Origin of the sequence: Aeromonas sp. s12 (genome assembly GCF_040907925.1) — a bacterium.
Lineage (GTDB): Bacteria > Pseudomonadota > Gammaproteobacteria > Enterobacterales > Aeromonadaceae > Aeromonas > Aeromonas veronii.
In genome coordinates this window covers 114,112-229,454 of record NZ_JBFOCT010000028.1, presented here as the reverse complement: position 1 = coordinate 229,454, position 115,343 = coordinate 114,112, and the positions used below count along the sequence as shown (strand labels likewise).

Sequence of the window (115,343 nt, the reverse complement as noted above, 5' to 3'; positions counted from 1 at the left end):
GCGATGATGCCGACCCGAAAGCCCTGCGCCTCCAGCATGCGGCCGATGACCGCCATGCCGAAGCTCGGGTGATCCACGTAGGCATCCCCCGTCACCAGAATGACGTCGCAGCTGTCCCAACCGAGCTTGTCCATCTCTTTACGGGACATGGGCAGGAAGGGCGCCGTGCCGTAGCACTCGGCCCAATAGCGGGGATAGGAGAAAAGGTTGGGTACCGGCTGCATTTTGACCACCTGGAACAATTCGGGTCGCGCATTATACCGGTTGCGGCCAAGGGGAGCGATGGCTTTTTGTCCCTATAGATCCCGCGGAATAGGCCGCCGCCCGCAATAGCAAGGGCGCCCGCAGGCGCCCTTGTGATGATGGAGGCTGATTTACTGGCCTCCGTCAGGATTGAGGTCAGAGCGCCGGAGGGTGTGACTCCCCTGCCCCCTTGGCGGCCAGCGCCTCATCTACCTGCTGATCCCGTGCCCCTGTCATGCCGGCGTGACGGGCGATCAGATGGTAGATGGCGGGCACCACCAGCAGGGTAACCAGGGTTGCCAACGACAGTCCGAAGAAGACCACGGTCCCCACCGCCATCCGGCTCTCGTAGCCTGCCCCCATGGAGAGCATCAGCGGCACAGCGCCGATAATGGCGGTGAGCGAGGTCATCAGGATGGGGCGCAAGCGGCGCACCGAGCCTGCGATGATCGCCTCCTCGAACCCTTCACCCCGCTGGCGCAGCTGGTTGATGAACTCGACGATCAGGATGCCGTTCTTGGTCACCATGCCGATCAGCATGATCATGCCGATCTGGCTGTAGATGCTCATCTCCTGCCCCGTCAGCCAGAGGCCAAGCAGGCCGCCGAAGATGCCGAGCGGCACCGTCACCATCACCACCGCCGGGGTCAGGGTGCTCTCGAACTGGGCCACCAGCACCAGATAGACCACCAGCAGGGCAAGGCCAAAGACCAGCACCATCTCCCCCTGATTGTCGCGGTAATCCTTGGAATCACCGGCGTAATCCACCGTCATGCCGGTGGGCAGGTTGGCGTTGGCCCAGCCATCGAGGAAATCGAGGGCCTCACCCAGGGTGTGGTCGGGGTGGACGTCGGCGGTCAGGGTGATCGCTTTTTGCCGCTGGTAGTGGTTGAGGCGGTTGGCGGTCGCCACCTGCTTGACGGTGGCCAGGGTCGAGAGACTGACCATCTCGCCATTGGCGGCCTTCAGGTAGATGCGACCAAGATCCGAGATGCCGTTGAACTCGGTCTGGTTGCCGCGCAGGTAGACGTCATACTCCTCGCCCCTGTCCACATAGGTGGTCTTGCTCGCCCCGCCCAGCAAGGTCTGCAAGCTGTTGGCCACGGTGGAGACCGGAATGCCAAGCTGGCTGGCGCTGTCGCGATTGATGGTCACCTGCAGCTCGGGGGTCTTCTCGGCATAGTCGAGATCCGGGCTCAGCATCAGGCCGCTGCCCTGCGCCGCCTGTTGCAGCGCCAACCCTTGCTGGTAGAGCTCGGCATAGTCATTACCCTGCAGCACGAACTGCACCGGTGCGGTGGAGCCACCCCGGAAGCCTGGCTGGAAGGTGCGGATCATCACATCGGGAATGCCGGAGAGCTTGGCACCCAGCGAGCGGGAGAACTCGGTGGCGGTGACGTCGCGCTCGGCCCAGTCGGTGAGCTGGATGATCACCATACCGGTCTGATCGCCGCCACGGCCAAAGGCGGGGGTACTGAAGCTCAGCGCCTGCACCACCCCTTTGCCCAGCATCGGCATGATGGCGGACTCCACCTGCTGCATGTTGCGCTTCATCCGCTCGATGCTGGTTCCCTCTGCCCCCTTGACGAAGACATAGATGACGCCGCGATCCTCGGTCGGGGTAAGGCTGGTCGGCAGCTGGGTAAAGAGGGCGCCGATACCGCCCAGACAGAGCAGCAGCACCAGCGGCGTCCAGCGGGAGCGACGCAGCACCCACGCCAGCAGGTGGCGATAGTGCCCCTCCAGCCAGCCCAGCCCGCGATCGAGCCCGGCTGTCAGCCGGTTCGGTTTATCCAGCGGGCGCATCAGCCAGGAGCCCATGGCCGGGGTCAGGGTCAGCGCCACCAGCGAGGAGCAGAGCACCGCCAAGGAGAGCAATATCGCAAATTCGGTAAAGAGCCGCCCCACCATGCCATCCATAAAGGCGATGGGGACAAACACCATCACCAGCACGGCGGTGGTGGCGATGACCGCAAAGCCCACCTCGCGGGTGCCATGCCAGGCGGCCAGCAGCGGCGGTTCGCCCCGCTGCAGATGGTGGTGAATGTTCTCCACCACCACGATGGCGTCATCCACCACCAGGCCGATGGCGAGGATCAGCGCCAGCAAGGTAATGAGGTTGATGGAAAAGCCGAAATACCAGGCGCCGATAAAGGCGGAGATGAGTGACACCGGCACCGTAATGGCCGGAATAAGCGTGGTGCGCCCCTGCCCGAGGAACAGATAGAGCACTGCCACCACCAGCACGGCGCAGATGGCCAGGGTCTCGTACACCTCGTCGATGGCCTGCTTGATAAAGATGGTGGAGTCGTAATCGACCTCGAGCTTGGCCCCCTCAGGCAGGAAGCGCTGCATCTCGCCGAGTTTCTTCTCGATCCCCTGCGCGACAGCCAGCGGGTTGGCGGTGGACTGGGCGACGATGCCGATACCCAGACTCTCCTTACCGTTGCGCTGATAGGCGCTGTCTTCGTTCTTGGCTCCCACTTCCACGTCGGCGATATCGGCCAGATAGACGCTCTGGCCGTTGGCGGCTGTGGTGACTTGCAGTTGCTGGAAATCTTCCGCTGTGTGGTAGAGACGGGCGATCTGCACCGCCATGGTCATGGAGTTGTTGCGGATCTCCCCGCCCGGCAGCTCGATGTTCTCCCGCTTGAGGGCCTCTTCCACATCGCTCACCGTGATGCCGCGGGCCGCCATATCGGCCGGGCGCAGCCGCACATACATCACCTGGGTGAGATCGCCGGAGAGCGCCACTTCGCTCACCCCGTCCACCAAGCTCAGGGGGTCGACCAGCACCCGGTTGGCATAGTCGGTCATGGCGGTGCGATCCATCTGGCTGCTGCTGAAGTTGAGCCAGATAGCCACATCGCCGTTGCCGCTGTCCTTGGTCACCAGCGGCTCGTCCACATCATCGGGCAGCCGTGGCCGGGCGCGGGAGAGGGCATCACGCACATCGGAGATCCCCTCCACCATGTTCCAGCCGAGCTTGAACTCGACGGTGATCATCGAGCGCCCCTTGCGGGTCATGGAGTTGATGTTCTTGATGCCGCTGATGCCGGAGAGCTGATCCTCGATGGGCTTGGTGACCTGACTCTCCATCACCGAGGGGGCCGCCCCCTCATAGGTGGTGGTGATGGAGACCGATGGGATCTGCACATCCGGCATCTCCCGCACCGTCAACTTGCTGAACGTGACCAGACCAAACACGGTGAGCAGGGCGCTGAGCACCACCGCCACCAGCGGGCGGCGAACTGAGATATCGGAGAGCCACATCAGCCGTTCACCTCGGCCAGATCACGCACCTGCACCCCATCACGCAGATTGACCAGCCCCTCGACCACGATGCGATCGCCGACCTTGAGCCCCTCGGTGACCCAGACGGTCTCCCCTTCGGTCTCGCCGAGCACCACAGGCACCCGCTTGACCCGGCCATCGGCCTCGAGACGGTAAACAAAGCGCTGCTCACCGGCGTACTCCACCGACTGGGCGGGGATCAGGGTGAGCTGCTGGGCGGGCAGCGCCAGCTCCACATTGAGCAGCATGCCCGGGCGCAACTGGCCGTTGCCATTGGGGATCATCACCCGCGCCTTGATGTTCTGGGTATCGTTGGAAATGCGGCTGTCGAGGGTGGTGAGGGTGCCGTTGAATTGCTGATCCGGCCAGGCAGTACTGGTGGCGGTAACCGCCATGCCCGGGCGCAGCAGGGAGAGGTAACGCTCCGGCACCGCCAGATCGAGACGCAGTTTGTCGAGTTCATCGAGATGCAGCAGGGTATCGCCGCTGTTGACCAGCGCCCCTTCGCTCAGATCAATCAGGCTCACGGTACCGGCAAAGGGCGCCTGCAGGGTACGCAGGGAGAGCTCGTAGCGGGCGGCATCGAGGCGTGCCTGCACCTGGGCCACGGTGGCCTCCTGCCCCTCCAGCTCGGATTGGGTCACGGCGCCACGGGCCACCAGCTTGCGCATATCACTCAGCTTGCGGTTCTCGTCGCGCAGACTGGCGCTCTGCTCGGCCAGCTCCGCCTGCTGCTTGCCCGCATCCAGCGCGATCAGGGTCTCCCCCTTCGCCACGCTCTGACCAGATTGCACCGCAATCTTGACGATGCGACCGGTCACTTCGGGGCTGATGATGACGGAGCGATTGGCTGCCAGCTTGCCCACCAGCTTGAGGGTCGGCTCGGCCAGACTCTGCTTGACGGTTTGAGTGCGGATATTGACCTGTCTGGTCGGTGCTTTGGCGGCGGGTTCGCTGTGACGCAGCGCCCAGACGCCGGCAACCACGATTAGAAGAAGGCCCAAGCCGAGCCAGATACGCATTTTCATCGAACAGTCCATGAAGAGTGAGAGGATAAATCCAGATTGGGGCCATTTTAGCCCCAGACTATGCCGTGACTATGTATAAATGTGACAAAACGTAACAAGAGCGGGATAAGCTCACTCTGTTTCAGGTCGCGCCGTTTGTTTTCACGCCACATCGCATACACTAACGACAATTTCCTTCGCAACCCGACTGACTGCCTATGCCCAAAATGTCTGACCACCGCTTTCTCACACGCCTGACCTGGCTCCTGTTCGCCGTGGTCATCCTGCTGATTGGTCTGACCTTGCGGCAAAGCCTGAAACAGATAGAACGCCTATACCAGAGCGATACCCTCAACAGCGCCATCTACCTGCGGGATCGGTTCAAACAGACCGAAGTGTTTCTGGAGGCGATGCGCGGTCAGGCCGAAGAGCGACTGCGCAGCGACCCCCAGTCGGTGCTCACCCGCCAGCTCTATCGCCATATCGAGGCGCTGCCAGAGGGGCTGGCCCTCGACAAGCTCCCCGGGGATTTACCGGCCGGACTGGCGGGCAACCTCACCGGTGACGGCCCGCTGCCGCCCCCCGGCAGTGCGCGGGAGGCGCAACTTCATTTGGCCCTGAGCCTCTCCCCCTTGCTGGCCACCGCCAGCCAGCGCCTGGGCAGCGAGATCGCCTGGGCCTACTTCACTGGCGTGGACAACTTTATCTACCTCTATCCCTGGATCCCCTCCAGCCAGTTTCGTTTTGCCCGCAGCATCTATGACAAGCACTACTGGCAGGATGCGCTGATGTCCCCCAACCCAAGCCGGGACACCATTCTCTCCCGCCCCTACGAAGATTTTGCCGGACTGGGCACCATGGTCACCATGGTCACCATGTCCCAGCCTCTCTACAAGGACGGCTCGCTGGTAGGGATGATCAGCATGGACATCCTGCTCTCACGCTTGCAATCGCAGCTCAATCAGCTGGCACCGGCGCTGGGTGAGTATCTGCTGCTCAATCAGTACCATCAGGTGCTGGCCAGCAGCGCGCGCCACCCCGTGGTGCCGCAAGACCCCGAGCCGACCGACGAATACCAGTGGCGGCAAGGGGCATTGCAGCTGACCATGGCCATCCCAGATACCCCGCTGCGACTGGTGCACAACGTCACCCTGCTGCCGCTGGTGTGGGCCATGCTCTGCCAGTCCACGCCGACCCTGCTCGCCATTCTCTTTATGCTGCTGGCCGCCCTCTCCAACCTGAGATCCCATCGCCTCAACCAGCGGCTCAATTATCTCTCCTGCCACGATGCCCTCACCGGCGCCTTCAACCGCCACTATCTGGTGCTGCTGGAACAAGCGGGAGAGCTGTCCCGGTTGCAAGCGGGGATCCTGATGTTCGATGCGGATCACTTCAAACGGGTCAATGACAACTTCGGCCATGCCGTCGGCGATATCGTGCTGATCCGGCTGGTGCAGATCTGCCAGCAGCAGCTTAGACCCACAGATCACCTGATCCGCTGGGGTGGCGAGGAGTTTCTGCTGCTGATTGGCCGCGCTGATGCAACTCAGCTCGGCGAGCTGGCGGAGCGGCTAAGAAAGGCGGTGGCGGATCACGATTGGGCCGCCATCGAGCCCGGGCTGGAGGTCACCATCAGCCTCGGCTATCTGCCCCACCAGGAGAACCTTCCCCTGCACGAAGCGGTGCGCCGCGCCGATATGGCGCTCTATCAGGCCAAGGCCAACGGTCGCAACCGCAGCGAAAGATGGCAGGGTGACGCCTCCTGACTCTCGGAGTAAGCTGAGCCCTCAACCCCTTTTTGGAGGACTGTCGTGCCACGTAAACCCCGCGTAGGGCTCGCTCTCGGGAGCGGCGCCGCCAGAGGATGGGCCCATATCGGCGTCATCCGCGCCCTTGAACGTCTCGGCATCAAACCGGATTTGATCGCAGGCTGCTCCATCGGCAGCTTTGTCGGTGCCGCCTATGCCGCCGGTGAACTGGATCGGCTGGAAACCTGGGTGCGCGGCTTTACCCGCCTGCAGGTGGTCAGCCTGCTCGACCCGGCCCTCTCCGGCGGTCTGTTTCGCGGCGAAAAGGTATTTGGCCTTGCCGCCAGCCATCTGGGGGATCCCGATCTCGAGAATCTGCCCATCCCCTTCGCCTGCATCGCCACCGAACTCGATACCGGCCGCGAGATCTGGCTGCAACAGGGCCCGCTGCGCCAGTCGGTGCGCGCCTCCTGCGGCATGCCGGGGATCCTCACCCCGACCCGGATCAACGACCGCTGGCTGGTCGATGGCGCCGTGGTCAATCCGGTGCCCATCTCGCTGGCCCGCGCCATGGGGGCCGAGGTGGTGATTGCGGTCAACCTCAACACCGATATGCACCAACCCTGGACCGACGAGCCGGATCAACCCGGCAGCGGCGGCCTGCTCAGCCAGTGGCTCAATCGCGGTGAATCGGCGCCAGCCACACCGGGTCTGTGGAGCGTGATGAGTGGCTCCATCAACATCATGCAGGAGCGGATCACCCGTGCCCGGATGGCCGGTGACCCGCCGGAGATCCAGCTCTGCCCGCGCCTTGGCAGCTTCTCCATCATGGATTTTCATCGCGCCAGCGATGCCATCAACGAGGGGGAAGCCTGTGTCGAGCGCAACCTCGATCAGCTCAAGGATGAACTGGGCCGCCTCGGGTTGCTGGGCAATTAGTTGTCGACATGCTGTGGTTTACACATGAAAAAAGCGCCATTCGGCGCTTTTTTCAACTTCCTAACCCGGTTACTCCTTACGGTAGAAGAGCAACCCGAGCAGAATCACCCCCACAGAGACCAGCAGATAAAGTCCCAGACTGGGATTGGTGATACCGCCATACAGAATGATGAGCGCGCCCAGGGTGGCGCAGGTCGGGATCACAAACCGCTTTATCCAGCCCAACTCGCTAAAGGTGCGCATGTACCAGACATAGAGGAACAGATAGAGGCCATAAATCAGTACGATCGGCATCTCGTCCAGGGCGATGTAACGACCGAATGTCTCGTTGATGCTGCAGTACCACAGCACTGAGTAGATCACCGACAACAAGGCTGCCGCGAGGGCCGAGTTGATGGGCATGTGGTGATGCGGTTCGATACGGCTCATCCACTTGGGGGCAGGACCCTGATTGCGGATCGCCAGCGAGTAGGGAATGCGCATGGTCGCCAACACCAGACCATTGAGGGTTCCGAGGCAGGAGATAATCACGAACACGGTCAAAATGGTCGAGGCAGTCCCGCCAAACAGGCTGGTTGTCGCCAGATTTACCGCGTTATCCCCTTGCGCCACTATCTCGTCCGTCGGCAAGACGCTGGCGATCCCCAGAAAATAGGTGACGTAGACCACAAAGACTATCAGGGTGCCAATCACCAGCGCTCTGGGCAGATTCTTCTTGGAATCGCGAATTTCGCTGTTGATGGTCACGGCGGCAATCCACCCCTCATAAGCGAAGGCGGTGGCAACCACGGCCGTGGCCAGCGTGCCTCCGGTGCTTCCTATCCCATCCATTGCCTGCACAAAGTTGGTCACGGTGACACCATTGAGCAAGCCTGAAATGGTGCCCACAATGGCAACCAGGATCAGCGGGATCAACTTGATCAGGGTAGAGCCCACTTGCAGCTTGCCCGCCAGAACCGGGGTATAGAAGTTGATCAGATAGGTGACCGTCATATAGACAGCCGCCAGTATCCAGGTCGCACCAGAGTTCGTCGGATTATCACTGCCGAGCAAGATCATGGTGTACAGAGCGGCGACCCAGGCAAGGATGGCGGAAAGAGGGGCGTAATAGAGTACGCCTTTGAACCACCCCACCAGATAACCAAACATTTTGCCGTATGCCGCTTCGGCATAATCGACGATACCGTTGGACTTTTCGATCCGCTGGGCAAACTCGGCAAACACCAGCGCGCCGAAGATCATCGAAAATGCCCCCAGCGCCCATGCCAGCAGCGCAATGGCCAGATTACCGCCAGTCAGACGCAGTACATCATCGGCCTTGAAGAAGACACCGGAGCCGATCACCACGCCGACCACCATCGCAATGGCAGTCATCAGGCCATAGCGTTTATCCAACTCATTACTGCTCATACCCATACTCCATACGATTGCTCATATCATCCTGAATGTAATAGTGTTCGGGTGGCCAGATACCACCAGGGGCCCACTTTTCGGGGCCGCTTATTCTCGTTGGCCTGCATGGATAATTCAAAGCGTGTTAGATCAAAATATCGATCGGCAACCCAAAAAAAATACCGCCCGAAGGCGGCATTTCTATTCACATCGATGATCACGCCTTGGCGAGGTCATCCGGGCCAATCTGGCCGATTTCGGCGACTTTCTTGTCTGCCAGCAGCCAGAGGGTGAACTTGTGCAGATCCGGGTGGTGCGCCAGGGCAACCAGGAAGGCGCCCCCAACTTCACGGTAACCCAGTTCGTAGTTTTTCAGCGTGGTGGGAGGAACACCCAGCAAATCTGCAAACTTCGGACGGCTCAAACCGACCGCTTCACGGATCTGACGGATCTTCTTGCCAACAGTGACGATATTTGAATTCATAATGTTCCATACTCCGTTTGGCGGATTTACTCCGCCTTTTATTTTTCGCGACGACTCGTAGTCAAGTGTATCAGTTTTGTTCGGACTCGTTATGGTCGAGCCTCTATCTTATGAGCGCCTTTCGGCGACAACCCTTGCCTTCAAGGGGGGATGGTAATCGCTCAGCCGCCTCAGGTAAACAGTCTCGAAAAGAAACCTTTATTGTGGCCCCCCCAATAACTCGTATAATCCGCCGGATACCCATTAAGAGGAATAAGTATGGCGTTTCCCGGCATTATCTCTCGCCTGCACCCCGTATCCAGCACAGAAGAACTGGCACAACAGCGCCTGCAAGGTGAACAATATCGCGCCGAGGCATTCTGGCTTCCGGCCTTGATGTCCAGCCACGCTAGCGAACTGCTGGCCGCCCTGCCGGAGAGCTGCAGCCTGTTTCTTGAACAGGCATGCCCGGACCTGACCTTGCGCAGCCACGACGGCACCCTGCATAGCAATGGGCAGCTCATCACGGTAAATGGTCAGGCGATTGCTCTGGCAACCACTCAAGGTGATGGTGGTCTGGTGCCCGAATCGGGCATGTGCGAAATGGCCGACTGGCTGGAGGCGGGACATCGCCACTTCATCTGTTCAGCTGCGGTTCAGCCTGTGGCTCGCGCCATCCTCAACATCTGGCCCCTTGACCCCTATCTGGCCCGACATTTTTTGATGACATTTACCCCCCTGCTGCAGAGCGCAACCCAGGCAGATTACCTTGCGGTCTTTGCCGCCAGAGCGAATCCTGCCAGCCCGCATAGCGACTGGGTTCAAGCTTATATGAAGCTGGAGAAGAAACTGCACAGGGCCTATCTGGATCACTAATTAATCAAAATAAACAGCCAGTTAAGGGCACGACACAATTTGCCACAAGGCTCATTTGTGAGCTTGATCATGTTTTAAAATCGGCATAGAGTGCGCCTCGTCATCGGAATGACATCAGTTGCCTGGCAGTGGTTTCTCACGCATTGCGTGCCATGCCAGCGCACTCGACACACCAGGAGAGTGTGCAACCCGGTTATACCGGGTCATCTGCCAGACTCGACGCCAGCCGTACGGCGGAGCCTGCAGCTTACATAAATTACAAAGTGTGAAGCACGTGAATAACGTGCGATCTCAACGAGGATTTTTTTATGATGAAAATGGCTCCTTCCATGATCGCCATCGCCATGGCTGCTCTGGGTGCTACCGCTGCTCACGCCGCTGACGACATCTACTTCGGTGCCGGTGTCGGTGCTACTCACTTCAACGGCCTGAACAAGCTGGAAAGCACCAATGTAGGCCAGGAAGACGCGGCTGCCGCCAACGCCTTCATGGGTTACAACTTCACCGAGAACTTCGGTACCGAACTGGGCTACCAGTACACCGGTCGTGGCAACACCGACGGCAACCGTTACGAGAGCCAGGGTGCCACCCTGTCCGGTATCGCCCGTCTGCCGGTTGGCAACGACTTCTCCCTGTTCGCTGAAGGCGGCGCCTACTGGGGTCACACCGATGGTCTGGGCACCAGCGACACTAAAGTTTCTCCGCTGGCCGGTGCTGGTGTGACTTACAAGGTAAATGACGCGCTGGATCTGCAAGCTCGCTACCGCTACATGTGGGACGTGGCTGACCTGCACGCCAACGGTGAGCGTTACAAAGCCAACCAGAGCATCGCTACTCTGGAAGCGGTATACCACCCGTTCCGTACTTCCTACGTAGCTCCGGTAGCTGCTCCGGTAGTTGAAGAAGCTCCGGCTCCTGCTCCGCAAGTTGTAGAGAAGAACTTCGCCCTGAACTCAGACGTGCTGTTTGCCTTCGGCAAAGACACCCTGAAGCCGGAAGGCGTTGCAGCCCTGAACGGTCTGTATCAGCAAATCGTTGAGTTCCAGCCGAAAGATGGCAACGCTGTTGTTGTTGGTTACACCGACCGTATCGGTTCCGACGCTTACAACCAGAAGCTGTCTGAAGCCCGTGCCCGTACCGTTGCCAACTTCCTGGTGAGCAAAGGTATGGCTGCCAGCAAAGTTGCCATCGAAGGTCGTGGCGAAGCCAACCCGGTTACCGGCACCAAGTGCAACGGCGTAACTGCTAAAGCTCAACTGATCTCCTGCCTGGCTCCGGATCGTCGCGTAGAAGTTCGCGTATCTGGCGTACAAGAAGTTCAGCAATAATCTGACCTCGTTCAGATAGTGCGAAAAAAAAGGGATGCTGCGGCATCCCTTTTTGTTTGCCTAGTTCTCGCTTGCATCCCTCACTCCCGCCTCCCTGCCCTTGCCTGCCCCGTCTCGAAAGCATAAAGTAGTTACGCCTGTAAGGTATTGGATAAGCACTAAAAAGCGCTTCTTGTCCGGTCTGTTGTCCATGACGCCAATGCATCATGAGAGTCCAAAGCCTTCGCTATCCACTTTGCTGGCGATTTTTCGCAGCAATAAAAACAAGTGCATTGCCCGACATGGGCTAACACAACGAGGATAAACCGATGAAACTCAAAATGGCTCCTACCCTGATTGCACTGGCGCTCGCCGCCGCAGGCACCACAGCTCAGGCTGCCGATGACTGGTACACCGGTGTTGGTGCAGGTTGGGCATATGCCCACGGTCTGGATGATTTTGGCAAAGACACTGACAAAGATGCCACTGCGCTGAGCCTGTTCGGCGGTTACAACTTCAACGACTACTACGCAGCGGAACTGGGCTACCTCTACGCCGGTAAAGCGGGCGTTGACGGTGCCGATTTCAAAACCCAGGGTGCAACCCTCTCCGGTATCGCCCGCCTGCCGCTGGGCGATATCTTCTCGGTGTTTGCTGAAGGTGGTGCCTACTTCAATCACGTCAACGGCAATGGCAACAGCGACAACGGCACTGCACCGCTGGCGGGTCTGGGTCTGACTGCCAAGCTCTCCGACCTTATCGATGTGCAGGCACGCTACCGCTATCTGTGGAATCTGGGTGACGAGCAGAAAACCTGGGAGAGCGACATGAGCGTCGCGACCCTGGAGCTGGTGATGCACCCGAACCGTACCTCTTATGTTGCCCCGGTTGCCGCCCCTGCGCCTGAGCCGGTTCCCGAGCCGGTACTGGTCGACAAGAACTTCGCCCTGAGCTCTGACGTGCTGTTTGCCTTTGGCAAATCCACCCTCAAGCCAGAAGGTGTCGCAGCGCTGAATACGCTGTATCAGCAGATCGTTGATGTTCAGCCGAAAGATGGCAGCGCCGTGGTCGTTGGTTACACCGACCGTATCGGCTCTGACGCCTACAACCTGAAACTCTCCGAAGCGCGTGCCCGTACCGTAGCCGACTTCCTGGTTGGCAAAGGTCTGCCAGCTGGCAAAGTTGCCATCGAAGGTCGCGGTGAAGCCAATCCGGTCACCGGTACCCAGTGCAACAGCATCAAGGGCAAGGCTCAGCTGATCTCCTGCCTGGCACCGGATCGCCGCGTAGAAGTACGCGTCACCGGCGTGCAGCAAGTACAACAGTAATCCTGCAGTCCGACATAACAAGGAGGCCACCTGGCCTCCTTTTTCTTGCCGCTTATTCGCCCACCTTGTAACCCTCTATTGTCCCCTTCCTCTTCCCGTCTCGCGCCCTAGTTCACGGCGTGTCGCCCCCCCATACCTCTTTGGTGGTTAAAAACAGCCCGTCACCTATACATAAGTGTGGGGTTTGACCAGCAGACAACCCCACTACACCAAACATCGACGAGGATACGCGATGAACATAAGAGTAAAACCTGTGTGGATTGCACTGGCATTGGCGAGCACAGGCGCACAAGCGGAACCGGTTCACGACTGGTATGCCGGGATTGGCGGTGGCTGGGCCATTGCCCACAATCTGACTGATTTCAGTCAGGATGTCGGCAAGGATGCGACTGCGCTCTCCCTGTTTGGCGGCTACAACTTCACGGAAAATCTGGGGGCCGAGATTGGCTATCTCTCCACCGGTGACTGGGATATCAGCGGCCATGACTTCAACAGCAAGGGAGCCACGCTGTCAGTCATTGGCCGCCTGCCGCTCAGCGAGATGTTCTCGCTCTTTGCCGAGGGCGGTGGCTATATCTATCACGTCGAGTCGGTCAATGGCGGGGACGACAACCTGGCGCCGCTGGCAGGCCTGGGAGTGACGGCCCGGCTCCATGACTGGGTCGATCTGCAGGCACGCTACCGTTACATAGTGCGCGTTGGCGATGATCCGGATAACGGCAAAGCCAACAGCGGTACCCAGCGCTGGGTCAGCGACATCAGCACCGCCACGCTGGAGCTGGTGATCCACCCGAACCGCAGCCAACCCAAAGAAGCAGCCCCCACGCCAGCCCCGGTCGTGGTTCCCTCGCCACCGGCCGAACCGGAGGTGGTGGTTCAGACCTTCAACCTCAGTTCCGATGTGTTGTTCGCCTTTGGCAAAGCGGACCTCAAACAGGAGGGGATGAGTGCGCTGGACGATCTCTACCAGCAGATCGTCGACGTGCAGCCCAAGGATGGCAGTGCGGTCGTGATGGGGTATACCGACCGCATCGGCTCGGATGCCAACAATCAGCGGTTGTCAGAAGCTCGGGCCCAAACCGTTGCCGACTTTCTGATCAGCAAGGGATTGCCTGCCGACAAGGTGAGCATCCAGGGCAATGGCGCGAGTAATCCGGTCACCGGCAACCAATGTGATGCCATCAAGGCGAAGGCGGCGCTCATCGACTGCCTTGGGCCGGATCGCCGGGTAGAGGTGCGTGTCACCGGCGTACAGGGCGGCAGCGAGTAATTGATCTTGAGGCGATAACCATGTCAGACGTGCAGTAAAAAGGGATGCCGAGGCATCCCTTTTGCTTTGCCGCTTCCCGCAGAAATCAGAACGAGGTGCGGCGGTAGCGGCGATATTCCGGATGCCAGAAGTTGGCGTCGATGGCCTGATCGATCACCTCGTCCGGGGTCTGCACCGCCTTGCCCTGCAGCATGGCGGTCTTGGCCACCATCTTGGCGATGTAGCGGGAGACCTGATGGATATCCGCCAGATCCGGCAGCAGGGAGCCCTCCTCCCCTTTCACCAGCGGCGAGCACTCCGCCAGCGCGCGACTGGCCGACATCAGCATGGCGTCGGTCACCCGGGTGGCACCAGAGGCGATGACGCCAAGGCCGATCCCCGGGAAGATGAAGGAGTTGTTGCACTGGGCGATGACGTAGCGCTTGCCCTTGTGCTCCACCGGCGCGAACGGGCTGCCGGTGGCCACCAGCGCCTGACCGTCGGTCCAGCGGATCAAATCCGCAGGTGTCGCCTCGACCCGGGAGGTGGGGTTGGAGAGCGGGAAGATGATGGGACGGGCACAGTGCTTGTGCATGGTCTTGACCACCTCTTCGGTGAACAGCCCCGGCTGACCGGAGACCCCGATCAGGATATCCGGGCGACCATGCTCCATCACCTCCAGCAGGGAGATGTTGTCACCCACCGGCCAGTCGGCGATGCGCTCCACCGGTTGGGAGAGACGGCGCTGGAAGTCGAGCTGGTTGGGGATCTTGTCGGTGATAAGACCAAAGCGGTCCACCATAAAGACACGGCTGCGGGCCTGGGCATCGGTCAGCCCCTCGGCCTTCATCTGTGCCACGATCTGCTCGGCGATACCGCAACCGGCGCTGCCCGCACCGAGGAAGGCAACCCGCTTCTCGGAGAGCTTGGCGCCGGAGGCCTTGCAGGCGGCGATCAGGCTGCCCAGCGTCACCGCCGCAGTGCCCTGAATATCGTCGTTGAAGCAGCAGAGCTCGTTCTTGTAGCGGTTGAGCAGCGGCATGGCGTTGTTCTGGGCGAAGTCCTCGAACTGCAGCAGGATGTCGGGCCAACGGCGCTTGACCGCCTGAATGAAGGCATCGACGAACTCGGCATACTCATCCCCCGAGATACGCGGATTGCGCCACCCCATATAGAAGGGGTCATTGAGCAGTTGCTGGTTGTTGGTGCCCACATCCAGCACCACCGGCAGGCAGTAGGCGGGCGAGATACCGCCACAGGCGGTGTAGAGGGAGAGCTTGCCGATGGGAATGCCCATGCCGCCGATCCCCTGATCACCCAGACCCAGGATCCGCTCGCCATCGGTCACCACGATCACCTTGACGTTCTGCTTGGTGGCGTTTTGCAGCATGTCATCGATCCTGTCCTTGTCCGGATAGGAGATAAACAGGCCACGGGCGCGGCGATAGATGTTGGAAAACTCCTCGCACGCCTTGCCCACCGTCGGGGTGTAGATGATGGGCAGCATCTCGGTCAGGTGGTTGTGCAGCAGACGGTAGAAGAGCGTCTCGTTGGTATCCTGGATGTTGCGCAGATAGATGTGCTTATCCATGTCGTTGCCAAACGCCATAAACTGGCGATAGGCGCGCTCGGCCTGCTCTTCGATGGTCTCGATATTCTGGGGCAACAGACCTTCGAGGTTGAAGTTGCTGCGCTCTTCGCTGGTGAAGGCGCTGCCCTTGTTGAGCAAGGGGGTCTCCAGCAGGGCGGGACCGGCGTAGGGAATGTAGAGAGGACGTTTCTGGTTATTATCTTCAAACATGGATCTTGGTACCTAAACGGTTAGCTAGACGCAGGGACCCGCCGATCCTAGGGGCTTGTCTCATTAATTTCAAAGAGTTTGCACATCCGTTGCAAAAGGTTTGCGACCCAGTCGACGAAAGGCGCCGGGGGTCTGACCAGTCAGACGACGAAAGCGGTTGGCAAAGTTGGCCCCATCGCTATAACCGACCCGGGCCGCCAGCTCGCCAAGTGGCCAGTTGGTATAGAGCAGCAGCTGGCGCGCCTTGTTCATTCTGAGCTCGGTCACCCTCGCCATCGGCCCCATACCGAACGCTTGCTGACAAAGCCGGTGCAGATGGGGTACAGAGCAAGCCATCTGTCGGGCCAGCAGGGCGACACTCCAGGGTTCGTCCAGGCGCGCCTCCACCCGGCGAAACAGTGCCTGCAATCTGAGTTCAGGGGTGCCGCGTACCTCCCCTTGCAGGGTGCGCTCAAGCAGCGCCAGCAACAGGCTGAGCAGTTGGGGTTGCAGCGGGGAGCGAACCCCTTCCCCCTGCATCAGGCTGAGCAGATGGTAGAGCTGATCGCCGCCATCCCCTTGCCAGATACGATGACCAAGGCGATGCAGGTGCTGCCAGCGCGGCACGTCATCGAGCAAAATCCAGCTGATCTGCCAGCTTTCGCCAATCAGCTTGAGACCGCCAGGCACGGCGGCGGGCAGGAAAATCAGCGACCCGGCCGGAATGGCTTGCTCCCCCTCGTCGGTGAGCAGCGCGCCCCCCTCATCGTGACTCACCATCAGGATGTGAAACTCGGGGCGATTGCGGCGGATCAGGTAGTGATCCCGAACCCGGGAGAGGCCGGTCAGGAAGATCCCTGCCTCGCCGAGCAGCGGCAGCCCTTCACGTCCCAGCATCTGCTCTTCGCAGGCTGGCGCTATCTCCAGACACTCGCTGGCAAATGGCATAACACCTCAATAGGATAGTTTTACACAAGAAAATCGAGAGCTACTCACAGTGAGAAGGACCTCACCAGCCCCTATTATACCCATGACAAACCTTGCTTTTCTCATACCCGGTTAACAACTATGAATTATTGGCAAGCGATTTTAAAACAAACCACCGATCGCGAGTTCATGACCCGATTGTGGCGGCTGGCCCTGCCTGTCTCGCTGCAATCCATGATGTTCTCCCTGCTCGGCCTCATCGATATCATGATGGTGAGCCAGCTTGGCACCACGGCTGTGGCGGCGGTCGGCTTGGGTAACCGGGTCTTCTTTTTCAATCTGCTGGTGATAGCGGGCCTCGCGGGCGGGGTCTCGGTATTGGCAGCACAATACTTCGGGCGCGGGGAGATGGCCGGGGTGCGCCGCTCCCTGGCGCTGGCCATAGTGGGCGCCTTGCTGGTCACCCTGCCCTTTGCCTTCATCTATGTGTTATCACCGGGCAGCGTACTCGGCTTTGCCAGTCAGGATCCGGCACTGCGCGAGCTGGCGGATCAATTCTTGATGATCACCGGCGCTACCATCCTCTGTACCGCCATCGTGGTGCCGCTGGAGTCAGCCCTGCGCTCGGTCGGCAATGCCGCTGCGCCAACCCGCATCGGCATTATTGCCATCATCGCCAACGTCATCCTCAACTACGCCCTCATCTTCGGTCACTTCGGCTTCGAGGCAATGGGGGTGGCCGGTTCGGCCTGGGGCACCACCATTTCCCGGCTGCTGCAGACAGCCCTGCTACTGCTCTACGTAAAGCGTTATGAAGCGCGCCTGATCCCGCGTGCACCAGACTGGCTGGCCGCCTTCAAGCGCAAGGAGGTGGTGCGCTTTACCCTGATCGCCCTGCCGCTGCTGTTCCATGACGGCCTCTGGGCCTTCGGCATGCTGATTTACGGCTTTCTCTATGCCCATCTTGGCACCGATTCGCTGGCCATCATGACCACCCTCGGCACCCTGGAGAGCATCCTTATCTCCCTCTTCTTCGGACTGGCGGTGGCCTGCTCCACCCTGCTCGGCCACCGGCTCGGGGCCGAGGAGTACGAGGTCGCCTGGCAGCACTCCCAGCTGTTCCTGCTGCTGGCACCGATTGGCGCGCTGCTGGTGGGGATCATCGTCTGGCTGCTGCAAGCCAACCTGCTGCAGTGGGTCGGCAACCTGCCCCCCGAGCTGATGACAGAGGCTGGACAGGTGCTCGGCATCATGTGCCTCGGGATGCTGCTCAAGGTGTTCAACATGGTGGGGATCATCGGGGTGCTGCGCTCTGGCGGTGATGTGAACTACAGCATCTTTATCGACATCGTCGGCATGTGGTGCATCGGCATCCCGCTCGCCTGGGTGGCGGTCACGCTGCTCGGCTGGCCCCTCTCCTGGGTGGTGGCGGTGGTCTTGCTGGAGGAGCTCAGCAAGGTGCTGCTGGTGCAGCGCCGTATTCGCCAGCGCTGCTGGTTGAAGAATCTGGTGATCGGATAAACAGCCACAAATCGGGGTCATATCAATGACAGAAAAACCCTGTTTGCAGTATGCTGGGCACCTCTTCAATCAGAGACAGGGATCCACGGTTTCCCTGTCCAGTAGTCGTTTAAGGAGACGAGCATGCAACTACAGAAAGAGCTGATCACCGAGACGGCCCTGCTTGAGATGGCCAACAAGATCATCAAAGAGCATGAAGACTTCATCCACGGTATGCGCGCCGATTCGGTGGAGCAGAAGGGGGATATTCTGGTGTTCAAGGGGGAGTATTTCCTGGCCGAAGACGGCACCCCGACCGGCAAGACCATGGCAGTCTTCAACATGTTCAAGCTGCTGGCCCAGCAGCTCTCCGGCAAGTACAAGCTGGCCTGATCTCGCCAGCTCATTGCCAACAAGATGCCGCCCTCAGGCGGCATCTGTTTTTGCGCGGTTCTGCCCCTCGACCACCACGCAGTTGCGTCCCGCCATCTTGGCCTGATAGAGGCACTCGTCGGCACGGTTGATCAGAATATCGATGGTGTCATCGGAACGAGCCATGGCAATCCCGATACTCACCGTCACCTCCAGCAATTCGTCCGAGGTGGGGCTCTTCACCAGCCGCGCCTCGACGGCAATGCGCAGCCGCTCGGCCATTTTGCTCGCCAGCGCCGGATCTGCGCAGTTGTGCATCAGGATGGCAAACTCTTCGCCGCCATAACGCCCCAGCACCATGTCAGGCTCCAGCTGCTCCCCCAGGGTGGTAGCCACCTCCTTGAGCACCGCATCCCCCGCCAGATGGCCGTAGATATCGTTGATCCGCTTGAAGCGATCGAGATCCAGCAGCATCACCGCAAAGGGCTTCTTCTTGAGTTGCAGCCGGATTCTGGCCTGCTCCAGCTGCTTCATCAGCAGGCGGCGGTTCATCATGCCGGTCAGCTCATCGGTGGTCGATTCCCGATATAGCCGCAGCAGCATGTTGAGCTGGCCGCACTGCACCCAGCAGCTGGCCATGGTAAACATGCCGAGCACCCACACCTGATTCAGGGTGGCCTGACTCCAGATGCTCTGGCCCACCAGCAGCCAGTGGCCCAGCAGCATGGTCACCAGCACCACACCTGCCAGTTGCAAGCCGAGGGAGAGGGGGATGGGGAAGATGGCAAACAGGGTGATCAGCAGATAGGGAAAGGCCGCATAGCCCGCCTGCAACTCCTGCCCCGCGCCAAAGCTGTTCAGGCAGAAGAGGGAGAAGAGCATCATCACGGCCATCAGGTAGCCAAGGGCCAGCTTCATCCGCTCCCGCTTGAAGTGGATGAGGTACGAGAGCGGAATAAGTGGCGAGAGCGCCAGAGTGCAGAAGATCCTAGCCTGGAACAGCTGCTCGAAATGAACGGCGGGCAAGGTCAACCAATCCACCACGGCCCAGGCGGGCAATCCGAGCATCAGCAAGCAGGTCAGCAGGCGCAAACGCACCGTCATAAAGCCCATGCGAGTACGAGTAAAGTCTTCGGAGTGAACCCTCGCACTCCAGAACTCTGACAACTTGAGCATCCAGAGTCTCCACGATGAATACTGAGGGCTCATTCTACACCTACAAAGTGGTAAAAATGTCATTAGCGGGGAGAATAAAAAGGAGAGGTCGGTCACACAAACCGACAGATGATAATCGCAGCGCGCAAACGTTTCAACCCATCAAAAAATAAACCTTTTTTTGCATAATTAGCGCTGGTCAGCCTCATTTCAATCACTACAATAGCGCCCAATTTTCTCCCCCTCCCCACACAATTCGAGGTACTTATGGAACAGGCTGCTGTCACACGCGCCAATCGAGAGGCACATCCACCCAGGCGAGCCCATAGCGAACTGGTCTATGGCATAGAGGATGTCCCGCCTCTGCCCCAGACGCTGTTCGCCGCCCTGCAGCATATGCTCGCCATGTTTGTCGCCATCATTACCCCGCCCCTGATTATCGCCAATGCCCTCGGCCTCCCTGCCGCCGACACCCGTTATATCGTCTCCATGTCGCTGGTCATGTCCGGCATCGCCTCCTTCATTCAAACCCGCCGCTTCGGCCCCATCGGTTCCGGCCTGCTCTCGGTGCAAGGTACCAGCTTCAACTTCCTCGGCCCCATCATCGCCTCCGGTCTCGCCCTCAAACAGGCGGCCATGCCCACCGAGGATCTGTTGGGCACATTGTTCGGCACCATGATGGTTGCCGCACTCACTATCGTGGTGATGAGCCGCTTCCTCCATCTGGTGAAACGGATCATCACCCCGCTGGTCACCGGCATAGTGGTGCTGCTGATCGGCCTGACCCTGATCAAAGTGGGCCTGATCAGCATGGGCGGCGGCTATGCAGCCCTCTCTGATGGCAGCTTCGCCAGTCACACCAACCTCTTCCTCTCCCTGCTGGTGCTCGGCCTTATCGTGTTGCTGCAACGCAGTCGCAACCCCTGGTTGCGCCTCTCCGCCATCATGATCGCCATGCTGGCGGGCTATGCCGTGGCCCTGCTGTTGGGCAAAGTGAGCGCCCCCACCTTCGATGGCCCGCTGGTGATGGTGCCCATTCCGCTCCACTACGGTCTCGGCTTTGACTGGCAGCTGTTCGTGCCGCTCGCCATCATCTTCGTGGTGACGGCGCTCGAAGCGATCGGCGACATGACCGCCACCTCGGATATCTCCGGCGAGCCACTGGAAGGGCCTGTCTATATGGAGCGGATCAAAGGCGGCGTGCTGGCTGATGGTGCCAACTCCATGCTGGCTGCGGTGTTCTCCACCTTCCCCATGTCCACCTTCGCCCAGAATAACGGCGTCATTCAGCTGACCGGCGTCGCCAGCCGTCATGTCGGGCTCTTTATCGCCGCCATGCTGGCCCTGCTCGGCCTGTTCCCAGCGGTCGCCAGTCTGGTGCAGCAGATCCCGGAACCCGTGCTGGGCGGAGCGACCATCGTCATGTTCGGCACCATCGCCGCCGCTGGCGTGCGCATCATTGCCCGCGAGGAGCTGGATCGCCGCGCCCTGATGATCCTGGCGGTGTCGCTGGCCATGGGGCTGGGAGTCGCGCAGGTGCCGGAAGTGCTGCAACACCTGCCGGAGCTGGCCAAGAGCGTGCTCTCCTACGGCGTCGCCACCGGTGGCATTACCGCCATCGTGCTCAACCTGCTGCTGCCCAAGCGCGAAGCGCGCCACTCCTGAGACATCGTCCACCGATAGCCAACAGCCCCGCACTGCGGGGCTTTACCTTGCCAGTCGCCACGGGTAGTGTGCTGGGCAGCCTTTTTTGAGGATGCCGCCATGCCCTATCGCCTGCTCTCCCCCCTCCACGATACCGCTTCACCCGCACAGATACTGGCGCAAGAGCAGTGCTGGTTGCGCGACTGTGCCCATGACGGCCAGCCCCGCGCTCACCTGTGGCAGGCGCCCCAATGTCTGATTGTCACCCGCAAGGATACCCGCCTCCCCCATTACGAAGCCGCCTGCCAGCAACTTGCAGCTGAAGGTTGGCCAGTGCATGTGCGCGACAGCGGCGGTACCGCCGTGCCCCACGGGGCGGGGATCCTCAACCTATCTCTGCTGCTGCCCCGTACCACCACAGATCTCGCCCACTACTACCGGCTGCTGGGGGCGCCGCTGCTGACCCTGCTGGCGGAATACGGCCTGGAGGGGAGCTATGACTTCGTGCCCGGATCCTTTTGCGATGGTCAGTACAATCTGGTGATCGGGGGGCGCAAGATCACCGGTACCGCCCAGCGCTGGCTGGCGCCAGGGCAGGATCACCAGGGCGCCGTGCTGGCGCAAGCCATGCTGCTGGTGGCGGGTGATGTGGATGAGGGAACCAGGATGGCGAGCCGCTTCTACGAGCTGGCGGGCGGCGAACTGCGTTTTATGACGGGAACCTCCACCACGCTGGCAAGCTGCATCGATTGGCGCGGTAGCGATCAGGCACTGGTGGATAAGGTGCGAGCACGTCTGGATAGCCTGCTGAGCGAGGGGCTATCCTCCTCATCCTGACCTTATCCCGAAGGGAGAGGAAAAGTCCCCATCCAGAGACACGGCGCACAAAAAAGCCACGACCGGAGTCGTGGCTTGTTCTTTTCAATGGGAACGTGAAACGGGCCGAGGCGTTCAGGCCGTCTGCGGCTCCGGTTCAGCTTCGCTATCCAGATCCCGGCTAAAGTAGGCGCGGGTCTCGGCGATCACCACATGGCGCAGACCAATCAGGCCGATGAGGTTGGGCACCGCCATCAGGCCGTTAACTATATCGGCAAGCAGCCAAATCATGTCCAGATGGAGGAAAGCACCGCTCGCCACCAGCGCCAGATAGACCAGACGATAGGGCTTGATTGCCTTCACCCCAAACAGGTACTCGGTGCAGCGCTCGCCGTAGTAGTTCCAGCCAAGGATGGTGGTAAAGGCGAAGAACAGGAGGCCAATGCTCACCAGATACTGGCCGACATGGGCATCGAGCCCCTGGGCAAAGGCCAGACTGGTCATGGCCGCACCGCTTGCGTCGCCGCTCCACACGCCGGTCACCACCAGGGTCAGGCCGGTCATGGTGCAGATGATGATGGTGTCGATGAAGGTACCTGTCATAGAGACCAACCCCTGCTCCACGCACGAATCGGTCTTGGCTGCCGCCGCCGCGATGGGGGCAGAGCCCAGTCCCGATTCGTTGGAGAAGACCCCGCGCGCCACCCCGGACTGAATGGCCAGCATGATGCTGGCACCGACGAAGCCGCCGGTCGCCGCATGGCCGGTGAAGGCACTCTCGATCACCAGCATGACGGCATCGGGCAGGGCGCTGGCGTTGTTCACCAGCACGCCCAGACAGGCGACTATGTAGAAGATGGCCATGAAGGGCACCACCTTGCTCGACACGCTGGAGATGGACTTGATCCCCCCCAGGGTCACCAGCGCCACGATCAGGGTCAGCACCACGGCGGTCGCTTCACGGGGCACCGAGAAGGAGAGACTCATGGCGTCGGAGATGGCATTGACCTGCGGGAAGGTACCGATGCCGAAGAAGGCCACGCCGATACCGAACAGGGCAAACAGCTTGGCGAGTGGCTTGGAACCGAGCCCCTTCTCCAGATAGTACATGGGACCGCCAGCCATCTGGCCGTTGGCATCCTGCTCGCGGTATTTGACCGCCAGCAGGCACTCGGCATACTTGGTGGCCATGCCGAACAGTGCCGCCATCCACATCCAGAACAGGGCACCGGGGCCGCCGAGCTTGATGGCGGTAGCCACCCCGACGATGTTGCCGGTGCCAATGGTGGCAGAGAGAGCGGTGCACAAGGCGCCGAAGCTGGAGACATCCCCCTGCTTGCCCTGCCCCTGATCGCGGCCAAAGACCAGCCGCAGAGCGAGCGGCAAGCGCACGACCTGAAGCAGACCCAGACGCAGGGTGAGATAGATACCGGTCCCGACCAGCAGGATCAGCAGGGGCGGGCCCCAGATAAAGCTATCGATGGCGGTTAACGCCGATTGAATTGATGACATGCATCCTCCTTAAGAAACAGAAATTAAGGAGGAGAAGGATGATCTTCCCATAGGTGTCGCGATCGGCCAGAGGCGATCGGATGCGGGCCAAGCCCAGGTACAACCATCCCATCCCCTCTGTCCTTTTGCCTGAGAGTTTCCGGCGCCAGCCTGCCCTTGCGGGTAGTCATGGTGCCTTGCTCCTTCGGCGCCCGATTTAACGGGTCTCTCCAGAGTATCGTCCAGTAGCAGTCCACACCGGTTGCCCGGTACCTGAAAGATTCACTTCTTCGGTGGATGGTTGCCCATCGCTCTCCTGCTACCTTCATCCGAACTAGTTTGGATTAGGAAGTCGGCATGTTAATCCAAAAAATGTGAGCTGTCTCGCACTTGGCCGCCCCCATTTATATTTTTTTAGTGACCACCAGAATCGCAGCAAGAATGTTAAATGTTAGTTAACTATCAACAAGTTAGGCTTTCACGGATCAAATGTGGCCCAAACGGGAAAAATGGCGGATAGAGAACAGTGATCCCTCTCGTTTCGCCAAGAAAATCTTGCCGACATATCCAATCAAAATGCTTGCACACAGAATCAATAAGCCGATAATCCGCTGCATAACCAAGCACTTTGCTATCAATTTATGCACTGTGTTCGGTTGGTCCCACCGGACCGCTCGCCTGACCCGGCCGTCGCCGGTTCAATCGCATATGGCTTGGGCATATCACGCCCCCTAAGGATGACCAAAAGAGAATGAACGAGACCCTGGTTGCAAAAGATGTGGTCGCACAAGATTACCGTCAGCTGGTTGAACAATTCGGCTCCCCCCTGCTGCTGCTCGACAAGGCAGCCGTCCGCAAACAGTATCGGGCGCTGGCCGCCGCCCTGCCCGATGTACGATTGCACTATGCACTCAAACCCCTGCCCCATGAGGCGGTGGTCTCTGTCTTGAAGGAAGAGGGGGCCTGTTTCGATCTGGCCACCAATGGCGAAGTGGATCTGGTGCGCAGTCAGGGGGTTCGCCCGGGACGTTGCATTCATACCCATCCCATCAAGCGCGACAGCGATATCCGTTATGCGCTGGAGTTCGGCTGCACCGTGTTTGTCTACGACAACCCGCTGGAGCTGGAGAAGTTCATTCCCTACAAGGACGAAGTGAAACTGCTGCTGCGGGTCAGCTTCCCGAACCCCGAGACCAAGGTCGATCTCTCCAAGAAGTTCGGCTGCACTCCGGAGCAGGCGCTGCCGCTGCTGCAACTGGCCCACGCCAAGGGGATCAAGGTGATGGGGCTGTCGTTTCACGTCGGCTCGCAAGTGCCCCATGCCCGTCGCCATGTGCAGGCCATCGACGCCTGCCGCGAGATCATGGAGCAGGCCTGGGCGCTCGGGCTCAAGCCCTGGGTGCTGGATATCGGCGGCGGTTTCCCGGTGGATTATGAAGGGGGCGAGTTCGATATCGACGGCTTCTGCGCGCCGATCCGCGAAGCGCTGGCCAAGTTGCCCGCTACCGTGCAGAAGATTGCCGAACCGGGCCGCTTTATCAGCGCACCGGCCATGACTTCGGTATCCAGCGTGATGGGCAAGGCCCACCGTGGCGACAAGATCTGGTACTACCTGGATGACGGTCTCTACGGCAGCTACAACGGCCAGCTCTATGACCACGTCACCTATCCGGTGAGCACGCCTTATGCCAGTGGCGAGCAGCACAATTCGGTGCTCTCCGGCCCCACCTGCGACAGCGTGGATGTGATCCGTGATGGCATCATGCTGCCGGACCTGGCTATCGGCGAGTTGGTGGTTGGCAAGGTGATGGGCGCCTACACCTGGGCCTCGGCCTCCACCTTCAACTTTTTCCCCAAAGCCAGCATCCTCATTCTGGACAGCAGCCAGAAGGGGCAGAAGCTGGTGGCAGTAGCCTGAGCACACCGCTCGCTCGCCAACAGGTTCACTGGGCAAAACAAGAGGGGGAAGCTTGCGCTTCCCCCTCTCTCATTTCACCAACCCCTATCAGATAAACTGACTGGTCAGCAGCCAGCCGGTGTAGGCGACGAAGCAGGTCAGCAGCACGCCCCCCTCCAACCGGTTGATACGGCCCTGCCCCTTGCGGCCCAGACACATCACCAGCAGCAGCAGGGTCAGCCCCATCATGATGCTCCAGTCACGGGTGAGCACCTCCGGCGCCACATCGAGCGGGTGGATGCCCGCCGCAATCCCCACCACCGCCAGGGTGTTGAACAGGTTGGAGCCGAGCACGTTGCCAAGGGCCAGATCATGCTCGTTCTTGCGAATGGCGATGAGGGACGAGGCCAGCTCCGGCAGGGAGGTACCCACCGCGACTATGGTGAGACCAATCACCAGATCGCTGATACCGAGTGCCTGAGCGATGGTCACCGCCCCCCAGACCAACAGGCGGGAAGCGCCGATCAGCAGCACCAGCCCGACCACCAGCCAGAAGATGGCGCTCTTGAGGGACATCCCCTCGCTCTCGATATCCTCGGCGGTCTCGGTATCCAGCGCATCTCCCTTGCCATTCATGCCAGCCCAGATGGACCAGCCCATCAGGGCAACGAAGACGGCCCCCAGAATGACCGCATCCATCCGGCCCAGATGACCATCGATCAGCAGGGCGCCAGAGAGCAGGGTAATACCGAGCAGAATGGGGATCTCCTTGCGCACTACCTGAGAGGCCACCGCGATAGGGCTGATCAGTGCCGTCAGACCCAGGATCAGCGCGATATTGGTGATGTTGGAGCCATAGGCGTTGCCGAGCGCCAACCCGGGATTGCCCTGGGACGCCGCCAGTGCCGAGACCACCATCTCCGGGGCCGAGGTACCAAAACCGATGATCACCATGCCGATCAGCAGCGGCGGCATCCCCGCATAACGGGCGGTGGCGGCAGCGCCATCGACAAACTTGTCTGCACTCCAGACCAGCAGCGCCAGTCCGGCAATCAGGGCAACAAAAGCCAGGGTCATAGGATCTTCATCTCTTGTTATCTGCAACGAAGCGCCAGCCCAAACGGGCAGGCACCATGGGAAAGTGGCGCCAGTGTAGCTGTGCCACCTCCCATTTCAAGGGGAAATCAAACCGTGATTAACATTTCACAGTGCAGCCAGCAGGCTCGCGGCATCGGAGACCTCGAACTTGCCCGGTGCCTCCACAAACAGCTGCTCGACTACACCATCGTTGGCGATCAACGCAAAGCGCTGGGCACGGATGCCGCCAAAGGCACCGGTATCCTTGGCCAGATCCAGCGCCCGGGTCCAGCTGCCGTCGCCATCCGCCAGCATGGTGATCGCCTCGGCATTCTGGGCCGTCTGCCAGGCCCGCATCACGAAAGCGTCGTTGACCGACAGACAACAGATGGCATCCACCCCTTTGGCCATAAACTGATCGGCCAGCACCACATAGCCGGGCAGATGGGCATTGGAGCAGGTAGGAGTAAAAGCGCCGGGTACCGCAAACAGCACTACTTTTTTACCGGCGAATAGCGTCTGGCTATCCCGCAGCTGCTTACCCTCGGCGGTGATAAAGGTAAAATCGCCCGCAGGCAGGGGTTGTCCTACAGCAATCATGATTTCTCGTCCTGAGTCGTGATGGGAAGTCGCCAGTTTATCCCAGAGTGACGATGCCGCCTAACAGCGGCTCTGAGCCTGACCCTGGATAGCGGCAGGCATTTTCCCCTTGGGCAGACTACTCTTGAGCTGGTTTCACGGCGCCAGGAGGCCCCATGCAACACTATTACGATGGTCTGGAAATTCGTCCCCCCGCCATGCGCGAACAGCAGCAACTGGACCAGCTCAATCATCAGCTTACCCATGTCAGTCAATATTGCGCCGGTTACTCCAGCGCCTATCGCCAGTGCCGCCTCGAGGATCTGGCAGAGCTGGCCACCCTGCCGCTACTCGACAGCAAAGAACTCTTTGCCGCTCAGCAAGCTCATCCCCCCTTTGCCGGTCTCACCGGCCGCCCCGCCAGTCAGGCGCTGCGGGTCTTCTCCTGTCCGGGACAGCTGGCCATCCCCGAGTATGCGGGGGCTGACTGGTGGGGCGCAGCCCGAGCACTGTTTGCCGCCGGCTTCAAGGCGGGGGAAGTGATGCTCAACGGCCACGACTATCATGCTGGCCCCACCGCCTTTATCTTCGATAACGGCGCCCGCCAGCTGGGGGCTCCCGTGGTACCCTGCGGCCCCCACGATACCCAGCGCCAACTGGAGGCACTGCTGCGCTATCAACCCACCGGCTACGTCGGCCCGCTGGTGACCCTGCTCGACCTGCTGGAAGCGGCCGAAGCGGCGGAGATCCCGAGCGACTCGCTGCGCCGCGCCCTATTGTGCGAAGCAACCCATCCTGAAACCGCGCCACTGCGTGCCATTCACGGCATTGCGGCCCTCAACTGTCTGGTGTGGCAGGATGTGGGGGTGGTGGCCTACGAGAGTCAGCCCGGTCAGGGCTTTATCGTCAATGAGAGCTGCATCGTCGAGATCATCGATCCCGCCAGCGGCAATCCCGTGAGTGGCGATGAAACAGGCCAGCTGGTGGTGACCCGACTCGATCTGGAGTATCCCCTACTGCGTCTGGCCACCGACTGGCAGGGGCACTGGCTCGCCAAGCCGAGCGCTTGCGGGCGCACCAACCGGCGCCTCAAGCTGGTGTAGCAGACCAAGTAAATGCACACATGCAGATGGGCAGCCATCAGGCTGCCCGCCTTGTCTCTGGAGAAGATAATATATGAAGTTGGTCAGCGCCTTGCCTGCCAGGTGGCGATGGCGAGCAGGGAGTCGGGGGTAAATTCACTGGCGCGCTCGGCAATCTCGGCCAAGCTCATCCAGTGCACCGCGCTCACCTCTTCGGCCTGCAACTGCAGCGGCCCCTGATAACGGCAACTGAAGAGGCCACCCCAGACCCGATAGCCCTCCCCTTCCGCATAAAAGCAGCCAAAGCCCTGCAGAGGAACATCCATAATCCCCAGCTCTTCGGCCAACTCGCGGCGAGCGGAGCGCTCCATCTCCTCACCGGTGGTGACCACGCCACCGGCGCAGGCATCCAGCATACCGGGGCAGAAATCCTTGCTGAGGGTGCGTCGCTGCACCAGGATCCGATCCGCGTCGTCGAGCACCAGAATATAGCTGGCGCGATGGCAGAGATTCTCCCGCCGCACCTTGGCTCGCTCGGCCACGCCAATCACCCGGTTATCCTCGTCCACCACATCAACCCATTCCACGCACAGGCCCTTTCGTTTGTTCCATTCAAGCCCGCAGTATATCGGTGCAGTGGTTTGCCATGGCACAACTTTTTCGATGATGACGTCAATTTGCCGAGCTCACTGGCAAAATAAGGATTCATGCAAATCTTTATAAACCGTCATATCAGTGTCATCGACCGACACCATAGTGTGCCCTGTCCAGGCAATCAGGGAACCGTGTGATGAAGGTATTCAAGCAGTTATCCCCACGGCAGATCGCTCGCTACATCAAGAGCTTTCATCGAGGCTATTTTGCCATCGAGTCGCTGGGGACATTTGAATTCAACGCGGGCAGGATCAGCCTCCATGGCCTGACCTGCCGCCAGCGGCTAAGACTGGCTCGCCAGATCAATCTGGCTGTCAGACAACTTGGTCACCGCGACCCCTTGCCGGACATGTGAGTCAAAGGGTCTTGCCCTACTGTCTGTTGTGCATCCATGCTTTGCCCGCCGGCTACTGGCCGCGCGGGCCGTTTTCGATGTCAGTCACCTTTCCATTGCGCACCGTCACAAAGCGCATGAACTCGTTCTTGCCGAAGTTGTAGGTCCAGCGTTCGCCATATTTGACCTCAACCACAGTGCCGTGCAGATTCTCCTCGTTACGGGTAATATCTTCCCGCAACATCGGTTCGCCGCACTTGAGCAGCATCTCGGCGGTACTGTCACCCTCGCTGATCAGGGCATTCTTGCAGCGCATGGCATCGGCACTGGCCGGAATACTCAGCAGCAACAGAGCAAGCCCCGCTACATTCTTCATCTTATTGCTCATCGGGTTCTCCTTATCCTCTCTAATGAGTCGCAGTATGCCTGTTCCCGTTTCTGAAAAAACCAGTCAATGGCGCAAAAAAGCCGCCCTTTTCTGCTCTCCAACCTGCTGACCGCGACAAATACTGTCTATCACATAGCCCAAAAACAAACGGCGACCCGAGGGTCGCCGTTTGCATCAAGCCAGCAGGATCACAGGATGTCCAGCAGCTCGACTTCAAATACCAGTGCAGAGTAAGGCGGGATGGAGCCCGCGCCACGGGCACCGTAGGCCAGATCGTGGGGGATGTAGAGCTTCCACTTGGAACCAACCGGCATCAGCTGCAGCGCTTCAACCCAGCCAGCGATCACGCCGGTCACCGGGAATTCAGCCGGCTGGCCGCGAGCGACGGAGCTGTCGAATACACCACCGTGGGTGAAGGTACCGTGGTAGTGCACACGCACGGACTGACCGGCTACCGGAACGGCACCGTTGCCTTCTACCAGCACTTCGTACTGCAGACCGGAGTCGGTCACCTTCACTTCAGCGCGCTTGGCGTTATCAGCCAGGAAGGCTTCGCCGTCAGCAGCGGCGGCCTTGGCGGCGGCTTCCTGCTCTTCTTGCATACGCGCAGTGATCACCTGGAAGGCATCATTGATATCGTCACGGCTGACCGCGAACTCCAGACCATTCAGGGCATCTGCCAGACCTTGTTGCAGGGCCGGGATATCCAGACCGGCGAAAGCTTGCTGCGCCAGCTGATCACCCATGTTGCGGCCGATGCCATAGCTGGCCTTCTGTTCGATAGAGTCGTATTGGGACATTGAGATGTTGCTCCAGATCCATGTAGTAAAGAGGCGGGATAATATCAGACTTTTGGCCGGGGTGCTGCCGGGGGCGCCCCTGATTTCCCCGTCAGTGGGAGGAACTTCACACAAGATGCGGATGAACGCCGCCCAACGGCGGCGATCTGCTTAACGGCGATCCAGCAAGGCTCTGACCGCAGCGACCTTGGCGCCATCGGTGATATTGACCCGACCATCATCCGAAGTGCCCATATTCACTCCGTGCGGCACCATGCCACCGCGCCAGCCCATGCCGGACATATGCACTTCGCTCACCCCGGTGAACTCGATGATGGTACGCACGTTGTCGGCATTGACCCCGGCCCCCGGCATCAGGCTGGCACGCCCCGCCAGCGCCTGCTGCATCTCCTGCAGGGTTTCCAACCCAGCCAACGCAGTCGGCGCATGGCCCGAGCTCAGAATGCGCTCGCAACCGGCCGCGACTATGGTCTCCAGATCGAGGCGCCAGTCGGAGGAGAGGTCGATGGCGCGATGGAAGGTGACTCCCAACGGGCCTGCTGCATCCACCAGCTGTTTGAGTTTGGCGGCAGGCACCCGCCCCTCCTCATCCAGCAAACCGACCACCACCCCTTGCAGACCGGCAGAGCGGGCCGCCGCGATATCTTGCAGCATCATCTCGAACTCGCCGTCGTTAAAGCAAAAATCCCCGGCGCGCGGGCGGATCATGGCATAAACAGGCACGGTGGCGTGGCGGGCTGCCTGCTGCATAAAACCGTAGGAGGGGGTCAGGCCGCCCAGACCCAGCGCAGAGCAGAGCTCGATGCGATCCGCCCCGGATTGCTGGGCGGTGAAGAGGGATTCCAGGTTGTCGATACAGATTTCAAGACGGGTCATGAGGACTCCTTTTTCGGGGAGATCAGACCCCACATCTGATCTCATAGATTGAGCAAGGCTGCGCCGCGCACACCACCGGCACCACCGAAGCGGGCCTGGCGGATCTCGGGCAGGGCGACCCCGGGCAGCAAGTGACCGGGCAGACGCAGCGGCAGCTGTTCATAGAGGGCGGGCAGGCCGCTCAGGCCGCCCCCCAACACCACCACTTCGGGATCAATCACCGAAATGGCGGTGGCAAGCCCGGCGGCCATGATCTCCAGCCAGCATTCGACCGTCTCGACCGCATGGGGTTCATGGGCCTCGAAGCGTCCCACAATCTGGTGACCCGTGGCACGCTGGCCATGGAAATGGTGATAGAGACGCTCCAGACCGGTGCCGGAGGCATAGGTTTCAAAACAGACCAGACGGCCACAGCCGCAACGGGGACGGGGCAACTCGGGATACTTCATCAGCATGGTCGCGGGCAAGGGGTAGTGACCAATCTCGCCAGCCAGCCAGTTGCGCCCCTGAATAAGCTTGCCCGCCAGATAGACGGCGCCGCCGATACCGGTGCCAATGGTGACGCCGAGCGCACTGCCGGCGCCGTCGGCTGCCCCTTGATGCACTTCGGACCAGAGGAAGCAGTTGGCGTCGTTATCCACCTTGACCGGCCGCTCCAGCAGCTCGGCCAGATCGGCGCCCAGATGGCGACCATTGATGGAGGGCAGATTGGCCGCCACTATGCTGTGATCCTGGCTGTTGATGACACCGGGAAAACCGATACCGACCGAGCCCCGAGCGCCGAAGCGGGCATCCGCCTGCTCGACCCGGGAGCGGATCAGCTGCTGCAGCCCCTCATAATCGTTGCCTGGGGTGCTCATGCGCTCCTCGTGGCAGAGGTTCAATGCACCGTCATAGACCGCAAAGGCGATCTTGGTGCCACCGATATCAAAGCCGTAATACATGCCAGCACTCCCTTGTCAGCCCGTGTTTATCCAACTCTGTTTCAAGGGGGACATTGTATTAATTCGCAAAAAAAATAAAGTGACCGAAAGCGAAAAACGGGAGAGTGATCAGAGCAAACGGCTCATTTGTCGCTGTAGGCAGGGCTGCCCGAGGCTTATCAGGGTGCGCTCCTCGCCATCAAAAACGAAGCCACGGCGCAGGTAGAACCCCTCGCCGATGTGGTTGCCATCGAGCAGCCACAATTTGACGCTATGGCAACCGGCGCGGCGCATCTGCATCGCCACCGCCTGCCACAGCCGTTTACCATAACCTTGTCGCCAGTGGTCGGGATGGAGGTAAAAAGCGCGGATCAGGGCATGACTCTGTCCCGCTTCCTGCTGTGGTTGCCAGTAGAGCAGGCCAATCACCACCTCATCGAGACAAAGCAGCATGGGCCTTGGGCCCGGCTCGGCCAGACGGCTCTGCCAAATCTGCAGATGGGCGGTGACGTCCAGCTGCTCCAGCAGGTCGGCACCGAGCACCTGGCCATAGGCAGCGAGCCAGCTGGCTCGCTGCATCACCGTCATGGCGGCGGCATCGTCGCTGCGCGCCATGCGCAGGCTTATGCCTTGCATTGGGGCACCAGACCGTTGGCGCGGGCCTGCTCATAGAGCGGCAGCACTTGCGCCTGTTGCGCCTGCAACTCGGCGATCCGGTTCTCGTTGCTCGGGTGGGTGGAGAGCAGTTGCGGCGGGGTGTTGCCACCGGCGGCGGCACTCATGTTTTGCCACAGGGGGATCGCCTCGGCCGGATTGAACCCGGCGCGCGCCATCAGCTCAAGCCCCAGCCGATCCGCTTCGCTCTCCTGAGTTCGGCCATAGGGCAACATCACCCCCACCTCGACCCCGAGGCCAAGGGCGGCCATGGTGGCGCCGCGGTACTCGCTGGTGCCCATGGCAATGTCGGCGGCCGCCAGACCGATCCCCGCCAGCTGGCTGCGCGAGAGTCGTTCGTTGGAGTGCTGGGCCAGTACGTGAGTCAGCTCGTGACCGATGACGGTCGCCAACTGATCCTGATTCTTGGCCACCTTGAGCAGGCCGCTGTAGACCCCGATCTTGCCGCCGGGCAGGGCGAAGGCGTTGACCTGTTTGGAGTCAAACACCACCACTTCCCAGTTGGTGATGCCATAGCTGGCCGGCACCTGGGCGGTCACCGCCTTGGCGACACAGGAGACATAGGCGTTGAGTTTGGCATCCTTGCTCACTTTTTCCTGCTTCTTCATCTGCTCGAAGGAGTCGGCTCCCAGCTGGTTCATCTGCTGGGGAGAGTAGAGCAGCATCTGGCTGCGGCCGGTCGGCGACTGGGCGCAGGCGACCAGCAGGGAACTACAGAGGGCTACCATGCCAAACTTGGTGAGGGACGCAATCATGAAGAGATCCTTTGCCATAACGTTGCCCTATTCTCGGAAATGCCGCCCGGCTGCGCAAGGGAGCCAGCCCCCGGCTGGCGGAAAAATATCCATCCAGCGCTATTAACAAAACTGACAACCGCCAAAAACAAAACGAGCCCGCTTGGGGCTCGTTTTATCAGGGCATGCTGACTGCAGGCAGTTACATGATACCCAGCTTTTTCAGGTCAGCCTGTACCACCTTGGCCGGCACCGGCACGTAGCCATCTTTGGCAACGATGTTCTGGCCTGCTTTGGAGAGCATCATCTTGACGAACTCTTGCTCCATCGGGGAGAGCGGCTTGTTCGGATGCTTGTTCACGTAAACGTACAGGAAGCGTGACAGCGGATACTTGCCGGTGATGGCGTTATCGGAGGTCGCTTCGATGAAGGTCTTGCCATCTTTGGAGAGCGGTACTGCACGCACGCCGGAGGTGACATAACCGATACCGGAGTAGCCGATGCCGTTCAGGGAGGCAGAGACAGACTGCACCACGGAGGCAGAACCCGGCTGCTCGTTCACGCCGCTCTTGAAGTCGCCGTTACACAGGGCGTGCTCCTTGAAGTAACCGTAGGTACCGGATACGGAGTTGCGACCGAACAGTTGCAGATCCTTGCTGGACCAGTTGCCGTCCAGCCCCAGATCAGACCACTTGGTGGCAGCCTTGGCTTCGCCGCACTTGAGGGTGCTGGAGAAGATGGCGTCAATCTGCGGCATGGTCAGCCCCTTGATGGGGTTGTCCTTGTTGACGAACACCGCCAGGGCATCGACTGCAACGCGGATGGCAGTCGGCTTGTAGCCGTAACGCTTCTCGAAAGCTTCCTCTTCACCGGCCTTCATGGCACGGCTCATCGGACCGAACTGGGCAACACCTTCGGTCAGGGCAGTCGGTGCGGTAGAAGAACCGGCAGCCTGGATCTGCACGTTGACGTTGGGGTACAAGCGCTTAAATTCTTCGGCCCACAGGGTCATCATGTTGGCCAAGGTGTCCGAGCCGACAGAGGACAGGTTGCCCGAAATGCCGCTGGTCGGTGTGTAATCCGGCAGGTCTTTATCCACACCGGCAGCCAGGGCGCTGACAGAAAACAGGGTTGCTGCGGTGAATCCGATTACACCAGCCAGTTTGTTGAGTTTCATCCAATCTCTCCAAAGTTACAGAAGGTCCGTTCTTAAGACGGCGCCAGTATCTGACCTGGCAGTGACAAATTTATGGATTTAATGTGACACTTTAATGACATGGCGACAGATTTGAACAAATGAAAAGAGGGCCCGTTCAAAGGCCCTCTTTTTGCAGCTAACCCATTGCCAGAAAAGACTATTTAATCACCACCATGCGACTCGGAATGAGAAAGCTGAAGCGGCTGCCAAGGCCGACCCGGCTCTCGATATCGAGCTGGCAGTCATGATGACTGAGGGCATGCTTGACGATGGCAAGGCCCAAGCCTGAGCCGCCGGTGTGGCGCGAGCGTGCCTTGTCGACCCGATAGAACCGCTCGGTCAGCCGCGCCAGATGCTCGGGGGCAATCCCCTCCCCTTCATCGCTCACGGCAAACAGCGCCATCGCCCCCTGCTTGCGCCACTCCACCGTAATTTTTCGCCCCGCCGGGGTGTAGTGGATGGCGTTATAGACCAGGTTGGAGACGGCACTGCGCAGCTGCTCCTGATCCCCGCGCACCAGCAGATTGGGCTGCACCACAAATTCGAGCTGGTGGGCCCGATCGCCCGAGAGCGCCCGAGCCTCCTGTTCCAGCAGCCCCAGCATGGCAGGCATGTCCACCAGATGGGAGAGATCCACGGTCGGGGCCGCCTCGATACGGGAGAGGGTGAGTAGCTGATTGACCAGATTATCCATCCGGATGGTCTGCTCCATCATCACCCGATGCGCCTTGGCCCACATGGCGGGCGGGGGCGGCTCCTCGGTCATCTCCAGATAGCCCTTGAGCACGGTCAGCGGGGTGCGCAGCTCGTGAGAGACGTTGGAGACGAAGTGCTTGCGGGTCTTCTCGAGACTGCGCAAGCGGGTGACATCCCGTACCACCAGCATCGCCTGATCCGAGGCGTAGGGCATGATGCGAAACTCGAGAAACTTCTCCTCGTTGACCGGGGAGTGCATCTCGAGGGGCTCGTCATATGCCCCCTTGCCCAGATAGGCGTTAAAGGCAGGATTGCGAATGAGGTTGCCGATATGCTGGCCGGCATCCTCCGGCCAGCGAAAACCGAGCAGTTGCTCCGCCAGCCGGTTGCACCAGAGGATGCTGCCATCGGTACGAAACACCACGGCGGCATCGGGCAGCGCCTCGGCCCCCTCCCGGAAGCGGCGGATCAGCCCCGCCAGCTCGCGGCGCCGGGCTCGGTGACGCTGCTGCAGCTTGTAGATACCGTTGAAGATGTACTCCCAGCTGCCACTGCCGCTGGGGGGCACCAGGCTGCGGTCGTGCCACAGCCAGTCAGAGAGCCGCTTCTGGAAGCGATAGTGCCAGCCCAGATGCAACACGGCCGCCACCAGCAGGCAGAGGGCAAGATGATCAATCAACCAGCCAACCAATGCGAAGGGGGCGTAGAAAAACGCCATTCGCCACAACTGTCGCCGCCAGGCGTAAGGTTGCAACATAACTGCCTCTAGAGACGGGTTGAGAAGCGGTATCCGGCTCCACGCACCGTCTGGATCAATCTGTCGTGCCCTGTCTCTTCAATCGCCTTGCGCAGGCGACGAATATGCACATCCACGGTTCTGTCCTCGACGTACACATTGGTACCCCAGACATTATTAAGCAGCTGTTCACGGCTGTAGACCCGTTCGGGGTGAGTCATGAAGAAGTGAAGCAGCTTGAATTCGGTCGGCCCCATGTCGAGCGCCTTCTCTTCGGCACTGACCCGGTGGGAGACAGGATCGAGTTTCAGCCCCTGCACCTCGATCACCTCATCCACCGAGGTGGGCGACACGCGGCGCATCACCGCATGGAGGCGAGCGGTCAGCTCCTTGGGCGAGAACGGCTTGGTGATGTAGTCGTCGGCACCGGCCTCCAGACCACGCACCTTGTCCTCCTCTTCACCGCGAGCGGTGAGCATCACCACCGGGATCTGGCGCGTCACCTCATCCTGCTTGAGCTGCTTGATAAACTGGATGCCACTGCCGCCCGGCATCATCCAGTCGAGCACGATGAGTTCGGGGTAGGGTTCGCGCACCTTCGCCAGTCCATCGGCGTAATCTTCCGCTTCAATCGTCTCATATCCCTTCTGCTCCAACACGAAGCAGAGCATTTCGCGGATCGGTGCTTCGTCCTCGACCACCAGAATTCGCTTAGCCATTCCCTTCTCTCTCCTCTGTGAAGATGGGTGCGCCAATTATTAGAATTTTCTGTGACACTTTTATGACTTTATGACAGGCGGGATGATAAACGTTTTCAGATTCAGTTGGCAGCAGTACGTTGCAACAAGTCCCATCGGTTGCCGCTGATATCCTCAAACACCACCACGGTGCCATAAGGCTCGTCACGGGGCTGTTCACAAAAATGAACACCGTACGCCTGCATGCGCTGGTAATCCCCCCAGAAATCAGTGGTCTCGAGGAACAGAAATACCCGGCCACCGCCCTGCTCGCCGATGGCGGCCTGCTGCTGCGCATTGGCCGCTTGTGCCAGCAGCAGTGCAGAACCGGAGGCGCCTTTGGGGGCAACCCGCACCCAGCGCTTGCCCGGTTTGCCCGGTTCATCGAGAGGAGTGTCCTCCAGGAGCACAAAGCCAAGTCCCTCGGTAAAAAAGCGAATGGCCTGATCGTAATCAGCCACCAGCAGGGTCAGCGCCCCTATGTGTTGTGACATGGCAGAAAATCCTCAACGGATGAGTCAACGGGCGCAATGCCCCGGCCAGGGCGCATCATAGCGGCTGGATGGGCAGGGCTCCAGCCGTCATGTGCGTCTTGAAAACAACCGGTGAGGGGGAGTGAGCACTCAGGGGGCTTCGCGCAGCGTCCGGTAGAGGGTGGTGCGGCTGATCCCCAGCTGGCGCGCGGCCTCGCTCACATTGCCGCCGCATGCCGCCAGCGTTTGCTGCACCTGCCGCCGGGTTTGTTCACGCAAGCTGGTCGCCTCCCCCATCGGCAAGGCGCCGGGCTCTGTGGCCACACTGGGCAGATGCAGGTGGGCGGGTTCTATCCAGCCCAACCCCTCTGCCAGCACACAGGCCACTTCCAGTGCCTGCTTGAGCTGGCGCACGTTGCCGGGCAGCGGATGGGCCAGCAGCTGTTGCTCCGCATCGCGGGTCAGACGCAGGGTCGGGTCCATCTCCGCCAACAGTCGCTGGATCAGCTCCAGACGCTCAGCGGCAGGCCAACGGCGCAGCGGCATCAGCTGCTGACGCCAGCCGCAGATCCGGTAATAGAGGTCTTCGCGAAATGCGCCACTCTGCACCATGGCCGCCAGATCCCGGTGGCTGGCACTGACCAGCCAGAAATCCACCGCCTCCGGCTTGTGACTGCCAACCGGCGTCACGCTGCGCTCCTGCAATACCCGCAGCAGTCGGGTTTGAGCCTGCAGCGGCAGTTCGCCAATTTCATCGAGCATCAGCATGCCGCCATGGGCTGCACGCAGATAACCCTGACTGCCCTGGCTGCGGGCACCGCTGAAGGCCCCGCCCACATACCCAAACAGCTCGGCTTCCACCAGATCTGCTGGTAACGCGCCACAGTTGACACACACCAGTGGCTGCTCCCGCCGACTGGACGCTCGGTGCAGGGCCCGCACCAGATGCTCTTTACCGCTGCCGGTCTCCCCCTCGATAAGCAGCGAAATGCCGCGCTCCAGCATCTTGAGCGGCACCTGCTGCGGATGTGGCACCGGGCTTGAGTGACCCGGCAGCGCGGTGCAGGAAGAGGTCACGTCCGCTGCTGGCACCAGCCGCAAGCCACGCCCCTCGCGCAGCAGTTGCCTGCCATCGAAAGGGTGCTGGCCGAGCCAGAGTCGGCCTGCCCGGTTGGCGCCGAGCAGTTCCCCCTCCTCTCCCAGCAACAGGCGAGCGGACCAGAGGCTCTGGGGATCGAGATCCACCAGCCAGCCCGGCTGGCGTGCCAACAGCGCGTTTTCGAGGGTCATGGCCAGCAGCCGCACCGTGCCCAGCATGTCACCATCGTGGTGGGCCGCATCGGTGGAGATATCGAGCACCCCCAGCAATTGCCCATCCGGCCCGAGCAGCGGACAAGCGCTGCAACTGAGGAAGCTGTGCTGGGCGAAGAAGTGCTGATTGCCGAGCACCTGCACTTCGCTCTGCTCGGCCAGCGCGGTACCGATGGCGTTGGTACCTTTGCTCGCCTCCCCCCAGCGGGCACCACTGCGCAAAAAGATACGCTCGGCATGGCGGGCGAACCCCTCATCACCACTGGCGGCCAGAATGGCCCCCTCACCGTCACACAACAACAGGCGACAGGGGCGACCCGCCAGCAACTGGGCAAACAGCGGCAGCACAAAGCGCTGGAAGCAGGCGATCAGCGCCCTGTGCTGCTCCTGACGGGCCGACAGCTCCCCTTGGGGCAGCAAGTCCAGATCGGCACTCTGCTGGCGGCTCAGCCCCTGATGCAGGCAACGCTGCCAGGAACGCTGGATCGGACCGGGACCGGGTTGAAGTGACTCACTCATCACGCCTCCTGTTCACAAACAGCACGACTGTCTCGGCCACTGTCCAGAAACGGTACAGTTTTATCGTAATAGCCGTGGTCATTGGTTAACCAAGATACGCTGCCACACCCCATTTGATAACGTTTTTGTAACCTTTTGTCTGCTGGTCAGACCCTTTGGCACGCCCCTTGCGATATCAGCTGGCAACCGGTCTGTCAGCCAGTCCGGTCAGGATCACACACATAAAGGATGATGAGATGATTTATACCGCTCCCGGTCAGGCAGGTGCCCTGGTCAGCTTCAAGTCCCGTTACGACAACTTCATTGGCGGTGAGTGGGTGGCTCCTCGCGCCGGCCGCTACTTTGAAAACATCTCGCCAGTGGACGGCAAAGTATTCTGCGAGGTCGCCCGCTCCGACGCCGCCGATATCGAGCTGGCGCTGGATGCCGCCCACAAGGCATTCACCAGCTGGAGCAAAACCAGCGTCACCGAGCGCAGCAACCTGCTGCTGCGCATCGCCGATCGCATCGAGCAGAACATCGAGCGACTCGCCATCGCCGAAACCTGGGAGAACGGCAAAGCGGTGCGCGAAACCCTGGCGGCAGACCTGCCGCTGGTGGTGGATCACTTCCGCTACTTCGCTGGCTGCATTCGCGCTCAGGAGGGCTCGGCCGCCGAGCTGGATCAGAACACCGTCAGCTACCACTTCAAGGAGCCCATCGGCGTGGTCGGTCAGATCATCCCGTGGAACTTCCCGCTGCTGATGGCGGCCTGGAAGCTTGCCCCTGTGCTGGCGGCGGGTTGCTGCAGCGTGCTCAAGCCCGCCGAGCAGACCCCGGTCACCATCATGCTGATGATGGATCTCATCAAGGACATCCTGCCCCCCGGCGTAGTCAACGTGGTCAACGGCTTCGGCGCAGAGGCAGGTCAGGCTCTGGCCACCAGCAACCGGATCCAGAAACTCGCCTTCACCGGTTCGACCGAAGTGGGCGCCCATATCCTGCGCTGCGCCGCCGACAAGCTGATCCCCTCCACCGTGGAGCTGGGCGGCAAGTCCCCCAATATCTACTTCGCCGACGTGATGCAGCACGAGAGCAGCTACATCGATAAGGCGGTAGAAGGGATGCTGATGACCTTCTTCAACCAGGGGGAAGTGTGTACCTGCCCCTCCCGCGCGCTAGTGCAGGCCAGCATCTATGACGACTTCATGGACCGAGTGCTGGCCCGTGCCCGCACCATAGTGCAGGGCAACCCCCTCGATACCGCCACTCAGGTGGGAGCGCAGGCGTCTCGCGAGCAGTTCGACAAGATCCTGGGCTACATGGAGATCGGCCGCGGCGAAGGGGCCAAGATGCTGATCGGCGGCGGCCCAGCCCAGGTGAGCGGACTGGAGGGGGGGTTCTACATCCAGCCCACCATCTTCTCCGGTCAGAACAAGATGCGGGTGTTCCAGGAGGAGATCTTCGGGCCGGCACTCGGGGTCACTACCTTCAAGGACGAGGCGGATGCTTTGGCCATTGCCAACGACACCCAGTACGGGTTGGGTGCGGGCCTGTGGACCCGCGACAGCAATCTAGCCTGGCGCATGGGGCGTGGCATTCAGGCTGGCCGGGTCTGGGTCAACTGCTACCACGCCTACCCGGCACACGCCGCCTTTGGCGGTTACAAAAAGTCGGGGATCGGCCGCGAGACCCACAAGATGATGCTGGACCACTACCAGAACACCAAGAACCTGCTGGTGAGTCACGACATCAACCCGCTCGGCTTCTTCTAGCGCAAGCAGACGTCATCAGAAAGGGCGCCTGCGGGCGCCCTTCTTGTTTTGCTTCACCAGATGACATGTCCGGCGATTTGTTATCGGCCTGACTGCTGGCGATAACGCTGAGGGGAGCAGCCCAGCTCCCGGTTGAACATGGCGATAAAGGCCGAGGTGGAGCCGTAACCGAGCCGCCAGCTGATCTCCTGAATGGGCATGTCCCCCTTGAGCCAGGCCAGCGCCTTGAGCAGCCGCAGCCGCGCCCGCCACTGACCGAAACTCATCCCCAACTCCCGCAGGCAGCGCCGCGCCAGGGTGCGCTCTGTGGTGTGCAGTTGTCCTGCCCACTGGGCCAGAGTACGGGGATCGGCAGGATCGCTGTGCAACGCCGCCAGCATGGGAGCCAGCAGCTTGTCCTGACTCATCGGCAGGTAGCTCTCCTGACAGCGGGTGCGCGCCAGTCGCTCCACCAGCAACTCGGCCTGACGCTGATCCCACTCATCCGCCATATGGCTCACCCGCCGTTCGCAAAAATCGCTCAGCAGGGCGCGGATCAGCGGGGTGAGCAGCAGCAATCTGGGCTCTGGCGGCAGCTTGGCCGCCAGCTCGTGGCTGACGTAGATGGAGGTGTAGTCGAGGGTCTGCTCGTTGTAGGAGGTGTGCTCGAGATCCGCCGGCACCCAGATAAGATAGTCGGCAGGGGCCACCAGTCGCTGATCCCCCAGCTCTATCTCCATGATCCCCAGACTGATCATGTTGAGCTGGCCCCAGGGGTGGGAGTGCAGCACGGTCGCGCTGTCGGCCTGCATCTGCTGGTAACTGAAATAGAGCGGATTGGGAGCGGGCAGAACGACATCTACCGGCTGAAAGTGGTGAGTGGCCATCAGCGCCCCTTGTCAGCGAGAGAGAGGAGCTGGCGTGATGCAACGCCCTGTTGGCTCGGTCTCCGGCACAGGCCAAAAGCAGCCATCAGTTGCGGGCAGACGCAGCCCGTATGGGCCGGAATAAGGTGCATCCGAAAGAGTTGTCTTTTCCGCTGGGTCATCTGTCTGTTTTACGCTACTTGATAATATAAAGACAAGGGTAGACTTGGCCCCCTGTTAATAAGGAGCCTCTGATGCGAATCTTTTCCCCTCTTCTCTTTCCGCTGATGGCGGTGCTGATCTGGGCTACCAATACCGTGGTGTCCAAGGCAGCCGCCAGTGTGCTCGACCCCGCGGCTATCTCCTTCTATCGCTGGGTGATCGCCGCCCTGGCGCTGACCCCCTTCTGTCTGCCCACCCTCTGGCGGCGACGCAGTGAGGTTCGCCCTTGGCTCGGCAAGCTGCTGGTGCTGGCGGCCCTCGGTATGGTGCTCTACCAGTGTCTGGCCTATTACGCCGCCCACAGCACCTCGGCTACCAATATGGGGGTGATCGGCTCCCTCATTCCACTGCTCACCCTGCTGCAAGGGGCGCTCTTCTTCGGCCAGCGTCCCGGCAAACAGGCACTGCTCGGCATGAGTATCTCCCTGCTCGGAGTGCTCTGGCTGCTTGGCAAGGGCGAACCGCTTGCCCTGCTCCATAACGGCATCAACCCGGGGGATGGCATGATGCTGCTGGGTTCCGCCAGCTACGCCCTTTACGGCCTATTGATCCGCCGCTGGCACCTGCCGTTTGGCCCCTGGCTCAACCTCTACATGCAGATCCTGCTGGCGGTACTGCTGCTGGTGCCGCTCGCTCTCAGCGCAGACTCGATGGCGGTGCCAGCCGAAGGATGGGGACTGGTGCTCTTCGCCGGGCTTGCCTCCTCCCTGCTGGCGGCTTACTGCTGGATGCGCGGCCTCGCCTGCATGGGCGCCGAGCGCACCTCGGTCTTTATGAACCTGATGCCGCTCTGTACGGCGCTGATCGCCGTCGTCGGCCTGGGCGAGCCAATCCACGGCTATCACCTGCTGGGTGGCGGGCTGATCCTGGGCGGGGTGATGGCCTCCCAGCTGAAGGGGCGTGCGCCGGTAGCCGAACGGGAAGCCGCCTGAGAACCACCATCGTCCGGAAACAACAAGGGAGCCCATGGCTCCCTTGTTGTTTCTGCAATACACGCCAGTGAGCATCTCAACCAGCCCGGCGCCAGCGGTAGCGCCGCTCCGGCCGCCCGCGCTGACCATAGTTGAGATCCACATCGACCCGATCTTCCGACTCCAGATACTCCAGATAGCGGCGCGCCGTGGTGCGGCTGAGGGAGAGTCGCAGCGCCACCGTGTCGGTGGAGAAGACGTTCTCCGGCTCACCCGCCAGCAGATCCAGTACCTGACGCAGGGTGATGCTGTCGATCCCCTTGGGGGTGACGCGCATCTCCTTGATCTGGGAGCGCCCTCCCTTGCCCAGCAGCTTGTCGAGATCTTCCTGCTCCAGCCGACCCCGCTCGCACAGACGGCTGTGCAGTTGCAGGATCTCGTCCAGACTCTGCTGGATGCGAAACAGCCGCAATGGTTTGATGACGTAGTCATGAACCCCCAGGTTGAGGGCCTGCTGGATGGTCTCCACATCCCGCGAGGCAGTCACCATGATGACGTAGGCTTCGCGGTTGTGGCTGCGCAGGCGGCTCACCCACTCAAGGCCGGAGCCATCGGGCAGGGAGACATCCACCAGCAGCAGTTGGGGCACCACACCGGCCATCATGGCATCGGCCTGGGCCAGGGTGCCGGCCCGCCCCAGCAGGGAGAAACCGGGTGTCGCCGCTACCAGTTCTGACAAGATGGCACCGATCCGATCGTCATCTTCAATAACAAGCGTGATTATTGGGTCCATGGCTCACATTAATTGGTTTTTATTCAAGTAGATACCAAACAGGGTGGTCTGCTCGGCGGTTCGCCGCCATTCTATCACACCCTCGTGCCGACCCACGGTCTCCTTGACCAGGAACAGTCCCACCCCGTGATCGCCGCTCTGGCGACTCACTCCGTAATCGAACAGATGATCGGCCAGCTCCTCGTCGACCCCCTCGCCGCTATCCTCCACCTCGATCACCAGTCGCCGCCCCACATCGCACAGGGACAGCAGCACCCGCGGCGGTCGCTGCTGGCGGTTGCGCCAGGCCGCCTGCAGGCCGTTGTCCAGCAGGTTGCCAATGAGGGTGATGAGATCGGCCGAAACCGAGGCCGGATACTCCGCCAGCGCCGAATCGGGATCGAGCTCCAAGGTCACCCCCAGCTCGCGAGCCCGGCTGAACTTGCCGAGAATAAGCCCCGCCACCGGCTTGTTGTCGATCAGCCGCAGCAGCTCCTGCAGCATGGTCTGGCACGCCTCATTCTCCTGCTGGATAAGCTCCACCGCCTGATCCACATGGCCCAGCTGCAACAGACCGGAGAGGCTGCTCAGCTTGTTGGCGAACTCGTGGCTCTGCATCCGCAGCATCTCGGCGTACTGGCGCAGGTGGGTCACCTGCACCCCCAGACTGGCGGCCACCTCCGGACGGCTGAAGATCAACAACCGCCCCGGCGCCTTGCCCTGCACCGCCTGCCAGCGACCGACAAAGGACTCCCCCTGAATGGTGAAGCTCACTTCCCCACCCTCCTGCTCCAGACAGGGGGCAAGGGGCGGCACCAGCTCCGCCAGCGACTGCCCCTGCAGGGCATGGCGCCCGGTAACCGGCAGCCGCAGCTGATAGCTGGCGGTGCTGTTGATCATGTTGATGTTGCCGCGGCCATCGAGGGCAATCACCCCTTCGGTGATGTGCTCCAGCACCAGATCCTGCAGGGTGAAGCGGCGCACGATCGCCTCCGGCTCGAGATCGAGCAGGGTCTTGCGCAGCAGATACTGCACCCAGAGCGCCAGCAGCAGGCCGCACCCCAGCACAGCAACGATGGCGCAGATGAGCAGGGCCACCCGCTCCATATAGATGCCCTCCACCTGCTGCATCAGGTAGCCCACCACCACGGCCCCCATGACGCGCCCATCCCCGCCCACCACCGGGGAGAAGCAGCGGATCGCCGGCCCCATGGTGCCCCGATCCTTGGAGCAGTAGCTGCGCCGCTCCTGCAGCGCGGGCCAGATATCCTCGCCGCGGAACTTCTGCCCCACCAGCTCGGGGTTGGGGTGGCTGAGGCGGCGACCATGCTCGTCGGTCACCACCATATAGGTGGCATCGGTGCGGTTGCAGACCGCCTCCACATAGTCGCGCAGGGTAGGATCACTGCCCTGACGCAGAGCCTCGACTACCCGGGTGTCCGCCGCCATCACCCGTGCCAGATCGCTCCCCTTATCCTGCAGGTTGCTCTCCAGCAGATGGCGGATAAAGAGGGCCAGCAGGCTGCCCAGAATGAGGATCAGCAGCAAGGAGAGCCCAAGAGAGAGGGTGACCAACTGGTGGCGAAGTTTCATGCACATACCTTAAAACGTCAGGACGCAGCCCAATAGTGCGGATGCCACCAGGTCTGGTCAATCAAAGGTGCCGGATCGCCGACAAAATCGGCCAATCCTTCCTCGCGGGCACAGAGTGCCACCGCTCTGGCGACGGCGCGGGCCACCTCTCCCACCTGCTCGATGGGGGGCAACAGGCGGCCCGCTACCAGCGGATAGGCGCCGACAGCCCGCACCGCGGCCAGCAACATGCCATCGCTGATGCGGCGCGCCTTGACGGCGCAGGCCCCGAGACCAATCCCCGGGAAGACATAGACGTTGTTGCACTGGGAGACTACCCGCCGCTCCCCCGCCACCGTCACCGGCGCAAAGGGGCTGCCGGTGGCCAGCAGGGCGCGGCCATCTGTGGCAGCCCATACCTGCTCGGGGGTGGCCTCGGCGCTGCGGGTCGGGTTGGAGAGTGGCAGGATCACCGGCTGATCGCACACCTCCCCCATCGCCTGCAACACCTCGCTAGTAAAGAGGCCACCCTGACCGCTCACCCCGATCAGCACAGCCGGGCGCACCTGACGGATGGTCTCCAACAGCGAACTGTTCCCCTCCTCCACGGCGCGGGCAAACGGCTGTTGGGCGCGGGTCAAATTGGGACGATCGGCGCAGACCACCCCATCCTGATCAAACAGCCAGACGCCGTCGTGACTCCCCGCCAGCTGGGCCAGCATGGCGGCGATACCACAACCGGCAGAGCCCGCCCCGACGATCAGCACCGGGGCATCACTGAGGGCGGTCCCCGCCTGTTGCAACCCGGCCAGCACGCAGGCAGAAGCCACTGCCGCCGTGCCCTGAATATCGTCGTTGAACATGCAGAGCTCGTCCCGATAACGGGCCAGCAGATTGGCGGCGTGCTTGCCGGCAAAGTCTTCAAACTGCAGCACCACCTGCGGCCAGCGCTTGCGAATGGCGGCCACCACCTTGTCCATGAAGTGGTAGTAGCTCTCGCCGTCGATACGCGGGGATTGCCAGCCGAGGTAGGAGTCATCCTCCAGCAGCTCGGGGTTGTTGGTGCCCACATCGACACAGAGCGGCAGGGTGCGCGCCGGATTGATGCCGCCAGCAGCGGAGTAGAGCGCCAGCTTGCCGATACAGATCCCCATGCCGCCGATACCGAGATCGCCAAGCCCCAGCACCCGCTCACCGTCGGAGATGACGATCACGTCCACCTCCTGCTCTACCGACTCGAGGATGTCGTCAAGATCATCCCGGTCGTGCCAGGAGAGATAGAGACCGTGGCTGCGCAGATAGAGATCGCTGTGGCGCTGGCACGCCTCTCCCACCACCGGGGTGTAGATGATCGGCAGCAGCTCCGGCAGGTGGTGGCGTACCAGATCGTAGAAGAGCACCGGGTTGTCCTCCTGCAACTGGCGCAGCAGCAGATGCTGGTCAAACGGACTCTGCATGGCGCTGACCAATCGGTAGATCCGCCGCCGCTGCTGGGAGAGGGACTCCTCCTTGTGGGGCATTCGCCCCCGCACGCCCTGACGCTTGCGCTCGGCATAGGGCAGGCTGGTGCCCATCATGATGTCGTTCATTTTGTGTGTTCCTCAATCCGGTATCAGGCGAGCAGGGAGATAAGCGCGGTGGCCAAAATCAGCATCACGGCGCCACCAAGGCGAGAGGAGATCTGGGCAAAGGGCATCAGCTTCATCCGCTGGGCCGCCGAGAGCACGGCTACGTCGCCGGTGCCGCCCATGTTGGCCATGCAAAGCCCGCCGGTGATGGCCGCCTCGATGGGATAGAAACCGATCATCCGGCCCACCAGCGCCGCGCCGAGGGCGCCACCGATTACGGTGACCATGACCAGCACGAAGTAGCTGATGGAGAAGGCGCTGATCAGTTCAGGAATACTGGTGTAGGCGACACCGATCCCCACCAGCAGGGAGGGGGTGAGGTTGCTCACCACAAACTGATACCAGTCGGCCGCCGCCTGTTCATAACGGCGCGGCAGCAGGCCGCTCACCTTGATAAAGGCTACCGCCAAAATCATCAGGGCGAAGGGGTGCATGGGGATAAAGTTGCCAAGCAGGGAACCCAGCACAAACATGCTGGAGCTGATAAAGAGCCCCATACCCAGACTCTGCAAGGTCGGCGCTTCGGCCTGCTCATCGGCAATGCTCTGGCTACTCTCTTTAACCATCAGCTTGCCGTTGCCAGTCAGGGAGGGGTAACGGCGACCGAGCCGCGCCAGCAGGGAGCCCACCAGAATGGCCAGGGTATTGGCGATCACCACCGCTGGCACCATCCGTGACAACAGATCGGCACTGGACATCTGCATCGGGCCGGAGAGGATCTCTACCAACGGCACCGCGCCAGCCCCCATGCCGCCGCCCATGATGGGCAGGCCGATCAGCAGCACCGCATTCTTGAAGCCATACCCCATCAGGGAGCCGACCAGCCCCACGCTCAGCAGTGCTAGTGCGACGCCGCCAAGAATGACCGGCAGGTAGCGCATGGCGGCATTTTTCAGCAAAGCGCCGCTCATACCGAACACCGAACCGGTCACCAGACTGGCGATAAAGAAGTTGAGAAAGCCCCCCTCCTTCATGAAGTTGGTGATGACCTGCCCCGCCTGCACCGGCAGCAGCTGATATTCGAACAGGGCGGCGCCGCCGAAGATGGCGAGGATGGTGCCGCCCCCCAGGTATTCACGGATCGGCATGATCCGCTCACCCAGCTCGGTCAGCAGGGTGCCCAGCACAAACATCAGTGCCAGTGCACCGACCATGCCCAGCGGCAACGAGCCATTCCAGCCGGAAAAGAGAACGCAGGTCGCCAGCCCCAGAAATATAAAGAGCGGCATACCGGCAATTTGTTGGCCGCCCATAAAGGCGGCCTTTTCTTGTGTGGTTTGTAGGGGTGAGAGGTTTTTCATTGTTATGTACTCTGCGTGTGATTGTGGCCGCTACTTTATTGATCCCCCTCTCCCCTGTCGGTTAGCCAGATTGCAAAGCCATATAAAAACATTAAAAACTTAAACATCATGGTGCCGCCAACGTGCGCAGCACAATAGAACACCAGACATCCGATACCCGACCAAGTCAGGAAATAGGGTGATAAAACGAGCGACCATAATGGCGGATATTTTGGTGATCAGCAGTAATAACGATGCGATGATCTCCCCCCTTCGGGGAAATAACAGAGCCAGATGACAAGCTCTGCGACCATTTATCGCCACAGATCCTGTGAGTGATAATCAGCGGGCAATATCATCGCCACGACGCGAGTGCCACGGCATGCCACATCAGGGTTTGTGTCAGCGTACAGGAAGCTCTCACGATGAAAAATGGTGAGAAGAAAGATGCAAAAAGGGGAGATTGAAATAGTGATGAGTCAAGCCAGCGAATACCAGAGCACTGGCTTGAACTCACAAGGATCACACACGGTCAGGTCTATTCTGCCAACAGCAATGGAATATTGGCGGGGTCAAAATCATGACTGATATCGGTACTTCTGATAGCGCCTTCCCGATTCACGCCATGGTGTGACTCTGCACCATATTCCCCATCACTCAACAGCACTTCAATTGCCAGATACACACATCCACTGTCATATCCATCCACAACCCGTTTCCCCCTTTTTTTATAACCCCATCAATATTAGCGGATAAAAAAAGAGCTGCTCGCTGAAGCTGAAAATTTCATGAAAATAACCACCGGATATCCTCCATTCACGGCGAAATATCCGAAGCGGCAAGAGAGCCTCGAGTGGATCAGCCCCGAGAATAATATCAGGGTCTCGAATGCTGCCAACTCGCACCAGCGAAAGATCCGACCAGAAACATGATCCGCATCACACTATTTACTTAGCCTGCTAAACAAGTATGATACTTAGCAGGCTAAGTATATTGAGGATGAGAAGATGACGGATCTGGAAAGGTTGCGCGAGCTGTCGCTCGCCGAGCAGATAGCGCGGATGCACCGGCTATGGCGTACTGCCGCCGACCTGGAGCTGGCTCCCCTTGGCCTCACCCATCCCCGCTGGACCGCGCTGTGGAAGCTCTCCCGCATGGGAAACCATGTCAGCCAGAAGACCCTGGCCGAAGCCCTCGAAATAGAACTGCCATCCCTGATGCGCACCCTGGGCCAGCTGGAAGAGCAGGGTCTGATTGAGCGCCACTGCTGCAGTCAGGACAAGCGGGCCCGCATCGTCTGCGTGACCCCGGCTGGCCAGACCCTGCTCGATCAGATCGCCGACCGCATCATGAATATCCGCCGCGAGCTGCTGGGGGGCATTGACGAGCAGACCCTGCAACTGTTTGAAACCACGGTGCAACGGATCTCGGCCAACGCCCTCAGCAAAATTGAACAACACCACGACCGACAAGCCGGAGGCGATACAAGTCCTCCCGAGACCGACACAGAGAGAGAATAAGATGACCCCGGATCAACAATTTACCCGCTGGATCAAATGGTCCATGGCTGGCTTTGCCACATTGTTTGCCTATTTTCTGATAGCCGACCTGCTGATGCCCCTCACCCCTCAGGCGATGGCGACCCGGGTGGTCACCAAGCTGGCCCCCCAGGTGAGCGGCAAGGTGATCGAGGTCGCCGTTCACAACAACCAGCAGGTCAAGAAGGGGGATCTGCTGTTCAGGCTGGATCCGGCCCCTTTTGAACTGGCGGTGGAGCAGGCCCGCCTTGCGCTGGCGCAGGCAGAGCAGCAGAACAGTGAACTGGATGCCGCCCTGACTGCCGCCGTTGCCGAGATCAACGCCAAAGAGACCCTGGCCAGCCAGAAGTGGCGCGAGGCTGAGCGCATCGATGCGCTCTACCAACGTCACATGGTTTCGCTGCAACAAAAAGATGAAGCTGACAGCGCCCTGCGTAGCGCCCAGGCCAACCTGCGCGCCAGTCAGGCCAAACTGGCCCAGATCAAGGCCAGTCGTGGCGTAACCGGTGAGGATAATCTGTTGCTGCGCCAGGCCCGCAACAAGCTGGCGCAAGCGCAGCTGGCCCTCTCTTACAGCCAGGTTCACGCGGATCAGGATGGCACCATCACCAACCTGCAGCTCAAGCCGGGCAGCATCGCCAGCGCGGGCAGCCCGCTGCTGGCGCTGGTGTCGGAACAGGTGGACGTCATTGCCGATTTTCGGGAGAAGAGCCTGCGCCATGTCGGCGAGACAACCCGCGCACTGGTCGCCTTCGATGGCGAGCCGGGTCAGCTCTATCCTGCTCGGGTGAGCAGTCTGGATGCCGGGGTGAGTGCCGGTCAGTTTGATGCCAACGGTCGACTGGCCGCACCGGTGGAGTCGGATCGCTGGGTACGGGATGCCCAGCGGATGCGGCTGCACCTCGAGCTGGACCAGCTCCCCGATCATCTGCCAGCCGGGGCGCGGGCCACGGTGCAACTGCTGCCGGACAATGCCCTGACCGCCATGCTGGCACGGGGCCAGATCCACCTGCTCAGCCTGCTCCATTATGTCTACTAACCACGCCACTCATCCGTCGGCCAATACCGCCCCAGCACACCCCGCCGGTGGTGCTGCCACCCACCTCTGGTATCGGCCCCTCACCGGCAACGAGCTGCGCCAGTGCCTGCGCATCGCCTTTGGCTGCACCACGGGCTTTCTGCTCTGCAAGCTGTTTGGCTGGGGTTACGGGGTCTTCTATACGGTCACGCCAGTGCTGCTGCTGGGGATGGTGCCGGTGATGAATGGCCATGCCGCGCGCCAGCTGATCGCGGCAGCGGCGGTCTGTGGGGTGGAGGTCGGGCTGCTGGGGGGACTGTTTGGCAGCCACCCGGCGCTGATGACCCCTATCGCCTTCATGCTGTTTCTCTACCGCTTCGCCGCCATGTCGCGGGGCAGCCTGTTTCTGTTCGGGGCCAACGGGGTGCTGAGCCTCAGCATCATGCTGCACTTTGCCAGCTATCCGCAGACCGACCTCAACGACCTGATCCTCAACAATATCTGGGCGAGCGTGCTGTCGGTGCTGATCGCCTACCTGATGACCATGCTGATCCCGGATGTGGAGGCCAGACCCAAGCCCGCCTCGGCCCCCAAGGCGCCGCACCGGATGCGCCATGAAGCTCTGCTGGGGGCCACGGTGGCCACCCTGTCGTTTCTGGTATTTCAGGTGTTTGACCTGCGCGACTCCATGTCTGCCCAGGCCACAACCCTGCTGGTGCTGTTCCCCATGCACTGGAACGGCGCCCTCAGTTATGCCCGCAAACGGGCGATGGGCACCTTGCTGGGGGTCACCTTCGGCTTGCTCGGCCAACTGCTGCTCTATGACTGGTCAGGGCAACTGCTGCTGGTCGCTCCACTGCTGTGGCTCGGCGCCATGCTGTTCAGCCATGCCCACGTCAAGGAGGCAGGCGGCTCCGGGGTCGGCTTTGGCGCCCTCACTACCCTCGGCATCCTGTTTGGCCAGTACCTCACCCCGGGCAACGATCTGGTGTTCAGCGCCCTCTACCGGGTGAGCAGCATCCTGTTTGCCATCGTGGTCACCCTGCTGGCCTGCTACCTCGTCCACCGGTTGCTCAACCGCTTCGAGGCGACCCGCTTCGGTTATTGATTTCCTGTTGTAAGCACTGTTGTCAGCCCATGGATGAGCTCTCTTTCGCCCCGTCGCCTGCCGGGGCGTTTTTTCTCTCCCTCGTGTGCCTCCCTTGTCATCCCCCCACCACCACAGCTCAGCGCAGAAGTACGGCTATGCTTGTAAGGCTGCTGTCGATGAGGTGTACCTATGGTCGCGTTGTTAAAAAAATGGCTGGTTTGTCTGATGCTGTTGGCTACCAGCCCGCTCGGGGCCACCCCGCTTGTCATTGGTGCCGAAGATGACTGGGCCCCCTACTGCGAGCGCGACAAGGACAATGAGGATGACCAGCCCCACGGACTGGCGCCTGAGCTGGTAAAGGCGGTGTTCGCCGCCGAAGGGATCGAGATTGTCTTTCGCACCCTCCCCTTCGCCCGCTGCATGCACGATGCGAAAAGCGGCAAACTCGCGGGGTGCTTCAACGCCACCATCACCGAAGAGAACCGCTACCAATACCACTGGCACGATACCCCGATGTTCGAGGAGGATCTTGCCATCTTCGCCCTTGCCAGCGACCCGCAACGGGATCTCAAGCTCACCTCGCTGGAAGGCAAGCGGGTGGGCATCACCCTCGGCTACACCTACCCTACCGATTTTATGGAGAACCCCAGGATCACCCGCTTTCAGGCCAAATCCGATGCCCAGATCCTCGAGATGCTGGTACGTGGCCGGGTCGACTACATCCTGATGAACGGCATGCCGGGCTACCTCAAGATCCAGCAGAAGCATCTGACCGGCAAGGTGGTCAAGGTTGGCAAGCTCTCCACCGATGGCTTCTGGCTCGCCTTCTCCCGCCACCACCCGCAAGGGGAAGCGCTGGCCAAACAGTTCGAGCAGGGGCTGCAGAAGATCAAAAACAACGGCATCTATGAGACGCTGATCCGCCAGTTTGAAACCAGACTTGGCCTCTACTGATGGCGATGCCTTCCTGATAGCGCCCCTCATACTCGCGCGGTAGGCCGGACAGCCAGCGACGCACCGAATGGCCCCGCTGATTGCACAATAACGGCAACCTGTTAGGCTCACGCCCGTATGACACCAATGGAGCTGTAATCATGAATAAGGTACATATGATGGCCGCTGGTGCGCTGGCCCTCGGCCTGCTCGCTGGCTGCAATCAGGGCAATACCCTCTCAGTCACCGGTGGCGAACCGGTCAGTTACCAGTGCGAGCAGGGCAAGAAGGTGCAGGTGCGCTACTTCTCCCTCTCCGACGAGAGCCTCAACTTTATCAAGCTGTCACTGCCGGATGGCAAGGATTACACCCTGCCCCAAGCCGTCTCGGCCTCCGGCGCCCGCTATACGGACGAACACGAGGCCGTCTGGTGGAACAAGGGGGATGAGGGCTTTGTCGAGCTTCGGGATCAGGATGGCGAGTGGCAGACCGCCTACAACGACTGCAAACAACAATAAACGTGACCCCGGCCTGGCCGGGGTCTCTCTTTCTCTGGCATCAGAGTGATGGGGGATCAGTTGATCTCGATCTCGAAGCGGTTGGTCACCTCGACCGGAATGGCATCCGGGTTGCCCTCTGCCGGGCTGTAGCGGATCCGCGAGAGGGTCGCCAGCGCGCTCTGTTCCAGTTCGCCGGGGGGCTCGGCCGCCACCACTTCCGGCTTGACCGGCGTGCCGCTGGCGTCGATTTGATAGCGAACTTCCACATACCCCTTGACCGGTTTGGCCGGCAGGGCGGGCTCGTCATTGCCAAGCCATGACCACTGCTTCTCCTGAACCCAGTAGCTGGACAACTGCTCGAGAGGGATAGCGATCGGAGCGCGCTCGTGCGCTACCTCCTGACGGGATGAGCACCCCAGCAACAGTGTCACTGCCAGACCTGACCATACTGCGACTTTCCACTTCATGTAACGCTCCTTGTTCTCTGCCGGTGCTTGTTGCCGGACTGCAGGGCGCTCAACGCGGCCCGCTTGGTCAGTCACCCATCCTAACGAAAAAGTATTCGTATGAACATGAACAAAAGGGCCAACCCCGAGAGGTTGGCCCTTTTATCGTCAATAAGCTCACTAACCATACGCTGGCATCAGCCGCGCTTGTCGCTCACCACCAACCAGAGCGCATGGACCATGCCCGGCAGACCGCCCATCAGGGTCAGCACTATGTTGATTAAAAAGTGCAGGCTAAAGCCCACCTGGATAAACGCGCACACAGGGGGCAGGAAAATGGCCAGCAGGATCTTGAGCAGATTGTTCATCTCGGCTCTCCTCTTCAAGAATGTCGTCAGGATTGGAATGGGCTAACCATAAACATCCCGGACTTCAACTGCAAACCAGACAGGGAATTCGCTCACCCGCATCACGCCAGGCGTTGAGGTCGTGGATCTGCTGATTGCTGCTGCCACGCCAGAGCAGGCCCGGATCTGCCAACGCCTTTTCATACTTGCCATCCACCAGCACATCCAGCAGGGCGACCAGCTCGCGCTGGGCCTCTGACAGTTCGCCGAGCAGATAACCGGTCCAGCACCAGATATCCTTGCCCGGACACTCGGCGCGCACCCGTTTCACCAGCGCCAGCACGTGGGGCACGTTGGCCGGGTGGAGCGGATCGCCGCCGGAGAGCGACAGACCTCGCCGTTTGATGCGGCTGTCGTTGAGATCCGCAATGATGCGATGGCTCATCGTCTCATCGAACGGCTTGCCGCCATCGAGCCGCCAGGTGCTCTGGTTGTAGCAACCCGGGCACTGATGCTCACAACCGGAGACAAACAGGGTGGCACGGGTGCCGGGGCCGTTAATCACATCGACCGGGTAGTATTGGTGGTAGTGCATCGCTTGTTTCCTGCCTCGTTCACGGGACAGCGGCATAACTGCCGCCCTCCAATGAAAATGGCCCCTTGAGTCAGGGGCCAGCTCTTCATCATTGCAGCGCTTACATATGTTTGACGCGGCGCTTCACCTCTTCCTGCTTGCCCGCATTGAAGGGGCGCGCATCGGGGCTACCGAGGTAGCCGCAGACACGGCGGGTCACCGACACCTTGGCCGGGTCGTGGTTGCCGCAGCGCGGGCAGGTAAAGCCCTTGGAGGTGCACTCGAACTCGCCGGTAAAGCCGCAGTCGTAGCACTCGTCGATGGGGGTGTTGGTACCGTAGTAGGGCACCTTGTCATAGCTGTAATCCCAGACGTTTTCGAGCGCTTCCAGATTGTGCTGGATATTGGGGTACTCGCCGTAGCAGATGAAGCCGCCACTGGCGATGGGCGGATAGGGCGCCTCGAAGTCCAGCTTGTCGTACGGGTTGACCTGCTTCTCCACATCGAGGTGGAAGCTGTTGGTGTAGTACCCCTTGTCGGTCACGCCGGATACCACGCCAAACTCCTTGGCATCGATGCGGCAGAAACGGGTGCAGAGGTTCTCGCTCGGGGTGGAGTAGAGGCTGAAGCCGTAGCCAGTCTCCTCTTTCCACTCGTCAATGGCTGCCCTGAGACGGGCGATGATGGCGATGGCCTTCTGTTGCAGCTCGGCGCTGTCAAACAGGTGCACCTTGTCACCAAACAGGGCGTTGATGGTCTCGTGAACCCCGATATAACCGAGGGAAATGGAGGCACGGCCGTTCTTGAAGATCTCGCTGACGTTGTCGTCCGCCTTGAGGCGCACGCCGCAAGCCCCTTCCATATAGAGGATCGGTGCAACCCGTGCTTTCACCCCGTCCAGACGGGTGATGCGGTACATCAGCGCCTTCTTGGCGACCCGCAGGGAGGCATCGAGACGATCCCAGAAGTCCGCTTCGTCACGGGATTTCAGGGCAATGCGCGGCAGGTTGAGGCTCACGACACCCAGGTTGTTGCGACCTTCGTGGATCAGCTCGCCATTCTCCTCGTAGGCACCGAGGAAGGAGCGGCAACCCATGGGGGTCTTGAAGGAGCCGGTCACTTTCACGACCTGGTCGTAGTTGAGGATGTCCGGATACATCCGCTTGGAGGCACACTCCAGCGCCAGCTGCTTGATGTCGTAGTTGGGATCGCCCTGCTTGTGGTTGAGGCCATCCTTGATGGCAAACACCAGTTTCGGGAACACGGCGGTCTTCTTGTTCTTGCCAAGGCCAGCGATGCGGTTGCTGAGGATGGCGCGCTGGATCATTCGCGACTCCCAACTGTCCCCCAGACCAAAGCCGAATGTGACGAACGGCGTCTGACCGTTGGCGGTGTGCAGAGTGTTGACTTCGTACTCCAGTGACTGGAAGGCGTCGTAGCACTCTTTCTCGGTGCGGGCCATGGCGTAGGCTTCTACGTCGGCAATGCCCCACTCTTCGGCCACTTCACGGTGTTTCTGCCAACTGATGGTCACATAGGGGGCCAGCACTTCGTCGATGCGGTTGATGGTGGTACCACCATAGATGTGGCTCGCCACCTGGGCGATGATCTGGGCGGTCACGGCAGTGGCGGTGCTGATGGATTTCGGGGTATCGATCTCCGCATTGCCCATCTTGAAGCCGTGGGTCAGCATCCCTTTCAGATCGATCAACATGCAGTTGAACATCGGGAAGAAAGGCGAGTAATCGAGATCGTGGAAATGCAGATCACCGCTCTCATGAGCCTGAACCACATCACGGGGCAGCATGTGGCTGGTGGCATAGTGCTTGGCGACGATACCGGCCAGCAGGTCGCGCTGGGTCGGGATCACCTTGGAGTCTTTGTTGGCATTCTCGTTGAGCAGGGCGGCGTTGGTCTGCTCGACCAGACCGCGGATCTCCTGCGCCAGACGGCCGCGCGCCTCGCGAGCCTGATCCCTGTCGTGGCGATATTCGATATAGGCACGGGCGATGGCCTTGTCGTCGGAAGCCATCAGGTGGTTTTCGACCCGGTTCTGGATCTCGTGGATATCAACTTCACCACGCCCTTCGAGCTCCTGACTCACCGCATTGGCAATGCGGGAGGCGAGTGCCGGATTGGCCTGATTGACCGCTTCCGCCGCACGGCTGACCGCCTCTGCAATCAGCTGGGCATTGAATGGTGCGCGACATCCGTCACGTTTGATCACAACCGGTTTCATGAATTTTCCCCGTTAAAAGGCCAGGCATTTGCCTCTGGCTCACCCTTGTTGGGCCCCCCTCCCGGCATCTCGTCCTGGACGCAAATAAATTCAGCCGAGGCTTGACAAGCCTGGGCTGAAGATAGGAAGGGAACAGCTTATACACAGCTTAATAACACAACATATAGGGATTAAAAACGAATGCGTCCCTATATGTGGTGTCTATTAGGCACCAAAGCGAAGCCTCATTTCTTGATCCAGAACAGGTTTTTCAGCGAGCGGGACAGTTCACGACCAACCCAAAAGAGACCCATTCAAATCCAACCTCAAGCAGGGTGCGGGCTGGCGTCCGATCCACCCACCCGAAAAAAATCGCCCCCCGCCGCACCGGTTTCGAGATGACAGCGTCAACCAAAACCGCCCATACTGAACAAGAACTCTCTCCCCCTCGACAAGGGATAACCCATGCGCACCTCCCTGCTATTGTTACTGCTATCCACCCTCTCTCTGCCGCTCTGGGCCGCCAACATTCTGGTGATCAGCAGCTACCATCCCGAATACTTGTGGGACCAAAGCTACAACAAAGGGCTGCTCGATGGCTTGCAGGGGGAGCACAAGATCACTCACTTCTATATGGATACCAAACGCCATCCACGGGAGAAGTTCGACGAGATCGCCCAGCAAGCCATCGCCTTTTATCTGAAGAGCAAACCGGATCTGGTAGTACTGGGGGATGACAACGCCATCAACTATCTGGCCAACGAGATCGCCTCGCTGGGTACTCCGGTGGTCTTTCTCGGCATGAACGAGAACCCCCGCCTCAAAGGCTTTGTCGGCCACCCCAAGATCACCGGCGTGCTGGAGCGCCCCCTGCTCAAGCGCAACATCAGCGAAATAAGCCAGATGATGGGGGGGCTCGACAAGGCGCTGGTGCTGTTTGATTCCAGCAATGTGGCCCTCACTGCCATTGAGGATGAATTCAAGACCCAGACCGAGCTGCGGGTCGGTCAGACCCGGATCAACAGCCAGCTGATGGGGGATTACAGCCTCTGGCAGGAGGCGGTGCTCAACGCCAAGAAGAACGGCTATCAGGCAATCTTCCTCGGCCTCTACCACACGCTGGTCGATGACAATGGCAAGCATGTGAGCGAAAAGACGGTGCTGGAGTGGACCAGCGCCAACACGCCGGTGCCGCTCTTCTGTTTTTGGGAATTTACCGTCGGCAAGGGGATGGCCATCGGCGGCTGGTGCTGGACGGCCACGATCAGGGGATACAGGCAGCCAGCCTCATCAACACCATACTGGCGGGCACCCTGCCCCGTACCATCTCCCCGCGCGCGGCCCTGCGCGGCGAATATGTCTTCAGCAAGAGCGAGCTGGCCCGCTGGCAGCTCACCGTGCCCGACAAATGGCGCCACAAGATCCTCTGGCGTGAGTAACCGCCGAAACAAAAAAGAGAACCCGGCCATGCCGGGTTCTCTTTTATCAGGAGCTGCGGTTAGCAGGCTTGGTGAGGGCTATCAGCCCTGCAACGCCTGTTGCAGCTCCTCTTCGGTCCAGATGGTAATGCCGAGCTCCTGTGCTTTGGTCAGCTTGGAACCGGCCGCCTCCCCCGCCACCAGCACATCGGTCTTGGCAGATACCGAACCCGCCACCTTGGCCCCCAGCGCCTGCAGCGCTGCCTTGGCGTCGTTGCGCGACAAGGTGGTCAGCGTACCGGTCAGCACGAAGGTCTTGCCGGCAAAGGGTTGCTCCGCGGCCTCTTTCTTCTCGATGGCCGGCCAGTGGATGCCGGCAGCCAGCAAGGCCTCCAACACCTCCACGTTGTGGGGCTGACGCAGGAAGTAGTAGACATGCTTGGCCACCACATCGCCCACATCGGCCACTTCGAGCAGTTGCTCCACCGAGGCTGCGCGCAGTGCATCCAGCGTGAGGAAGTGGTTGGCAAGATTGAGCGCAGTCGCCTCCCCCACTTCGCGGATCCCCAAGGCAAACAGGAAACGCGGCAAGGTGGTACTGCGCGCAGCATCGATGGCGGCTACCAGATTGAGGGCCGATTTTTGCCCCATCCGCTCAAGACCGGCCAGCTGGATGGCGTTGAGGCTGAACAGATCGGCGGGAGTCTTCACCAGCCCCTTGTCTACCAGCTGCTCGACAATCTTGTCGCCAAGGCCGTCCACATCCATGGCGCGACGGGCGGCGAAGTGCTTGATCGCCTCCTTGCGCTGCGCCTCGCAGAACAGGCCACCGGAGCAGCGGGCAACCGCTTCCCCTTCCAGCCGCTCGACCGCAGAGCCACAGACCGGACACTCGGTCGGGAAGAGGATCGCGCGGGCGTCGCTTGGACGCTGCGCCTCCACCACGGCGACGATCTGCGGGATCACATCCCCTGCCCGGCGCACGATCACGGTATCGCCAATCATCACGCCGAGACGCTCGATCTCGTCGGCGTTGTGCAAGGTGGCGTTGGAGACAGTCACGCCGCCGACAAACACAGGTTTGAGCTTAGCGACCGGGGTCACGGCGCCGGTACGGCCGACCTGAAACTCGACGTTCTCAAGCTCCGTCATCTCCTCCTGCGCCGGGAACTTGTGGGCGGTCGCCCAGCGCGGGGCGCGGGCCACAAAGCCCAGCTCCTCTTGCAGAGCGATGGCATCCACCTTGTAGACCACGCCGTCGATCTCGTAAGGGAGCTCGCCACGGCGGGCCAGAATGTCGTCATGGAACGCCTGACAACCGGCGGCCCCCTCTTTGAGCTTCACCTCGGGACTGAGCGGCAGCCCCCACGCTTTGAGCTGATTGAGGCGACCAAAGTGAGAGTCACCGAGCAGCTCGCCGCCAACACCGACACCGTAAGCGTAAAAGCTTAGGGGACGGCTGGCGGTGATGCGTGAATCGAGTTGACGCAGGCTGCCGGCGGCGGCGTTACGAGGGTTGACGAACACCTTCTCGCCTGCTGCCAGTGCCTTGGCATTCATCGCCTCGAAACCGGCCTTGGGCATAAACACTTCGCCACGCACCTCAAGCCGCTCGGGCCAACCAGAGCCCCGCAATGCGAGCGGAATGGCCTTGATGGTACGCACGTTCTCGGTGATCTCCTCACCGGTGGCGCCATCGCCCCGGGTCGCCGCCTGCACCAGCTGACCATCCACATAGAGCAGACTCACCGCCAAGCCGTCGAGCTTGGGCTCGCAGCAGAAGGTGAAACGCACGTCACGCTTGAGACGATCGCTCATGCGTTGTTCGAACGCCTGCAACTCTTCGCTGCTAAAGACGTTATCCAGACTGAGCATGGGGATCTCGTGACGTACCTGACTGAACGCCGTCAGCGGCTGACCGCCGACCCGCACGCTGGGTGACGCCGGTGTTTTCAGCTCGGGATTCTCGGCTTCCAGCGCCATCAGTTCGCGCATCAGGCGATCGTATTCGGCATCCGGTACGGTCGGGTTATCCAGCACATAGTACTGGTGACCATATTCGGTAAGCAGTTCACACAATTGACGGTGGCGGGAGAGGATATCGCTCATGAAAAAGTCTCGAAGTGTGATTGAACATCCGGCCGGGGTAGAAACAAAAATGCGGTACCAGGGTACCGCACTTTTTCTTCACTCGACCCGCATGGCGTATTAGTCGCGGCTGGCCTCGTAGGCAGCCAGCTCGTGACGGTAACGGGCAATGGTCTCGTCGCTCAGCGGGCTGCGATCCATATCTGTCAGCATGGCATCGAGATCGCTGGCCAGCTGATCGGCAGCCTGCAGCATGTCCTCGAAGGCAAACGCGGCATTGCTGCGCAGCGGTAACTGCATGAACAGGGAGACACCCGGTGTGGTGAACTGTTCCATCCGGTACGGGTTAAAGGTGCCCGGCTTGACCATGTTGATCATGGAGAAGAGCACTTCACCCTTGCCGTTGGGATCTTCGTGACGGTGGAAAATATCCATCTCGCCAAACTTGAAGCCCAGCGCCATCAGGGATGAGAGCAGGGTTGCACCTTGCAAGTCGTGACCCGGACGGCCCATCAGGTTGATGACATAGACATCCTGCCAGATCTTCTCGACCGGCTGGGGCGCCATGCGCGGCTCTTCCACCACAGGTGCAGGTGCCACATAGGCCGGCTCTTCATACACAGGCTCGGGAGCCACATGACGGGGCTGCGGCTGATATTCCGGCTCGGGAGCACGCACCGGTTCGGCACGAACGGTGTCGGCGGTACGGACTGTCTCTGCACGGGCACCAAAAGTCGGGGCGGTCGCGTAAGCGGGCTCGACCAGCGGCTCGTCATCCAGCGACTGCATCATGGGCTCGCGCTGGGGACGGGAACGGTAGACCGGGGTACGGCGATTGACCTGAGCAGGTTTGCGCACCGGCGCGGCGGGCGCCTCGTCGGTCTCCTCGGGAAGCGGTTCGTCGAACGCTTCCTCCTCTTCATAGACAGGAGGCGGCGGAACCGGGCGGGCAGCAGGCTTGCGCACTACGGGCGGCGGCAGATCGTCCTCGTCATCTTCATCATCAAAGGTGGGGACTGCAGGGCGACGACCGAGTTCCGGCTGGCGGCTCTCTTCACTGCGCAGCTTGGGCTCGGCACGACGGCCACCACTGACCACGCGTACCTGGCCGATGCCATCGCTGTCGAAGGCGTCGTTATCACGATCCCGCGACTTGGAGTCCATCCGTCCAATCGGTTTCTCTTTGATCGGTGCCTGACGATTCTTTTTGTTGCTCCACAACCCGTGAATGAGCAATGCCGCAATAGCAATACCGCCCAGGGCAACCAAGATGTAACGCAATTCCTGCATTAGCTGCTTCTCTTTCTAGTTTTGCTCAGCCAAAGCGACGGCTTCACCGATATCGACCGACACAATGCGAGAAACCCCGGGCTCTTGCATCGTGACGCCAACCAGCTGCTCAGCCATCTCCATGGAGACCTTATTATGACTGATGTAAACGAACTGTACTGTGCTCGACATCTCTTTGACAAGAGAACAGAAGCGACCGACGTTCACTTCATCGAGCGGTGCATCCACCTCATCCAGCAGACAAAAAGGTGCTGGGTTGAGTCTGAAGATGGCAAAAACCAGCGCAAGCGCAGTTAACGCCTTCTCCCCCCCGGAAAGCAGGGCAATGGTAGCATTCTTCTTACCCGGAGGTCTCGCCATGATGCTCACTCCGGCCTCCAAAAGATCATCGGAGGTAAGCTCAAGCCAGGCACTGCCCCCACCGAACACTTTTGGAAACAGGGATTTTAAATCTTCGTTGACCTTATCGAAAGTGTCCCGGAACCGTATTTGTGTCTCTTTATCAATTCTTTTAATGGCTTGGCTCAAGGTTTCCAGCGCTTGCTCGAGATCCTGACACTGATTTTCAAGATAGGTTGCCCGGGTTTTCGCCTCTTCGTACTCCTCCAGCGCCGCCAGGTTGATGGCGCCGAGCGCCTCCACTTGCCCCTCCAGGGTCTGGATCTCCTGTCGCAGCTTGCTGCGATCTGCGGCGATCAACACCGCCTGATCGAGATCTACCAGTCGGACACCCAGTTCTTCGAACTGCTCGTGCAACCCCTGTCGACGGGTGAGGTTGCGTTCGCGCTCAAGGCGCAGGGTTGCCAGCTTCTCCTGCAACGTCACCAGCTGCTTGTGATCGGCACTTCTGGCCTGCTCCAGCTCACCGAGCTGGCGCTCCAGCTCCGCAAGCCGTTGATGGCAGGCGAGTTGCTGCGCCTCCAGATTGCGCTGCTCGGCCAGCAGTGGCGCCAGATCCGGCACGGCCTCGCTATCCGGCCCTTTCAGCCCGGCCAGCTCCAGCCCGAGCCTCGCCAACTCCTCTTCGCCCAGGGTAATGAGTTGGCGCAGATTACCCAACTCCAGTTGCAAACGCTGGCAGGTCGCTTGTTGCTGCTCGCGGCGTGCACGGGCCTCGTCGACCGCTCGCTCGCAGCGGGTCAGCAGCTCCTGAGCGAGCTGCAACCCTTGTGTCAGCGGCTCCCCCTGCTCCTGCAACTCGGCAAGGCGTGCCTCATCGAGTTCCAGTTGTTCACGGGCGCTGGCCAGTCGCTCTGCCTCTTCGGCCTGCTCCTGATCTAGCCGGATCAGCTCTTCGCCGAGCTGACCGAGCCGCTGCAACCGCTCCTGCCGCTGACCCTGTTGCAGACTCCAGGCTTCGCGCAGTTGTTGCCATTTCTGCTCTTGCTCGCGCAAGGTTCGCTGCGACAACTCCTGCGCACTGGCAAGCTGGGCACGCCGGGCATCGGCAGCCACAAGTTGCTCGCTCAGCTGTGCCAGCCCAGCGGCACCCTTCTCCTGCTCGGTATGCAACCGCTCACGCTCACCCAGCAGCGCCATGGTGCCGAGCGCCGCGCCCTGTCCCAAATCGGCCCAGTTTGGCCCCAGCCAGTCGCCAGCAGGAGTCAGTACCGACTCACCGGCCGCAAGGCTTGGCTGGCGGGCCAATGCGGCCTCCCGGCTCTCCACCAGCCAGATGGCGTTGAGGAAGGCGGGAATGTGCTCGCCGCCCAGTTGCGCCGCCAGCGTACCGGCAACCGCCGGTTGCGCCGGGCCAATCCAGAGCCCCTCTTGCGCCAGATTGCACTCGTCCGCCGGCATTGCGGTGAGCCAGCGACCCAGCACTTTATCGAGCGCCTGTGCCCACTCGGGGGCAACCTGCAACCGGTCGGCCAGGGTTGCACCCTCCATCTGCTCCCCGAGGATCTGATCCAGGGTCGCCAGCCGCGCCTCCAGCTCCCGCTGCAGGCTCAACTGCTGGCCATGCTGCTGCTTGAGTTGTTCATGGGCGTCGACCGCCTGCGCCAGCTGCTCGGTCAGCTCGCCAGTGGCAGCCCGCGTCAGCTCCAGCTCGCTACTCAGGGCATCGAGGGCCGGTTGCAGGTCATCGGCCTCTGTACCGAGGGGGCCAGCGCGTTCATCTTCCAGCTTGAGGCGGGCAAGCCGGGTCTTGGCCTGCAGCTCCTGCAGGCCACCCAACCGGGTACGAGTCTGGTTGAGCTGCCCCTGCAACCCGGCCAACTGTTGCTGCCACTGCTGCTGGCGCAAGCGGGCTTGTTCCAGTTGCTCGCTGGCGTGCTGGCGAGCCTCCTGCTGCTCGGTGAGCAACTGCTCACACTGCTCCAGCCGAGCGCTCTCCTGCTCGGCGCGCAATACCCCTTCGGTCAGTTGATCCTGCTGGCTGGCAAGCTGCGCCTTGCGGGTGGCGATCCGCTCACCGAGCGCCTCTGCACGGGCCTGCCAGTCGCGCCCCAGTTCACTCTGGTGCAGTTGCTGTTGCTCGAGACGGGCGATGGCCTGCCCGCCAAGAAAAATCTGTTGCTGACGGCTCGCCTGCTCGGCTTGCGCCTCTTGTCTGGCGACCGACAGGGTGACGTGGCGCCCCTCATCGGCGGTGCGCTTGGCATCGAGCGCCGCCAGCGCCTGCTCGGCCTGCGCCAGTTCGGTTTTGGCCTCGCCAAGGCGCGTCTCCAGCGCCCACAACTCGGAGCCAATCAACTCGGCACGAGCAGCGCGCGAACGACTCTTGAGCTGTTTGTAGCGCTCGGCCGTTTCGGCCTGGGCTTTGAGGTGCTCAAGGCGCGAACCCAGCTCGCCACGAATATCGCCGAGGCGCTCCAGATTTTCCTGAGTGTGGCGAATGCGCTGCTCGGTCTCGCGGCGCCGCTCCTTGTAGCGGGAGACCCCGGCGGCCTCTTCCATAAAGAGCTTGAGATCGGCCGGACGCGACTCCACCAGTCGGCTGACGGTGCCCTGTTCGATGATGGCGTAGCTGCGGGGGCCAAGACCGGTGCCGAGGAAGAGGTCGGTCACATCCTTGCGGCGGCACTTCTGGCCGTTGATCTGATAGTGGTTGGAGCCGTCGCGCAGCACTTCGCGGCGCACCGAGATCTCGGTAAAGCGGCCGAACTCGCCGGGCACCCGGTTATGGGGATTGTCGAACACCAGCTCGACCGAGGCGCGCCCGTGCGCACTGCGATTGATAGAACCGTTGAAGATGACATCGGTCATGTTCTCGCCGCGCAGATGTCGGGCTGAGCTCTCCCCCAACACCCAGCGCACCGCGTCGATGACGTTGGATTTGCCACAGCCATTGGGGCCCACCACGGCGGTCATGTCTGCCGACAGTTCGATGCGGGTCGGCTCGACGAACGACTTGAAGCCGGCGAGTTTGATCAGTTTCAGACGCATGGCGACCTGTATCAGTGGCTAAATAAAGAGGATGCGGGCAGGTGACTTTACCAAATCCAGACCCGGCTTTGTTTGTAATATGCAGGCATCATCCCCATTCATGCCCGATTTTTGGTCGCCACGGCACGAAATAAGGAATAGTCGGCGACTTTACCAAATCAAAGGCTTGTTTGTAATATGCTGGCAGTTCTCCCATGCATAGATGGAGCTCACATGAGCCAATCACCCCATATGGTCAAAGATTCAATCAGCGGTGCAGACTACTTTCTGCGCGGTTTTTCCCTCATTCGCCAACCGGGCATCCGCACCTTTGTGCTGATCCCCCTGCTGGTCAACTTCGTGCTGTTTGCCGGGGCCTTCTATGCCCTGCTGCTGCAACTGGACGGCCTGTTCGCCTGGCTCCATCAGCAGATCCCCGCCTGGCTCGACTGGCTGGACTACCTGCTCTGGCCCATCGCCCTCATCACCATACTGGTGGTCTTCTCCTTTATCTTCAGCTCGGTTGCCAACTGGGTAGCCGCTCCCTTCAACGGCCTGCTGGCGGAGAAGGTGGAGCAAATCCTCACCGGCCAGCCCGCCAATGACAGCGGTATGCTGGATATCGTCAAGGATGTGCCACGCACCTTCGGCCGCGAATGGACCAAGCTGAAGTATTACCTGCCCAAGGCCATCGGCTGCCTGATCCTGTTTCTGATCCCGGTGGTGGGCCAGACCCTGGCGCCGGTACTCTGGTTCCTGTTCAGCGCCTGGATGATGGCGATCCAGTATGTGGATTATCCGTTCGACAACCACAAGATCGACTTCATCACCATGCGTGACGCCTTGAAGCAACGCCGTGGCAAGTGCCTCAGCTTCGGCGCTTTGGTGACCCTCTTCTCCGCCATTCCGGTGGTGAACCTCTTCGTGATGCCGGTCGCCATCTGTGGCGCCACCGCTATGTGGGTCGATCACTACCGGCAGGAGCAGTTGGGGCGCTAACCCTTGAACATTGATTAGAAAAAGGCACCCGAAACGGTGCCTTTTTCGTATTTAGCATGAATTAAATTAATGCATGCACTCGATAGCTTGTCCCATATGACACGAGTTGGTAGGATTCTGGCCTTTCTCGTTCCCTGGGATATCTCATGTTACATGCACTCTTCTTGGTTGGCTTGGTGGCCGAAGGGATGACCGGCGCGCTGGCCGCGGGTCGGCGACGGATGGATCTGTTTGGTGTGGTGATCATCGCCTCGGCGACGGCCATCGGTGGTGGCACCATCCGCGATGTGCTGCTCGGCCACTATCCGCTGCTCTGGATTGAGCATCCGGAATACGTGCTGCTGGTTGCCGCAGCCGCGATGGCGGGTGTGGTCTCCGCCCCCCTGATGCGCTACCTCGGCAAGCTGTTCATGGCCCTTGATGCCCTGGGACTGGTGGTCTTCTCCATCTTCGGTGCGGCTCGAGCGCTGGATATGGGCCACGGCGCCGGTATTGCCTGCATCATGGCGGTAGTGACCGGGGTCTTTGGCGGGGTGCTGCGGGACCTGCTCTGCCAGCGGATTCCACTGGTATTTCGTCGCGAGCTCTATGCAGCCATTTCGCTGATCACCGCAGCGCTTTACTGTCTGGCGCTGGACCAGGGCTTGCCGACCAACTGGGCCGCGTTCGGTTCCATCGGGATCGGCTTTGTACTGCGGCTGCTGGCGGTTCGCTTCAAGTGGGGTCTGCCCACCTTCAACTACCAGTACGCGACCCACTGAGTACGCCAGCTTCTGGCGAAGCGGGTTGGATTACGAGCAACAAAAAAGCGCCCGAGTGGCGCTTTTTTCATGGACGCTCTGCGACTCAGTTAATCCCTTCCGAGCTGAAAAAGGTCGCCTTGTCGGCGATAAAGCGGATCTTGATGTTCTTCCCTTCCCCGCCCCAGAGGCAGCTGGTAGTGCCCAAGGCATCATCACAACGCTCCGCCTTGCCCAGAATGGTGCTGGCCTCGGCGTAGCTCATACCCATCTTCAACTGGTTGTAATTTTCACGGTTGAGCTTGCTGCAACCGGTCAACAACAGGGCGATCAGGCCGCAAATCACTATCTTTTTCATCGCTATCTCCTCTCTGGTGGGAAGAGCTTGGCAGCTTGCCAACCCCTTTACCAGCTGCGCACCGGGCCGGTATCGAGGTGAACGAAGTTGTCACGGGGATAGTAACCAACCCCACCCACCTTGAGCTGGAGCGCCGCCTTGCGCAGATGGGCCAGCTGTACGCCGGGGATCCGCACATCCACCGCCTGCCCCAGGGTGTGGTAGCTGTGCTTGGCCACGCCGCGGCTCTTGTGGCGCTTCTGGCGATTGGTGGCCGGAGCGCGATAGCCGGAGATCAGCTGAATTTCGCTGCGCCGACCCAGCTTGTGCTGCAACAGGAACAGCTGATCAAACAGCTTCTTGTCGATGTTGAACACTTCATTGCGCCGGTAATCGCGGAAGATGTGGTTAAGCTCGGCCAACCCGTCGCTCAGATAGTGGCCATTTTCCCAATAGCTGGCGCGCACCCGCTCGCCGGTATTGAGATTGAAGAAACTGAGTTCACGCCCGGTGGTACTGCGGCTGGCCAGTGCAGGGAAGGAGAGCAGCGAGCTGCCCAGCAGGCAACCGGCTCCCAGCAACAGGCGACGTCGACTTATCTCTTGTTCCAGCATAAGGGGTTCGTCCATCGCAGATTCAAGCGAAAATAGTTGAATAAGATCACTGATTGAATGTGATACAGGCGCTTGAAACTACCCTCCGGCGGGGGGCCCTGTCAAACCTCAATCGCCCATAGAAAAGCCCGGCACAGGCCGGGCTTTTCACTCTGTGGCTGGGATCACAGCAGGCGGCTCTGGAAGCTGACCCGATCAAATCCGTAGATGTCGTTACGCAGTTGCTGGCGACCATTTTCGTCGATCCAACTGCTCCAGTAGACGGTAAAGACCGGAATAGGCGTGGTGAGCGGCAACCATTTGGTCTGGCTCTCCTTGAGGATATTGGCCACCTTGTCCGGCTGATAGCGGGAGTCCGCCAACAACAGCTCGGCCAGATCGTCCGCATGTTCCACCCGGATGCAGCCCGAACTGAAGGCGCGCGCCCCCTGTTCGAACAACGCCTTGCGCGGGGTGGAGTGCAGATAGATGGCATCATTGTTGGGCAGGTAGAACTTGTAGCGCCCCAGGGCATTGTGATCCCCCGGCTTTTGCCGCAGGCGATAGGGGAAACCGGCGGCCAGCGCCTGATGCCACCCCTCTTCGGTGAACTGGACCGGATTGCCCTCGCTGTCGATCACCTCGAACTGCTCGCGACTCAGGTACGCGGGATCCCGACCCAGCTTGGGCAGGATGTCCTTGCTCAGGATGGAGCGCGGCACATGCCAGGAAGGATTGAGCACGATGGAGCGAATTTCGCTGGCAAGAATGGGGGTGGCCCGCTGCTCCTTGCCGACGATGACCCGGCTGGTGAATACCTCGTTGCCGGACTCCACCACGCTCAGGCGGTAGTCGGGAATATTGACCAACACGTAGCGGCCACCGGCGAGTTGATCTACCAGATCGCGACGCCACAGGTTACGCAACAACAGACTGGCGCGCACTTGCGGGCCGGTATTGAGCCAGGAGCGGGTCTGACGGCCGATGATGCCGTCTGCGGTGAGACCGTGACGACGCTGGAACTGTTTGATGGCCTGCTCGGTATCACCATCGTAAATCTGATCACCATGGCTCGGGGCGCTGTCGCCCAGCTCGTTGAGCATGGCGCGGATTTGGCCAAGCTCGGCTGAGCTCTCTCCGGCACGCAGGGTCGGCATATCGAGGGTTGGCCACTTGCTGGCCATCGGCATTGCCAGCAGTTTGTGCACTTTGGCCCGCACCGCCTCGTATTCCGCCACCTGGGGGCGCAGGGATTTCACCTGGGTGAGCAGGTCATCATCGCTGGGTTGGGTCACTACAGGGCGGTTCAAATCGAGCTTGAGGGTCTTCATCTGCTCGCGCGAGACCAGATCCATCCCCCGCCAGGCGTGCTGGAAACGGCTCAGCTTGGTAAAAATGTCGTCATAGATGGCACCACGCTTGTCTGCAGGGGTGGCCTGCAGACGCTTCCACTGCGTGAAAAAATCGGGGTGCAGCTGGGCTAGCACAGCCTCTTGCAACTGCTGCTCCAGCTCGACACGGGCCTGTTCGGCCTGACTGCCCTGATACCAGTCGTGTCCGGTTTCACTGGCCGCCACCACGACTTGTGCTTCGGTCGCATGTACCGCGCCAGCGGGCAAACATCCCAGCCACACCAGATTGGCAAGGGCCAGCCAATACTTCATCCCCATGGGTACCTCAAAACGGTTTGTTCACTCTGTCAGGCCTGACAAGCAGACCCGATGCTCAGGCCGCTCATGATGCGTGAACGGCCAATACTTTGCTAGCGCCCGGGGGCATAACGCTGCCAGATAATGTCATACGCATCTGTCTCCTTGAACCGCGCCAACGCCTGATTGAATTGTTGCAAGAACTGCGGCGAAAAGCTGCGCTTGCCCAACATAAAGAAGCTCGGCGATTCAGATACCACCATGGGGTGGCTGGTGAACAGACCGTTCATCCCCTCCTTGTTAAGGGCGCTGGGGGTAGCCAGCATGTCACCAAGGAAACCGTCGATCCGCCCGCGGGCCAGCTTCTCAAAATTTTGCTGGTCGCTCACCGCACTCACCTGTTTGGCATAGCGAGCGAGCAGCGACATCACTTCCTCACCATAGAAGTACTCTTTGGTAACGCCGAGGGAGTAACCACTGGCCAGCCAGCTCGTCAGATCCTGTTCGGGATAGTGGCTGCCCTTGCGGATCCACAGCAAGGTGCGCCCCGGGTTGTAGGAGTCGGAAAACCAGGCATAACGAGCGCGCTCATCATTGATATTCGCCTCCATCGCCATGTCTATCTCGCCATGCTCCATCTCGTGCAGTACCCGCTTCCAGGGCAGCTCCACATAGTTGACCTTGCAGTGCATGGAAGTGAGCACAGCCGTCAGCACCTCGGCGGCATAACCGCGCACCTCTTGCGGTGAATCGGCTTCGTAATAATGGTAAGGGGGCCAGTTATCGTAACCGACCTGAATAGGCTCGGGACACAGGGCCCTGGCCAATGCCATTGGCGCCCATAATCCAAGCAACAGACAGCAAGAGATCCACTTCATATGTCATCCTTGACGAATAAGTGAGTCATCATAAATCGCCCCCTGCAAAATGGCGATAGAGGCCAGATGCCTATCGCATCCGCTAGAAAATGACGCAGCAAAGCGCCTCTATTTGCCAAATGCCCTGCCGGAGCGCCACTGGCAACCTGTGCCCCGCCAGGCCTGTTTAACCGGGAAACAGCAACGTTTGGAACAGGGGTAAAAAGGGGTTAATATGTGACCAAATATTTTTTTGTGATCCACTATGCTTTTTTTGCAATTGGATTAGCATATGCGCGACATCGGCCTACCCATTCTGTCAGGCATAGAGAGTGATATGACGTACAAAAAGTTCGGTTTTTTGACTGCCATTCTGGCGTTAAGCGGTTTTTATCTTTACACCCTCTATCTGGCTGCTCACCCCAACGTGAGCCTGGCCTACAAACTCTATTATCTGGAAGGCAAAACCCGCTTCTGGGAACACAACTCCAGCATGACCTATCAGCCTGGTAACGAGCTCAATCTGACCAAGCCGAGCCGCTTCCTCTCCAGCGAAGGCTGGGCCAAGAAGCCGAGCGACGAAGGTACCCTGCTCAGCGGTCAGGGCGGTCTCTACTTTGTGCTGCCCAAGCAGGCAGCCAATCCGGATCAGCTTACCGTACAGGCCCGCATCAATAGTCCGGAAGCCGGTGCCCTGTTGAAAGTGGCGCTGGGTCACGACTTCACCACCACGGTGAAACTGGCCAAAGCGGGTATCAACGAAATCCGCCTCAGTCTGCCCGGCGACTCGCTCACGGCAGATCCCAAGCGCCCCAATTTTCTGGCGCTCTCGGCACCTACTCCCATCAATGTGCAGTCGGTACGTTTGACCGTAGCCCAGTGATCCTTGCCCCGAATACCATTTTATAAAAACAACTATCCCAAATAAGGACGTTCTTATGTCGCATCCAGATTTTCGACTCTCTCTGGTCGTTCCCGTTTACAACGAGGAAGAGAGCATCGATGCCTTCATCAACGCGATAGACAACGAACTGGCCCCGCTGAAAGACCAGCTTGAAATTGTATTCGTCAACGATGGCAGCCGTGACCGCACCCGTGAAGTGGTCGAGCAGGCCATCGCCCGCGATCCGCGCGTAACCCTTGTCAACCTGGCACGCAACTTCGGTAAAGAAGCGGCCCTGACCGCCGGTCTGCATCAGGCCAAAGGGGATGCCATCGTGCCAATGGACGTGGATCTGCAAGACCCGCCCGCCCTGATCCTGGAGTTCGTCAAACTGTGGCAGACCGGTGACTATGACACCGTCTACGGCATCCGCGTCGATCGCAGTGCCGATACCCCGATGAAGCGCCTGACTGCCGGTGGCTTCTACCGCTTCTTCAACGCCCTCTCCACCAGCACCAAGCTGCCGGAGAACGCCGGTGACTTCCGCCTGATCGACCGTCGCGTGGTCGAGGCGATCAAGCTGCTGCCCGAGCGCAACCGCTTTATGAAGGGGCTGTTTGCCTGGGCCGGTTTCCGTGCCGTTGGCGTCCCCTACGAGCGCCCGGCCCGTCACGCCGGTGAAACCAAATTCAACTACTGGAAACTGTGGAACTTCGCCCTCGACGGCCTGCTCAGCTTCTCCAGCTGGCCGCTGCGGGTCTGGAGCTATGTGGGTGTCGGCGTCTCCTTCGTCGCCTTCCTCTACATCCTCAAGATCGTGACCCAGGTGGTCTTCTTCGGCATCGACGTGCCCGGTTACGCCTCCCTGATGTCTGTAGTGCTGTTCCTCGGCGGTATCCAGCTGCTGTCGCTCGGCATCATCGGCGAGTACATCGGCCGCATGTTCGTGGAAGTGAAACAGCGCCCGGTCTACCTCATTGAAGGGGTCTATGGCCAGTATGCCAAGCAGGATGCGGCCAAACCGCAGAGCGCTGACAGCAACCCGCAAGAGCAGCAGGAGCAAGCGCCTCAATGATCTCCCGCGAGGAATTCTGGCGGCTGGTACGTTTCGGTTTTGTCGGCGGGGGGGCTACCCTCGTCGACCTTGGCACCTCCATCGCACTGTTTCATACCTGGCCCACCATCTCGGAGCACCTGGTTACCACGCTGGCTTTTGCCATCGCGTTCTGGTTCTCCTTCTTTGGTCACCGCTACATCACCTTCCAGAAGCAGGGAGCCGCCAGCAAGTTTCTGCTGGTCGCCCTTTTCTCGCTGGCGGTGCGTAACCTGATCCTGAGCGGCCTGCTGTTTGCGGGGCTCTCCGGTCTGCTGCCGGTGGTCATCGCCACCCTGACCGTTACCGTCCTCACTTACGTTCTCTCTCGCGTCTGGGTTTTTGCCTGATGAATGATATGACCAATACTGCCCCGCGAACCGGGGCTGCACTCCCCTATCGCCCGTCACTGCGCATCAGCGGTCGTGACTGGCTGATGATCATCGCCGCCTTCATGCTGAGCCGGGTGGCCCTGTATGGCATGGGCTACTTCGGTGTCCAGCTCTATGGCTCCCCCGACATAGGCCCGCTGCAGGCCTATTGTCAGTTCGACTGCGTCTGGTTCCAGCGCATCATCGAAAATGGATACGACCTCTACCCGCGCTGGCTGAGCAAGGGCAATGCGGCCAACTGGGCCTTTATGCCGCTCTATCCGATGGTCTCCGGTGCCATCTCCAACCTGTTCAATGTCGAGAGCCTGATCGGCCTCATCATTGTTACCAACCTCTCCTTCTTCGCCAGTTTGCCGCTGATGCTGCTGGTGTTGCGTCAGCTCAAGCTGGGGGACGATACCGCCCGCTTCGGCGTCTGGCTGCTCGCCTTCTCCCCCTTCTCCGCCTACTTCGTCTCCGGCTATACCGAGTCGACCTTTATGGCGCTGATGCTGGGGATGTTCCTGTTCGCCTATCGGGAGCAGTGGCTGATGGTGGCCGTGCTGGGGGTCTGTATCTCCGCTACCCGCAACCTGGGGGTGATGATGGTCTTCCCGGTGCTGATCCTGGCGCTGCAGGCCTACGGCTGGCGGGAATTTTTCCGCTTCACCGAGCGCGCCTTCAAGGTGGTCTTCACCCTCTGGATGATCCCGTTTGGCCTGTTCGCCTACATGGTCTACCTCTATCATCTGACCGGCGATGCCTTTGCCTTCAAGCACATTCAGGTGGCCTGGGGTCGCTATATGGACAGCCCGCTGGACTGGTGGCTGAGCGGTTTCGAGCTGGGCGGCCGCAAGGCTTACCTCTCCATCATGGTGATCTTCGGCTGGTGTCTGAACGGCTACCTGTTCAGCCAAAAGCGCTGGGCGGAAGCGACCCTGATGTTCATCTGCTGCACCATTCCGCTGATGACCGGCCTCAACGCCATGCCGCGCTATATGTTCGGGCTCTACCCGACCCTGCTGGCCATCATTCTGCTGACCCATCGCTGGCCCGCTATCCGCCCGGCAGTGCTCTGCCTCAGCGGCATGGTCGCCTCCTTCATCGCGGTGGCCTTCGTCAACTTCAAGTTCTTCACCGTCTGATGTGACGACAATGCCTGATACACCAAATGCCGGTCACCTGACCGGCATTTTTTTATGGCCGCTATTTTTATCGACAGAGCATCCCTCTCCTCTCCGTCACACTTTCCTCGGCTTGAAAACGTAACCATTTGAACTGATGTCACAAATCGGCATTTTGCCGATCCAAGGCGCGCTTTGCTGCTCCTAGAATGGGCCCTTGTCCGAACTGCCCTGCTCAAGGAATGGCTTATGCGTCGTGCTCATCACTTATCCCCTCTCTGGCTCGCCCTGCTGGCTGCCCCTCTGTTCATCCAACAGGCGATGGCCGCCCCCGAGGTTCGCCTCTATGTAGATGGTCAACCGGTGGCGGCCCCGCTCGCACTGGACAAGGGCACTGTGGAGTTGACCCATCCCCTTGCCAAGGGGAGCCACCAGATCCGCATAAGCGACGCAGGAAACAGTTGCGGCACCAGCTTTGGCCCGAGCGAGAGCAAGCCGCTCCCCTTCGGCACCGCCCAGCCCATGGACAAATGCAGCAAGGATCAGAGCTTTACCCTGCGGGTGATGCTGGCCGGGGAGTATCAGTTCACCTTCAACCCGGATACCCCCAGCCTCAAGGTGCTACGGGCGACCAAGAAGAGCGAGTTCAAGCGCCAGCCACCAGAAGAGCCCTGCATCAGCTGGGATGGCGGCCCGGTCACGGTATCCCTAAAAGGGGTTTGGCCCGAGGGTACCCGACTGAGGGATGCCTACTCGAAACAGGAGGCGGTGGTCAAACAGGGCAAACTGACTCTGACCCCGAGCAAAGAGAGCGGCGGCCTGCTGCTGCTCGAGCCGGTCAAGGCAGCCAAGTCAGCACCGTTCAGCTGGGATCATGCGAGCGTCTATTTCCTGCTGACCGATCGTTTCCACAATGGTGACCACGCCAACGACCACAGCTTCGGCCGCCAGAAGGATGGACAGGATGAGGTGGCCACCTGGCACGGCGGCGACTTCAAGGGGCTGACTGAGAAGCTCGACTACATCAAGAGCCTCGGCATGAACGCAATCTGGATCACCCCCATGGTGGAGCAGGTTCACGGCTTTATCGGCGGTGGCGAGCAGGGCAATTTTCCTTTTTACGCCTACCACGGCTACTGGGCGCTCGACTTCACCAAAATCGACCCCAACTACGGTGATGAAGAGAGTCTGAAAACCCTGGTGGATGAGGCCCACAAGCGCGGCATGCGGATGATCCTCGACGTGGTGATGAACCACGCCGGTTACGCTACCCTCGCCGACTTGCAGGATTTGGGGCTCACCGAACTGGCCCAGAACACAGCCAAGCTGCCGACCGTCTGGAACCAGTGGCGCCCGAGCGGCGGCCTCAACTGGCATGGCTACAACCAGTTCATCGACTATCAATCACCCGCGTGGAACAAGTGGTGGAGTGGTGACTGGGTGCGCGCCGGCCTGCCCGGCTACCCGCAGCCAGGCACCGACGATGTCACCGGCTCGGTGGCGGGGCTACCGGACTTTCTGACCGAATCGACCAAACCGGTAGGGCTGCCGCCGTTGCTGGCCGCGAAAAAGGATACCCTCGCCAAGGCGCTGCCCGACGCTACCGTGAGCGACTACCTGATCGCCTGGCACACCGACTGGGTGCGTCGCTTTGGCATCGACGGTTTTCGCGCCGACACCGTCAAGCATCTGGAGCCCGAAGTGTGGGCCAAGCTCAAGCATGCAGGCACCGCTGCGCTCAAGGAGTGGAAAGCCGCCAACCCGGACAAGGCCCTCGACGATCTGCCCTTCTACATGGTGGGCGAGGTGTGGGATCACGGGGTGGCCAAGGATTTCTGGTATCAGAACGGTTTCGATTCCCTGATCAACTTCGACTATCAGCGCGAGTTTGCCCTGTCACAGGCCCAGTGCATGGCCAGCGCCGAGCCCACCTATGCCAGCTACGCCAGCCGCATCAATCAGGATCCCGAGTTCAACGTGTTGAGCTACATCAGCTCCCACGACACCAAGCTGTTCTTTGGCGACTATCAGGATGTGCCGCTACAGCGCCGGGTCGCCAACAGCTTTATGCTGCTGCCGGGCGGCATCCAGCTCTACTACGGCGACGAGTCCGGCCGCGGGCTCGCCAAGGATGGCGGGGTGTTCGATCAAGGCTTGCGCTCGGACATGAACTGGCAGGATCTGGCTAGCGGAGACAAGGCTGAGCTGGTCAAGCACTGGCAGCAACTGGGCCAGTTCCGCGCCGCCCATCCGGCCATTGCGGCAGGCAGTCACCAGAAACTCTCGGATGCCCCCTACGCCTTCGTGCGGGAGAAGGGGGATGACAAGGTGGTGGTGGTCTTTGCCGGTCGGCAGAAGTAACCCTTGAGCCACATTGACCAGCAACAGAGAGGGGAGCCACTGACTCCCCTCTCTCGTATATCTATCTGCCAAGGCTCACTGTGACAGGCGCGCCGCCACCGGCCACTGCAACCGCGCCTTGACCAACATCTCTTGCCACAGAGGCCAAGAGAGCAGCGCCTGCTGATAGGCTCCGGCCTGACCGGGCAACAGGATGCCGTAGCTGGCCAGCCGATAGGCCATCACCGCATAGAAGGCATCGACAATGCCCGCCTCGCCAAAGTAGAAGGGGCCCCGCGCCTGCGACCAGATCTCCTGCAAGCGAGCCAGCTCACCGACCGCCTCCACCGGGGGATCGATACGGGTTGGCGCCCCAAGAAAGAAGGGGAGCAGAGAACGGATCTGCCGAAATCCCGCGTGCAACTCGGCGCAGAGGCTGCGAGCCAGTGCCCGCTCGGCCAGCGAAACCGGATAGAGCTGACGGTCGGGACAGAGCTCGTGAATATATTCGGCGATGGCCAGCGAGTCGTGAACCCGCACGCCATCGTGTTCGAGCCAAGGCACCAGACCGGCCGGTGCCAGCCGCTTGAGCCGGGCCAGCGACTTGGCATCCTCCAGATCGAACACCTGCTCCTGCCACGTCAGCCCGCTCATGGCGAGCACCAGTGCCGCTCGCATAGCCCAGGTGGAGCCGGTGCCCACCGCCAATACCAAGGATCCCATCTGTTGCCTCCTGCATGAGTTGCCTGCGACCGGCCGATCTGCCTTGATGGCAAAACATCCGATGGTCGCTTCACATTTGCACACCGGCGGGTTTGACCCTCTTGGTGAGCGATGCTAGTTTGATTTTTCAAAACAATCAGTTAGCAACAATGTGAGCCATTAACCGAAATATGGACAGCCAATTTACCATCGTCATCGCAGATGACCACCCCCTGTTTCGGGGCGCCCTTTACCAAGCGGTGCACATGGCCATCAACGACGCTCAATTGCTGGAAGCGGACTCCATCGACAGCCTGACCAACCTGCTCGGCGAGCACCCCGAAGTTGACCTGTTGCTGCTCGATCTCAAGATGCCGGGGGCCAACGGCTTCGAGGGGCTGGCCCACCTGCGCGGCCAGTATCCCGACCTGCCTATCGTGGTGGTCTCCGCTTCGGAAGATGCGGCCATCATCCAGCAGGTGTTGCGGCTCGGGGCGCTCGGCTTTATTCCCAAATCGGTACCGATGAAGGAGCTGGTCAACGCCCTCAATACGGTGATCGGGGGGGATAACTGGGTGCCGGAAGGCATCTCGCTCCATCCCGAATCGGAAGATGGCCCCGATTTCGCCAGCAAGCTGGCCAGCCTCACTCCCCAGCAATACAAGGTGCTGATCATGCTGCGCGATGGCAGCCTCAACAAACAGATCGCCTGGGAGCTCAATGTCTCCGAAGCCACCATCAAGGCCCATATCACCGCCATCTTCAGAAAATTGGGTGTCAAAAACCGCACTCAGGCGGTTATCGCCCTGCAACAGCTCGATATCAAGGAGAGCTGAAACCTGCGCGCAGTGACACGCACGAGACGACATAGCCAGCCATGCTGGCTATTTGTTGCTCGACAATTAGCACGATCGTACTTTATGCTGCCAGCGCCAACGAGGAGAGAGTGATGAGCAAGGGGCGCCTGACCCGGGAAACCATTTTGCAGACCGCCTTTGAGCAGGCGAGCCAGCAAGGGCTGGAGAGCCTGACCATCGGCTCGCTGGCCAGCGCCTGCGAAATGTCCAAAAGCGGCCTGTTTGCCCACTTTCAATCCCGCGACAATCTGCAGATCGCCGTGCTGGAGTACGCCGCCGAGGTGTTCCGGCTGCGGGTGATCCAGCCGGTACGCCAGCAGGAGCACCAAAGCCAGCACGACAAGCTGATCGCCCTGCTGCGCGCCTGGCAGGCGTGGAACCACTGCTTTGCCGGACGCTGCATGTTTCTCGACGCCTGGACCTCGGTGCAGGATGGCCATGAGCAAGAGAGCCCTGTGCAGCAAGCCGCCCGGCAACTGGTGCGCTTCTGGCTCGACTATCTGGCCCGTCAGGTGGTGCAGGGGCAGGCCGCTGGTGAGTGGCGACAGGAGATGGATCCCTGGCGCGCCGTTTATCGCCTCTATGGCCTCTATCTGGCGGATCAGGTGTTCAACGATCTCGAACTGTGTCAGGATCCGGCCCGCCACTTCTGGCCCGAGGTGGACGCTCTGCTGAGCAGCTGGCGCTGATGTTTTGGCATCCGTTCAACACGAATTTTTAAAAACCGATAAAAAAGCACGACCGTTCGCACATAAAAACCACAGGATGACCATGAGCAGCAAGATCTACTTCAACACCCGCCGCTTCAGCCCGAGCAAATGGCTGCTGGGGATCGGCACCCGGTTGCACCACAGACTCGCCCCCACCCATGCCAAGCGCACCGCCAGCAAGTTGCTGCTCACCCCCCAGCGCAACCAGCGGGATGGCAGCGAACCCGACGGTCTGGTGAAGCAGGCCGTCCATACCAGCGAAGGGGTATTGATGAGCTATCGGCTCGGTCAGGGGCCGCTGTGGCTACTGATGCACGGCTGGTCCGGCAGCGCCAGCCAGTTCTATCCGCTGATGAGCCATATCGCCGCGCAGGGTTTCACCGCCATTGCCTACGATCATCCGGCCCACGGCCAGAGCGCGGGCAACACTGGCCATCTGCCCCGCTTCGTGCGCGCCTTCGACGAGCTGGCAGCCAAATTGGCCAGCGAAGCAGGTCCGCTGCACGGGGTCATCGCCCACAGCATGGGGGGCGCCGTCACCCTCTCCAGCCGTCAGGCGGGTATCGATACCCTGCCGCTGCTGTTGATTTCGCCGGTGCTCGACTATGTGCCCCAGCTCTACGGCATGGTGGCGCGCTCCGGCTACTCCATCCGGTTGTTCGATGCGGTGGTCAAGGAGATTGAGCAGGAGTACCAGCACCCCTTGAGCACGGTTGATCCGCTGGGTCGCCTCGCCAGTCGCAGCGGCGCGGCGATGATAGTGCACGACGAGGAGGACAGATTTGCCCCGCACGGCGATTCCTTGCGGGCCAGTCAGGATGGTCATACCCGGCTGGTGAGCACCCGGGGTCTGGGCCACGGTCGCATCCTCGCCAGCGCCCCGGTATTCGCCGCCTTCGATCAGCTGGCGCGGCCGGAAAATCCTCACCGAGCCCTTTGACACGGGGCCATGAAAAAAACGGGCAAGCGCCCGTTTTTATATTTGATACAGCGCCTTATAGTTAACTTGTCAGTGGGAACATTCTTGTCAGAACACGATAAGGCGCCAGCATATGGCCAGACCCAATACAGCGTTGTTGCTCACCGGTGGCGGTGCTCGCGCCGCCTATCAGGTCGGAGCCCTCAAAGCGATTGCGGAGCTCTACCCGCGCAATCTCGGCATCCCTTTTCCCATCCTGTGTGGCACCTCGGCGGGGGCCATCAATGTCACCGCGCTCGCCTGCTACGCCTCCTGCTTCCATCTGGGGGTGCGCAAGCTGGAGTGGGTCTGGCGCCGCTTCGAGACTCACCACATCTTCGATTTTCACCCGGGGCGCCTGCTGTGGCGGTTGATGTATGAAGGGTCGGCAGGGCTGATCAATCCCCACACCAACCACGCCTTTCACCTCTTTGACAACGCGCCGCTGCACCGCCTGCTGGATCAGCTCATCGACTATCACCGCATCGATGACAACATCCTCTACGGCAGTCTGGAGGCACTGGCCATCACTGCGTCCGATTACGATGACGGCCTCTCCACCACCTTCTTTCAGGGGCGGGCCGACCACCATCCGTGGGAGCGGGCCAGACGGCGCGGGGTGCGCACGGTGCTTACATCGGAGCACCTGCTCGCCTCCTCGGCGCTCCCCTTCGTCTTTCCAGCCACCCGGATCGGTGAGAAGTTCTACGGCGACGGATCCATCCACCAGCTGAGCCCGCTCAGCCCCGCCATCCATCTGGGTGCGGAGCGGATCCTGCTGATCACCCTGGATCCGCCGGCGCACTCGGCGCCGACCCATCATCACGGCCATCTCACCAGCTCCAATATCGCCAGCCATCTGCTCGATACGGTCTTTACCGACACCCTCAACTCCGATCTGGAGCGGCTGTGGCGCATCAACCAGACTCTGGATCTTATCCCTGAGCGGGAACGCAATCGCCTCAAGCTGAAACGGGTGGAGACCTGTGTGCTGAAACCGAGTCAGGATCTCGATACCATCGCACTGGCCTACCTGCGCAAACTGCCGCTAAAGTTGCGCCGCCTGTTGCGGGTGCTGGGCGTGAAGGGGGATGAGACCAGCAGTCTGGCCAGCTTTTTGATGTTCTATCCGGGTTATTGCCAGCAGCTGATCAAGCTGGGCTATCAGGACACCCTGAGGGAGCGGGAGCGGGTCGTCGCCTTCCTCGATATCGAAGGGTTGCCAAAAGAGCGGGAATAAAGGGTGCGGCCGATGAGTACGAGGGGACTCAGCGTCCCTCCAGCAAACGCTGCTCCGCCTGCTCCATCGCCACCACGGTACCAAACAGGATCAGCCGATCGCCAGCCGCCAGCACCAGTTCGGGCCTGGGCTCCAGGCTCTGATCCCCGCGCTGCACCTCCTTGATCCGCACCTCATCAAGCGGCAACTCGCGCACTTCACGGCCTACCGCCCACGCCTGATCGTGCAGCAAAAGCGGATGGAGACGTTCGAGCAGCTGATCTGCCTCCAGATTGCTGGCACTCTGATCCCCCCAGTAGAAGCCGTGCAGGAAGCGATACTGGCTGCTACGCTCCAGCTCCATCCGGCGGATCACCCGGCCAATTGGGATATCGCAGTTGAGCAGCAGGTGGGAGACCAGCATCAGGGCACCCTCCTGGGATTCAGGGATCACCTCAAACGCCCCCGCCTGCTTGTACTGCTCCAGAAAGCTGTCATCCCGGGTACGCACCAGCACCTTGAGATCCCCCGCCAGTTCGCGGATCAGTGCCAGCATCGCCTCCACCCGCTTGCGATCATCGAAGGTGATGATCACCAGCCGTGCCCGCAACAGCCCGGCGGCCAGCAGAATATCGCGGCGGCTGGCATCGCCGAAGGCCACCTGCTCCCCCGCCAGCTTGGCCTCACTCACCCGCTCCGGGTCAAGATCGAGGGCCAGAAAGGGGATCTCCTCGATCTTGAGAAAGCGGGCACAGGTCTGCCCCGCCCGGCCAAACCCGGCAATGATGACGTGCTGGTTTTTGCTCAGTCCCGACTGGGCGACTTCGGAGCGGGTCAGCAGCGCCGGATCGGTGAGGCTGCGGGCAAGCGAATGGGCCTGGGTCACCAGCCAGGGAGTCATGGCGATGGAGATGATGCCGATGCCGATGAGCAGGGAGACCAGTTGCTGATCCAGCAAGCCGTGGTGCAGTGCCAGTGCCAGCAGCACGAAGCCAAACTCTCCCACCTGACTGAGCATGATGCCGGCGGCCATGCTGTCGCGCTTTCGCTCCCCCATCAGCCGCCCGGCCAGCAGCACCAGCAAGGATTTGCACAGCACCAGCAGCACCACGCAGATCAGTACCTGCCACCATGCCCGCGCTACCAGCTCCCACTCCATGGCCATGCCGATGGTGATAAAGAAGAGCCCCATCAGCACGTCGCGAAAGGGCTTGATGTCCACCTCCAGCTGATGACGGTAGTGAGACTCCCCCAGCATCATCCCCGCCAGAAACGCCCCCAGCGCCATCGACAACCCCAGCGAATGGGTCATGTAGGCGGCCAGCAGCGCCACCAGCAGGGCGCTCAGCACGAACAACTCGTCGGAGCGGGCCCGCGCCACCTCGTGAAACAGCAGCGGCAGCAACCACTTGCCCACTGCCAGCAGAGTGAAGAGAGCAAACAGCCCCTTGAGGGTGGCCCAGGCGATCTCGGCGGCAAGGGCGCTCCCCTGCACTTCCGGCTGGGCGAGGATGGGGATCATCACCAGCAGGGGCACCACCGCCAGATCCTGAAACAGCAGCACGCTCACCCCCAGCTGGGCGCGGCGGGTATGGAGCTGCTTCTGCTCGCCGAGCTGCTTGATCACCACAGCCGTCGAGGAGAGTGCCAACGTCCCCGCCACCACCAGCGACTGGGCCAGACCCAGCCCCCACCACCAGCCGATGGCGAAGAAAAGCAGTGACGTGAGCAGCACCTGCAACATCCCGACCCCCAACACCAATCGCCGCATCGCCAGCAATTTCGGCAGGGAAAACTCCAGCCCCAGCGAGAACATCAGAAAGACGATCCCCAGCTCGGCAATGGTCTGCATGATCGACTGGCCGGTGATCACCGCCAGCCCGTGGGGGCCGAGCAAGACGCCGGCAATAAGGTAGGCAAGGATCACCGGCAAGCCGAGGCGCCGGAAAGTTGCCACCAGCAGGACGGCGGCGAACAGCAGGATCAACAGGTCGGTGTACAAATTTTCCTCTCCTTTTATCGACTTAAGCTTAGTCAGCCGATCTGGCGGGCAGGAAAGATATATTGGGCATGCCAATTGCAGGGAGGAGACAGTAGTCAGGTGTTACAGGTGGAAGACCATGGAAAATACGTCGTCACTTAATGGCTTTAGCCATGGCATCGAGCAGTGGGTTCGCCAGATGGAGCGGCTCACGCCGTTGCCCAGCGTTGAACGCAACCAGTTGCTCGAGCAGTTGTTGGGGCAGAGCGATCTCGGCGGTCTGCTGACAACTTTTGCCGATCGTGCGGCAAGAATTGTCAGGATCCACGGTCTCTACCTCGATTGTGGCCAGCCCCATGTGCTGATCCAGCACCCGCCGCTGGCCACCCTCAACCTGCACAACTATCCGTTCGAGCTGCGCGGTCAGCATGGCCAGCTGCTCGGCCAGCTCCACTACGAGCTGGAACATCCGCTGAGCGGCAGCCAGCAACGGGTACTGATGCAATACCATCAGCTGCTCTGCCTGCTGCTGCCCCTCTATCTGCGGCTGGAAAAACTGGATCAGCTGGTCCGGCTCGATCACCTGACCGGCCTTGGCAACCGCTCCTACTTTGACGAGGCCATCGGTCGCGCCATCGAGCAGCATAGCCGCGAGCCTCACGGTCTGGTGCTGGTGCTGCTGGATCTCGATCGCTTCAAGCAGATCAATGACACCTGGGGCCATCCGGTGGGGGATCTGGTGCTGAGCCGCTTCGCCCAGCTGCTCAAGGGGTGCATCCGCAGCACGGATCAAGCCTTCCGGCTCGGGGGGGATGAATTTGCCCTGCTGCTGCAACCGGCCGAACCCGAGGCGTGGCGCCCGGTCTGGCTGCGACTGCAGCACATGTTGATGACCAACAAGGAGCTCAGCACCTTCTCGGTCGGATGCAGCCTTGGCGCCGCCAGCTGGCAATCCGGGGTCGATGTGCCGAGCCTCTACGAGGCGGCCGACAGCCACCTCTACGCCCGCAAAAAAGCCGGCAAGGCCAGCCCTAACGAATAATCCCGAACTCTTCTTTGCTCCGGCACATGCGCGCCATGTGACCGGAGCTTCTTTTTTTGGGGAGTTAACCCCCGCTCAAGTCAGGGGAGATCCAGCTCAGGCAGGATGGGGGCGGCACCGCTCTCCTGCCAGTGACAGACCAGCCCGGCCCCCTGCGCCATAAAACCGTCGCAGATAAAAAGCCCCACCACCGCCGCCACCTGCTCGCCATAGTAGAGGATGGGGATGCGTCCACGCTGCCACGAAGGCACGCCATACTCCTGCAAAAGCTTTTTCATCCGCCGACTGCCGCTCCGCCCAACCGGTTTGAGGGGGATCCCGGGCGCCACCTGAAAACGCACCGAGAGGGGTTCATCAGCTCGGGGGGAACGCAGCCGCTCCTCGCCGCACTCCGCCATGCGCACCACCAGCTCGCCCAACCCGTCCGGCAGGCTCAGCGGCTCACCCACGGTCAGCGGCAACACCTGATGACAGGGTTGCAGGTCAGGGCTCACCAGGTAGAGCCGCTCCTGATAACGGCGGCAGCTCTGGCGCCCCCAGTTGAGCCGGGGATTGGCATCGCCGCGCGCCAGCGCTACCTCCTGCCACAGCCGGGCAAGCTGCTCACGGGATGGCATCTCCCCCCCCTGACGGCGGATCCAGTAGCGCAGCAGGTTGTTGCGCCGGGTCGGTGAAAGGGCGTGTAAGGGGCCGATATGGAGCGCCTCCCCCTCGCCCGCCAGCTGCCAGTCACTCTCGGCCAGCTCATCCAGCAGCGCCTCCTGCTCGGCGCACAGGGCCATGCTGCGCGCCGCGGTCTGGGCCATGGCGGGCCAGCGCGCCTTGAGCCGGGGGATAAGCGTCTGGCGCAAAAAGTTGCGGTCATAGCTCACGTCCTGATTGCTCTCATCCTCCACCCAGCCAAAGGGGAGGCTCGACGCCGCCTCGGCCAGCTCGGCGCGACTCATATCGAGCAGCGGCCGAAGCAACAGGCCACCGGCAAAGGGCTGACTTGGCAAAATCCCCGCCAGACCGCGCAGACCGGCGCCGCGCTTGAGGGCCAGCAGCAGGGTCTCCAGCTGATCGTCCTGATGGTGGGCGGTGAGCAGCCACTCCCCCTCCTGCATCCGGGCGGTCAGCCGCTGGTAACGGGCTGTGCGGGCCTGCGCCTCCAGACTCTCGCCATTGCCACGGGCCAGTGTTACCCGCTCGACCAGCAGCTCCACCGCCAATTGCTGACACACGGCTTCACAATGAGCGACCCACTCATCGGCACGGGGACTGAGGCCGTGGTGCACGTGCAGGGCGCGAAGTGGCAGGCTGTGCTCGCGGGCATACTGCGCCGCCAGTACCAGCAGCAGGGTGGAGTCGAGGCCGCCACTGAAGGCCACCAGCAGACCGGTGGAACCTTCTGGCGCTGGCATAGTCAGACAAAAACGAGAATAAAGATGAGAAATCATAGGCTTCCCCAAAACGGACCGGCCGATCTTAGCAGAGTCGGGCTTATCAAGCTGCAACCCTGCTGCTAGAGTGAGGCTCGCCCGCCCTCTCCACCAGGCTGGCTGCAAGGCGGTCGCACAACCGGTTGGAGCAAGGAAGATGGGCAGGGAAGCAAACAACCCGAATTGGAATCAAACAAGATGAACAATAAGAAAAGCTTACTGGCCGGCCTGATTGGACTGGCACTGCTGGCTGGCTGCAGTCAGGCACCGCAAGACTCCCCCAAACACTCCGGGCTGGCGCTGGCCAATATGGACACCCAGGTCAAACCCGGCGATGACTTCTTCCGCTACGTCAATGGCAAGTGGCTCGCCACCGCCAAGATCCCCGACGATCGCCCCGCCGATGGCGCCTTCTACATGCTGCGGGACAAATCCCTCGCCGATGTGCGGGTGCTGGTCGAGGGGCTGGCCAAGCAGGAGGCCGCCACCGGCACGCCGACCCAGCAGATCCGCGATCTCTACGCCAGCTATCTGGATCAGGCTGGCCGTGACGCCAAGGGGCTCACCCCGCTGGCACCGACGCTGGCCGACATCGATCGGATCGGTGATCAGGCCGCGCTGGCCCGTGCCTTTGCCCAGTCGGGCCGCATGGGCGGCGGCGCGCCGTTTGGCATCTGGATCGACGCCGATGCCAAGTCCCCCGACCGCTATGCGGTCTACCTCTATCAAGGTGGACTGGGGCTGCCGGATCGGGACTACTACCTCAAGCAGGATCCCGACAGTCAGGCCCTGCGCCAGAAGTACCAGCAGCATATCGCCGCCATGCTGAGCCGCCTCGGTGAGTCTGATCCGAGCGGCAAGGCCAAACGGATTCTGGCCCTCGAAACCCGGCTCGCCACCATCCAGTGGGACAACGTGGCCCTGCGGGATCGGGAGAAGAACTACAACAAGCGCCCCGCCAGCGAACTGGCACGGCTCGCCCCCCATCTCGACTGGCAGGCTTATCTCAATGCCGCGGGCATTGCTGGCCAGCCTGATCTCATCATCGGTCAGCCAACCTATCTGAGCGCGCTGGATCAGGTGATGGCCCAGACCCCCATCGCCGACTGGCAGGCCTACCTCAAGTGGCAACTGCTGACCGACTACGCCCCCTATCTCGACAGCGAGACCGACCGCGCCAACTTCGCCTTCTACGGCACCACATTGAGCGGCACGCCCAAGCAGCGGGCCAGCTGGGAGCGGGCACTCGGGGTGCTGAACGATCATCTGGGTGAAGCGGTCGGCCAGCTCTATGTGGCCCGCTACTTCCCGCCAGCAGCAAAGGAGCGGATGGAGCAGCTGGTGGAGAACCTGCGCACCGCCTACGGCCAGAGCATCAAGGAGCTCGACTGGATGTCGCCCGAGACCAAGGCGCAGGCCCTCGAGAAGCTGGCCAAGTTCCGCCCCAAGATCGGCTACCCCGACAAGTGGAAGGATTACAGCGCCATCACCATCAAACCGGATGATCTGGTGGGCAACCTGCAACGCTCACAAGCCTTTGAATACGCAGACAGTCTGGCGCGCCTCGGCAAGCCGGTCGACCGGGACGAGTGGCACATGTCGCCGCAAACGGTGAACGCCTACTACAACCCGAGCAACAACGAGATCGTCTTCCCGGCGGCCATTTTGCAGCCCCCCTTCTTCGACATGACGGCGGATGATGCGGTCAACTACGGCGCCATCGGCGGGGTCATTGGCCACGAGATGGGCCACGGTTTTGATGATCAGGGGGCCAAATCCGACGGTGACGGCATGATGCGCGACTGGTGGACACCGCAAGATCTCAAGGAGTTCCGCTTCCGCACCAGCCGTCTGGTGGCCCAGTACAACCGCTTCGAGCCCATCAACGGCCAGTTCGTCAACGGCCAGTTTACCCTGGGTGAGAACATCGGCGATCTGGGCGGTCTCACCATCGCCCACAAAGCCTACGAGCTGTCGCTGGATGGCAAGGAGGCACCGGTGCTGGATGGCTTCACCGGCGAACAGCGCTTCTTCCTCGGCTGGGCGCAGGTGTGGAAGGGGATGTATCGCCCCGAGCTGATGCAGATGTTGCTGCGCTCCGACCCCCACTCGCCCCCCGAGTACCGGGTCAATGGCGTGGTGCCGAACATTCCCGCCTTCTATGAGGCATTCAACATCCAGCCGGGGGACAAACTCTATCTGCCGCCCCAGAAGCGGGTGAAGATCTGGTAACAGCATCACGGCGGGCTTCCCGGGAGCCCGCACTCAAGAGACAGCAAGAGGTTGCAAGATGAACAGAGCATTGATGATGGCAGGGCTGCTGACCCTGCCGCTGGCGGCACAGGCCGAAGAGGGATTTAGCAAGCAACTGACCCTCCCCTCCGGGCAGGTGATCCGGGTGGCGCAGGGGGCCGGTGAGCCCGCCTCCATCGGCAGCTATGACGTGCGGCTCTATTCGGGTCAGAACGCCCAATTTCCACTGGATGAGTTTCAGGATGGCAAGGTGATGGCCCGCAACGGCTTTATCCGGGAGCTGAAACTGGTCGACTTGAATGGCGACAAGCAGCCCGAGCTGGTGGTCATCATCGAGAGCGCCGGTAGCGGCAGCTATCAGGATGCCGATGCCTACACCGTCAGCCCGCAAGGGGAGCTGGAGATCTTTAATCAGGTCAAGGAGCTGGAGCCCAAAGAGGATGTGGTCAAGGCGCTCAAAAGCCCGCAGGACTAAGCCCTCTCCCGACACCTGACATATAAAAAGCCCTGATGATCAGGGCTTTGTTGTTTCTGCTGTTGGCGCAAACAGCTCAGAGGCGGGTCGCCCGGATGGAGACCTGCGGCAGCGCCATCTCGTGCTGGGCCGCCACCAGTTGCAGCTCGTAAGCCCCCGCCAGCCAGGTGCGAGCCAGCACGGCATCAACGCTGGCATTGGTAAGCTCGAACGCCGCCACCGGGGTGCAACCGGCCAGCAGATTGGCCAGCATGGTGGCGCTTAGCAGATCCCCCACCCCGATGGGGTGGCGAGCAAAAGGGTAGAGTGGGCGGGAGAGATGAAAGGTTCCCTCCTCGCACACCAGCAACATTTCGAAGCGGTCCATGGCAAAACCTGCCTTGCCCAGATGCTTGACCATCACCAGCTTGACCCCTTGCGCGCGCAGCTGCTGGCACGCCTCGATGGCCTCCGGCACATTGCGGATATCACGGCCGGTGAGCTGTTCCAGCTCCAGCAGATTGGGGGCCAGCATATCGGCACAGGCCAGTGCCCGGTGTTTCAGAAAATCGGCGACGCCGGGTGCCACTATGCACCCCTTGTCGGGGTGACCCATCACGGGGTCACAAAAATAGAGGGCGGCCGTATTGAGCGCCTTGAGCCGGGCCACCGCCGCCAGGATCTCCTCCCCCTGTTCGGCCGAGCCGAGGTAGCCGCTCAGCAGCGCATCGCACTCGGCCAGCACGCCGATCTCCGCCAGGCCGTTTACCAGCTGACGGATATGGCCGCCGGGCATCACCATCCCCTGCCAGCCTTCGCGGTATTGGGTGTGGTTGGAGAACTGCACCGTGTTCATCGGCCACACCTCGATCCCGAGGCGACGCATGGGAAAAACGGCGGCGCTGTTGCCGGCACAGCCAAAGACTACGTGGGATTGAATGGAGAGCACTCGCTTCATGATTGGCGACTCACGCAATAAGAACAGGAATTCCGGAGGGAAAAACGGGCCTTGCGGCCCGTTGTTGTCACTTTCGACTGTTGTCACTGTCGATTAACGCAGCACCTTGACGGTGTAGCTGCCATCGGCTTGACGATAGAGGCCGTGGATGTCGGTCTCGAAACCTGGGTAGTGGGCACCGATCTCGCACAGCATCTCGAGGAACTCGAGCACCGGCAGAGAATCCTGGGTCACCATCTCGCCCGGCAGTACCAACGGAACTCCCGGCGGGTACGGCAGGATCATGTTGGCGCTGATGCGGTCAACCATGTCACGCAACGGCACCTCTTCCAGATTGCCCGCCAGCTCTTGCTGCCATGCAGCATGCGGGGTCATTTTCATCTCCGGCAGCACGTCGAACGCCTTGAACATCAGCTCCGGCAGACGGTATTTGCAGGTCAGATCGTGGATGCTCTGGGCCAGCTCCTGAATGCGCATCCCTTCGTAGAAGCTCGGATCTTCACGATAGAGGCTCGGCAGTATGTTCTTGATGGTCAGGTTCAGGTCATAGCCACGCTTGAACTCGGTCAGGGCGCGCAGCAGCTGCATCGCCTTGGACTGATCGATACCGATGGAGAAGAGGAACAGCATGTTGTAAGGGCCGGTCTTCTCGACCACGATGCCGCGCTCGTCCAGGAACTTGGAGACCAGAGAGGCAGGGATGCCCTTCTCCAGCAACTGGCCATCACGACCCATACCCGGGGTCAGCAGAGTGACCTTGATCGGATCCAGGTACATGTGGTTGTCATCGATGTCCTTGAAACCGTGCCAGTCATCTTTCGGATCCAGCTTCCAGCACTCGACGGTGTCGATGTTGTCCGGCTGCCATACGTCGAAGAACCAGCCTTCGCTCTGATCACGCAGACGCTTGATCTCTTTGCGGAAGGAGATGGCGCGATCGATGGAGTCCTTGATCAGACGCTTGCCGGTGTTGCCACGCATCATGGCAGCGGAGATCTCGGTCGATGCCACGATGCCGTACTGCGGCGAGGTGGAGGTGTGCATCATGAAGGCTTCGTTGAAGGTCTCTTCCTCCACGTCACCCTTGATGTGGATCATCGAGGCCTGGGAGAAGGCCGCCAGCAGCTTGTGGGTGGACTGGGTTTCGTAGAACACCTTGCCCGGCATCGCTTCGCCGCTCATGCCGCACTTGCCTTCATAGATCGGGCTGAAGTTGGTGTAAGGCACCCAGGCACTGTCGAAGTGGATGTAAGGGGTATCCAGACTCTCCTTGATGAAGCCGGTGTTGTAGAGCAGGCCATCATAGGTGGAGTTGGTGACGACGGCGTAACGGGGAGCCTGAGCACCCGGTGTCGCGGCGACCTTGGCTGCGATGGTGTCGCGGCTGAATTCGCTCTGCGGGATACCACCCAGAATGCCGTAGGCGTTGCGGGTCGGACGGAAGTAGATCGGGGTCACGTCGTTCATCATCATCAGGTGAGTGAGCGACTTGTGGCAGTTGCGGTCAACCAGCACAGTGCTGCCTGCCGGCGCGGAGAACATGCCGACGATCTTGTTGGCAGTGGAGGTGCCGTTGGTAACGATATAGGAGCGATCGGCGTTGAAGGTACGGGCGATGTACTCTTCGGCTTCCTTGTGCGGACCGGAGTGATCCAGCAGGGAGCCCAGCTCCGGCATGGAGATGGATACGTCAGCCTTGAACGCGTTCGCGCCGTAGAAGTCATAGAAGATGCTGCCGGCCGGGCTCATCTGGAAGGCGGTACCGCCCATGTGACCCGGAGTACAGAAGGTATATTTACCCTCTTCCACGTACTTGAACAGAGCCTTGGTGAACGGCGGCAGGATGGCGTCCTGATACTCCTGAGTGGCCTGACCCATCTTGAGGGCGATGTCGTCGGCCATGCCGAGACGGTACTCGAAGAAGTGCACGTTCAGACGCAGGTCGGTCAGGTGAATATCCAGGGTGGACTGGTCGTTGGCGAAGGCGAAGATCGGCAGCTTCTCGTTGCGATCGTGGATCTCCTTGCACAGACCCAGGGAGTATTTGTCCCAGTCGAAGATGGCGCCGCAAACGCGGGGGTTCTTCTCGATCAGTTTCAGCAGGTCGGCGACGTCGACCGGATAAACAACCTCGAAACCCTTGCGCTCGAGGGAGGCTTGCAGCTGGCGAATGGGTTCTTCTTTAAAGAAAACGCCCAGGTGGTTGAGGATGGCAATGATATTCATCGTAATGCTCCACACGTAATGGGGCGCTCTCCATCATGGATGGTGAGTGAAGAGCGCTCGGAAGATAAAAGGGGGAATTAGTTGCTGGGTTGCTCGTTGAGCAGGGCGTCGTGCTGACGCAGACCCTGTTTTTTGGCGTAGAACATCAGGATGATGAGCGACACCACGAAGGTAGCGGTGAGGTTGGAACCCTTGGCACCCATCAGGGCCACCAGACAGAAGACACAGGCCACACCGGAGAAGATCATCGCGCCGATGCTGCGGGAGGTCATGCCCTCGAAGCGGATCAGGTTAATGCTGGAGTAGAAGTAGGGCAGCATGGTCAGCAGCACTGCATCTGTGGTCAGCACATTGAAGAGGTCGGCAGCGTGGGCAGACTGGGAGGTGAAGGCGGTCAGGCCAATCATCAGGGCAGTCATCTTCAGGGAGCCCAGGATCAGACCCTTCTTGGCCACGCCGTTCTTGTCCACTTCGCCATAGATTTTCGGGAAGTTGCCGTCGTTGGCGGCACGCTTGCCCGCCTCGCCTACCAGCATCATCCAGGAACCGAGCGAGGTGAAGCAGGCCAGGGCGGTGAAGGCAGAGACGAATGGTGCAGACCAGCTACCGAAGATGGCGGAAGAGGCCATGGCAAACGGGGCGCCGGAGGCAGCCACTTCACCGGCCGGGAACATGCCGCTGATCACCTGGGTAGAGAGGATGTAGATAACACCCGCGATACCGGTACCCAGCATGGTGGCGAGCGGTACGGTGCGCTTGGGATTCTTCACCATGCCGGAAGAGACGGCGGCAGATTCAACACCGACGAAGGACCAGAGGCAGATCAGCACGGCGCTGATGACCGCATGCAGGTCGCTGCCGCTGGTGGTGTTCCAGTTCTGGCTGTAGACGGTGGCATCAAAATGACCCCAGCCCATCACCGCAGTACCGACAACCGGCAGCAGGATCAGTACCAAACCCAGAGTACAGAGTCGGCTCACCCAGCTACCGCCAAGCAGGTTGACGAAGGTGAAGATCCAGACGGCAGCGATGGTGGCTGCGGCGGCCGGAATTGGGCTGTTGAGAATGGGGAAGAAGACCGAGAGGTAGGAGACGCCGGTAATGGCGATAGCCAGGTTACCGATCCAGTTGGCGTGGTAATAGAGCACACCGGTCTGGAAACCGAACACCGGAGAGATCTCGCCAGCGTAAGCAATGGGGCCACCCTCTTGCGGGTTCTTGGTAGCAAGGCGGGCGAAGACAAAGGCGAGGCCCATGGCGCCTACCAGACAGATTGCCCAGCTAAAGACAGAGATGGAGCCGATGGTGGCCAGTGCCGAAGGCAGCAGCGCAATACCACTCCCCATCATGTTGCCGGCCACCACACCTGTACAGGCGATAAGGCCAATCTTCTTGCTCGTATCTAGGGACATAAGATCTCCGGTTCTATAAAAGGTCGGGTCGTCACATACACATTTGGCGGAACGCCCCGCCAAAGAATGCGCACAGACTAGGCCTCTCATCCCCGGAAAACATAAAGACCAGCTAACGGATAAAAATATGAGGCAACTTTTTTTGCCGCCTCATTATTTTTGATAAAAATCATTTAAAAACAGCACCTTGACATCATAGCGCACCGCCATCTTGATAAAACCTTGATATCCGGCCAACCCGTTTTTGCCCCTTGATAACCCCCTTATCTCGCCGTCTTGATATTTTTGGCCAGATAAACCCGGGATAAAGCAGCTCCCAATGCGCCCCCCTGCCCTTGCGGCCATTTGGAAGCCCTGCGGATCATCACCCTGAGTGGCCACTCACCTCCTGCTTTCCCCTTCGCTCGGCTCATCACAATCCAAACTCAGAGGTAAAGCGCAACGGCGATAACCGGTCAGCAATGAGAAATGGGTCGTGACGGACAGCTTATCCCGCCGCCAACCATGAGCAGATGTCACAAGCTGCGTGCGCGGCGTGAAGCCGAACAAACGCGAGTGCCGCGAATGCCGCGGGCAAGACAAAGGCAGATGTAGATAGTGGGGAACTGCGGGGGATAAATCGGGCCGCACCAGAGCGACCATCCCCAATGGCAAACATGCAGGATTGAGACGAGCAGAAACCGCACAGGCCGCCCGAAGGCAGCCTGTGGATGAGGTCGGCAACCGCACCGACCGGGGGAAAACCAAACTGCGGTGTTAAAAGAGCTTCACCTTGCTCTGACCCAATGCATTGAACAGAGCCGGAGTGAGGCTCTCCATATTGCTGTAGAAACCGAGCTGCTGGCAGAGCAGATAGGTCTGCTCGGTCGCCTCCATCAGAAAGGCCTGACTGTAGGCATCACCCGCCGCCTCGGGGCGACCGTCCAGCTCCGCCAGCTTGCCCTGCAGTATGTAGTAGAGCACCGAGCGGCCGCGACTCGCCGCCTTCTCCAGCAGATAGTTGGCCTGCTGTTGCTGGCCGTTGAGGATCGCCTGCAGGGTCAACGCCTCCCACACCCGGGCTGGTAGGGCGCCGCTGTTTTGCACCACGCTGGCGAGATGGGTGCCAATCCCCTGCAACCGCTCGCTCTCGGATTTGCCCGCCAGGGTGGCCAGCGCCTCGCCCGCCAGATAGCGCTCCGCCAGCAGCAGCGGCTGATCCGGATGGGCAATCAGCGCCTGCTCCAGCAGATCGATGCCGCGCTTGAGGGCGACCGGATCCCGGCTGTTGATGTAGTACTGCGCCTCCATCATCGCCATCAGGGAGGCATCATCGGTCGGCCAGCCCATCCCCGGCTCGGCATCGGGTTGGTCGAGGGCGCGCAGCAAATCCTGGCTGCTGGCCTGCAACACGCCGTGCACACTGTGGCGACTGAGCTGGTACTGATGGCTGAACAGCACCCGGTTGGTGTTGATATTGCGATACTCCAGATCGAGATAGGTGCCGCGGGGCTGGCGGGTGACCCGCACACTCAGCTCCTTGCCGGGCATGATGCCCCCCATCAGAGTGGTGGCGCCGTACTGCACCCGTAGCGGCGTAGCCACCGCCACCTCCCCCATCAGGGCTCGGGTAATGCCATCGGCGAGGCGCACGTTCTCGTTGTTGTCATCCATGCCGGAGTGAAAGCGGAACACCAGCAGATTGGGATCCAGCATGGAGTGTACCTGGGGGCTGGTGTGCTGGTAGCTGAGCATGCTGACAATGGCGATCAGCACGATGGCAACGAAGATATCGAAACTCACCATCTTCCAGCGGCTGCGGGCATCCTTGGCATGGGTGGAGATGGCGCGGGTCAGGGGCCCGGCGGGAAAAGGGGCGACATTGGGCTGTGCATCATCATCCTGCTCAGCCGCGGGCGGGCTCAGATCGGAGAGCGTCGGGTTGCCTGAGAGAGCGGTATTGACCGCGGGCGCGGGCTGCTCGTCCGCCATCACCACGGAAACCACCTGCAGCGGCCTTACCGGTGCCACCAGCTTGTAGCCGCGCTTGGGCACGGTGACGATATAGTCGGTCGCATCGGTGCGACCATCTTTGAGGATCTTGCGCAGTTCGAAGATGGACTGGGTCACCACCTGATCGGTCACCTCGGCGCCATCCCACACCTCGTTGATCAGGGCATCGCGGCCAAACACAGTGCCGGCATTATGGGCCAGAAACCGCAACAGGTTGACCAGTCTGGGTTCGAGGTAGACCTCGCGGTCGGGTCGACACAACATGTTGTCGTCAACGCTCAGGGTCCAGTCGTGGATCTCAAAAACCGATTCGCTCATGATTCACTCGCTGCAGATGGTGACAATGCACGATGAGAGAGACGCAAAACCCGGGCTGGCTGAACGGAACAAGGCGCTATCACCACAGGTGACAGATAAAAAGAGAACCGAAGCAATCACATCTCTGAGAGTCAGTCTGGCCAGGCCATCCTGTTTACGTCTGAAGGGCATCCTTGCGGGCATTCCGACCACCGGGATCGGAAGGGATCACTTTAAGCAAAACGGGAGCTGGATCCCACTTTTTTTGGCTATAAATCGCCGTTGAGTTGATCCGACACCGCACTTTTCGGCAAATAGCGAGCCAACTAGTATTCATATGAACATCCCATATGCCGAAATCAAAAAGCCCTGAACATCAGGGCTTTCTCATTTCTTCGACCATCGGGGAGACGTTACTTCGCTACCGGGAGCGCATCCTGCTGACGACTGCGGCGCAGATGACGCCGCCACAACGAGAAGCCGCCGTAGCCAAGACTGAGCACCACCGCATAGAGCACCTGAGTGGCGAGCGCCACCAGCACCAGAGCGCAGAGCAGCACGCTCATCCCCGCCAGCCCCTTGCCCACCCCGCCGAGCAGGCGCCAGCCCGCCGCCATGCAGAGCAGGTAGACCAGCACGAAGTTGCCGTTGGCGTAGCGGATCAACTCATCGAGCGGCAGTCGCAGCCAGATGATGAGGGTGATGCAGAGCAGACAGATAGCGAGCACCAGAGTGAGCGCCCGCAGCGGTGCGCCGCGCGCGGTGAGCACGGCCAGCGAGGGGGGCAACTTGCCTTCCCGCGCCATGCTCCAGATCAGCCGGGCAAAGCCCTGAATGTAGATATTGATGCTGGCAAAGCAGGAGAGGTAGCCGAGCACCGCCACCAGCCACTTGGCGGTGGGGCCGAACAGCAGCGCCAGCAGGGAGGGGATGGCGGTGGCGTTTTTCGCCTCATCGCCGTAGAGGCCATATTTGAGCACCACCAGCGAGTGTACCCAGTAGATTAGCCCCGCCAGCAGCACCCCGCCGAGCAGGGCGATGGGGTAGTCCCGCTCCGGCCGCTTGAACTCCTCCCCCATATGGGCGAAGGCTTCCAGCCCGACGAAACACCAGAACATCACCGCCAGCGCGGTGGCCATAGGGGGCCACTCATCCGCGCTAGGCAATGGCCGGGCCGCATCGCGCCAGCTCACCTCTCCCTTGAACCAGATCAGCAGGGTGAGCCCCAGAATAGCCAGAGCTATCAACAGTTGCAGGTTGCCGGAGGAGCGCGCCCCGCGCAGCCCCAGCAGGAATACCCCGAGCAGAGTCAGCAGCTGGATGGCCCAGAGGGTCCACTCCCCCATCTCGAACAGGGCATGCCAGAAGCCGGCGGCAATCATCAGGGCGGCAGGCAGCCCCACCGGCAGCACCGCCAGAAACAGGAAGGCGGAGAAGCGCTCGGCGCCGTTGCCAAAGGCGAGGCCAATCAGGTGCGGCGCGCCGCCGGCATGGGGATAGCGACGGCCGAGGCGAGCGAAGGTAAAGGCGATGGGCAGCACCAGCGCAATCAGCAGCAACCAGGCCCAGAGCGAGGCCTCACCCGCCAGCGAGGCGGCGGTCGCCGGTACCACGAAGATCCCGGTGCCGAGCAGCGAGGTGGCGAGCAGCCCCATTCCCTGCCAGAGCCCGAGATCCTTTTTCAACCCAGACATATCCTTTTGTCCCGACTAGAAAAACATCCCGCCATGTTAGGCCTGCTCCGCCCCTTTGTTAAGCACGATGGTTAAGCGCGGCTGCGAGAATATGCAGCCTTTTATTCGGGCTCGGGCCCAACTTGCAGGGATTCGGCCAGAAAATCCCCCAGCAGGGTGATCTTGAGCACCTGCCGCCGCGCCGCCGGATAGATGAAGTAGAGGGTCTTGGCCGGGCTCTGATAGCGACCAAGCAGCGGCAGCAAACGCCCCGCAGCGATATGGTCACTCACCTGTTCGGCTGGCTGCAAGGTGATGCCAGCCCCGGAAAGTGCCGCCGTCAGCAGCGCCGGCCAGTGGTTGATGCGCAAGCGCGAGGCGACCCGCACCTCCTCGCTCTGACCATCCTCGCCAACAAATTGCCAACGCTCATGCTCGCCCCAGTTGCCGTGCAGACACTGGTGGCGGGCGAGATCGGCCGGATGACGGGGCACGCCGTGGCGATTGAGGTAGTCGGGGGCAGCGCAGAGGCGGTAGTGCTGGGTCAGCAACGGACGGGCGATCAGCGCCTCATCCTGCGGGCGCAGGGTGCGGATGGCGGCGTCGAACCCCTCCTCCACCAGATCGACCCAGCGCGGAGTGAGCTGCAGATCCAGATCCAGCTTGGGGTAGCGGTCGATAAAAGCGGGCAGCAGCGGCACCAGCCGATGGTGGCCAAAACTGAGGGGGGCGGCGATGCGCAGCCGGCCGGCCGGCTCAGCCAACAGATTCTGGGTGAGCGACTCGGTCAATGCCAGCTCCTCCAGCACCCGCTGACAGCGAGCGAGAAAAAGCTGGCCCAGCTCGGTGAGGGTCTGCTGGCGGGTGGTCTTGTGAAACAGCTTTCCCCCCAGCCACTGCTCCAGCCCCAGCACATGCTTGCCCACCATCTGGGCGCTGATCCCCTCTTCGCTCGCCACCGCGCTGTAGGAGCCGAGATCCACCACCCGGGTGAAGATACGCATGCTGGTCAATCGGTCCACAACCGCTCCTTTGTTCGTTCCTGAATAACACGACCCGCTACCGAGCCCTGATTCACAACCAAAAGTTTAGTAAGAAATGGATTTTAGCCAATTTATTCAACTTTTAGTTACCAATACAGTGATACCGTCCCTTCCCCACAGGATAAATTCCCATGAAAAGCACCTATCTGGCCGCATTACTGGTCGGTCTGCTGGCCAGCGGCGCCAGTCAGGCCGCCGAGAGCAGCTTTATCAGCAACCACGATCAAGCCCCTGCCTCAGCAACTCAAGCCCGGCACGATATCTTTCGGGTCAGCCTGCTCGGCACCGGCACTCCGGTGCCCCAGATCAGCCGGGGCGGTTACAGCACCCTGGTCGAAGCGGGCAACCAGAAGCTGGTGTTCGATTTTGGCCGCAACTCCGCCACTCGCCTGTGGCAGCTGCATATCCCCATCGGCCGGGTCAAAGCCTTCTTCCTCACCCACTTTCACTCCGACCACACCAACGGGCTGGCGGATCTCTGGCTGACCGGCTGGCTGCAACCGGCCTATGGCCAGCGCCACGCGCCGATGGAGCTCTACGGCCCCAAAGGCACCACAGCTCTCGCCCGTGGCTTGCAGCAGGCCTACGCCACCGACATCGCCACCCGGGTCAAGGATGAGGGAACGCCGCTGGACGGGGTGGAGATCAACAGCCACGAGGTCACCGCCGGGGTGGTCTACAACCATGACGGGGTCAAGGTGACTGCCTTTGACAACGACCACGGGGTCAACATCAAGCCGTCATTCGGCTATCGCATCGACTACCACGGCCACAGCGTGGTGCTCTCCGGCGATACCCGCTACAGCCCCGAAGTAGTGAAGCAGGCCAAAGGGGCCGATCTGCTGGTGCACTGCGTCTCCATGACCTCTGCCGAGCAGATGAAGGCCAACCCCGGCTACAAGGCGATCGCCGGTCACCTCGCCTCCCCTGAGCAGGCGGCCCGGGTAATGAACGAAGCCAAACCGGCGCTGACCGTGTTCAGCCATATCGGCCTCAACGGCAAGATCAGGGTGAAGGATCTGGCGCAGGATCTGCGCGCCCGCTACTCGGGCCCCTTTGTCATCGGCAACGACCTGATGCAGATTGATCTGCCTACCACGGCCTCCGGCAAGGGCTATGCCCTCTGGCAGTCGGAGAATATCGACAACAAATAGAGGCACGGATGCCGGTCAGCCATGGCCGGCATCCGCAATCGACACCGGGGGCTATCTTTAAGGGGTGTTTGACCACAAGGAGTTATCCCTATGAGCCTGAAATGGAAGCACCTCGCCCTGGCCACTCTTCCCTTGTTCGGCATGTCGGCCGCTCAGGCGGCAGTGTTGACCAGCCTTGAATGGCCCCCTTACACCAGCGCCAACCTCCCTGAGCAGGGCAAGAGCAGTCGGGTGGTGACCGCAGCCTTTGCCCTGGCTGGCGACCCGCTGACCATCAAGTTCTATCCCTGGCAACGGGCCGTGGACGAGGCGACCAACAACCCCGAGGTACTGGGTTATTTCCCCGAGTATCTCGACCCCAAGAGCAGCTGCCTCTTCTCCGACCCCATAGGTAACGGCCCTCTCGGCTTTGCCCAGCGAGCCGATCAGCCGGTCACCTGGCAGACCCTTGATGACCTCAAGGGCAAGAAAATTGGTGTCGTCACCGGCTATGTGAATACCACCGAGTTTGACGAAAAAGTGGCCAGCAAGGCACTCTCGGCCGATGCCACCAGCTCGGACAGCCAGAACCTGCTCAAGCTCGGCAACGGTCGGCTCGATCTGGCGGTTATCGACCAGAATGTGATGACCTATCTGCTGGAGAGCGATCCCCAACTCAAGGATGTTACCGCCAACCTCGGCTTCAACGGCAAGATCCTCGAGGACAAGTCCCTCCACGTCTGCTTTACCAACTCCGCCAAGGGGAAAGAGGCGCGGGACAAATTCAACGAGGCGCTGGCCAGCGACGAGGTGAAGAAGCTGATGAAGTAGCGATACCGCATCCGCTCACCACCCCAAACAGCCATAAAAAAAGCCGCCTCTTGCGAGGCGGCTTCTTCATTCAACTTGGTAACCGGCGTTATCAGGCAATCAGCTTGTAGATGATACCGGACATGGCGATCAGGCCGATGATGGTCACGAAGCCGTTGCTGATGTTGCCAGCGTATTTGCGCATGGCCGGAACCTTGGTGATGGCGTACATCGGCATCAGGAACAGCAGCATTGCGATGATCGGGCCGCCCAGGTCTTCAATCATGCCGAGGATGCTCGGGTTGATGGTAGCGATGGCCCAGGTGGTCAGGATCATGAACACGGCAGTGACTTTGTTCAGTTGCTTGGTGTCAACGTTCTTGCCCTTCTCGCGCAGCGCCTTGGCCATCAGGCCGTTCATGCCCTCTTGCGCACCCAGGTAGTGACCCAGGAAGGATTTGCTGATGGCAACCATGGCGATCAGCGGAGCCACAGTACCGATAACCGGGTTATCGAAGTGGTTGGCCAAGTAGGACAGGATGGAGATGTTCTGTTCTTTGGCAGCAGCCAGGTCAGCCGGGGAGAGGCTCAGTACGCAGCTGAATACGAAGAACATAACGGTCATCACCATCATGACGTGGGCGCCCAGCAGGATGTTGCTGCACTTCTTCTCGGCACCTTCACCGTAACGACCTTTGTTGTCCACCGCGAAGGAGGAGATGATCGGGGAGTGGTTGAAGGAGAACACCATTACCGGGATAGCCAGCCACAGGGTCTTGATAAAGTCACCGTTGAAGGCGTCGGACAGGGCCGGAGCTTCAGTGATGATGGCACCGTTCCAGTGCGGGATCAGGTAGAACGCCAGACCCATCAGGGTGAGCACGAACGGGAATACCAGCACGCTCATCGCTTTGACGATAACCTGGCCGCCCAGACGAACAACCGCCATCAGACCGAGGATCAGGGCCAGTGACAGAACGGCACGGGGAGGTGCAGACATGCCCAGCTGGTGAACAATCACACTCTCGACGGTGTTGGTGATGGCGACTGAATACATCAGCACGATCGGGTAGATGGCAAAGAAGTAGAGCAGGGTGATGAATTTGCCTGCGGTCTTGCCGAAGTGCTCTTCTACTACTTCAGTGATGTCGCCATCACGGGTAGAGCCGGACAGCACGAAGCGGGTCAGACCACGGTGAGCAAAGAAAGTCAGCGGCAGCGCCAGGATCAACATGGCAACCAGCGGCCACAGGCCACCTACACCGGCGTTGATTGGCAGGAAGAGCACACCGGCACCGATCGCGGTACCGTACAGACCCAACATCCAGACCACATCGGCCTTGTTGACGCCGCGGGAGGTGTTGCTGGCTAAACGACCATCAGCTGCAATATTCATGTCAGACATACGTTGTTCCTGTCATCTAGGAAAATGGGATTCTTGTTTGGTCGGGCCTTGGCCCGGTTCCATCTCCCTGGAACGCCTGCTGTCCGTCCTTGATATTAACCTCTCGCCCCCCGGCAACCTGGCCATCACTCCTTGTGACAACAGGATTGCAACAAACAACAGTGCGAGATTTTGACCCTGAGGGTCGGCGCCCGTCTCACTTAACAACCGATTAACGTGCGCCACTCTTGATGGGCTGACTTTAATTAAATGCCCTTATTAATCACAGCGTTTTTTTGAATTAATCAACCAAAGTTTGATTTTGGTCGCCTTTCGGACGACCAAGATCACACTCAAAGCGCCTTATTGTGAGTTTTTTTTAACAATTCAACTTAGTTTCACTGGAATCAATGGCCTGCGAGCAGCTACATATTTGCAACAAACCACCCGTTTAGCGCGGATTGTGTGCAGCACGGCCTTGACGTACCCTTGTGACTCACGCCTTTTTGTTGATTGATGATGACCATTACCCGTACCGATCTCGCCGAACTGGCGGTATTTGCCGCCGTCGCCCGTCACCGCAGTTTCAGCAAGGCCGCCCTCGAACTCGGGGTCTCCGCCTCCGCCCTCAGCCACAGCCTGAAGGGGTTGGAAGCAAGGCTGGGGGTGCGGCTGCTCAACCGCAGTACCCGCGCCGTGGTGCCGACCGAAGCGGGCCAGCGGCTGCTCAAGCAGCTGCTCCCCACCCTCAATACCCTGGAAGAGGCGCTTTGCGAGCTGGCCCGCAACAGCGATGAACCGGTGGGAAGGCTCAAGCTCTGCGCCCCCCGCGGCGCCATCGACAGCCTGCTGGCACCTGTACTCATCGACTATCTGGCCCGTTATCCGCGGATGCAGGTGGAGGTAGTGGAGCAGGAGCTGATGCCTCGGCTGATTGAGGATGGTTACGATGCCGCGCTCTTTTATGGCGATCTGCTGCCCAAGGAGATGATCGGCATCCCCCTCGGCCCGCCCCAGCGTTATCTGGTGGTGGGCTCCCCGGCCTATCTGGCGGAGCACGGTACGCCGGAGCACCCGAGCGAGCTGAGTCGCCACGCTTGTATCGGCTATCGCCTCACTCCGCACCATCACTATCGCTGGGCCTTTGCCGCCGATGGCACCATGCTGGAGATCGAAGTGACCGGGCCGCTCACCACCAGCACCCCGGCCCTCTATCTGGGCGCCGCCGAGGCGGGGCTGGGGCTCGCCTACTGTCTGGAAGAGGAGGTGAGCCAAAAGGTCGCGGAGGGGAAACTGCTCACCGTGCTGGAGCCCTGGTGCCCTACCTTTGCCGGCTTCTATCTCTTCTATCCCAGTCGGCATCAACTGGGCAGCGGCCTGCGCATCCTGATCGACATGCTCAAGGCGCACTACCAAAACCCCGGATTAGTGAGTAATACTCAGCAATTCATCAAGTGAAACCCTGATTATCACCAAATAAGTATTAATCTAGACTAGCTGTTCGATAATCGAACTCCCCGAGAGAACAGATATGTCTGCCTATTTAACACTGCGGCAACGGGCCATGACCCGTCGCTTCTGGGCTTACGCCCTCCCCTCCATTCTTGCCATGCTGGTCTCGGGGGCCTACTACCTCATCGACGGCATCTTCGTCGGCCACTATGTCGGCGCCGCTGGCCTCGCCGGGATCAACCTGGTCTATCCGGTCATCATGGTGCTGATTGGTCTGGCCGCCATGATCAGCATGGGGGCGGCCACCGCCATCTCCTTCCAGCAAGGGGCGAAAAACGACACGCTGGCCCGCCAAGCGCTGGTCAACGCCCTCTGGCTGCTGGCCGGACTCGGGGGCGTTGCGCCGGTGCTGCTCTATTACACCCACACCGATATCCTGCTGGGGCTGGGGATTGAACAGGGCACCGAGACCTGGAAGCAGGCGAGCGACTACCTCACCTGGATTGGCGGCGGTACCCTGCTGCTGGCCAGCAATCTGGCAGTGCCCTATCTGCTGCGCAACGATGGCCGCCCGAAGCTGGCCATGGTGCTGGTGAGCAGCGGCGCCGTGCTCAATATCATCCTCAACTACATCATGGTGGGTCGGTTGGGGCTGGGACTGATCGGTACTGCGCAAGCCACCCTGATGGCAGAGGGTGCGGTGAGCCTGATCGGTCTTGGCTACTTCTTTACCCCCTGGGCGCGGCTGCGCCTCAGCTGGCGGGATCTGGTACCCAACCTCCCCGCCATGCCGCACCTGCTCTTTACCGGCCTGCCGAGCCTGATTGCCCAGTTCAACCTCGGCCTGCTGCTGATGCTGCACAACAGCCAGCTGATGGTGTATGGCAATGTGAAGGATCTGGCGGGCTTTACCGTAGCCGGTTACACCGAAGCGGTCTTTATCGTCATTCTGCAGGGGCTGGCGTTCGGCATTCAGCCGCTCATCAGCAAGGCGGCGGGGGCCAAGCGCCATCGCAACCTCAAGTACCTGATGGAGATGGGGCTCAAGTTCACCTTTATCTACGGCATGCTGGTGTGGCTCACCATCCAGCTGCTGCCGGGACAGGTCGCCATGCTCTATACCGGCGACAAGGATCCCGAACTGCTGGCCGCCGCCATCAGCAGCCTGACCCTCAACCTCGGCGCTATTCCGCTGGAGGGGATCATCATGTTCGGCATCGTGCTGCTGCAATCCATGGCGCGTACCCGTCAGGCGCTGGTCATCTCCATCGCCAAAACCGTGTTGCTGCTGCCGCTCATCTTCCTGCTGCCGCAACTGTGGGGCCGTGATGGGGTGCTGATGGCCCAGCCCGCGACCGTGCTGCTGCTCACCCTGCCGCTCTGCTGGCTGCTGTGGCGCGAGTGGCTGCGCCTGAAGATGGCCTGCGCGCCAAAAAACAAGCGTCGCCCGCAACCGGCCCGCGCACGCGCCGCCGTCCAGCTGGCCCGTTAAGGCCACCCATCCCGCGTAGCAATAAAAACCGGCATACATTGATGCCGGTTTCTGCTATATAGGCGGGTCTGCCTGCTCTTACACAGGGATTCAGGCCAGCACTGCTGCCCACACTTATGCCAATACTTCTGGCCTGAGCTGGGCCATCAGTCCCGGGTTGTCGGAGTAATCCACCGGAATGGCCACCACAGCAGGCCCCTCCACCGCCAGCGCGGCCCGCAGGGTGGCACGCAGCTCGTCGGCCGAGCGCACCGCGAAACCGGCCGCCCCGAACGATTCGGCATAGCGTTTGAAGTCGATGGGGCCAAAAGAGACGCCGGAGGTGCGGCAATACTTCTGCTGCTCCTGCATCGCGACCATGTTGTAGCCGTTATCGACCCAGATGATGTGAACGATATTGCTCTTGAGCCGCACCGCCGTCTCCAGCTCCATGCTCGACTGCATGAAGCTGCCATCCCCCGATACCGAGATCACCTTCTCACCCGGCCGCACCAGCGCCGCGCCGATGGCCCACGGCAGGGCGACCCCCATGGTCTGCTGACCATTGGAGATCAACACCTGACGGGCACGGAAGCTGTAGAGGTAGCGGGCAATCCAGATATGGAAGCTGCCCATGTCGACACAGAGGGTCATGTCGTCGCGCACCAGATCCTGCAGCTCGCGCACGATACGCAAGGGGTGAACCGGATTGCCGTGCAGATCGTCGGCCCGCATCGCCAGTCGCAGCCGCTGCTGGCGTACCCCTTGCAGCAGCCGATCCACCTCGGGGGGACGGGTTTTCGGATTGCCCATGATGCGGGTCAGCTGCAACAGGTTGGCGCGGATCGACCCCACCAGCTCGGCGGTCGGGCAGTAGCTGCTGTCGATATCGGCAGGCAGCACGTCGATATGGAGGATGCGCCGCTCCCTGTCACCATTCCACAGCACGGGGTCGTACTCGATGGGGCTGTAGCCGATGCAGATCACCAGATCGGCCCCTGCCAGCAGCTGATCCCCCGGCTGGTTGTTAAAGAGCCCCACCCGTCCGGCAAAATCATCGAAGTGGCAGCTGTCCACCACCCCGGCAGCCTGATAGGTACCGGTCACCGGCAACCGCGCCTTGTCGAGGAAGGCGCGCACTGCCTCGGCATTCTCCGGCCGGCTCGCCATCAGGCCGAGCAGCACCACCGGATTCTGGGCGTTGCGCAGCAGGGTCAATGCCTGCTCCATATTCTGTTCGTCGGCGCAGCCCGGCTCCGGCACTTCACGGGGCACCAGCACATTGCCCTGCACCGGCTTGTTGATGATATCCATCGGCAGGCTGACAAACGCCGCCCCCGGCCGTCCCAGCTCGGCGGCGCGAAAGGCGTTGGCCATCACTTCCGAGATTGCCGCCCCGCTGTTGACCTGGGCGCTGAACTTGGTGACCGGACGGCAGAGGTTGACCGTATCCATGCTCTGATGAGTGAGCTTGAGGCCATCGGCACGGCGCACCGCACCGCCCAGCGCCACCATGGGGTCCCCCTCTGAGGTGGCGGTCGCCAACCCGGTAATAAGGTTGGAGCAGCCGGGGCCCGAGGTGACCAGCGCCACCCCCGCCTTGCCGGTGAGGCGCCCCACGGCGGCCGCCATAAAGGCGGCGTTCGCCTCGTGGCGCACCACTATGGTCTCGATGGGGGAGTCCTCCAGCGCATCGAACACCCGGTCAATCTTGGCGCCGGGAATACCGAACACCTGCTTGACCCCTTGCGCCTCCAGATGACGAACCACCAGCTCGGCACCGCACTTCCACTGTCTGTTTTCCATGATATTGCTCCTTGTCTATCAGCCTTCGGCGGCCTGAATGGCGCGATCGAGATCGGCGGGGTTGAGGTCGGCCTGCCGGAAAGCGGGATCCGAGGGCAGGGCCAGATTGAGGTGACGCACCACAGAAAGCCGCAGGGTGCCGTGGGCCATGGTGTAGTCGAGCAGATGGCCGCCCCCCTTGCGATCGGCGGTGATCATGTGTTCGTGAAAGCCCGCCACATTGATCCCCTGCACGAACGGCGGGCAGCGAAAACCCACCAGGGTTCCCGCCACCGCGGCAAAGCGGAACAGCGGCTGCTGTTCGATGGCTTCCAGCATGGGGCGATAGGGGGGCTCCTGGCGCGGCACGGTGCGCACCTTGGCCGTTTCAAACTGGCCGTCGAGACGCAGGGCGACAAAGACGTTGTCGGATCCCACCAGCCGATCCACCCACTGGTGGATCTCGTCACGGCTGAGGGGGTGATCGAAGCGACGCTCCAGACAGGGGCGAAAATGGGTCATCACCGCGAAGGGGGTCTTCTGATCGGCGCGGGCGGGCCGGGCCGAGCCATCGGAGCGCAACTGGTGGATCTGGCGCTCGAAGGCGATCAGCTCACCATCGAGGTGATTGAAGGTGCCGAGGCCAAAGTCGCCGTGGCGCAGCAGCTCGCTCATGGTGGTCTCCCCTTCGTAGACCCCTGCCAGCAGGGCGCTCATCAGGGAACTCTGGTAGATCTCGCCACCGTCATGCTGCCTGCGCCAGCGGGAAAACTGCTGGCTCACTTCGAGGGCACAGCTGCACCCGGCACTGTCAGATGTTGCAATATGTTCCATTCGGGTTTCACCTCCACCGTGAATCCTGTTAGCGTTCGGATCCAATGGTGACTTGGTTCACATTTCAACACCAATACGCTGATCCCATGACTTTGAGACTCAATCGATATGGAACTTCGTACGCTCCGCTACTTCATGGCCGTTGTTGAAAAGCAGAATTTCACCCGCGCAGCCGAATCACTCAACATGGCCCAGCCGCCCCTGAGCCAGCAAATCCGCAAGCTGGAGGAGACCCTGGGCACCCCGCTGCTGCGCCGTTTGACCCGCAGTGTCGAGCTGACCGAGGCGGGCGAGAGCCTCTATCAGGATGCGGCGCAGATCCTGGCGCTGGCCGATGCGGCAAAGCAGAAGGTAAAGCGGATTGCCCGGGGCGAGCAGGGGGCACTGCGGATCGGCTTTGCTGGTTCCACCGTGCTCCACCCCGCAGTGCTGACCCTGCTGCACGACTATCGGGAGCGCTACCCCGAGGTAGCCCTCAGCCCGCAGGAGGGCACCATGCCGGCACTGGTGGAGGCGCTGCGCAACGATCGGCTGGATGCCGCCATCTTGCGGCTCCCCTGCCGCGGTAGCGAGGGCTTTGCCCACCACCTTATCGAGCAGGAGCCGCTGCTGATCGCCCTGCCGACCAGCCATCCCAAGGCCAAGCCGGGCCCCTTGCCACTGGCCAGCCTGAAGGACGAGAGTTTTATTCTGTTTCCCCACGCCATCGGGCCCGGGCTCTATGACGGCATCGTGGGCCTCTGTCGGGAGGCGGGCTTCGAGCCGATATTGGGGCCCGAATGCCCGCAGGTGATCTCCACCGTCGGCATGGTGCAGGCGGGCTTTGGCGTGACTCTGGTGCCCAGCTCGGTGGCGGCGCTGCGTCCGCTCGGGGTCAGTTATCACCCCATTGAGGGCAACGGCATGATGACCAGCATCAGTCTGGCGACACGGCCACACCCAAGCAGTGCCGTGCTGCGGCACTTTATCGCCCAGATCCGTGCCGCCCAGATACGACAAGGCCTCCCGAAGGAGGCCCTGTTGAACAAGCTTGAACCGGTTTGATGACCAGCTTGCCTGATGCGACTGCTTATTTGATGGTACTGGTTATTTGACCGTCACGCGGGCAAACTTGCGCTTGCCGACCTGATAGACGGCGGTACCGGCACCGATGAGTGCCTTGCCATCTTCCAGCTTCTCACCATCCACCTTGACCGCGCCCTGCTTGATCATCCGCAGCGCTTCGGAGGTGGTGGCCACCAGATCGGCCTCTTTCAGCAGGTTGGCAATGGCCAGACCTTCGCCTTCCAGAGCCAGCTCGATTTCCGGCATCTCGTCCGGGATGGCGTTCTTGGAGAAGCGCTGGGTGAAATCTTCGTGGGCCGCTTCAGCCGCCGCTTCGTCGTGATAACGGGCGATGATCTCTTTGGCCAGCCAGATCTTCACATCACGCGGGTTGAGGGTACCGGCAGCGATGCCTGCCTTGAACTCTTCAATTTCAGCCAGCGGACGGAAGGAGAGCAGCTCGTAGTAGTTCCACATCAGATCGTCGGTGATGGACATGATCTTGCCGAACATCTCGCCCGGGGCGTCATGGACGCCGATGTAGTTGCCTGCGGACTTGGACATCTTCTTGACGCCATCCAGACCCACCAGCAGCGGCATCATCAGCACGCACTGGGTCGCCATGCCGGCATCTTTTTGCAGCTCGCGGCCCATCAGCAGGTTGAACTTCTGGTCGGTACCGCCGAGCTCAACGTCCGCCTTCAGCGCGACCGAGTCATAGCCTTGCAGCAGCGGATAGAGGAATTCGTGAATCGCGATGGATTGGCCGCCGGTGTAGCGCTTTTTGAAGTCGTCACGCTCCATCATGCGGGCCACGGTCTGCTTGGCCGCCAGCTTGATCATGCCGGTCGCACCCAGCTCGCTCAGCCAGGTCGAGTTGTACTCGATGCGGGTCTTGGCCGGGTCGAGGATCTTGAACGCCTGCTCGGCATAAGTGAGGGCGTTATGCTTGATAGCCTCTTCGGAGAGCGGCGGACGGGTAGCGTTCTTGCCGGAGGGGTCACCCACCATGGCAGTGAAGTCACCGATCAGCAGGATCACTTCATGGCCCAGATCCTGGAAGGTCTTCAGCTTGTTGAGGATCACGGTATGGCCCAGGTGAATGTCGGGGGCGGTCGGGTCCATGCCCAACTTGATGCGCAGCGGGCGCCCTTCCTTCAACTTGGCGACAAGTTCTTCTTCAACCAGAATTTCTTCCGCTCCGCGCTTGATCTCGGCTAGCGCCACCTCGAGCTGGGACATTTTTTGACTCTCCATCACGATTCCACAGGGCCAAACATATTACTGGAATGGCGGGCCAATTGGAAAGGCTGTAAAATCCGTCCATTCTGCCCGACTTCATCTGCTTCTCATGGTTATTTGGCACGCCTTCAACGCACTCCCCCACTGGCACCGCAAGATGGTGCTGATCTTGAGCATCATGATCATGATGCTGGCTGCCTGGCCCAGCGAACAGGCAGTAGCAACACGGGTCGATGAAAACGGCAACGAAATTGCCCTGCGGGAACCGGCGAACGACAACACACTGAACGACGAGCTGACGGCCGAAGCCGCCCAGCCCGTTACCCCCCCCAAGCCGCGCTACATCACCAAGCAGGTGAAGGTGCGCCGTGGCGACAACATGGGGGTGATCTTCCAGCGCATTGGCCTGAGCACCACGGATCTGCACCTGATCGATCAGCTCGAGGGCAGCGATCCCCTGCGGATGCTGCAACCTGGGCAGGAACTCACCTTCAAGCTCACCGAGAACGGCGAGCTGCACAGCCTCTATTACCCCCACAGTCTGGAGCAGGCGCTCAAGGTGAGCCGCAAGGAGGAGACCTTTGTCGCCCGCAACGTCAAGATCGCCCTCGACACCCGTGAACAGGTGAGCAAGGGGGAGATCCGCTCCAGCTTCTGGGGCGCCGCGGTGGATGCAGGGATGACCGAAGATCAGATCATGGACTTGGCCGCCATCTTCGGCTGGGACATCGACTTTGCCCAGGACTTGCAGCCGGGAGACAGCTTCCGGGTGGTCTATGAAGACAAGTTCCGCGACGACGAGCGGGTCGCCTCCGGCGATATTCTGGCGGCCGAGTTCGTCAACCAGGGCACCGCCTACCGCGCCGTGCTCAATGAAGATGGCAACTACTACACCCCGGAAGGGAAGGCGATGCGCAAGAGCTTCCTGCGTGCGCCGGTCAACTTCAAATACATCAGCTCCAACTTCAACCCGCGTCGCCTCCATCCGGTGACCGGCAAGATCCGCCCCCATAACGGCATCGACTATGTGGCGCCGGTGGGTACCCCCATCATGGCGGCGGGCTCCGGCAGCGTGGTGGCCGCCGGTTACAACCAGTTCAACGGCAACTACGTCTTTATCAAGCATGCCGGCAACTATGTGACCAAGTACCTGCACCTCTCCAAGCGCACCGTCAACAAGGGGCAGCGGGTGAAGCAGGGACAGACCATCGGCACTCTGGGTGGCACCGGTCGCGTCACCGGCCCGCACCTGCACTACGAATTCGTGGTGGGCGGCATTCACAAGAACCCGCGCACCCTCACCCTGCCGCAGGCAGAGACCCTGAGCGGACGCGAGCTGGCCAACTTCAAAAAGCTGGCGATGCCGCAACTGGCCAAGCTCGACAACCCCGAGCTGCAGCTGGCCCAGAACAAGCGGGATAGTCGCGGCAACTAAGTCATCAGGGCTGGCAGGGTGAAGGCCCTGCCAGCCCCTTTTATTGAACCCGCGCCAGGCAATCAGATTGAAATGAGTCCACTTTCGGACATAAGATGAGATGGAACACCGGGAGCGGCATGTGGCACGGAAGCAAGGGCTTATCTATCCTGTCTCTCTCACTCTTTTTCCGGTCCGCATTGAGGATGCAACATGGTTGAGCGTTATATCGGTCTGATGTCAAAGATCACGCCATGTGGCATGGGATGAAAGCCGTTCCCCTCTTCACCCTCTCTGCACACCGTATTTTCGAACAGCAATGTAAGGAGACACCATGGCTGAGCGCTATATCGGTCTGATGTCGGGAACCAGCATGGACGGCATTGATGCCGTGCTGGTGATGATCGCCGGGGATGAACTGCGGGTCGAAGCGGCGCTTTGTCACCCCTGGCCGCAAGAGACCGCACGCACGCTGCATGCACTCTGCACCCCGGGCGACAACGAAATCGACCGCATGGGGGTGGCCGATAATCTGGTGGCGCAAGAGTTTGCCGCCGCCACCCACGCGCTGCTGGCCAAGGCGAAGCTTGAGCCCAAAGATATTCGCGCCATCGGCAGCCACGGCCAGACTATCCGCCATCGCCCCCAGCTCGGCTTTACCCTGCAGATCGGCAATGCCGCCCTGCTAGCGGCGCTAACCGGCATCGACGTTATCGCCGATTTTCGCACCATGGATATGGCCCTCGGCGGTCAGGGGGCGCCGCTGGTGCCCGCCTTCCATCAGGCGCTGTTTGCCAAACCCGGCGCCCTGCGAGTGGTACTGAACCTCGGCGGCATCGCCAATATCTCGGTGCTGCCGGGCAATCCGGGCGGGGTATATGGTTTTGATACCGGCCCGGCCAACACCCTGCTCGATGGCTGGTATCGCCGCCATCAGCTCCACAGCGGCAGCTATGACGCCGGTGGCAAATGGGCCGCCAGCGGCAAGCCCATCCCTGCCTTGCTGGAGAAACTGCTGGCTCACCCCTACTTCGCCGCCCCCTCCCCCAAGAGCACCGGACGGGAGATGTTTACCCTCGATTGGCTCGATGGGGAGCTGGCAGGCACTTCATACGCCCCCGTGGATGTGCAGCGCACCCTGCAGGCGCTCACCTGCCACAGCATCGCCAGCCAATTGCCCGCCCGGCCCGAGTCAGTCGGTGCCAGCCAGCCGAAAGCCGAGCTGTTTGTCTGCGGCGGCGGCGCCCATAACGCCCCCTTGCTGAAGGAGCTGGCCAGCCTGCTGCCTGCATGGCGCATCGCCAGCACTGCCGAGCTGGGCCTTGCCCCCGACTGGGTGGAAGGCGCTGCCTTTGCCTGGCTGGCCATGTGCTTTGTTCACCGCAAGCCGGGTAACCTGCCCGCCGTCACCGGCGCCAGCCGTCCGGCTGTGCTGGGGGCGCTTTATCCCGCCTGAGTGATGACAAGAGGGCTGCGGATCAGTGTGCCCCCTTGAACAGACGCACAACCTGTTGCCGGATCGGTGCAAACAGCGGGGGCTTTGGCGGCTCCAGATTGATATGACGCCGCCCGGCACGGGTTTCACAGCGAAGCAGATTCTGGATGTAGTGGTGGTGGGAGCGATGGATCAGCTGTGAAGCCTGATACGCCCACTGTCTGGGCACGCCCCACAGGGTGCTGGCAATCGCACCGACGATGCAGAAGAAAGCGGGCTCCTGAATTCCCATCCGGCTGGCGTTCTCCAGCGCCTCCTTGAGCGAGTTGGAGTGAGCAATACAGGTCATGATATTGACCATGAAGGCATCGTAATCATCCTCCCCACCCTTGCCAACACGCGCCGTCAGGGTCGCCGCGGGCTGATAACCAAACTGATGGCCGATATTTTCCAACACCGTATTACGCTGGCGGATCACCTTGCCATAAAACATCAGCATCACCATGCAGTCGATCGCCTTGCACAGCGCCTCGTAGTGGGGATGGCTCTTCTTGGGACGCGGCGCCGTGGCGAGGGCCAGCTCTTCAGAGATGGCCAGCAGGCCCACAGGTACGGCGGTGCTGACAAACGAGAGATCAATCGACAGTTCCAGCCCCTCCTCCCCTTCCATGCGGGCCACAATCACATGTTCGCCAAACAGCCGACGCTGGCGCTCGATAAAGGCGCCAAAGACCAGCTCACGAAACTGCTTTTGCGGATAAGGGGTATCGAGCAGGCTCTCGATGGTCATGATGGCGGCGGATACCCGGCCGCGCAGTCGGTAATCGGCAGGAATGGGAAAGCTCTTTCCCAGGCGAGGAGGTAACCGCTGCCCAGATGTTTGACAATACATATCGCCCAGAACGAAACCCAGCATAAATCCTCCACAGTCAGGTAATGATGATCGCGATGCGATCTCGCTTGCCAATCCTGGGCAATGGCCTGCCGGTGCATCGATGCTCTCCGTCAGGGCTCCTTGATTACCTTATTAATCATACGATTAATAGCGATTGAAAAAAGCGACCTGACTCGCAATCACGCCACTAATTAACAGTTTCATCAAGAAACCATAAAAAGCGGTCGATAAATCCATTTTTTTACGAATTTCCCTTTAAAAACAGAACATTGAACTTTATTCCTGCGAAATCACCTGAGCTGTTCCCGAGCCCTGAAAACCATCCCAATCATCACAACCAGCAACAGATAAGAGGGAGATCAGACAAAGCCGCAAAAAGTGGAAAAAGCGATGACGCGGGGCAACCCCACCCATCGGGGGATACAACCGGCCGTGAAGAGACGCGGATTGCCACCACCTCCCCCTTCCTTATCCAACACCACCTCTCATCCAGCACCACAGCTCCCGCACGCCGTCACGCCAACGCCAGCGCCATGCTCCGCACTCCTGTGCAGCAGGAGCAGATCCGCCGTGCAAATTCATGGCATAGAATTTTATGGCATTAATAACAGATCCCAGCTGCCAGCAAGGCGTCACCAAGTATGCCGGAATTATCATTAACAGAGGGAAATGCAAAAGCCGTGAATTATATTCCAGAGGTATCTTTAATAATGATGATATGCATATTCACGGGAATTTTCATAGCCCCTTAAAAATGCTGAAAACAGATATCCATGCACCATAATATGCATTATTTGCACATCGGCGCATAATATTAACCCTTTATTCACATGCCAATATCCCGAAGAGGGAAAGAGCAAACCCAGTCAGGGCAAGGCTGTCCGCCGGTTCGGCACCATTTGCGCACGAATTGGCTGCAATTTCGGGTGAATTGAATAGCAATATGATTAAATTTGCGCCCATTGAGCCATCTCATAGAAATGCAATCAGCGGTTTGCAACCCCTGATAGCCACTCATAAAATCGCAGCGTCTGAAATATCTACCCTGTCCTCTTCTACCTTATTCCTCTCAGCGATTGAGTGGATCACAAATAATAACCGGGGATGCCGCCGCTGGCGCAGTGGCCGTGGCGCACAACAAGATGGGGTAAACCTGTACCTGAATGAACAACAAATATTAAAAAGAGGCATATCTATGAGTAGCACCATCATCAAGTCGGCAAGAAATACCCCCCATGCACCCCAGGATCTGGGCCCCTGCACCCAAACGGTGGCGTTTTCTCATTACAACAATATCTCGGCCCAGTTGCCGGTCGATCCCGCCACCGGCAAGGTGGTGAGTGGCGATGTCACCGCGCAGGCCAGACAGTGCCTGAGCAACCTCAAGGCGATCATCGAGAGCATCGGCCATGTGATGGACGATATGGTCAAAGCGACCATCTTCCTCAAAGAGATGGCCGATCTGGAGGCGGTCAACGCCGTCTATCGCGAATTCTTCCCGGGCTATCTGCCGACCCGAACCACCCTCGCCGTCGCCGCCCTGCCGCTGGGCGCACTGGTGCAGATCGATGCCATCATCTCCAACGGCGAAGGTACCTTCCCACAAGATCCTTGCCCGCTGGTTAAACTGGCCCGCAATAGCGACAAGGCGCCGCACAATCCGCTCTCCACCCATACCGTGGCCTTCTCCCACTACAACAATATCGGCGCCCAGCTGCCGGTCGATGCAGCCTCTGGCCAGCTGGTTGCCGGTGGCATCAAGGAGCAGGCGGGCCAGTGCCTGCGCAATATCAAGGCGGTGCTGGAGAGCATCGACGTGCCGTTTGACGATATCGTCAAGGTCACCGTCTATCTGACCGATCTGGCCGATCTGGAGGCCGTCAACGAGGTCTACACCACCTTCTTCCCCGACTCCGCCATTGCCCGCGCCGCCGCCTATATGCCGGCCCGCAGCGTGATTGCCGCCTCCGCCCTGCCCATGGGTGCGCTGGTGCAGATGGATGCGGTCATCTCCCACGGTGACGGCACCCCGCCACAACTGGTGGAAGACAGACACAATCTGGTGATCCGCCCGCGCAATACCGACAAGGCACCGCGCAGCCCCTTGCACACCCAGACCGTCGCCTTCTCCCACTACAACCATCTCTCTGCGCAGTTACCGATAGATCCCGCCACCGGCAAGATCCTGGCTGGCTGCATCAAGGAGCAGACCGCCCAGTGCCTGAGCAATATCAAAGCGATTGTGGAGAGCATCGGCCATGTGATGGACGATATCGTCAAGGTCAATATCAAGCTCGGCAATATCGCGGATCTGGATGCGGTCAACGCCGTCTACACCAAATACTTCCCGGGCTACCTGCCTGCCCGCACCGTAATCGGGGTAAGTGAACTTCCCGCCGGTGCTCTGGTACAAATCGATGCAGTGATGTCCAACGCCGAAAGCACCCCGCCACAGGCGTAAAGGTTGCGGAAATAAAAAAGAGACCGGCTATATGCCGGTCTCTTTTGGTAACAGGGAGGGATATTATTTTTATGACATCGATATAAAGAACGCGAACGTCCGATTACGCTTCGCTAATCGAACCTACAGGCTATTTTCATATCGAACCCTTCATCTTTTTAACTGCTTGTTAGCATTTTCCACTATCATTTCCCTTATGTTAACCAACTTATTTACTCCAAGCACATCTCGAAGTGAATTTTGTATGTAACTAAGCTGTACTTCAGGGTGAGAAATTGAAGGCTCTTTCCAAGAGGTAAATGCAGACAATATCTCAAGAAGTTCTCTTGCTGCCTGATCACGATGTTCTTGATTTGTGCCTTGGCCTTTTGGAAAGTTGATGTATTCACTATTAGCGCCTAAAGTTCTTAGCTTATCTTCGAACTTAATAAGCTGCCCATCAATATCATTCGTGAGCCAAGCTGAAAATTTGAACCTCAACTTTGTTAAATCACCAGCAAAGCCTAAAGCCTTCTCGCTATCTCTATTTGTTCTTAAGTAATAGAAAGTTTCCATAACTTTCTCTATGTACAATTCCGAGAATTGCACATGTTTATCAAAAACGGTGCCCGCCATGTGGGACATTGCGCCTAAGTTGAACACTTGCTGCTCATGCTGTAATTTTGATTGCATTTCATTTCTGAATGCTTCTAACTTCTTATCGTATTCGTGACTAATTGATTGTTTTAGTCGCTCCTTTAACCAAAACACACCAATAACATTCACT

The 115,343-nt window shown here is 60.5% G+C and carries 98 protein-coding genes, 1 pseudogene and 1 riboswitch (2 of these 100 only partly in view); of the genes and pseudogenes, 43 read left to right on the top strand and 56 right to left on the bottom strand.

Going from position 1 to position 115,343, the window contains the following annotated elements; genetic code table 11:
- From AB5Y67_RS14835 to AB5Y67_RS14825, 3 genes are all read right to left on the bottom strand, one after another.
- Window positions 1–224, bottom strand: the start of a protein-coding gene (locus AB5Y67_RS14835; RefSeq protein WP_368207906.1) for a YgiQ family radical SAM protein. 2,125 nt of this gene lie to the left of the window's left edge; the window shows 224 of its 2,349 coding nt (coding positions 1–224); it begins with the start codon at window positions 222–224; the stop codon falls past the left edge of the window.
- Between the two features lie 175 nt (window positions 225–399).
- Window positions 400–3,516 carry an efflux RND transporter permease subunit gene (locus tag AB5Y67_RS14830; protein ID WP_368207904.1) on the bottom strand — a complete coding sequence of 1,039 codons (3,117 nt, stop codon included), beginning with the start codon at window positions 3,514–3,516 and terminating at the stop codon, window positions 400–402.
- Complete coding sequence (locus tag AB5Y67_RS14825; protein ID WP_005338352.1) at window positions 3,516–4,565, bottom strand: efflux RND transporter periplasmic adaptor subunit; 1,050 nt, start codon at window positions 4,563–4,565, stop codon at window positions 3,516–3,518. Before AB5Y67_RS14825 ends, AB5Y67_RS14830 begins: the two co-directional genes overlap by 1 nt.
- A gap of 197 nt (window positions 4,566–4,762) precedes the next feature.
- Between AB5Y67_RS14825 and AB5Y67_RS14820 the strand changes: the two genes are divergently transcribed.
- Both AB5Y67_RS14820 and AB5Y67_RS14815 read left to right on the top strand, forming a co-directional pair.
- The gene (locus tag AB5Y67_RS14820) at window positions 4,763–6,310 is read left to right on the top strand and encodes a diguanylate cyclase (protein ID WP_368207903.1); all 1,548 of its coding nucleotides are present in this window, start codon (window positions 4,763–4,765) and stop codon (window positions 6,308–6,310) included.
- 45 nt (window positions 6,311–6,355) lie between these two features.
- Entirely contained in the window at window positions 6,356–7,231 is an 876-nt protein-coding gene (locus AB5Y67_RS14815; RefSeq protein WP_040065806.1) for a patatin-like phospholipase family protein, read from the top strand.
- Between the two features lie 69 nt (window positions 7,232–7,300).
- Here the strand turns inward: AB5Y67_RS14815 and AB5Y67_RS14810 are convergent, their stop codons facing one another.
- Window positions 7,301–8,641, bottom strand: a complete 1,341-nt coding sequence (locus AB5Y67_RS14810; RefSeq protein WP_071912096.1) for an APC family permease — start codon at window positions 8,639–8,641, stop codon at window positions 7,301–7,303.
- Between the two features lie 199 nt (window positions 8,642–8,840).
- Entirely contained in the window at window positions 8,841–9,107 is a 267-nt protein-coding gene (locus AB5Y67_RS14805) for a DNA-binding transcriptional regulator (RefSeq protein ID WP_005338367.1), read from the bottom strand.
- A 258-nt stretch (window positions 9,108–9,365) separates the two neighbouring features.
- On the opposite strand from AB5Y67_RS14805, the gene AB5Y67_RS14800 reads away from it, so the two are divergent.
- The 4 genes from AB5Y67_RS14800 to AB5Y67_RS14785 all read left to right on the top strand — a co-directional run bounded on the left by AB5Y67_RS14800 (window position 9,366) and on the right by AB5Y67_RS14785 (window position 13,867).
- On the top strand, window positions 9,366–9,962 hold the full coding sequence (locus tag AB5Y67_RS14800) for a hypothetical protein (protein WP_199427517.1): 597 nt from the start codon (window positions 9,366–9,368) through the stop codon (window positions 9,960–9,962).
- 308 nt (window positions 9,963–10,270) lie between these two features.
- Entirely contained in the window at window positions 10,271–11,290 is a 1,020-nt protein-coding gene (ompA, locus tag AB5Y67_RS14795) for a porin OmpA (protein ID WP_041234103.1), read from the top strand.
- A gap of 308 nt (window positions 11,291–11,598) precedes the next feature.
- On the top strand, window positions 11,599–12,597 hold the full coding sequence (gene ompA / locus AB5Y67_RS14790) for a porin OmpA (RefSeq protein WP_199427516.1): 999 nt from the start codon (window positions 11,599–11,601) through the stop codon (window positions 12,595–12,597).
- A 232-nt stretch (window positions 12,598–12,829) separates the two neighbouring features.
- Window positions 12,830–13,867: an OmpA family protein gene (locus AB5Y67_RS14785; RefSeq protein WP_199427515.1), complete on the top strand. Its 1,038-nt coding sequence runs from the start codon at window positions 12,830–12,832 to the stop codon at window positions 13,865–13,867.
- Between the two features lie 85 nt (window positions 13,868–13,952).
- On the opposite strand, the gene AB5Y67_RS14780 is transcribed toward AB5Y67_RS14785, so the two are convergent.
- Both AB5Y67_RS14780 and AB5Y67_RS14775 read right to left on the bottom strand, forming a co-directional pair.
- Complete coding sequence (locus AB5Y67_RS14780; RefSeq protein ID WP_005338379.1) at window positions 13,953–15,647, bottom strand: NAD-dependent malic enzyme; 1,695 nt, start codon at window positions 15,645–15,647, stop codon at window positions 13,953–13,955.
- A 69-nt stretch (window positions 15,648–15,716) separates the two neighbouring features.
- Window positions 15,717–16,574, bottom strand: a complete 858-nt coding sequence (locus AB5Y67_RS14775; RefSeq protein ID WP_040066718.1) for an AraC family transcriptional regulator — start codon at window positions 16,572–16,574, stop codon at window positions 15,717–15,719.
- Between the two features lie 120 nt (window positions 16,575–16,694).
- On the opposite strand from AB5Y67_RS14775, the gene AB5Y67_RS14770 reads away from it, so the two are divergent.
- Together AB5Y67_RS14770 and AB5Y67_RS14765 are read left to right on the top strand one after the other, a co-directional pair.
- Complete coding sequence (locus AB5Y67_RS14770) at window positions 16,695–18,074, top strand: MATE family efflux transporter (RefSeq protein ID WP_103251498.1); 1,380 nt, start codon at window positions 16,695–16,697, stop codon at window positions 18,072–18,074.
- Between the two features lie 123 nt (window positions 18,075–18,197).
- Window positions 18,198–18,446, top strand: coding sequence for a DUF2498 family protein (locus tag AB5Y67_RS14765; protein WP_199427514.1), 249 nt, complete (start codon window positions 18,198–18,200; stop codon window positions 18,444–18,446).
- Window positions 18,447–18,479: 33 nt separating this feature from the next.
- Here AB5Y67_RS14765 and AB5Y67_RS14760 read toward each other — a convergent pair whose 3' ends face one another.
- On the bottom strand, window positions 18,480–19,601 hold the full coding sequence (locus AB5Y67_RS14760) for a GGDEF domain-containing protein (RefSeq protein ID WP_005349944.1): 1,122 nt from the start codon (window positions 19,599–19,601) through the stop codon (window positions 18,480–18,482).
- Window positions 19,602–19,847: 246 nt separating this feature from the next.
- On the opposite strand from AB5Y67_RS14760, the gene AB5Y67_RS14755 reads away from it, so the two are divergent.
- Window positions 19,848–21,245, top strand: coding sequence for a nucleobase:cation symporter-2 family protein (locus AB5Y67_RS14755; RefSeq protein WP_040066712.1), 1,398 nt, complete (start codon window positions 19,848–19,850; stop codon window positions 21,243–21,245).
- Window positions 21,246–21,344: 99 nt separating this feature from the next.
- A complete protein-coding gene (locus tag AB5Y67_RS14750; RefSeq protein ID WP_199427513.1) occupies window positions 21,345–22,061 on the top strand; it encodes a protein ligase in 717 nt (238 codons plus the stop codon).
- A 114-nt stretch (window positions 22,062–22,175) separates the two neighbouring features.
- On the opposite strand, the gene AB5Y67_RS14745 is transcribed toward AB5Y67_RS14750, so the two are convergent.
- Window positions 22,176–23,552, bottom strand: coding sequence for a sodium:alanine symporter family protein (locus tag AB5Y67_RS14745; RefSeq protein WP_005338391.1), 1,377 nt, complete (start codon window positions 23,550–23,552; stop codon window positions 22,176–22,178).
- Window positions 23,553–23,659: 107 nt separating this feature from the next.
- Window positions 23,660–23,775, bottom strand: a riboswitch (glycine riboswitch).
- A 507-nt stretch (window positions 23,776–24,282) separates the two neighbouring features.
- Between AB5Y67_RS14745 and AB5Y67_RS14740 the strand changes: the two genes are divergently transcribed.
- Window positions 24,283–25,449 carry a type III PLP-dependent enzyme gene (locus tag AB5Y67_RS14740; protein WP_043818871.1) on the top strand — a complete coding sequence of 389 codons (1,167 nt, stop codon included), beginning with the start codon at window positions 24,283–24,285 and terminating at the stop codon, window positions 25,447–25,449.
- A gap of 87 nt (window positions 25,450–25,536) precedes the next feature.
- Here AB5Y67_RS14740 and AB5Y67_RS14735 read toward each other — a convergent pair whose 3' ends face one another.
- Entirely contained in the window at window positions 25,537–26,505 is a 969-nt protein-coding gene (locus AB5Y67_RS14735; protein WP_005343920.1) for a calcium/sodium antiporter, read from the bottom strand.
- A 126-nt stretch (window positions 26,506–26,631) separates the two neighbouring features.
- The gene (locus AB5Y67_RS14730; RefSeq protein ID WP_199427512.1) at window positions 26,632–27,105 is read right to left on the bottom strand and encodes a peroxiredoxin; all 474 of its coding nucleotides are present in this window, start codon (window positions 27,103–27,105) and stop codon (window positions 26,632–26,634) included.
- A gap of 155 nt (window positions 27,106–27,260) precedes the next feature.
- Here AB5Y67_RS14730 and AB5Y67_RS14725 point away from each other — a divergent pair, with 155 nt between their 5' ends.
- The gene (locus AB5Y67_RS14725) at window positions 27,261–28,187 is read left to right on the top strand and encodes a phenylacetate--CoA ligase family protein (protein ID WP_058056707.1); all 927 of its coding nucleotides are present in this window, start codon (window positions 27,261–27,263) and stop codon (window positions 28,185–28,187) included.
- An 83-nt stretch (window positions 28,188–28,270) separates the two neighbouring features.
- Here the strand turns inward: AB5Y67_RS14725 and yfcD are convergent, their stop codons facing one another.
- The gene (yfcD, locus tag AB5Y67_RS14720) at window positions 28,271–28,753 is read right to left on the bottom strand and encodes an NUDIX hydrolase YfcD (protein WP_139443245.1); all 483 of its coding nucleotides are present in this window, start codon (window positions 28,751–28,753) and stop codon (window positions 28,271–28,273) included.
- Window positions 28,754–28,956: 203 nt separating this feature from the next.
- On the opposite strand from yfcD, the gene AB5Y67_RS14715 reads away from it, so the two are divergent.
- Entirely contained in the window at window positions 28,957–29,175 is a 219-nt protein-coding gene (locus tag AB5Y67_RS14715) for a DUF1107 family protein (protein ID WP_005338403.1), read from the top strand.
- A 52-nt stretch (window positions 29,176–29,227) separates the two neighbouring features.
- Here AB5Y67_RS14715 and AB5Y67_RS14710 read toward each other — a convergent pair whose 3' ends face one another.
- The 11 genes from AB5Y67_RS14710 to AB5Y67_RS14660 all read right to left on the bottom strand — a co-directional run bounded on the left by AB5Y67_RS14710 (window position 29,228) and on the right by AB5Y67_RS14660 (window position 39,220).
- A complete protein-coding gene (locus AB5Y67_RS14710) occupies window positions 29,228–29,542 on the bottom strand; it encodes a DUF2845 domain-containing protein (protein WP_139741800.1) in 315 nt (104 codons plus the stop codon).
- 188 nt (window positions 29,543–29,730) lie between these two features.
- Window positions 29,731–30,342 (bottom strand): FKBP-type peptidyl-prolyl cis-trans isomerase, encoded by a 612-nt coding sequence (locus tag AB5Y67_RS14705; protein ID WP_005338405.1) that lies wholly within the window; start codon window positions 30,340–30,342, stop codon window positions 29,731–29,733.
- Window positions 30,343–30,492: 150 nt separating this feature from the next.
- Window positions 30,493–31,218: a copper homeostasis protein CutC gene (locus AB5Y67_RS14700; protein WP_368207900.1), complete on the bottom strand. Its 726-nt coding sequence runs from the start codon at window positions 31,216–31,218 to the stop codon at window positions 30,493–30,495.
- A gap of 41 nt (window positions 31,219–31,259) precedes the next feature.
- Window positions 31,260–32,162, bottom strand: coding sequence for an ROK family protein (locus AB5Y67_RS14695; RefSeq protein ID WP_042079821.1), 903 nt, complete (start codon window positions 32,160–32,162; stop codon window positions 31,260–31,262).
- 108 nt (window positions 32,163–32,270) lie between these two features.
- A complete protein-coding gene (locus AB5Y67_RS14690; RefSeq protein WP_005338408.1) occupies window positions 32,271–32,777 on the bottom strand; it encodes a GNAT family N-acetyltransferase in 507 nt (168 codons plus the stop codon).
- On the bottom strand, window positions 32,765–33,571 hold the full coding sequence (locus tag AB5Y67_RS14685; protein ID WP_005338409.1) for a M48 family metallopeptidase: 807 nt from the start codon (window positions 33,569–33,571) through the stop codon (window positions 32,765–32,767). The genes AB5Y67_RS14690 and AB5Y67_RS14685 overlap by 13 nt, the downstream gene beginning before the upstream one ends.
- Window positions 33,572–33,752: 181 nt before the next feature.
- Entirely contained in the window at window positions 33,753–34,727 is a 975-nt protein-coding gene (locus AB5Y67_RS14680) for a PstS family phosphate ABC transporter substrate-binding protein (RefSeq protein WP_005338411.1), read from the bottom strand.
- Between the two features lie 178 nt (window positions 34,728–34,905).
- Window positions 34,906–36,201, bottom strand: coding sequence for a phosphate regulon sensor histidine kinase PhoR (gene phoR / locus AB5Y67_RS14675; protein WP_368207898.1), 1,296 nt, complete (start codon window positions 36,199–36,201; stop codon window positions 34,906–34,908).
- Between the two features lie 8 nt (window positions 36,202–36,209).
- Window positions 36,210–36,899 carry a phosphate regulon transcriptional regulator PhoB gene (gene phoB, locus AB5Y67_RS14670; protein WP_005338414.1) on the bottom strand — a complete coding sequence of 230 codons (690 nt, stop codon included), beginning with the start codon at window positions 36,897–36,899 and terminating at the stop codon, window positions 36,210–36,212.
- Between the two features lie 101 nt (window positions 36,900–37,000).
- A complete protein-coding gene (locus AB5Y67_RS14665) occupies window positions 37,001–37,411 on the bottom strand; it encodes a VOC family protein (RefSeq protein ID WP_368207897.1) in 411 nt (136 codons plus the stop codon).
- Window positions 37,412–37,540: 129 nt separating this feature from the next.
- Window positions 37,541–39,220, bottom strand: a complete 1,680-nt coding sequence (locus tag AB5Y67_RS14660; protein WP_368207895.1) for a sigma-54-dependent Fis family transcriptional regulator — start codon at window positions 39,218–39,220, stop codon at window positions 37,541–37,543.
- A gap of 236 nt (window positions 39,221–39,456) precedes the next feature.
- Between AB5Y67_RS14660 and AB5Y67_RS14655 the strand changes: the two genes are divergently transcribed.
- Window positions 39,457–40,974 carry an aldehyde dehydrogenase family protein gene (locus tag AB5Y67_RS14655; protein WP_204385205.1) on the top strand — a complete coding sequence of 506 codons (1,518 nt, stop codon included), beginning with the start codon at window positions 39,457–39,459 and terminating at the stop codon, window positions 40,972–40,974.
- Between the two features lie 80 nt (window positions 40,975–41,054).
- On the opposite strand, the gene AB5Y67_RS14650 is transcribed toward AB5Y67_RS14655, so the two are convergent.
- The gene (locus AB5Y67_RS14650; RefSeq protein ID WP_368207894.1) at window positions 41,055–41,840 is read right to left on the bottom strand and encodes a helix-turn-helix transcriptional regulator; all 786 of its coding nucleotides are present in this window, start codon (window positions 41,838–41,840) and stop codon (window positions 41,055–41,057) included.
- 233 nt (window positions 41,841–42,073) lie between these two features.
- On the opposite strand from AB5Y67_RS14650, the gene AB5Y67_RS14645 reads away from it, so the two are divergent.
- Window positions 42,074–42,973, top strand: coding sequence for a DMT family transporter (locus tag AB5Y67_RS14645; protein WP_368207892.1), 900 nt, complete (start codon window positions 42,074–42,076; stop codon window positions 42,971–42,973).
- 76 nt (window positions 42,974–43,049) lie between these two features.
- Here the strand turns inward: AB5Y67_RS14645 and AB5Y67_RS14640 are convergent, their stop codons facing one another.
- From AB5Y67_RS14640 to AB5Y67_RS14620, 5 genes are all read right to left on the bottom strand, one after another.
- Window positions 43,050–43,745 carry a response regulator gene (locus AB5Y67_RS14640; RefSeq protein WP_005338420.1) on the bottom strand — a complete coding sequence of 232 codons (696 nt, stop codon included), beginning with the start codon at window positions 43,743–43,745 and terminating at the stop codon, window positions 43,050–43,052.
- A 3-nt stretch (window positions 43,746–43,748) separates the two neighbouring features.
- Window positions 43,749–45,317, bottom strand: a complete 1,569-nt coding sequence (locus tag AB5Y67_RS14635; RefSeq protein WP_069526286.1) for a sensor histidine kinase — start codon at window positions 45,315–45,317, stop codon at window positions 43,749–43,751.
- Between the two features lie 17 nt (window positions 45,318–45,334).
- Complete coding sequence (locus tag AB5Y67_RS14630) at window positions 45,335–46,885, bottom strand: NAD-dependent malic enzyme (RefSeq protein WP_199427508.1); 1,551 nt, start codon at window positions 46,883–46,885, stop codon at window positions 45,335–45,337.
- A 23-nt stretch (window positions 46,886–46,908) separates the two neighbouring features.
- Window positions 46,909–48,225 (bottom strand): 2-hydroxycarboxylate transporter family protein, encoded by a 1,317-nt coding sequence (locus tag AB5Y67_RS14625; RefSeq protein ID WP_088869904.1) that lies wholly within the window; start codon window positions 48,223–48,225, stop codon window positions 46,909–46,911.
- A gap of 517 nt (window positions 48,226–48,742) precedes the next feature.
- Window positions 48,743–48,913, bottom strand: coding sequence for a hypothetical protein (locus tag AB5Y67_RS14620; RefSeq protein ID WP_085942059.1), 171 nt, complete (start codon window positions 48,911–48,913; stop codon window positions 48,743–48,745).
- Window positions 48,914–49,211: 298 nt separating this feature from the next.
- On the opposite strand from AB5Y67_RS14620, the gene AB5Y67_RS14615 reads away from it, so the two are divergent.
- From AB5Y67_RS14615 to AB5Y67_RS14595, 5 genes are all read left to right on the top strand, one after another.
- A complete protein-coding gene (locus tag AB5Y67_RS14615; protein ID WP_199427507.1) occupies window positions 49,212–49,724 on the top strand; it encodes a MarR family transcriptional regulator in 513 nt (170 codons plus the stop codon).
- Window position 49,725: 1 nt separating this feature from the next.
- The gene (locus AB5Y67_RS14610) at window positions 49,726–50,781 is read left to right on the top strand and encodes an HlyD family secretion protein (RefSeq protein ID WP_199427506.1); all 1,056 of its coding nucleotides are present in this window, start codon (window positions 49,726–49,728) and stop codon (window positions 50,779–50,781) included.
- The gene (locus tag AB5Y67_RS14605; protein WP_199427505.1) at window positions 50,771–51,868 is read left to right on the top strand and encodes a DUF2955 domain-containing protein; all 1,098 of its coding nucleotides are present in this window, start codon (window positions 50,771–50,773) and stop codon (window positions 51,866–51,868) included. Before AB5Y67_RS14610 ends, AB5Y67_RS14605 begins: the two co-directional genes overlap by 11 nt.
- Before the next feature lie 207 nt (window positions 51,869–52,075).
- The gene (locus AB5Y67_RS14600; protein ID WP_234915145.1) at window positions 52,076–52,804 is read left to right on the top strand and encodes an ABC transporter substrate-binding protein; all 729 of its coding nucleotides are present in this window, start codon (window positions 52,076–52,078) and stop codon (window positions 52,802–52,804) included.
- A 140-nt stretch (window positions 52,805–52,944) separates the two neighbouring features.
- Window positions 52,945–53,301, top strand: coding sequence for an MliC family protein (locus tag AB5Y67_RS14595; protein WP_005349873.1), 357 nt, complete (start codon window positions 52,945–52,947; stop codon window positions 53,299–53,301).
- 56 nt (window positions 53,302–53,357) lie between these two features.
- Here AB5Y67_RS14595 and AB5Y67_RS14590 read toward each other — a convergent pair whose 3' ends face one another.
- The 4 genes from AB5Y67_RS14590 to nrdD form a co-directional block, all read right to left on the bottom strand.
- Window positions 53,358–53,750, bottom strand: coding sequence for a TonB family protein (locus tag AB5Y67_RS14590; protein WP_005358848.1), 393 nt, complete (start codon window positions 53,748–53,750; stop codon window positions 53,358–53,360).
- Between the two features lie 176 nt (window positions 53,751–53,926).
- A complete protein-coding gene (locus AB5Y67_RS14585; RefSeq protein WP_005338440.1) occupies window positions 53,927–54,097 on the bottom strand; it encodes a YqaE/Pmp3 family membrane protein in 171 nt (56 codons plus the stop codon).
- 64 nt (window positions 54,098–54,161) lie between these two features.
- A complete protein-coding gene (gene nrdG / locus AB5Y67_RS14580) occupies window positions 54,162–54,671 on the bottom strand; it encodes an anaerobic ribonucleoside-triphosphate reductase-activating protein (protein WP_199427503.1) in 510 nt (169 codons plus the stop codon).
- Window positions 54,672–54,771: 100 nt separating this feature from the next.
- Complete coding sequence (gene nrdD / locus AB5Y67_RS14575) at window positions 54,772–56,889, bottom strand: anaerobic ribonucleoside-triphosphate reductase (protein ID WP_042079841.1); 2,118 nt, start codon at window positions 56,887–56,889, stop codon at window positions 54,772–54,774.
- A gap of 444 nt (window positions 56,890–57,333) precedes the next feature.
- Between nrdD and AB5Y67_RS14570 the strand changes: the two are divergent.
- Window positions 57,334–58,307, top strand: a pseudogene (locus AB5Y67_RS14570) (ABC transporter substrate-binding protein).
- An 81-nt stretch (window positions 58,308–58,388) separates the two neighbouring features.
- Here AB5Y67_RS14570 and ligA read toward each other — a convergent pair.
- The 3 genes from ligA to AB5Y67_RS14555 form a co-directional block, all read right to left on the bottom strand.
- Window positions 58,389–60,395 carry an NAD-dependent DNA ligase LigA gene (gene ligA / locus AB5Y67_RS14565; protein ID WP_199427502.1) on the bottom strand — a complete coding sequence of 669 codons (2,007 nt, stop codon included), beginning with the start codon at window positions 60,393–60,395 and terminating at the stop codon, window positions 58,389–58,391.
- A 99-nt stretch (window positions 60,396–60,494) separates the two neighbouring features.
- Window positions 60,495–61,664, bottom strand: coding sequence for a cell division protein ZipA (zipA, locus tag AB5Y67_RS14560; RefSeq protein ID WP_127008175.1), 1,170 nt, complete (start codon window positions 61,662–61,664; stop codon window positions 60,495–60,497).
- A gap of 15 nt (window positions 61,665–61,679) precedes the next feature.
- The gene (locus tag AB5Y67_RS14555; protein WP_368207888.1) at window positions 61,680–65,054 is read right to left on the bottom strand and encodes an AAA family ATPase; all 3,375 of its coding nucleotides are present in this window, start codon (window positions 65,052–65,054) and stop codon (window positions 61,680–61,682) included.
- 213 nt (window positions 65,055–65,267) lie between these two features.
- Here AB5Y67_RS14555 and cysZ point away from each other — a divergent pair, with 213 nt between their 5' ends.
- Both cysZ and AB5Y67_RS14545 read left to right on the top strand, forming a co-directional pair.
- A complete protein-coding gene (cysZ, locus tag AB5Y67_RS14550) occupies window positions 65,268–66,032 on the top strand; it encodes a sulfate transporter CysZ (protein WP_005338455.1) in 765 nt (254 codons plus the stop codon).
- 146 nt (window positions 66,033–66,178) lie between these two features.
- Window positions 66,179–66,793, top strand: a complete 615-nt coding sequence (locus tag AB5Y67_RS14545) for a trimeric intracellular cation channel family protein (RefSeq protein WP_005338456.1) — start codon at window positions 66,179–66,181, stop codon at window positions 66,791–66,793.
- An 85-nt stretch (window positions 66,794–66,878) separates the two neighbouring features.
- Here AB5Y67_RS14545 and AB5Y67_RS14540 read toward each other — a convergent pair whose 3' ends face one another.
- The 4 genes from AB5Y67_RS14540 to AB5Y67_RS14525 all read right to left on the bottom strand — a co-directional run bounded on the left by AB5Y67_RS14540 (window position 66,879) and on the right by AB5Y67_RS14525 (window position 70,229).
- Window positions 66,879–67,130: a DUF3862 domain-containing protein gene (locus AB5Y67_RS14540; protein ID WP_199427500.1), complete on the bottom strand. Its 252-nt coding sequence runs from the start codon at window positions 67,128–67,130 to the stop codon at window positions 66,879–66,881.
- Between the two features lie 47 nt (window positions 67,131–67,177).
- Window positions 67,178–67,723 carry a DUF882 domain-containing protein gene (locus AB5Y67_RS14535; RefSeq protein WP_139441822.1) on the bottom strand — a complete coding sequence of 182 codons (546 nt, stop codon included), beginning with the start codon at window positions 67,721–67,723 and terminating at the stop codon, window positions 67,178–67,180.
- 164 nt (window positions 67,724–67,887) lie between these two features.
- Window positions 67,888–69,372 carry a murein L,D-transpeptidase gene (locus tag AB5Y67_RS14530; protein ID WP_199427499.1) on the bottom strand — a complete coding sequence of 495 codons (1,485 nt, stop codon included), beginning with the start codon at window positions 69,370–69,372 and terminating at the stop codon, window positions 67,888–67,890.
- A 92-nt stretch (window positions 69,373–69,464) separates the two neighbouring features.
- Window positions 69,465–70,229, bottom strand: coding sequence for an ABC transporter substrate-binding protein (locus AB5Y67_RS14525; protein ID WP_199427498.1), 765 nt, complete (start codon window positions 70,227–70,229; stop codon window positions 69,465–69,467).
- A gap of 316 nt (window positions 70,230–70,545) precedes the next feature.
- Here AB5Y67_RS14525 and AB5Y67_RS14520 point away from each other — a divergent pair, with 316 nt between their 5' ends.
- The 5 genes from AB5Y67_RS14520 (at window position 70,546) to AB5Y67_RS14500 (ending at window position 76,040) form a co-directional block, all read left to right on the top strand.
- Window positions 70,546–71,091 carry a hypothetical protein gene (locus AB5Y67_RS14520; protein ID WP_041202288.1) on the top strand — a complete coding sequence of 182 codons (546 nt, stop codon included), beginning with the start codon at window positions 70,546–70,548 and terminating at the stop codon, window positions 71,089–71,091.
- Between the two features lie 55 nt (window positions 71,092–71,146).
- Complete coding sequence (locus AB5Y67_RS14515; protein WP_005338462.1) at window positions 71,147–72,166, top strand: glycosyltransferase family 2 protein; 1,020 nt, start codon at window positions 71,147–71,149, stop codon at window positions 72,164–72,166.
- The gene (locus AB5Y67_RS14510) at window positions 72,163–72,534 is read left to right on the top strand and encodes a GtrA family protein (RefSeq protein ID WP_005338463.1); all 372 of its coding nucleotides are present in this window, start codon (window positions 72,163–72,165) and stop codon (window positions 72,532–72,534) included. The genes AB5Y67_RS14515 and AB5Y67_RS14510 overlap by 4 nt, the downstream gene beginning before the upstream one ends.
- Window positions 72,534–73,700 (top strand): hypothetical protein, encoded by a 1,167-nt coding sequence (locus tag AB5Y67_RS14505; RefSeq protein ID WP_199427497.1) that lies wholly within the window; start codon window positions 72,534–72,536, stop codon window positions 73,698–73,700. Before AB5Y67_RS14510 ends, AB5Y67_RS14505 begins: the two co-directional genes overlap by 1 nt.
- A gap of 228 nt (window positions 73,701–73,928) precedes the next feature.
- Window positions 73,929–76,040, top strand: coding sequence for an alpha-amylase (locus AB5Y67_RS14500; protein ID WP_199427496.1), 2,112 nt, complete (start codon window positions 73,929–73,931; stop codon window positions 76,038–76,040).
- Between the two features lie 75 nt (window positions 76,041–76,115).
- On the opposite strand, the gene AB5Y67_RS14495 is transcribed toward AB5Y67_RS14500, so the two are convergent.
- Window positions 76,116–76,742, bottom strand: coding sequence for a glutathione S-transferase (locus tag AB5Y67_RS14495; protein ID WP_199415318.1), 627 nt, complete (start codon window positions 76,740–76,742; stop codon window positions 76,116–76,118).
- Between the two features lie 170 nt (window positions 76,743–76,912).
- Here AB5Y67_RS14495 and AB5Y67_RS14490 point away from each other — a divergent pair, with 170 nt between their 5' ends.
- The 4 genes from AB5Y67_RS14490 (at window position 76,913) to AB5Y67_RS14475 (ending at window position 80,486) form a co-directional block, all read left to right on the top strand.
- Window positions 76,913–77,557 carry a response regulator transcription factor gene (locus AB5Y67_RS14490; RefSeq protein WP_076492859.1) on the top strand — a complete coding sequence of 215 codons (645 nt, stop codon included), beginning with the start codon at window positions 76,913–76,915 and terminating at the stop codon, window positions 77,555–77,557.
- A 113-nt stretch (window positions 77,558–77,670) separates the two neighbouring features.
- On the top strand, window positions 77,671–78,267 hold the full coding sequence (locus AB5Y67_RS14485) for a TetR/AcrR family transcriptional regulator (protein WP_058059041.1): 597 nt from the start codon (window positions 77,671–77,673) through the stop codon (window positions 78,265–78,267).
- 82 nt (window positions 78,268–78,349) lie between these two features.
- Window positions 78,350–79,228: an alpha/beta hydrolase gene (locus AB5Y67_RS14480; RefSeq protein WP_199415319.1), complete on the top strand. Its 879-nt coding sequence runs from the start codon at window positions 78,350–78,352 to the stop codon at window positions 79,226–79,228.
- A gap of 112 nt (window positions 79,229–79,340) precedes the next feature.
- On the top strand, window positions 79,341–80,486 hold the full coding sequence (locus AB5Y67_RS14475) for a patatin-like phospholipase family protein (RefSeq protein ID WP_005347843.1): 1,146 nt from the start codon (window positions 79,341–79,343) through the stop codon (window positions 80,484–80,486).
- Window positions 80,487–80,514: 28 nt separating this feature from the next.
- Here AB5Y67_RS14475 and AB5Y67_RS14470 read toward each other — a convergent pair whose 3' ends face one another.
- Complete coding sequence (locus AB5Y67_RS14470; protein WP_005338473.1) at window positions 80,515–82,467, bottom strand: monovalent cation:proton antiporter family protein; 1,953 nt, start codon at window positions 82,465–82,467, stop codon at window positions 80,515–80,517.
- 118 nt (window positions 82,468–82,585) lie between these two features.
- Here AB5Y67_RS14470 and AB5Y67_RS14465 point away from each other — a divergent pair, with 118 nt between their 5' ends.
- Entirely contained in the window at window positions 82,586–83,488 is a 903-nt protein-coding gene (locus tag AB5Y67_RS14465; protein WP_005347848.1) for a GGDEF domain-containing protein, read from the top strand.
- An 80-nt stretch (window positions 83,489–83,568) separates the two neighbouring features.
- Here AB5Y67_RS14465 and tilS read toward each other — a convergent pair whose 3' ends face one another.
- A complete protein-coding gene (gene tilS, locus AB5Y67_RS14460; protein ID WP_199427495.1) occupies window positions 83,569–84,927 on the bottom strand; it encodes a tRNA lysidine(34) synthetase TilS in 1,359 nt (452 codons plus the stop codon).
- A 180-nt stretch (window positions 84,928–85,107) separates the two neighbouring features.
- On the opposite strand from tilS, the gene AB5Y67_RS14455 reads away from it, so the two are divergent.
- Both AB5Y67_RS14455 and AB5Y67_RS14450 read left to right on the top strand, forming a co-directional pair.
- The gene (locus AB5Y67_RS14455) at window positions 85,108–87,141 is read left to right on the top strand and encodes a M13 family metallopeptidase (RefSeq protein WP_199427494.1); all 2,034 of its coding nucleotides are present in this window, start codon (window positions 85,108–85,110) and stop codon (window positions 87,139–87,141) included.
- Window positions 87,142–87,199: 58 nt separating this feature from the next.
- Window positions 87,200–87,637 carry a PliI family lysozyme inhibitor of I-type lysozyme gene (locus AB5Y67_RS14450; RefSeq protein WP_040066645.1) on the top strand — a complete coding sequence of 146 codons (438 nt, stop codon included), beginning with the start codon at window positions 87,200–87,202 and terminating at the stop codon, window positions 87,635–87,637.
- Between the two features lie 76 nt (window positions 87,638–87,713).
- Here the strand turns inward: AB5Y67_RS14450 and pdxY are convergent, their stop codons facing one another.
- The 7 genes from pdxY to AB5Y67_RS14415 form a co-directional block, all read right to left on the bottom strand.
- Window positions 87,714–88,574, bottom strand: a complete 861-nt coding sequence (gene pdxY, locus AB5Y67_RS14445; protein ID WP_199427493.1) for a pyridoxal kinase PdxY — start codon at window positions 88,572–88,574, stop codon at window positions 87,714–87,716.
- 93 nt (window positions 88,575–88,667) lie between these two features.
- Window positions 88,668–90,800: a lysine decarboxylase CadA gene (locus AB5Y67_RS14440; protein WP_150390394.1), complete on the bottom strand. Its 2,133-nt coding sequence runs from the start codon at window positions 90,798–90,800 to the stop codon at window positions 88,668–88,670.
- A 77-nt stretch (window positions 90,801–90,877) separates the two neighbouring features.
- Entirely contained in the window at window positions 90,878–92,212 is a 1,335-nt protein-coding gene (gene cadB, locus AB5Y67_RS14435; protein WP_033136539.1) for a cadaverine/lysine antiporter, read from the bottom strand.
- A gap of 153 nt (window positions 92,213–92,365) precedes the next feature.
- Window positions 92,366–92,593: a hypothetical protein gene (locus AB5Y67_RS14430; protein WP_064341738.1), complete on the bottom strand. Its 228-nt coding sequence runs from the start codon at window positions 92,591–92,593 to the stop codon at window positions 92,366–92,368.
- 375 nt (window positions 92,594–92,968) lie between these two features.
- A complete protein-coding gene (gene cadC, locus AB5Y67_RS14425) occupies window positions 92,969–94,522 on the bottom strand; it encodes a lysine decarboxylation/transport transcriptional activator CadC (RefSeq protein ID WP_139741824.1) in 1,554 nt (517 codons plus the stop codon).
- 392 nt (window positions 94,523–94,914) lie between these two features.
- A complete protein-coding gene (yjeH, locus tag AB5Y67_RS14420; RefSeq protein WP_150390393.1) occupies window positions 94,915–96,195 on the bottom strand; it encodes an L-methionine/branched-chain amino acid transporter in 1,281 nt (426 codons plus the stop codon).
- 101 nt (window positions 96,196–96,296) lie between these two features.
- Window positions 96,297–97,196: a LysR family transcriptional regulator gene (locus AB5Y67_RS14415; protein WP_064337066.1), complete on the bottom strand. Its 900-nt coding sequence runs from the start codon at window positions 97,194–97,196 to the stop codon at window positions 96,297–96,299.
- 152 nt (window positions 97,197–97,348) lie between these two features.
- Between AB5Y67_RS14415 and AB5Y67_RS14410 the strand changes: the two genes are divergently transcribed.
- Window positions 97,349–98,371, top strand: coding sequence for an MBL fold metallo-hydrolase (locus AB5Y67_RS14410; RefSeq protein ID WP_150390392.1), 1,023 nt, complete (start codon window positions 97,349–97,351; stop codon window positions 98,369–98,371).
- Between the two features lie 90 nt (window positions 98,372–98,461).
- Entirely contained in the window at window positions 98,462–99,181 is a 720-nt protein-coding gene (locus AB5Y67_RS14405; protein ID WP_150390391.1) for an ABC transporter substrate-binding protein, read from the top strand.
- Between the two features lie 91 nt (window positions 99,182–99,272).
- On the opposite strand, the gene AB5Y67_RS14400 is transcribed toward AB5Y67_RS14405, so the two are convergent.
- Window positions 99,273–100,565: an HAAAP family serine/threonine permease gene (locus AB5Y67_RS14400; protein WP_005338498.1), complete on the bottom strand. Its 1,293-nt coding sequence runs from the start codon at window positions 100,563–100,565 to the stop codon at window positions 99,273–99,275.
- A 498-nt stretch (window positions 100,566–101,063) separates the two neighbouring features.
- Between AB5Y67_RS14400 and AB5Y67_RS14395 the strand changes: the two genes are divergently transcribed.
- Window positions 101,064–102,002, top strand: coding sequence for a LysR family transcriptional regulator (locus tag AB5Y67_RS14395; RefSeq protein ID WP_042055187.1), 939 nt, complete (start codon window positions 101,064–101,066; stop codon window positions 102,000–102,002).
- Window positions 102,003–102,075: 73 nt separating this feature from the next.
- Complete coding sequence (locus tag AB5Y67_RS14390; protein ID WP_042055186.1) at window positions 102,076–103,488, top strand: MATE family efflux transporter; 1,413 nt, start codon at window positions 102,076–102,078, stop codon at window positions 103,486–103,488.
- Window positions 103,489–103,602: 114 nt separating this feature from the next.
- Here AB5Y67_RS14390 and alsS read toward each other — a convergent pair whose 3' ends face one another.
- Complete coding sequence (gene alsS / locus AB5Y67_RS14385) at window positions 103,603–105,273, bottom strand: acetolactate synthase AlsS (protein WP_199427491.1); 1,671 nt, start codon at window positions 105,271–105,273, stop codon at window positions 103,603–103,605.
- An 18-nt stretch (window positions 105,274–105,291) separates the two neighbouring features.
- Window positions 105,292–106,086: an acetolactate decarboxylase gene (gene budA / locus AB5Y67_RS14380; protein ID WP_199427490.1), complete on the bottom strand. Its 795-nt coding sequence runs from the start codon at window positions 106,084–106,086 to the stop codon at window positions 105,292–105,294.
- A gap of 108 nt (window positions 106,087–106,194) precedes the next feature.
- Between budA and AB5Y67_RS14375 the strand changes: the two genes are divergently transcribed.
- Window positions 106,195–107,130, top strand: coding sequence for a LysR family transcriptional regulator (locus AB5Y67_RS14375; RefSeq protein WP_150390389.1), 936 nt, complete (start codon window positions 106,195–106,197; stop codon window positions 107,128–107,130).
- A gap of 42 nt (window positions 107,131–107,172) precedes the next feature.
- Here AB5Y67_RS14375 and tyrS read toward each other — a convergent pair whose 3' ends face one another.
- On the bottom strand, window positions 107,173–108,372 hold the full coding sequence (gene tyrS, locus AB5Y67_RS14370) for a tyrosine--tRNA ligase (protein WP_005347884.1): 1,200 nt from the start codon (window positions 108,370–108,372) through the stop codon (window positions 107,173–107,175).
- Window positions 108,373–108,481: 109 nt separating this feature from the next.
- Between tyrS and AB5Y67_RS14365 the strand changes: the two genes are divergently transcribed.
- Both AB5Y67_RS14365 and AB5Y67_RS14360 read left to right on the top strand, forming a co-directional pair.
- The gene (locus AB5Y67_RS14365; RefSeq protein WP_021229187.1) at window positions 108,482–109,807 is read left to right on the top strand and encodes a peptidoglycan DD-metalloendopeptidase family protein; all 1,326 of its coding nucleotides are present in this window, start codon (window positions 108,482–108,484) and stop codon (window positions 109,805–109,807) included.
- A gap of 313 nt (window positions 109,808–110,120) precedes the next feature.
- On the top strand, window positions 110,121–111,242 hold the full coding sequence (locus tag AB5Y67_RS14360) for an anhydro-N-acetylmuramic acid kinase (protein WP_368207882.1): 1,122 nt from the start codon (window positions 110,121–110,123) through the stop codon (window positions 111,240–111,242).
- Window positions 111,243–111,264: 22 nt separating this feature from the next.
- On the opposite strand, the gene AB5Y67_RS14355 is transcribed toward AB5Y67_RS14360, so the two are convergent.
- Complete coding sequence (locus tag AB5Y67_RS14355; protein ID WP_368207881.1) at window positions 111,265–112,137, bottom strand: hypothetical protein; 873 nt, start codon at window positions 112,135–112,137, stop codon at window positions 111,265–111,267.
- 1,174 nt (window positions 112,138–113,311) lie between these two features.
- Here AB5Y67_RS14355 and AB5Y67_RS14350 point away from each other — a divergent pair.
- A complete protein-coding gene (locus AB5Y67_RS14350) occupies window positions 113,312–114,577 on the top strand; it encodes a RidA family protein (protein ID WP_368207879.1) in 1,266 nt (421 codons plus the stop codon).
- A gap of 150 nt (window positions 114,578–114,727) precedes the next feature.
- On the opposite strand, the gene AB5Y67_RS14345 is transcribed toward AB5Y67_RS14350, so the two are convergent.
- Window positions 114,728–115,343: the 3' portion of a hypothetical protein gene (locus AB5Y67_RS14345; protein WP_150390385.1), read on the bottom strand. The gene runs 47 nt beyond the window's last position; only the last 616 of its 663 coding nucleotides appear in the window; its start codon lies off the right edge, out of view; its stop codon occupies window positions 114,728–114,730.

Bases quoted from the DNA above. Each gene is read 5' to 3' on its own strand.
- AB5Y67_RS14830 (WP_368207904.1), bottom strand. From the start codon at position 3,516: ATGTGGCTCTCCGATATCTCAGTTCGCCGCCCGCTGGTGGCGGTGGTG.
- AB5Y67_RS14825 (WP_005338352.1), bottom strand. From the start codon at position 4,565: ATGAAAATGCGTATCTGGCTCGGCTTGGGCCTTCTTCTAATCGTGGTT.
- AB5Y67_RS14820 (WP_368207903.1), top strand. From the start codon at position 4,763: ATGCCCAAAATGTCTGACCACCGCTTTCTCACACGCCTGACCTGGCTC.
- AB5Y67_RS14810 (WP_071912096.1), bottom strand. From the start codon at position 8,641: ATGAGCAGTAATGAGTTGGATAAACGCTATGGCCTGATGACTGCCATT.
- AB5Y67_RS14805 (WP_005338367.1), bottom strand. From the start codon at position 9,107: ATGAATTCAAATATCGTCACTGTTGGCAAGAAGATCCGTCAGATCCGT.
- AB5Y67_RS14800 (WP_199427517.1), top strand. From the start codon at position 9,366: ATGGCGTTTCCCGGCATTATCTCTCGCCTGCACCCCGTATCCAGCACA.
- ompA (WP_041234103.1), top strand. From the start codon at position 10,271: ATGATGAAAATGGCTCCTTCCATGATCGCCATCGCCATGGCTGCTCTG.
- ompA (WP_199427516.1), top strand. From the start codon at position 11,599: ATGAAACTCAAAATGGCTCCTACCCTGATTGCACTGGCGCTCGCCGCC.
- AB5Y67_RS14785 (WP_199427515.1), top strand. From the start codon at position 12,830: ATGAACATAAGAGTAAAACCTGTGTGGATTGCACTGGCATTGGCGAGC.
- AB5Y67_RS14780 (WP_005338379.1), bottom strand. From the start codon at position 15,647: ATGTTTGAAGATAATAACCAGAAACGTCCTCTCTACATTCCCTACGCC.
- AB5Y67_RS14775 (WP_040066718.1), bottom strand. From the start codon at position 16,574: ATGCCATTTGCCAGCGAGTGTCTGGAGATAGCGCCAGCCTGCGAAGAG.
- AB5Y67_RS14770 (WP_103251498.1), top strand. From the start codon at position 16,695: ATGAATTATTGGCAAGCGATTTTAAAACAAACCACCGATCGCGAGTTC.
- AB5Y67_RS14765 (WP_199427514.1), top strand. From the start codon at position 18,198: ATGCAACTACAGAAAGAGCTGATCACCGAGACGGCCCTGCTTGAGATG.
- AB5Y67_RS14760 (WP_005349944.1), bottom strand. From the start codon at position 19,601: ATGCTCAAGTTGTCAGAGTTCTGGAGTGCGAGGGTTCACTCCGAAGAC.
- AB5Y67_RS14755 (WP_040066712.1), top strand. From the start codon at position 19,848: ATGGAACAGGCTGCTGTCACACGCGCCAATCGAGAGGCACATCCACCC.
- AB5Y67_RS14750 (WP_199427513.1), top strand. From the start codon at position 21,345: ATGCCCTATCGCCTGCTCTCCCCCCTCCACGATACCGCTTCACCCGCA.
- AB5Y67_RS14745 (WP_005338391.1), bottom strand. From the start codon at position 23,552: ATGTCATCAATTCAATCGGCGTTAACCGCCATCGATAGCTTTATCTGG.
- AB5Y67_RS14740 (WP_043818871.1), top strand. From the start codon at position 24,283: ATGAACGAGACCCTGGTTGCAAAAGATGTGGTCGCACAAGATTACCGT.
- AB5Y67_RS14735 (WP_005343920.1), bottom strand. From the start codon at position 26,505: ATGACCCTGGCTTTTGTTGCCCTGATTGCCGGACTGGCGCTGCTGGTC.
- AB5Y67_RS14730 (WP_199427512.1), bottom strand. From the start codon at position 27,105: ATGATTGCTGTAGGACAACCCCTGCCTGCGGGCGATTTTACCTTTATC.
- AB5Y67_RS14725 (WP_058056707.1), top strand. From the start codon at position 27,261: ATGCAACACTATTACGATGGTCTGGAAATTCGTCCCCCCGCCATGCGC.
- AB5Y67_RS14715 (WP_005338403.1), top strand. From the start codon at position 28,957: ATGAAGGTATTCAAGCAGTTATCCCCACGGCAGATCGCTCGCTACATC.
- AB5Y67_RS14710 (WP_139741800.1), bottom strand. From the start codon at position 29,542: ATGAGCAATAAGATGAAGAATGTAGCGGGGCTTGCTCTGTTGCTGCTG.
- AB5Y67_RS14705 (WP_005338405.1), bottom strand. From the start codon at position 30,342: ATGTCCCAATACGACTCTATCGAACAGAAGGCCAGCTATGGCATCGGC.
- AB5Y67_RS14700 (WP_368207900.1), bottom strand. From the start codon at position 31,218: ATGACCCGTCTTGAAATCTGTATCGACAACCTGGAATCCCTCTTCACC.
- AB5Y67_RS14695 (WP_042079821.1), bottom strand. From the start codon at position 32,162: ATGTATTACGGCTTTGATATCGGTGGCACCAAGATCGCCTTTGCGGTC.
- AB5Y67_RS14690 (WP_005338408.1), bottom strand. From the start codon at position 32,777: ATGCAAGGCATAAGCCTGCGCATGGCGCGCAGCGACGATGCCGCCGCC.
- AB5Y67_RS14685 (WP_005338409.1), bottom strand. From the start codon at position 33,571: ATGATTGCGTCCCTCACCAAGTTTGGCATGGTAGCCCTCTGTAGTTCC.
- AB5Y67_RS14680 (WP_005338411.1), bottom strand. From the start codon at position 34,727: ATGAAACTCAACAAACTGGCTGGTGTAATCGGATTCACCGCAGCAACC.
- phoR (WP_368207898.1), bottom strand. From the start codon at position 36,201: ATGTTGCAACCTTACGCCTGGCGGCGACAGTTGTGGCGAATGGCGTTT.
- phoB (WP_005338414.1), bottom strand. From the start codon at position 36,899: ATGGCTAAGCGAATTCTGGTGGTCGAGGACGAAGCACCGATCCGCGAA.
- AB5Y67_RS14665 (WP_368207897.1), bottom strand. From the start codon at position 37,411: ATGTCACAACACATAGGGGCGCTGACCCTGCTGGTGGCTGATTACGAT.
- AB5Y67_RS14660 (WP_368207895.1), bottom strand. From the start codon at position 39,220: ATGAGTGAGTCACTTCAACCCGGTCCCGGTCCGATCCAGCGTTCCTGG.
- AB5Y67_RS14655 (WP_204385205.1), top strand. From the start codon at position 39,457: ATGATTTATACCGCTCCCGGTCAGGCAGGTGCCCTGGTCAGCTTCAAG.
- AB5Y67_RS14650 (WP_368207894.1), bottom strand. From the start codon at position 41,840: ATGGCCACTCACCACTTTCAGCCGGTAGATGTCGTTCTGCCCGCTCCC.
- AB5Y67_RS14645 (WP_368207892.1), top strand. From the start codon at position 42,074: ATGCGAATCTTTTCCCCTCTTCTCTTTCCGCTGATGGCGGTGCTGATC.
- AB5Y67_RS14640 (WP_005338420.1), bottom strand. From the start codon at position 43,745: ATGGACCCAATAATCACGCTTGTTATTGAAGATGACGATCGGATCGGT.
- AB5Y67_RS14635 (WP_069526286.1), bottom strand. From the start codon at position 45,317: ATGAAACTTCGCCACCAGTTGGTCACCCTCTCTCTTGGGCTCTCCTTG.
- AB5Y67_RS14630 (WP_199427508.1), bottom strand. From the start codon at position 46,885: ATGAACGACATCATGATGGGCACCAGCCTGCCCTATGCCGAGCGCAAG.
- AB5Y67_RS14625 (WP_088869904.1), bottom strand. From the start codon at position 48,225: ATGAAAAACCTCTCACCCCTACAAACCACACAAGAAAAGGCCGCCTTT.
- AB5Y67_RS14615 (WP_199427507.1), top strand. From the start codon at position 49,212: ATGACGGATCTGGAAAGGTTGCGCGAGCTGTCGCTCGCCGAGCAGATA.
- AB5Y67_RS14610 (WP_199427506.1), top strand. From the start codon at position 49,726: ATGACCCCGGATCAACAATTTACCCGCTGGATCAAATGGTCCATGGCT.
- AB5Y67_RS14605 (WP_199427505.1), top strand. From the start codon at position 50,771: ATGTCTACTAACCACGCCACTCATCCGTCGGCCAATACCGCCCCAGCA.
- AB5Y67_RS14600 (WP_234915145.1), top strand. From the start codon at position 52,076: ATGCTGTTGGCTACCAGCCCGCTCGGGGCCACCCCGCTTGTCATTGGT.
- AB5Y67_RS14595 (WP_005349873.1), top strand. From the start codon at position 52,945: ATGAATAAGGTACATATGATGGCCGCTGGTGCGCTGGCCCTCGGCCTG.
- AB5Y67_RS14590 (WP_005358848.1), bottom strand. From the start codon at position 53,750: ATGAAGTGGAAAGTCGCAGTATGGTCAGGTCTGGCAGTGACACTGTTG.
- AB5Y67_RS14585 (WP_005338440.1), bottom strand. From the start codon at position 54,097: ATGAACAATCTGCTCAAGATCCTGCTGGCCATTTTCCTGCCCCCTGTG.
- nrdG (WP_199427503.1), bottom strand. From the start codon at position 54,671: ATGCACTACCACCAATACTACCCGGTCGATGTGATTAACGGCCCCGGC.
- nrdD (WP_042079841.1), bottom strand. From the start codon at position 56,889: ATGAAACCGGTTGTGATCAAACGTGACGGATGTCGCGCACCATTCAAT.
- ligA (WP_199427502.1), bottom strand. From the start codon at position 60,395: ATGAGCGATATCCTCTCCCGCCACCGTCAATTGTGTGAACTGCTTACC.
- zipA (WP_127008175.1), bottom strand. From the start codon at position 61,664: ATGCAGGAATTGCGTTACATCTTGGTTGCCCTGGGCGGTATTGCTATT.
- AB5Y67_RS14555 (WP_368207888.1), bottom strand. From the start codon at position 65,054: ATGCGTCTGAAACTGATCAAACTCGCCGGCTTCAAGTCGTTCGTCGAG.
- cysZ (WP_005338455.1), top strand. From the start codon at position 65,268: ATGAGCCAATCACCCCATATGGTCAAAGATTCAATCAGCGGTGCAGAC.
- AB5Y67_RS14545 (WP_005338456.1), top strand. From the start codon at position 66,179: ATGTTACATGCACTCTTCTTGGTTGGCTTGGTGGCCGAAGGGATGACC.
- AB5Y67_RS14540 (WP_199427500.1), bottom strand. From the start codon at position 67,130: ATGAAAAAGATAGTGATTTGCGGCCTGATCGCCCTGTTGTTGACCGGT.
- AB5Y67_RS14535 (WP_139441822.1), bottom strand. From the start codon at position 67,723: ATGCTGGAACAAGAGATAAGTCGACGTCGCCTGTTGCTGGGAGCCGGT.
- AB5Y67_RS14530 (WP_199427499.1), bottom strand. From the start codon at position 69,372: ATGGGGATGAAGTATTGGCTGGCCCTTGCCAATCTGGTGTGGCTGGGA.
- AB5Y67_RS14525 (WP_199427498.1), bottom strand. From the start codon at position 70,229: ATGAAGTGGATCTCTTGCTGTCTGTTGCTTGGATTATGGGCGCCAATG.
- AB5Y67_RS14520 (WP_041202288.1), top strand. From the start codon at position 70,546: ATGACGTACAAAAAGTTCGGTTTTTTGACTGCCATTCTGGCGTTAAGC.
- AB5Y67_RS14515 (WP_005338462.1), top strand. From the start codon at position 71,147: ATGTCGCATCCAGATTTTCGACTCTCTCTGGTCGTTCCCGTTTACAAC.
- AB5Y67_RS14510 (WP_005338463.1), top strand. From the start codon at position 72,163: ATGATCTCCCGCGAGGAATTCTGGCGGCTGGTACGTTTCGGTTTTGTC.
- AB5Y67_RS14505 (WP_199427497.1), top strand. From the start codon at position 72,534: ATGAATGATATGACCAATACTGCCCCGCGAACCGGGGCTGCACTCCCC.
- AB5Y67_RS14500 (WP_199427496.1), top strand. From the start codon at position 73,929: ATGCGTCGTGCTCATCACTTATCCCCTCTCTGGCTCGCCCTGCTGGCT.
- AB5Y67_RS14495 (WP_199415318.1), bottom strand. From the start codon at position 76,742: ATGGGATCCTTGGTATTGGCGGTGGGCACCGGCTCCACCTGGGCTATG.
- AB5Y67_RS14490 (WP_076492859.1), top strand. From the start codon at position 76,913: ATGGACAGCCAATTTACCATCGTCATCGCAGATGACCACCCCCTGTTT.
- AB5Y67_RS14485 (WP_058059041.1), top strand. From the start codon at position 77,671: ATGAGCAAGGGGCGCCTGACCCGGGAAACCATTTTGCAGACCGCCTTT.
- AB5Y67_RS14480 (WP_199415319.1), top strand. From the start codon at position 78,350: ATGAGCAGCAAGATCTACTTCAACACCCGCCGCTTCAGCCCGAGCAAA.
- AB5Y67_RS14475 (WP_005347843.1), top strand. From the start codon at position 79,341: ATGGCCAGACCCAATACAGCGTTGTTGCTCACCGGTGGCGGTGCTCGC.
- AB5Y67_RS14465 (WP_005347848.1), top strand. From the start codon at position 82,586: ATGGAAAATACGTCGTCACTTAATGGCTTTAGCCATGGCATCGAGCAG.
- tilS (WP_199427495.1), bottom strand. From the start codon at position 84,927: ATGATTTCTCATCTTTATTCTCGTTTTTGTCTGACTATGCCAGCGCCA.
- AB5Y67_RS14455 (WP_199427494.1), top strand. From the start codon at position 85,108: ATGAACAATAAGAAAAGCTTACTGGCCGGCCTGATTGGACTGGCACTG.
- AB5Y67_RS14450 (WP_040066645.1), top strand. From the start codon at position 87,200: ATGAACAGAGCATTGATGATGGCAGGGCTGCTGACCCTGCCGCTGGCG.
- pdxY (WP_199427493.1), bottom strand. From the start codon at position 88,574: ATGAAGCGAGTGCTCTCCATTCAATCCCACGTAGTCTTTGGCTGTGCC.
- AB5Y67_RS14440 (WP_150390394.1), bottom strand. From the start codon at position 90,800: ATGAATATCATTGCCATCCTCAACCACCTGGGCGTTTTCTTTAAAGAA.
- cadB (WP_033136539.1), bottom strand. From the start codon at position 92,212: ATGTCCCTAGATACGAGCAAGAAGATTGGCCTTATCGCCTGTACAGGT.
- cadC (WP_139741824.1), bottom strand. From the start codon at position 94,522: ATGAGCGAATCGGTTTTTGAGATCCACGACTGGACCCTGAGCGTTGAC.
- yjeH (WP_150390393.1), bottom strand. From the start codon at position 96,195: ATGTCTGGGTTGAAAAAGGATCTCGGGCTCTGGCAGGGAATGGGGCTG.
- AB5Y67_RS14410 (WP_150390392.1), top strand. From the start codon at position 97,349: ATGAAAAGCACCTATCTGGCCGCATTACTGGTCGGTCTGCTGGCCAGC.
- AB5Y67_RS14405 (WP_150390391.1), top strand. From the start codon at position 98,462: ATGAGCCTGAAATGGAAGCACCTCGCCCTGGCCACTCTTCCCTTGTTC.
- AB5Y67_RS14400 (WP_005338498.1), bottom strand. From the start codon at position 100,565: ATGTCTGACATGAATATTGCAGCTGATGGTCGTTTAGCCAGCAACACC.
- AB5Y67_RS14395 (WP_042055187.1), top strand. From the start codon at position 101,064: ATGACCATTACCCGTACCGATCTCGCCGAACTGGCGGTATTTGCCGCC.
- AB5Y67_RS14390 (WP_042055186.1), top strand. From the start codon at position 102,076: ATGTCTGCCTATTTAACACTGCGGCAACGGGCCATGACCCGTCGCTTC.
- alsS (WP_199427491.1), bottom strand. From the start codon at position 105,273: ATGGAAAACAGACAGTGGAAGTGCGGTGCCGAGCTGGTGGTTCGTCAT.
- budA (WP_199427490.1), bottom strand. From the start codon at position 106,086: ATGGAACATATTGCAACATCTGACAGTGCCGGGTGCAGCTGTGCCCTC.
- AB5Y67_RS14375 (WP_150390389.1), top strand. From the start codon at position 106,195: ATGGAACTTCGTACGCTCCGCTACTTCATGGCCGTTGTTGAAAAGCAG.
- tyrS (WP_005347884.1), bottom strand. From the start codon at position 108,372: ATGTCCCAGCTCGAGGTGGCGCTAGCCGAGATCAAGCGCGGAGCGGAA.
- AB5Y67_RS14365 (WP_021229187.1), top strand. From the start codon at position 108,482: ATGGTTATTTGGCACGCCTTCAACGCACTCCCCCACTGGCACCGCAAG.
- AB5Y67_RS14360 (WP_368207882.1), top strand. From the start codon at position 110,121: ATGGCTGAGCGCTATATCGGTCTGATGTCGGGAACCAGCATGGACGGC.
- AB5Y67_RS14355 (WP_368207881.1), bottom strand. From the start codon at position 112,137: ATGCTGGGTTTCGTTCTGGGCGATATGTATTGTCAAACATCTGGGCAG.
- AB5Y67_RS14350 (WP_368207879.1), top strand. From the start codon at position 113,312: ATGAGTAGCACCATCATCAAGTCGGCAAGAAATACCCCCCATGCACCC.